112 protein-coding genes, 6 tRNA genes, 3 rRNA genes and 1 pseudogene (2 of these 122 running past the window's edge) are annotated in these 112,238 nt (G+C 57.8%); 84 read left to right on the top strand and 38 right to left on the bottom strand.

The features are described from left to right. Positions 1–444, bottom strand: partial view of an NAD(P)H-dependent flavin oxidoreductase gene (locus LVW35_RS25860; protein ID WP_233892574.1) — the 5' portion only. 519 nt of this gene lie to the left of the window's left edge; 444 of the gene's 963 nt are visible here — the first part of the coding sequence; its start codon is at positions 442–444; its stop codon lies beyond the left edge, outside the window. 24 nt (positions 445–468) lie between these two features. Further along, complete coding sequence (gene hemJ / locus LVW35_RS25855; protein ID WP_233892573.1) at positions 469–897, bottom strand: protoporphyrinogen oxidase HemJ; 429 nt, start codon at positions 895–897, stop codon at positions 469–471. A gap of 136 nt (positions 898–1,033) precedes the next feature. Here hemJ and argC point away from each other — a divergent pair, with 136 nt between their 5' ends. Next, positions 1,034–2,068, top strand: a complete 1,035-nt coding sequence (argC, locus tag LVW35_RS25850) for an N-acetyl-gamma-glutamyl-phosphate reductase (RefSeq protein WP_233892572.1) — start codon at positions 1,034–1,036, stop codon at positions 2,066–2,068. 154 nt (positions 2,069–2,222) lie between these two features. Further along, positions 2,223–2,573, top strand: coding sequence for an iron-sulfur cluster insertion protein ErpA (erpA, locus tag LVW35_RS25845; RefSeq protein WP_003176443.1), 351 nt, complete (start codon positions 2,223–2,225; stop codon positions 2,571–2,573). 84 nt (positions 2,574–2,657) lie between these two features. Here the strand turns inward: erpA and LVW35_RS25840 are convergent, their stop codons facing one another. Further along, positions 2,658–3,749, bottom strand: a complete 1,092-nt coding sequence (locus LVW35_RS25840) for an anhydro-N-acetylmuramic acid kinase (RefSeq protein ID WP_233892571.1) — start codon at positions 3,747–3,749, stop codon at positions 2,658–2,660. A gap of 3 nt (positions 3,750–3,752) precedes the next feature. Next, positions 3,753–5,171: a peptidoglycan DD-metalloendopeptidase family protein gene (locus LVW35_RS25835; protein ID WP_233892570.1), complete on the bottom strand. Its 1,419-nt coding sequence runs from the start codon at positions 5,169–5,171 to the stop codon at positions 3,753–3,755. Positions 5,172–5,380: 209 nt separating this feature from the next. Between LVW35_RS25835 and tyrS the strand changes: the two genes are divergently transcribed. From tyrS to bfr, 55 genes are all read left to right on the top strand, one after another. Next, complete coding sequence (tyrS, locus tag LVW35_RS25830; RefSeq protein ID WP_233892568.1) at positions 5,381–6,580, top strand: tyrosine--tRNA ligase; 1,200 nt, start codon at positions 5,381–5,383, stop codon at positions 6,578–6,580. Between the two features lie 505 nt (positions 6,581–7,085). Continuing rightward, positions 7,086–8,622: ribosomal RNA gene (locus LVW35_RS25825) — 16S ribosomal RNA — on the top strand. A gap of 123 nt (positions 8,623–8,745) precedes the next feature. Beyond that, positions 8,746–8,822 (top strand) — tRNA-Ile (locus tag LVW35_RS25820). A 10-nt stretch (positions 8,823–8,832) separates the two neighbouring features. Continuing rightward, positions 8,833–8,908, top strand: a tRNA-Ala gene (locus LVW35_RS25815). A gap of 243 nt (positions 8,909–9,151) precedes the next feature. After that, positions 9,152–12,043, top strand: a 23S ribosomal RNA gene (locus tag LVW35_RS25810). A gap of 157 nt (positions 12,044–12,200) precedes the next feature. Beyond that, positions 12,201–12,316 (top strand): 5S ribosomal RNA (gene rrf / locus LVW35_RS25805). The 16S, 23S and 5S rRNA genes sit together here with 2 tRNA genes alongside, the layout of an rRNA operon. 165 nt (positions 12,317–12,481) lie before the next feature. Further along, a complete protein-coding gene (birA, locus tag LVW35_RS25800; protein ID WP_233892567.1) occupies positions 12,482–13,441 on the top strand; it encodes a bifunctional biotin--[acetyl-CoA-carboxylase] ligase/biotin operon repressor BirA in 960 nt (319 codons plus the stop codon). Continuing rightward, a complete protein-coding gene (locus LVW35_RS25795) occupies positions 13,431–14,180 on the top strand; it encodes a pantothenate kinase (RefSeq protein WP_233892566.1) in 750 nt (249 codons plus the stop codon). Before birA ends, LVW35_RS25795 begins: the two co-directional genes overlap by 11 nt. A 7-nt stretch (positions 14,181–14,187) precedes the next feature. Next, positions 14,188–14,634 carry a hypothetical protein gene (locus LVW35_RS25790; RefSeq protein WP_233892565.1) on the top strand — a complete coding sequence of 149 codons (447 nt, stop codon included), beginning with the start codon at positions 14,188–14,190 and terminating at the stop codon, positions 14,632–14,634. Positions 14,635–14,776: 142 nt separating this feature from the next. After that, a tRNA-Tyr gene (locus tag LVW35_RS25785) sits at positions 14,777–14,861 on the top strand. A 24-nt stretch (positions 14,862–14,885) separates the two neighbouring features. Beyond that, positions 14,886–14,959 (top strand) — tRNA-Gly (locus tag LVW35_RS25780). A 26-nt stretch (positions 14,960–14,985) separates the two neighbouring features. Next, positions 14,986–15,061 (top strand) — tRNA-Thr (locus LVW35_RS25775). 161 nt (positions 15,062–15,222) lie between these two features. Continuing rightward, a tRNA-Trp gene (locus tag LVW35_RS25770) sits at positions 15,223–15,298 on the top strand. A gap of 45 nt (positions 15,299–15,343) precedes the next feature. Then, entirely contained in the window at positions 15,344–15,712 is a 369-nt protein-coding gene (gene secE, locus LVW35_RS25765; RefSeq protein ID WP_003194658.1) for a preprotein translocase subunit SecE, read from the top strand. Between the two features lie 9 nt (positions 15,713–15,721). Beyond that, on the top strand, positions 15,722–16,255 hold the full coding sequence (gene nusG, locus LVW35_RS25760) for a transcription termination/antitermination protein NusG (RefSeq protein ID WP_003176436.1): 534 nt from the start codon (positions 15,722–15,724) through the stop codon (positions 16,253–16,255). 117 nt (positions 16,256–16,372) lie between these two features. Next, a complete protein-coding gene (rplK, locus tag LVW35_RS25755; RefSeq protein WP_003176435.1) occupies positions 16,373–16,804 on the top strand; it encodes a 50S ribosomal protein L11 in 432 nt (143 codons plus the stop codon). Beyond that, on the top strand, positions 16,804–17,499 hold the full coding sequence (gene rplA, locus LVW35_RS25750) for a 50S ribosomal protein L1 (protein WP_003232403.1): 696 nt from the start codon (positions 16,804–16,806) through the stop codon (positions 17,497–17,499). The genes rplK and rplA overlap by 1 nt, the downstream gene beginning before the upstream one ends. A 198-nt stretch (positions 17,500–17,697) precedes the next feature. Beyond that, positions 17,698–18,198 (top strand): 50S ribosomal protein L10, encoded by a 501-nt coding sequence (gene rplJ / locus LVW35_RS25745; protein ID WP_010206364.1) that lies wholly within the window; start codon positions 17,698–17,700, stop codon positions 18,196–18,198. 78 nt (positions 18,199–18,276) lie between these two features. Continuing rightward, entirely contained in the window at positions 18,277–18,642 is a 366-nt protein-coding gene (gene rplL, locus LVW35_RS25740) for a 50S ribosomal protein L7/L12 (protein ID WP_233892564.1), read from the top strand. Between the two features lie 219 nt (positions 18,643–18,861). Continuing rightward, positions 18,862–22,935, top strand: coding sequence for a DNA-directed RNA polymerase subunit beta (gene rpoB / locus LVW35_RS25735; protein ID WP_019819139.1), 4,074 nt, complete (start codon positions 18,862–18,864; stop codon positions 22,933–22,935). Positions 22,936–22,999: 64 nt separating this feature from the next. Then, entirely contained in the window at positions 23,000–27,199 is a 4,200-nt protein-coding gene (rpoC, locus tag LVW35_RS25730; RefSeq protein ID WP_233892563.1) for a DNA-directed RNA polymerase subunit beta', read from the top strand. 215 nt (positions 27,200–27,414) lie between these two features. Continuing rightward, complete coding sequence (rpsL, locus tag LVW35_RS25725) at positions 27,415–27,786, top strand: 30S ribosomal protein S12 (protein WP_002555494.1); 372 nt, start codon at positions 27,415–27,417, stop codon at positions 27,784–27,786. Positions 27,787–27,904: 118 nt separating this feature from the next. Then, complete coding sequence (gene rpsG / locus LVW35_RS25720; protein WP_002555493.1) at positions 27,905–28,375, top strand: 30S ribosomal protein S7; 471 nt, start codon at positions 27,905–27,907, stop codon at positions 28,373–28,375. A 30-nt stretch (positions 28,376–28,405) separates the two neighbouring features. After that, the gene (fusA, locus tag LVW35_RS25715; protein WP_010206921.1) at positions 28,406–30,511 is read left to right on the top strand and encodes an elongation factor G; all 2,106 of its coding nucleotides are present in this window, start codon (positions 28,406–28,408) and stop codon (positions 30,509–30,511) included. Between the two features lie 30 nt (positions 30,512–30,541). Continuing rightward, entirely contained in the window at positions 30,542–31,735 is a 1,194-nt protein-coding gene (gene tuf, locus LVW35_RS25710) for an elongation factor Tu (RefSeq protein ID WP_010206920.1), read from the top strand. A 158-nt stretch (positions 31,736–31,893) separates the two neighbouring features. Next, positions 31,894–32,205: a 30S ribosomal protein S10 gene (gene rpsJ, locus LVW35_RS25705; RefSeq protein ID WP_003186070.1), complete on the top strand. Its 312-nt coding sequence runs from the start codon at positions 31,894–31,896 to the stop codon at positions 32,203–32,205. Positions 32,206–32,286: 81 nt separating this feature from the next. Continuing rightward, positions 32,287–32,922 (top strand): 50S ribosomal protein L3, encoded by a 636-nt coding sequence (rplC, locus tag LVW35_RS25700; protein WP_003194649.1) that lies wholly within the window; start codon positions 32,287–32,289, stop codon positions 32,920–32,922. Between the two features lie 12 nt (positions 32,923–32,934). Then, positions 32,935–33,537 carry a 50S ribosomal protein L4 gene (gene rplD / locus LVW35_RS25695; RefSeq protein WP_003176424.1) on the top strand — a complete coding sequence of 201 codons (603 nt, stop codon included), beginning with the start codon at positions 32,935–32,937 and terminating at the stop codon, positions 33,535–33,537. Next, on the top strand, positions 33,534–33,833 hold the full coding sequence (gene rplW / locus LVW35_RS25690; protein WP_002555488.1) for a 50S ribosomal protein L23: 300 nt from the start codon (positions 33,534–33,536) through the stop codon (positions 33,831–33,833). The genes rplD and rplW overlap by 4 nt, the downstream gene beginning before the upstream one ends. Positions 33,834–33,847: 14 nt before the next feature. After that, complete coding sequence (rplB, locus tag LVW35_RS25685; RefSeq protein ID WP_003186055.1) at positions 33,848–34,672, top strand: 50S ribosomal protein L2; 825 nt, start codon at positions 33,848–33,850, stop codon at positions 34,670–34,672. A 16-nt stretch (positions 34,673–34,688) separates the two neighbouring features. After that, the gene (rpsS, locus tag LVW35_RS25680) at positions 34,689–34,964 is read left to right on the top strand and encodes a 30S ribosomal protein S19 (protein WP_003232420.1); all 276 of its coding nucleotides are present in this window, start codon (positions 34,689–34,691) and stop codon (positions 34,962–34,964) included. Positions 34,965–34,975: 11 nt separating this feature from the next. Beyond that, on the top strand, positions 34,976–35,308 hold the full coding sequence (rplV, locus tag LVW35_RS25675) for a 50S ribosomal protein L22 (protein ID WP_003103908.1): 333 nt from the start codon (positions 34,976–34,978) through the stop codon (positions 35,306–35,308). A gap of 13 nt (positions 35,309–35,321) precedes the next feature. Then, a complete protein-coding gene (gene rpsC, locus LVW35_RS25670) occupies positions 35,322–36,008 on the top strand; it encodes a 30S ribosomal protein S3 (RefSeq protein ID WP_003176422.1) in 687 nt (228 codons plus the stop codon). Positions 36,009–36,020: 12 nt separating this feature from the next. Then, a complete protein-coding gene (gene rplP, locus LVW35_RS25665; RefSeq protein ID WP_003176421.1) occupies positions 36,021–36,434 on the top strand; it encodes a 50S ribosomal protein L16 in 414 nt (137 codons plus the stop codon). Continuing rightward, a complete protein-coding gene (rpmC, locus tag LVW35_RS25660) occupies positions 36,434–36,625 on the top strand; it encodes a 50S ribosomal protein L29 (protein WP_002555481.1) in 192 nt (63 codons plus the stop codon). Before rplP ends, rpmC begins: the two co-directional genes overlap by 1 nt. Positions 36,626–36,627: 2 nt before the next feature. Beyond that, positions 36,628–36,894: a 30S ribosomal protein S17 gene (rpsQ, locus tag LVW35_RS25655; protein WP_003176419.1), complete on the top strand. Its 267-nt coding sequence runs from the start codon at positions 36,628–36,630 to the stop codon at positions 36,892–36,894. Between the two features lie 23 nt (positions 36,895–36,917). Continuing rightward, positions 36,918–37,286: a 50S ribosomal protein L14 gene (gene rplN / locus LVW35_RS25650; RefSeq protein WP_002555479.1), complete on the top strand. Its 369-nt coding sequence runs from the start codon at positions 36,918–36,920 to the stop codon at positions 37,284–37,286. An 11-nt stretch (positions 37,287–37,297) separates the two neighbouring features. Next, positions 37,298–37,612, top strand: coding sequence for a 50S ribosomal protein L24 (gene rplX, locus LVW35_RS25645; protein WP_003176416.1), 315 nt, complete (start codon positions 37,298–37,300; stop codon positions 37,610–37,612). Between the two features lie 22 nt (positions 37,613–37,634). Beyond that, positions 37,635–38,174: a 50S ribosomal protein L5 gene (gene rplE, locus LVW35_RS25640; RefSeq protein WP_003194642.1), complete on the top strand. Its 540-nt coding sequence runs from the start codon at positions 37,635–37,637 to the stop codon at positions 38,172–38,174. 13 nt (positions 38,175–38,187) lie between these two features. After that, complete coding sequence (rpsN, locus tag LVW35_RS25635; RefSeq protein WP_003176414.1) at positions 38,188–38,493, top strand: 30S ribosomal protein S14; 306 nt, start codon at positions 38,188–38,190, stop codon at positions 38,491–38,493. A gap of 207 nt (positions 38,494–38,700) precedes the next feature. Beyond that, positions 38,701–39,093: a 30S ribosomal protein S8 gene (gene rpsH / locus LVW35_RS25630; RefSeq protein WP_010206883.1), complete on the top strand. Its 393-nt coding sequence runs from the start codon at positions 38,701–38,703 to the stop codon at positions 39,091–39,093. A 12-nt stretch (positions 39,094–39,105) separates the two neighbouring features. Then, a complete protein-coding gene (gene rplF / locus LVW35_RS25625) occupies positions 39,106–39,639 on the top strand; it encodes a 50S ribosomal protein L6 (protein ID WP_003194640.1) in 534 nt (177 codons plus the stop codon). A gap of 10 nt (positions 39,640–39,649) precedes the next feature. Next, positions 39,650–40,000 carry a 50S ribosomal protein L18 gene (gene rplR, locus LVW35_RS25620; protein ID WP_003186037.1) on the top strand — a complete coding sequence of 117 codons (351 nt, stop codon included), beginning with the start codon at positions 39,650–39,652 and terminating at the stop codon, positions 39,998–40,000. A gap of 3 nt (positions 40,001–40,003) precedes the next feature. After that, positions 40,004–40,504 (top strand): 30S ribosomal protein S5, encoded by a 501-nt coding sequence (rpsE, locus tag LVW35_RS25615; RefSeq protein WP_003176409.1) that lies wholly within the window; start codon positions 40,004–40,006, stop codon positions 40,502–40,504. 2 nt (positions 40,505–40,506) lie between these two features. After that, positions 40,507–40,683: a 50S ribosomal protein L30 gene (gene rpmD / locus LVW35_RS25610; RefSeq protein ID WP_003176408.1), complete on the top strand. Its 177-nt coding sequence runs from the start codon at positions 40,507–40,509 to the stop codon at positions 40,681–40,683. 3 nt (positions 40,684–40,686) lie between these two features. Beyond that, positions 40,687–41,124, top strand: coding sequence for a 50S ribosomal protein L15 (gene rplO, locus LVW35_RS25605; protein ID WP_016969471.1), 438 nt, complete (start codon positions 40,687–40,689; stop codon positions 41,122–41,124). Next, the gene (gene secY / locus LVW35_RS25600; protein ID WP_003194637.1) at positions 41,125–42,453 is read left to right on the top strand and encodes a preprotein translocase subunit SecY; all 1,329 of its coding nucleotides are present in this window, start codon (positions 41,125–41,127) and stop codon (positions 42,451–42,453) included. A gap of 28 nt (positions 42,454–42,481) precedes the next feature. Next, positions 42,482–42,598 (top strand): 50S ribosomal protein L36, encoded by a 117-nt coding sequence (rpmJ, locus tag LVW35_RS25595; RefSeq protein WP_002555468.1) that lies wholly within the window; start codon positions 42,482–42,484, stop codon positions 42,596–42,598. A 129-nt stretch (positions 42,599–42,727) separates the two neighbouring features. Continuing rightward, entirely contained in the window at positions 42,728–43,084 is a 357-nt protein-coding gene (gene rpsM / locus LVW35_RS25590) for a 30S ribosomal protein S13 (RefSeq protein WP_003194635.1), read from the top strand. A gap of 30 nt (positions 43,085–43,114) precedes the next feature. Continuing rightward, positions 43,115–43,504 (top strand): 30S ribosomal protein S11, encoded by a 390-nt coding sequence (gene rpsK / locus LVW35_RS25585; RefSeq protein ID WP_002555466.1) that lies wholly within the window; start codon positions 43,115–43,117, stop codon positions 43,502–43,504. An 18-nt stretch (positions 43,505–43,522) separates the two neighbouring features. After that, positions 43,523–44,143 carry a 30S ribosomal protein S4 gene (gene rpsD, locus LVW35_RS25580; RefSeq protein WP_003176404.1) on the top strand — a complete coding sequence of 207 codons (621 nt, stop codon included), beginning with the start codon at positions 43,523–43,525 and terminating at the stop codon, positions 44,141–44,143. 22 nt (positions 44,144–44,165) lie between these two features. Next, positions 44,166–45,167, top strand: coding sequence for a DNA-directed RNA polymerase subunit alpha (locus LVW35_RS25575; protein WP_003176403.1), 1,002 nt, complete (start codon positions 44,166–44,168; stop codon positions 45,165–45,167). Positions 45,168–45,208: 41 nt separating this feature from the next. Beyond that, positions 45,209–45,595: a 50S ribosomal protein L17 gene (gene rplQ / locus LVW35_RS25570; protein ID WP_003176402.1), complete on the top strand. Its 387-nt coding sequence runs from the start codon at positions 45,209–45,211 to the stop codon at positions 45,593–45,595. A gap of 238 nt (positions 45,596–45,833) precedes the next feature. Beyond that, positions 45,834–47,282, top strand: coding sequence for a catalase (locus LVW35_RS25565; protein WP_233892562.1), 1,449 nt, complete (start codon positions 45,834–45,836; stop codon positions 47,280–47,282). 155 nt (positions 47,283–47,437) lie between these two features. Continuing rightward, positions 47,438–47,902 (top strand): bacterioferritin, encoded by a 465-nt coding sequence (gene bfr / locus LVW35_RS25560; protein WP_233892561.1) that lies wholly within the window; start codon positions 47,438–47,440, stop codon positions 47,900–47,902. Between the two features lie 66 nt (positions 47,903–47,968). Here the strand turns inward: bfr and uvrA are convergent, their stop codons facing one another. After that, positions 47,969–50,803: an excinuclease ABC subunit UvrA gene (uvrA, locus tag LVW35_RS25555; RefSeq protein WP_233892559.1), complete on the bottom strand. Its 2,835-nt coding sequence runs from the start codon at positions 50,801–50,803 to the stop codon at positions 47,969–47,971. 178 nt (positions 50,804–50,981) lie between these two features. Between uvrA and LVW35_RS25550 the strand changes: the two genes are divergently transcribed. After that, on the top strand, positions 50,982–52,376 hold the full coding sequence (locus tag LVW35_RS25550; RefSeq protein WP_233892558.1) for an MFS transporter: 1,395 nt from the start codon (positions 50,982–50,984) through the stop codon (positions 52,374–52,376). Between the two features lie 9 nt (positions 52,377–52,385). Beyond that, positions 52,386–52,901 carry a single-stranded DNA-binding protein gene (locus LVW35_RS25545; RefSeq protein WP_017849542.1) on the top strand — a complete coding sequence of 172 codons (516 nt, stop codon included), beginning with the start codon at positions 52,386–52,388 and terminating at the stop codon, positions 52,899–52,901. A 57-nt stretch (positions 52,902–52,958) separates the two neighbouring features. On the opposite strand, the gene LVW35_RS25540 is transcribed toward LVW35_RS25545, so the two are convergent. Next, on the bottom strand, positions 52,959–53,876 hold the full coding sequence (locus LVW35_RS25540) for a LysR family transcriptional regulator (protein WP_233892556.1): 918 nt from the start codon (positions 53,874–53,876) through the stop codon (positions 52,959–52,961). 101 nt (positions 53,877–53,977) lie between these two features. On the opposite strand from LVW35_RS25540, the gene tam reads away from it, so the two are divergent. After that, a complete protein-coding gene (gene tam, locus LVW35_RS25535; protein ID WP_233892555.1) occupies positions 53,978–54,739 on the top strand; it encodes a trans-aconitate 2-methyltransferase in 762 nt (253 codons plus the stop codon). A gap of 21 nt (positions 54,740–54,760) precedes the next feature. On the opposite strand, the gene LVW35_RS25530 is transcribed toward tam, so the two are convergent. After that, positions 54,761–55,321, bottom strand: coding sequence for a cysteine hydrolase family protein (locus LVW35_RS25530; protein WP_233892553.1), 561 nt, complete (start codon positions 55,319–55,321; stop codon positions 54,761–54,763). Positions 55,322–55,417: 96 nt separating this feature from the next. Between LVW35_RS25530 and LVW35_RS25525 the strand changes: the two genes are divergently transcribed. From LVW35_RS25525 to LVW35_RS25515, 3 genes are all read left to right on the top strand, one after another. Continuing rightward, positions 55,418–56,377, top strand: coding sequence for a GlxA family transcriptional regulator (locus LVW35_RS25525; RefSeq protein ID WP_233892552.1), 960 nt, complete (start codon positions 55,418–55,420; stop codon positions 56,375–56,377). A 170-nt stretch (positions 56,378–56,547) separates the two neighbouring features. Further along, on the top strand, positions 56,548–57,657 hold the full coding sequence (locus tag LVW35_RS25520) for a DUF3182 family protein (protein WP_233892551.1): 1,110 nt from the start codon (positions 56,548–56,550) through the stop codon (positions 57,655–57,657). Beyond that, positions 57,647–58,402, top strand: a complete 756-nt coding sequence (locus LVW35_RS25515; protein ID WP_233892549.1) for an alpha/beta hydrolase family protein — start codon at positions 57,647–57,649, stop codon at positions 58,400–58,402. The genes LVW35_RS25520 and LVW35_RS25515 overlap by 11 nt, the downstream gene beginning before the upstream one ends. Positions 58,403–58,407: 5 nt before the next feature. Here LVW35_RS25515 and LVW35_RS25510 read toward each other — a convergent pair whose 3' ends face one another. From LVW35_RS25510 to LVW35_RS25495, 4 genes are read right to left on the bottom strand one after another with little or no spacing between them, the layout of a single operon-like run. Further along, positions 58,408–59,364: a lysylphosphatidylglycerol synthase domain-containing protein gene (locus LVW35_RS25510; RefSeq protein ID WP_233892548.1), complete on the bottom strand. Its 957-nt coding sequence runs from the start codon at positions 59,362–59,364 to the stop codon at positions 58,408–58,410. Then, positions 59,354–60,616 carry a cardiolipin synthase ClsB gene (gene clsB, locus LVW35_RS25505; protein ID WP_233892547.1) on the bottom strand — a complete coding sequence of 421 codons (1,263 nt, stop codon included), beginning with the start codon at positions 60,614–60,616 and terminating at the stop codon, positions 59,354–59,356. The genes LVW35_RS25510 and clsB overlap by 11 nt, the downstream gene beginning before the upstream one ends. After that, a complete protein-coding gene (locus LVW35_RS25500; RefSeq protein WP_233892546.1) occupies positions 60,613–61,389 on the bottom strand; it encodes an endonuclease/exonuclease/phosphatase family protein in 777 nt (258 codons plus the stop codon). Before LVW35_RS25500 ends, clsB begins: the two co-directional genes overlap by 4 nt. Next, a complete protein-coding gene (locus LVW35_RS25495) occupies positions 61,386–62,312 on the bottom strand; it encodes a DUF72 domain-containing protein (RefSeq protein ID WP_233892545.1) in 927 nt (308 codons plus the stop codon). Before LVW35_RS25495 ends, LVW35_RS25500 begins: the two co-directional genes overlap by 4 nt. A gap of 159 nt (positions 62,313–62,471) precedes the next feature. Between LVW35_RS25495 and LVW35_RS25490 the strand changes: the two genes are divergently transcribed. Next, the gene (locus LVW35_RS25490; RefSeq protein WP_233892544.1) at positions 62,472–64,577 is read left to right on the top strand and encodes a mechanosensitive ion channel domain-containing protein; all 2,106 of its coding nucleotides are present in this window, start codon (positions 62,472–62,474) and stop codon (positions 64,575–64,577) included. A 130-nt stretch (positions 64,578–64,707) separates the two neighbouring features. Here the strand turns inward: LVW35_RS25490 and LVW35_RS25485 are convergent, their stop codons facing one another. Then, positions 64,708–68,967, bottom strand: coding sequence for a DEAD/DEAH box helicase (locus tag LVW35_RS25485; protein ID WP_233892543.1), 4,260 nt, complete (start codon positions 68,965–68,967; stop codon positions 64,708–64,710). Positions 68,968–69,109: 142 nt separating this feature from the next. Between LVW35_RS25485 and LVW35_RS25480 the strand changes: the two genes are divergently transcribed. Further along, positions 69,110–69,994, top strand: a complete 885-nt coding sequence (locus LVW35_RS25480; RefSeq protein ID WP_233892542.1) for a sugar nucleotide-binding protein — start codon at positions 69,110–69,112, stop codon at positions 69,992–69,994. Positions 69,995–70,117: 123 nt separating this feature from the next. Here LVW35_RS25480 and LVW35_RS25475 read toward each other — a convergent pair whose 3' ends face one another. The 5 genes from LVW35_RS25475 to LVW35_RS25455 all read right to left on the bottom strand — a co-directional run bounded on the left by LVW35_RS25475 (position 70,118) and on the right by LVW35_RS25455 (position 74,111). After that, a complete protein-coding gene (locus LVW35_RS25475) occupies positions 70,118–70,816 on the bottom strand; it encodes an OmpW/AlkL family protein (RefSeq protein ID WP_016978527.1) in 699 nt (232 codons plus the stop codon). A gap of 94 nt (positions 70,817–70,910) precedes the next feature. Continuing rightward, a complete protein-coding gene (locus LVW35_RS25470) occupies positions 70,911–71,432 on the bottom strand; it encodes a DUF3299 domain-containing protein (RefSeq protein ID WP_233892541.1) in 522 nt (173 codons plus the stop codon). 92 nt (positions 71,433–71,524) lie between these two features. Then, positions 71,525–72,790 (bottom strand): ABC transporter permease, encoded by a 1,266-nt coding sequence (locus tag LVW35_RS25465; RefSeq protein WP_233892540.1) that lies wholly within the window; start codon positions 72,788–72,790, stop codon positions 71,525–71,527. Position 72,791: 1 nt separating this feature from the next. After that, positions 72,792–73,502 (bottom strand): ABC transporter ATP-binding protein, encoded by a 711-nt coding sequence (locus LVW35_RS25460; RefSeq protein WP_233892539.1) that lies wholly within the window; start codon positions 73,500–73,502, stop codon positions 72,792–72,794. A gap of 6 nt (positions 73,503–73,508) precedes the next feature. Then, entirely contained in the window at positions 73,509–74,111 is a 603-nt protein-coding gene (locus LVW35_RS25455; RefSeq protein WP_233892538.1) for a DUF2796 domain-containing protein, read from the bottom strand. A gap of 130 nt (positions 74,112–74,241) precedes the next feature. On the opposite strand from LVW35_RS25455, the gene LVW35_RS25450 reads away from it, so the two are divergent. After that, on the top strand, positions 74,242–74,583 hold the full coding sequence (locus tag LVW35_RS25450; RefSeq protein ID WP_233892537.1) for a hypothetical protein: 342 nt from the start codon (positions 74,242–74,244) through the stop codon (positions 74,581–74,583). On the opposite strand, the gene trxA is transcribed toward LVW35_RS25450, so the two are convergent. Genes trxA through LVW35_RS25435 form a run of 3 tightly spaced genes read right to left on the bottom strand, consistent with a single transcriptional unit; the run spans position 74,580 to position 76,617 of the window. Further along, entirely contained in the window at positions 74,580–75,452 is an 873-nt protein-coding gene (gene trxA, locus LVW35_RS25445; protein ID WP_233892536.1) for a thioredoxin, read from the bottom strand. The two genes, LVW35_RS25450 and trxA, sit on opposite strands and share 4 nt — an antisense overlap. A gap of 56 nt (positions 75,453–75,508) precedes the next feature. Further along, positions 75,509–76,165: a class I SAM-dependent methyltransferase gene (locus tag LVW35_RS25440; RefSeq protein WP_233892535.1), complete on the bottom strand. Its 657-nt coding sequence runs from the start codon at positions 76,163–76,165 to the stop codon at positions 75,509–75,511. Continuing rightward, on the bottom strand, positions 76,162–76,617 hold the full coding sequence (locus LVW35_RS25435; protein WP_233892534.1) for a YbaY family lipoprotein: 456 nt from the start codon (positions 76,615–76,617) through the stop codon (positions 76,162–76,164). The genes LVW35_RS25440 and LVW35_RS25435 overlap by 4 nt, the downstream gene beginning before the upstream one ends. A 140-nt stretch (positions 76,618–76,757) precedes the next feature. On the opposite strand from LVW35_RS25435, the gene nrdR reads away from it, so the two are divergent. The 11 genes from nrdR (at position 76,758) to LVW35_RS25380 (ending at position 84,953) form a co-directional block, all read left to right on the top strand. After that, positions 76,758–77,228 (top strand): transcriptional regulator NrdR, encoded by a 471-nt coding sequence (nrdR, locus tag LVW35_RS25430; RefSeq protein WP_015886108.1) that lies wholly within the window; start codon positions 76,758–76,760, stop codon positions 77,226–77,228. Further along, on the top strand, positions 77,225–78,361 hold the full coding sequence (gene ribD, locus LVW35_RS25425) for a bifunctional diaminohydroxyphosphoribosylaminopyrimidine deaminase/5-amino-6-(5-phosphoribosylamino)uracil reductase RibD (RefSeq protein ID WP_233892533.1): 1,137 nt from the start codon (positions 77,225–77,227) through the stop codon (positions 78,359–78,361). The genes nrdR and ribD overlap by 4 nt, the downstream gene beginning before the upstream one ends. Positions 78,362–78,409: 48 nt before the next feature. Next, entirely contained in the window at positions 78,410–79,072 is a 663-nt protein-coding gene (locus tag LVW35_RS25420) for a riboflavin synthase (RefSeq protein WP_233892532.1), read from the top strand. A 15-nt stretch (positions 79,073–79,087) separates the two neighbouring features. Beyond that, a complete protein-coding gene (gene ribBA, locus LVW35_RS25415) occupies positions 79,088–80,179 on the top strand; it encodes a bifunctional 3,4-dihydroxy-2-butanone-4-phosphate synthase/GTP cyclohydrolase II (RefSeq protein WP_058424588.1) in 1,092 nt (363 codons plus the stop codon). 91 nt (positions 80,180–80,270) lie between these two features. Beyond that, a complete protein-coding gene (gene ribH, locus LVW35_RS25410) occupies positions 80,271–80,747 on the top strand; it encodes a 6,7-dimethyl-8-ribityllumazine synthase (protein WP_065942242.1) in 477 nt (158 codons plus the stop codon). Further along, on the top strand, positions 80,744–81,244 hold the full coding sequence (gene nusB / locus LVW35_RS25405; RefSeq protein ID WP_233892531.1) for a transcription antitermination factor NusB: 501 nt from the start codon (positions 80,744–80,746) through the stop codon (positions 81,242–81,244). Before ribH ends, nusB begins: the two co-directional genes overlap by 4 nt. Positions 81,245–81,261: 17 nt before the next feature. Beyond that, positions 81,262–82,227: a thiamine-phosphate kinase gene (gene thiL, locus LVW35_RS25400; RefSeq protein ID WP_233892530.1), complete on the top strand. Its 966-nt coding sequence runs from the start codon at positions 81,262–81,264 to the stop codon at positions 82,225–82,227. A gap of 55 nt (positions 82,228–82,282) precedes the next feature. Further along, positions 82,283–83,008 carry a substrate-binding periplasmic protein gene (locus LVW35_RS25395; RefSeq protein ID WP_233892529.1) on the top strand — a complete coding sequence of 242 codons (726 nt, stop codon included), beginning with the start codon at positions 82,283–82,285 and terminating at the stop codon, positions 83,006–83,008. Positions 83,009–83,137: 129 nt separating this feature from the next. Further along, on the top strand, positions 83,138–83,755 hold the full coding sequence (gene ribA, locus LVW35_RS25390) for a GTP cyclohydrolase II (protein ID WP_233892528.1): 618 nt from the start codon (positions 83,138–83,140) through the stop codon (positions 83,753–83,755). After that, positions 83,752–84,171, top strand: coding sequence for an MFS transporter (locus tag LVW35_RS25385; protein ID WP_233892527.1), 420 nt, complete (start codon positions 83,752–83,754; stop codon positions 84,169–84,171). The genes ribA and LVW35_RS25385 overlap by 4 nt, the downstream gene beginning before the upstream one ends. After that, on the top strand, positions 84,168–84,953 hold the full coding sequence (locus LVW35_RS25380; protein ID WP_233892526.1) for a cobalamin-binding protein: 786 nt from the start codon (positions 84,168–84,170) through the stop codon (positions 84,951–84,953). Before LVW35_RS25385 ends, LVW35_RS25380 begins: the two co-directional genes overlap by 4 nt. Before the next feature lie 35 nt (positions 84,954–84,988). On the opposite strand, the gene LVW35_RS25375 is transcribed toward LVW35_RS25380, so the two are convergent. The 5 genes from LVW35_RS25375 to LVW35_RS25355 form a co-directional block, all read right to left on the bottom strand. Further along, positions 84,989–86,890 (bottom strand): TonB-dependent receptor domain-containing protein, encoded by a 1,902-nt coding sequence (locus LVW35_RS25375; protein WP_233892525.1) that lies wholly within the window; start codon positions 86,888–86,890, stop codon positions 84,989–84,991. A 45-nt stretch (positions 86,891–86,935) separates the two neighbouring features. Next, positions 86,936–88,834, bottom strand: a complete 1,899-nt coding sequence (dxs, locus tag LVW35_RS25370) for a 1-deoxy-D-xylulose-5-phosphate synthase (RefSeq protein ID WP_233892524.1) — start codon at positions 88,832–88,834, stop codon at positions 86,936–86,938. A 110-nt stretch (positions 88,835–88,944) separates the two neighbouring features. Then, positions 88,945–89,832, bottom strand: a complete 888-nt coding sequence (gene ispA / locus LVW35_RS25365) for a (2E,6E)-farnesyl diphosphate synthase (protein ID WP_233892523.1) — start codon at positions 89,830–89,832, stop codon at positions 88,945–88,947. Beyond that, on the bottom strand, positions 89,829–90,071 hold the full coding sequence (locus LVW35_RS25360; protein ID WP_003176346.1) for an exodeoxyribonuclease VII small subunit: 243 nt from the start codon (positions 90,069–90,071) through the stop codon (positions 89,829–89,831). Before LVW35_RS25360 ends, ispA begins: the two co-directional genes overlap by 4 nt. Before the next feature lie 75 nt (positions 90,072–90,146). Continuing rightward, positions 90,147–91,286 (bottom strand): Fic family protein, encoded by a 1,140-nt coding sequence (locus LVW35_RS25355; RefSeq protein WP_233892522.1) that lies wholly within the window; start codon positions 91,284–91,286, stop codon positions 90,147–90,149. Positions 91,287–91,427: 141 nt separating this feature from the next. On the opposite strand from LVW35_RS25355, the pseudogene LVW35_RS25350 reads away from it, so the two are divergent. Next, positions 91,428–92,058, top strand: a pseudogene (locus LVW35_RS25350) (PDDEXK nuclease domain-containing protein); the annotation flags it as partial. Between the two features lie 15 nt (positions 92,059–92,073). Here LVW35_RS25350 and LVW35_RS25345 read toward each other — a convergent pair. The 3 genes from LVW35_RS25345 to ycaC (LVW35_RS25335) all read right to left on the bottom strand — a co-directional run bounded on the left by LVW35_RS25345 (position 92,074) and on the right by ycaC (LVW35_RS25335) (position 93,886). Beyond that, positions 92,074–92,508, bottom strand: coding sequence for a hypothetical protein (locus LVW35_RS25345; RefSeq protein ID WP_016978554.1), 435 nt, complete (start codon positions 92,506–92,508; stop codon positions 92,074–92,076). 29 nt (positions 92,509–92,537) lie between these two features. Next, positions 92,538–93,104 (bottom strand): hypothetical protein, encoded by a 567-nt coding sequence (locus LVW35_RS25340; RefSeq protein ID WP_233892521.1) that lies wholly within the window; start codon positions 93,102–93,104, stop codon positions 92,538–92,540. A gap of 149 nt (positions 93,105–93,253) precedes the next feature. Continuing rightward, entirely contained in the window at positions 93,254–93,886 is a 633-nt protein-coding gene (gene ycaC / locus LVW35_RS25335; RefSeq protein WP_233892518.1) for an isochorismate family cysteine hydrolase YcaC, read from the bottom strand. A 208-nt stretch (positions 93,887–94,094) separates the two neighbouring features. Between ycaC (LVW35_RS25335) and LVW35_RS25330 the strand changes: the two genes are divergently transcribed. After that, positions 94,095–94,859, top strand: coding sequence for a type IV toxin-antitoxin system AbiEi family antitoxin (locus tag LVW35_RS25330; protein ID WP_233892520.1), 765 nt, complete (start codon positions 94,095–94,097; stop codon positions 94,857–94,859). Then, complete coding sequence (locus tag LVW35_RS25325; RefSeq protein ID WP_233892519.1) at positions 94,849–95,781, top strand: nucleotidyl transferase AbiEii/AbiGii toxin family protein; 933 nt, start codon at positions 94,849–94,851, stop codon at positions 95,779–95,781. Before LVW35_RS25330 ends, LVW35_RS25325 begins: the two co-directional genes overlap by 11 nt. 49 nt (positions 95,782–95,830) lie before the next feature. On the opposite strand, the gene ycaC (LVW35_RS25320) is transcribed toward LVW35_RS25325, so the two are convergent. Further along, a complete protein-coding gene (gene ycaC / locus LVW35_RS25320) occupies positions 95,831–96,463 on the bottom strand; it encodes an isochorismate family cysteine hydrolase YcaC (protein ID WP_233892518.1) in 633 nt (210 codons plus the stop codon). Between the two features lie 299 nt (positions 96,464–96,762). Between ycaC (LVW35_RS25320) and LVW35_RS25315 the strand changes: the two genes are divergently transcribed. Continuing rightward, positions 96,763–96,999, top strand: a complete 237-nt coding sequence (locus tag LVW35_RS25315) for a DUF6124 family protein (RefSeq protein WP_233892517.1) — start codon at positions 96,763–96,765, stop codon at positions 96,997–96,999. A 273-nt stretch (positions 97,000–97,272) separates the two neighbouring features. Here the strand turns inward: LVW35_RS25315 and LVW35_RS25310 are convergent, their stop codons facing one another. The 9 genes from LVW35_RS25310 to exaC form a co-directional block, all read right to left on the bottom strand. Beyond that, on the bottom strand, positions 97,273–98,049 hold the full coding sequence (locus tag LVW35_RS25310) for a LexA family transcriptional regulator (RefSeq protein WP_233892516.1): 777 nt from the start codon (positions 98,047–98,049) through the stop codon (positions 97,273–97,275). A 214-nt stretch (positions 98,050–98,263) separates the two neighbouring features. After that, positions 98,264–98,791, bottom strand: a complete 528-nt coding sequence (gene ppa / locus LVW35_RS25305; protein WP_003219382.1) for an inorganic diphosphatase — start codon at positions 98,789–98,791, stop codon at positions 98,264–98,266. Between the two features lie 109 nt (positions 98,792–98,900). Beyond that, entirely contained in the window at positions 98,901–99,716 is an 816-nt protein-coding gene (locus LVW35_RS25300) for a zinc-dependent peptidase (protein WP_233892515.1), read from the bottom strand. 6 nt (positions 99,717–99,722) lie between these two features. Next, on the bottom strand, positions 99,723–100,379 hold the full coding sequence (locus LVW35_RS25295) for a DedA family protein (protein WP_233892514.1): 657 nt from the start codon (positions 100,377–100,379) through the stop codon (positions 99,723–99,725). Positions 100,380–100,595: 216 nt separating this feature from the next. Further along, entirely contained in the window at positions 100,596–101,054 is a 459-nt protein-coding gene (locus LVW35_RS25290) for a GNAT family N-acetyltransferase (RefSeq protein WP_233892513.1), read from the bottom strand. 92 nt (positions 101,055–101,146) lie between these two features. Continuing rightward, the gene (gene eutC, locus LVW35_RS25285; RefSeq protein ID WP_233892512.1) at positions 101,147–101,980 is read right to left on the bottom strand and encodes an ethanolamine ammonia-lyase subunit EutC; all 834 of its coding nucleotides are present in this window, start codon (positions 101,978–101,980) and stop codon (positions 101,147–101,149) included. After that, positions 101,977–103,371 (bottom strand): ethanolamine ammonia-lyase subunit EutB, encoded by a 1,395-nt coding sequence (locus LVW35_RS25280; protein ID WP_233892511.1) that lies wholly within the window; start codon positions 103,369–103,371, stop codon positions 101,977–101,979. Before LVW35_RS25280 ends, eutC begins: the two co-directional genes overlap by 4 nt. Before the next feature lie 64 nt (positions 103,372–103,435). Further along, on the bottom strand, positions 103,436–104,869 hold the full coding sequence (gene eat, locus LVW35_RS25275; RefSeq protein WP_233892510.1) for an ethanolamine permease: 1,434 nt from the start codon (positions 104,867–104,869) through the stop codon (positions 103,436–103,438). Between the two features lie 148 nt (positions 104,870–105,017). Continuing rightward, positions 105,018–106,538 (bottom strand): acetaldehyde dehydrogenase ExaC, encoded by a 1,521-nt coding sequence (gene exaC, locus LVW35_RS25270; protein WP_233892509.1) that lies wholly within the window; start codon positions 106,536–106,538, stop codon positions 105,018–105,020. Positions 106,539–106,810: 272 nt separating this feature from the next. Between exaC and LVW35_RS25265 the strand changes: the two genes are divergently transcribed. The 3 genes from LVW35_RS25265 to LVW35_RS25255 form a co-directional block, all read left to right on the top strand. Further along, positions 106,811–108,727 (top strand): sigma-54-dependent Fis family transcriptional regulator, encoded by a 1,917-nt coding sequence (locus tag LVW35_RS25265; RefSeq protein ID WP_233892508.1) that lies wholly within the window; start codon positions 106,811–106,813, stop codon positions 108,725–108,727. Positions 108,728–108,815: 88 nt separating this feature from the next. Then, entirely contained in the window at positions 108,816–112,001 is a 3,186-nt protein-coding gene (locus tag LVW35_RS25260) for a hypothetical protein (RefSeq protein ID WP_233892506.1), read from the top strand. A 97-nt stretch (positions 112,002–112,098) separates the two neighbouring features. Beyond that, on the top strand, positions 112,099–112,238 hold the start of the coding sequence (locus tag LVW35_RS25255) for a hypothetical protein (protein WP_233892505.1). Its footprint extends 892 nt past the window's final position; the window shows 140 of its 1,032 coding nt (coding positions 1–140); it begins with the start codon at positions 112,099–112,101; its stop codon lies off the right edge, out of view.

Here is a 112,238-nt window from a genome sequence, read left to right as displayed (position 1 = left end):
GCCTGCGGCCACGGCGATCAAGCCATCCACGCCGGCTTCGGCAGCCTTCTCGGCATGGCGTCGGGTGGTGACATCGTGGAACACCAGACCGCCGTAGCTGTGTACGGCGTCTACCAATTCCTTCACGGCGCCCAGGCTGGTGATGACGATTGGCACTTTGTGCTCTACGCAGATCGCCAGGTCCGCCTCCAGCCGAGGGTTGCTGTTGTGCACGATCAGGTTGACGGCATAGGGTGCGGGGTTATCCAACTGTGCCAGGCCCGCTTCGATCTCTTCCAGCCAAGCCTTGAACCCACTGCTTTCGCGTTGGTTGAGCGCCGGGAAGCTCCCGACGACTCCATTGCGGCAGCACGCCAGGACCAGTTGCGGGTTGGAGATCAGGAACATCGGCGCCGCCACGACGGGCAGGCGCAGACGTTGTTCAAGCAGAGCGGGCAGTGACATTGGAGGTACCCCGAATAATTGAAGTTAGAACGGTTTGACCACGACCAAAATTACGATTGCCAGCAATATAAGAACGGGCACTTCATTGAACCAGCGATAAAAGACATGGCTGCGGGTGTTTTCGCCACGGGCAAAACGCTTTACCTGGGCGCCGCACATATGGTGGTAGCCGATGAGCAGTACGACGAGGGTCAGCTTGGCGTGGATCCAGCCGCCCGAGTGAAAGATGCTCGGGTTCAGATAGATCAGCCAGCCGCCGAAAATCAGCGTGGCAAGCATCGCCGGCCCCATGATGCCACGGTACAGCTTGCGCTCCATGATGCTGAAACGCTCTTTGCTGATGCTGTCCTCGCTTTGGGCGTGGTAGACGAATAGGCGCGGCAGGTAGAACAGCCCGGCAAACCAGCAGACAATGCTGACGATGTGGAAGGCTTTGATCCATAGATAGAGCATTTCTAATTATTCCCAGGTTCACGGTAACTGAAGATAGTAGTGGCTCATGAGCCCGTACGTCACGTTGACGGTTGTCGCAGGACGATACGGCCCCTATTATCGACGGCTTTCCAGTGGGTTCGTTGAGGGCAGGTTTATGGTCAAGGTCGGTATCGTCGGCGGCACGGGTTATACCGGTGTCGAATTGCTGCGTCTGTTGGCTCAGCATCCGCAAGCTGAGGTGGTGGTTATCACCTCCCGATCCGAGGCCGGGCTGGCCGTGGCTGATATGTACCCGAACCTGCGCGGCCACTACGACGGCCTGGCATTCAGTGTTCCGGACATCAAGACCCTGGGCGCGTGCGACGTGGTGTTCTTTGCCACCCCTCATGGTGTTGCCCATGCGTTGGCCGGTGAATTGCTGGCCGCTGGCACCAAGGTAATCGACCTGTCTGCGGACTTCCGTCTGCAGGACGCTGATGAGTGGGCCAAGTGGTACGGCCAGCCTCACGGCGCGCCAGAACTGTTGGAAGAGGCGGTGTACGGCCTGCCCGAAGTCAATCGTGAACAGATTAAGCGCGCGCGCTTGATCGCGGTGCCGGGTTGTTATCCGACTGCAACTCAGTTGGGCTTCCTGCCGTTGCTGGAAGCTGGTCTGGCAGACGCCTCGCGTTTGATCGCGGACTGCAAGTCGGGTGTCAGCGGCGCGGGTCGTGGTGCGGCGGTTGGCTCACTGTACTCCGAGACGTCGGAAAGCATGAAGGCCTATGCGGTGAAAGGTCACCGTCACTTGCCGGAAATCCGTCAGGGCCTGCGTCGCGCGGCCGGTAAGGATGTTGGCTTGACCTTTGTGCCGCACTTGACCCCGATGATTCGCGGTATTCACTCCACGCTGTACGCGACCGTGGTCGATCGCTCGGTAGACCTGCAGGCGCTGTTCGAGAAGCGTTATGCCAACGAACCGTTCGTCGATGTGATGCCAGCTGGCAGCCACCCTGAAACCCGTAGCGTGCGCGGAGCCAATGTGTGCCGGATTGCCGTACACCGTCCGCAGGAGGGTGACTTGGTGGTGGTGTTGTCGGTGATCGATAACCTGGTCAAGGGCGCGTCGGGCCAGGCGGTGCAGAACATGAACATCCTGCTTGGTCTGGATGAGAAGCTCGGTCTGTCCCACGCGGGCATGTTGCCTTAGAGGAGCAGCCACAAGTTTCAAGTTGTCAGCGGCGAGCTTGAAGCTTACAGCTTGAAGCCTGTCGCTGCTCCCTTAATAGTTGACCGCTTTTCTAGGAGAAGCGGATAATGCCACCATTACGCATATGGCGGCGGTACGCCGGGAGATTATCAGCATGAGCGTTGAGTCCTTCACCCCCACGGCTTTGCAATTCACCCACGGTGCTGCGCACAAGGTGAAGAGCCTGGTCGATGAAGAGGGTAATGATCGCTTGAAGCTGCGCGTGTTCGTCACGGGTGGCGGTTGTTCAGGGTTTCAGTACGGTTTTACCTTCGATGAAGATGTGGCCGATGATGACACTATCGTTGAGCGCGAGGGCGTAAGTCTGGTCGTCGATCCGATGAGCTTCCAATACCTGGCGGGTGCCGAGGTGGATTACCAGGAAGGTCTGGAAGGGTCGCGTTTCGTGATTAAAAACCCGAATGCCACCACTACTTGTGGTTGCGGGTCTTCGTTTTCGATCTGATCTGTAGCACATACAAAAACGCCGCTTGGCCTTAATGGGCCAAGCGGCGTTTTGCTGTCTGCTGACTATGCCTATGCGTGAGGGTCAAGCAGGGTAGATCGCGCCCAGTACCCGAAGCCCTTGTGCGCCGGTGACGCTCGGGCGATTGGCGGCGATGCCTTCCAGGCAGCAATGGGCCAGCCAGGCAAAAGCCATAGCCTCGACCCAGTCAGGATCTACGCCGTAAGTTGCGGTACTGCTGACTTGGGTTAACGGTAAAAGAGCCGCCAGACGATTCATCAGTGTTGCATTGTGAGCGCCGCCACCACACACCAGCAGTGTTTCTGTCTGGGCTTGGGCGGACTTCAGAGACTCGACGATGGTCAGCGCGGTCAGCTCCAGCAGCGTGGCCTGCACATCCTCAGGTTCGAACGCAGGCAGGCGGTCAAGGTGTTGGCGCAGCCATGCCAGGTTGAACACTTCGCGCCCAGTGCTCTTGGGGCCTTTGGTCACGAAGAAGGGGTCGCTGAGCAGGGCGTTCAGCAGCTGGGGTTTGGCTTTGCCGCTGGCGGCCCATTGGCCATCGCGGTCAAAGTGTTCGCCGCGTTGTTGGTGAATCCACGCATCCAGTAGAACATTGCCCGGGCCGCAGTCGAAGCCGGCCACAGGCTTGCCGGTTTCGATCAGGCTGAGGTTACTGAAACCTCCCACATTCAATACGGCACGGTTACCGGTGTGCTCACCAAACAGTGCTTCATGGAATGCAGGGACCAACGGAGCGCCCTGGCCGCCGGCGGCCACATCGCGGCTGCGGAAATCGCTGACCACGGTGATGTCCGTCAGCTCGGTGAGCAAGGCTGGATTACCGATTTGTACGGTAAAGCCTCGGGCGGGCTCGTGGCGGATTGTCTGGCCATGGCTGCCAATCGCACGAATGTCCTGGGGCTTGAGGTTTTGTTGATCGAGTAAAGCGCGAATGCCTTGTGCAGCCAGGTTCACCCAGTTCTGTTGGGCAATGGCTGAGCGGGCGATCTCATCCGGGCCACTGGCGCACAGAGCGAGCAGCTCGGCGCGCAGGGAATCCGGCATAGGAATGTAGTGCGTGGCGATCAGCTTGACCGCCGAGTCTTGTTCGATCAAGGCAATGTCCAGTCCATCGAGACTGGTCCCGGACATCACGCCTATATAGAGCGGCATACATCAGCGCTTCGCGGAAGCCAGGAGAGTGGAGCGCTCCTGGTCCATGCGTGCCATCAGCGGCTGGCTCTGTTGCATGAAGCGCGCACGCTCGGCCTTGGCGATCGGATCGGCCATCGGCAGCTTCTGACCCAGTGGGTCGACGTGTACGCCATTGACCTGGAACTCATAGTGCAAGTGCGGACCGGTGGACAGGCCGGTAGTGCCGATATAACCAATCACTTGGCCTTGCTTCACGGTACCGCCAGTTTGCACACCTTTGGCGAAGCCCTGCATGTGGCCATACAGCGTACGGTAAGTGTTGCCGTGCTGAATGATCACGGTATTGCCGTAACCGCCACGACGACCGGCCAATAGCACTTTACCGTCCCCGGCTGCCTTGATCGGCGTGCCACGTGGAGCGGCGTAGTCGACGCCTTTGTGGGCACGGATTTTGTTCAGAATTGGATGCTTGCGACCCATCGAGAAGCGCGAGCTAATACGAGCGAAGTCCACCGGCGTGCGTATGAAGGCCTTGCGCATGCTATTGCCGTCGGCGGTGTAGTAACTGCTGTTGCCTTGCTTGTTGGTGTAACGCACGGCGGTGTAGGTCTTGCCGCGGTTGGTAAAACGAGCGGAGAGAATGTTGCCGGTGCCGACGACCTTGCCGTTGGCGACTTTTTGCTCGTAGATCACGTCGAATTCGTCGCCTTGACGGATGTCCTGGGCGAAGTCGATGTCGTAGCCGAACACGCTGGCCATGTCCATGGTCATGCTGTGGGACAGGCCGGCGCGGGCAGCTGACTGTGACAGAGAACTGTTGATGACGCCGTGTACATAAGCGGAGCGCATCACCGGTTTGGTTGTGATGCGGTTGAAAGCAAAGCCCTTGGCACCTTTGGTCAAGGTGATGCTTTCGAGATCGCTGACATTACTGTGCAGGTTGTGCAACTGGCCATCGGGCGTCAGTTCGAACTCAAGTTTCTGGCCGTGTTTGAGCTGGGTGAACTGCTTGGCCTGCTTGTCGCTGCCGAGTACCTCATTGACGGTGGCAGCCGGGAGGCCGACTTTTTCGAACAGGGTCGACAAGGTGTCGCCCTTGGCCACGATCACTTCGCGGTGTTGTGGGTTCTTGGCGGCCTCGGCAACAGGCGCAGGCTGGTCCTGGACTGCTTGCTGGGTATCTTCGGGGCTGCTTTCTATTTGGGCGAACGGCGATTCGGCAGGTGCGTTTGTGGCTTGTTGCGCGTCGGAAGCGTCTTGATCTTGTGTCAGTTGTTCAACTGGACTTTCCAGGTCAAGGCTCAGAGATGTTCGTTTGGCTTCTACGTCACTGGAAGGGAATACCAGGAGCGCCAGGCTGAGAAGGGCGGCGATACCACTTGCGGCGAGCAGGTGGGTCTTCGGGTAAAGCGGCGGCGCTTTAGACGGTTCAGTGGTCATAGGTAATTTTGACTTTGAAGATGAAATGGAAAAGATGAATGACATGATGAAGATGAAATAACTGTATAAAATATAACCAAATCATCTGTGGCGCAAGCTCGCGAACGCGGGGCTTGCTGAACGGTGTCCGTTCGCAGGGCAAAACTTGTAATTAGTCCCTGATCTTGTATGGTTGGTTCCCTTTTGAATCTGAGCCTTGCGGGTCTGTTATGAAGTCGGTTGAAGAGCAGCTAGCGCTGATAAAACGTGGTGCGGAAGAACTGTTGGTCGAAGCTGAGCTGATCGAAAAGCTCAAGCGTGGCCAACCCCTGCGTATTAAGGCTGGCTTTGATCCGACCGCGCCGGATCTGCACCTGGGACATACCGTGCTTATCAATAAGTTGCGTCAGTTCCAGGAGCTGGGACATCAGGTCATCTTCCTTATAGGTGACTTCACCGGGATGATCGGTGATCCGAGCGGCAAGAGCACCACTCGCCCGCCGCTGACGCGTGAGCAGGTTCTTGATAACGCCGAGACCTACAAGACGCAGGTATTCAAGATCCTTGATCCCGCCAAGACCGAGGTGGCGTTCAACTCCACTTGGATGGATCAGATGGGGCCGGCGGACTTCATTCGCCTGACCTCCCAGTACACCGTAGCGCGCATGCTTGAGCGTGATGACTTCGACAAGCGTTACTCCACCAATCAGCCGATTGCCATTCACGAGTTCCTCTACCCGTTGGTTCAGGGCTATGACTCGGTCGCATTGCGTGCGGATGTTGAGTTGGGTGGCACCGACCAGAAGTTCAACCTGCTGATGGGGCGTGAGCTGCAGCGTGCGTATGGGCAGGAAGCCCAGTGCATTCTGACCATGCCGTTGCTGGAAGGCCTGGATGGTGTCAAGAAGATGTCCAAGTCCCTGGGTAACTATGTCGGTATCCAGGAAGCACCGGGCGTGATGTACGGCAAACTCGTCTCGATTCCTGATGCGCTGATGTGGCGTTACTTTGAGCTGCTGAGCTTCCGCTCGATGGATGAGATCAATGCGCTGCGTGCTGACGTAGAGGCGGGTGCAAACCCGCGTGACGTGAAGATCAAGCTGGCAGAAGAGATTGTTGCGCGTTTCCATGGTGAGGAGGCTGCGGCCAATGCTCACCGTGCTGCGGGTAATCGCATGAAGGATGGCGAGCTGCCGGATGATCTGCCGGAGATCGAGTTGTCTGCTAGTGAGGCGATGCCGATAGCTGCTGTCCTTAATAAAGCAGGCCTGGTCAAGAATTCGGCAGTTGCCCGTGATCTGCTGGGTTCCGGTGGCGTGCGTATAGATGGTGAGGTCGTAGATCGCACCTTTATATACGAGCTGGGCGCTACCCACGTTTGTCAGGCTGGGAAGAAGGCATTTGCGCGTATTACGCTCAAATCCGAATAAAACTGTAGTTGGGTATTGACGGCGATTTATATCTGTCTATAATTCGCCCCACTTCCGGCGCAGTCGAAACGGAAAACTCCTTGGTAAACAACGGGTTATGTAGGTTTTGGCGGTAAGTTGCTTCAGGTTATCGAAGTCAAAAGGAAGTTGAAAAAGAGGTGTTGACAGCAGCGTGTAACGCTGTAGAATTCGCCTCCCGCTAACGAGAGATCGCAAGCGCAAGTGGTTGAAGTTGTTGAAGAAATCTTCGAAATCTTCGAAAACTTCTGAAAATAATCACTTGACAGCAAATGAGGCTGCTGTAGAATGCGCGCCTCGGTTGAGACGAAAGATCTTAACCAACCGCTCTTTAACAACTGAATCAAGCAATTCGTGTGGGTGCTTGTGGGGTCAGACTGATAGTCAACAAGATTATCAGCATCACAAGTTACTCCGCGAGAAATCAAAGATGTAACCAACGATTGCTGAGCCAAGTTTAGGGTTTCTTAAAAACCCAAAGATGTTTGAACTGAAGAGTTTGATCATGGCTCAGATTGAACGCTGGCGGCAGGCCTAACACATGCAAGTCGAGCGGTAGAGAGAAGCTTGCTTCTCTTGAGAGCGGCGGACGGGTGAGTAATGCCTAGGAATCTGCCTGGTAGTGGGGGATAACGTTCGGAAACGGACGCTAATACCGCATACGTCCTACGGGAGAAAGCAGGGGACCTTCGGGCCTTGCGCTATCAGATGAGCCTAGGTCGGATTAGCTAGTTGGTGAGGTAATGGCTCACCAAGGCGACGATCCGTAACTGGTCTGAGAGGATGATCAGTCACACTGGAACTGAGACACGGTCCAGACTCCTACGGGAGGCAGCAGTGGGGAATATTGGACAATGGGCGAAAGCCTGATCCAGCCATGCCGCGTGTGTGAAGAAGGTCTTCGGATTGTAAAGCACTTTAAGTTGGGAGGAAGGGTTGTAGATTAATACTCTGCAATTTTGACGTTACCGACAGAATAAGCACCGGCTAACTCTGTGCCAGCAGCCGCGGTAATACAGAGGGTGCAAGCGTTAATCGGAATTACTGGGCGTAAAGCGCGCGTAGGTGGTTTGTTAAGTTGGATGTGAAATCCCCGGGCTCAACCTGGGAACTGCATTCAAAACTGACTGACTAGAGTATGGTAGAGGGTGGTGGAATTTCCTGTGTAGCGGTGAAATGCGTAGATATAGGAAGGAACACCAGTGGCGAAGGCGACCACCTGGACTGATACTGACACTGAGGTGCGAAAGCGTGGGGAGCAAACAGGATTAGATACCCTGGTAGTCCACGCCGTAAACGATGTCAACTAGCCGTTGGAAGCCTTGAGCTTTTAGTGGCGCAGCTAACGCATTAAGTTGACCGCCTGGGGAGTACGGCCGCAAGGTTAAAACTCAAATGAATTGACGGGGGCCCGCACAAGCGGTGGAGCATGTGGTTTAATTCGAAGCAACGCGAAGAACCTTACCAGGCCTTGACATCCAATGAACTTTCTAGAGATAGATTGGTGCCTTCGGGAACATTGAGACAGGTGCTGCATGGCTGTCGTCAGCTCGTGTCGTGAGATGTTGGGTTAAGTCCCGTAACGAGCGCAACCCTTGTCCTTAGTTACCAGCACGTGATGGTGGGCACTCTAAGGAGACTGCCGGTGACAAACCGGAGGAAGGTGGGGATGACGTCAAGTCATCATGGCCCTTACGGCCTGGGCTACACACGTGCTACAATGGTCGGTACAGAGGGTTGCCAAGCCGCGAGGTGGAGCTAATCCCATAAAACCGATCGTAGTCCGGATCGCAGTCTGCAACTCGACTGCGTGAAGTCGGAATCGCTAGTAATCGCGAATCAGAATGTCGCGGTGAATACGTTCCCGGGCCTTGTACACACCGCCCGTCACACCATGGGAGTGGGTTGCACCAGAAGTAGCTAGTCTAACCTTCGGGAGGACGGTTACCACGGTGTGATTCATGACTGGGGTGAAGTCGTAACAAGGTAGCCGTAGGGGAACCTGCGGCTGGATCACCTCCTTAATCGACGACATCAGCTGCTCCATAAGCTCCCACACGAATTGCTTGATTCATTGAAGAAGACGATAGAAGCAGCTTTAAGCTCCAAGCTGATAGCTCCAAGCTAACAGTTGCGCGCTCGAAATTGGGTCTGTAGCTCAGTTGGTTAGAGCGCACCCCTGATAAGGGTGAGGTCGGCAGTTCGAATCTGCCCAGACCCACCAATTTTGTTATGGGGCCATAGCTCAGCTGGGAGAGCGCCTGCCTTGCACGCAGGAGGTCAGCGGTTCGATCCCGCTTGGCTCCACCATATAACTGCTTCTGAAGGTTTGAAAGCTTAGAAATGAGTATTCCGTTGAGAATATTGATTTCTAGTCTTTGACTAGATCGTTCTTTAAAAATTTGGGTATGTGATAGAAAGATAGACTGAACGTTACTTTCACTGGTAACGGATCAGGCTAAGGTAAAATTTGTGAGTTACTCAGTTTTGAGTATTATCGAATTTTCGGCGAATGTCGTCTTCACAGTATAACCAGATTGCTTGGGGTTATATGGTCAAGTGAAGAAGCGCATACGGTGGATGCCTTGGCAGTCAGAGGCGATGAAAGACGTGGTAGCCTGCGAAAAGCTTCGGGGAGTCGGCAAACAGACTTTGATCCGGAGATGTCTGAATGGGGGAACCCAGCCATCATAAGATGGTTATCTTGTACTGAATACATAGGTGCAAGAGGCGAACCAGGGGAACTGAAACATCTAAGTACCCTGAGGAAAAGAAATCAACCGAGATTCCCTTAGTAGTGGCGAGCGAACGGGGACTAGCCCTTAAGTGGCTTTGAGATTAGCGGAACGCTCTGGAAAGTGCGGCCATAGTGGGTGATAGCCCTGTACGCGAAAATCTCTTAGTCATGAAATCGAGTAGGACGGAGCACGAGAAACTTTGTCTGAATATGGGGGGACCATCCTCCAAGGCTAAATACTACTGACTGACCGATAGTGAACTAGTACCGTGAGGGAAAGGCGAAAAGAACCCCGGAGAGGGGAGTGAAATAGATCCTGAAACCGTATGCGTACAAGCAGTGGGAGCCCACTTTGTTGGGTGACTGCGTACCTTTTGTATAATGGGTCAGCGACTTATTTTCAGTGGCGAGCTTAACCGAATAGGGGAGGCGTAGCGAAAGCGAGTCTTAATAGGGCGTCTAGTCGCTGGGAATAGACCCGAAACCGGGCGATCTATCCATGGGCAGGTTGAAGGTTGGGTAACACTAACTGGAGGACCGAACCGACTACCGTTGAAAAGTTAGCGGATGACCTGTGGATCGGAGTGAAAGGCTAATCAAGCTCGGAGATAGCTGGTTCTCCTCGAAAGCTATTTAGGTAGCGCCTCATGTATCACTGTAGGGGGTAGAGCACTGTTTCGGCTAGGGGGTCATCCCGACTTACCAAACCGATGCAAACTCCGAATACCTACAAGTGCCGAGCATGGGAGACACACGGCGGGTGCTAACGTCCGTCGTGAAAAGGGAAACAACCCAGACCGTCAGCTAAGGTCCCAAAGTTATGGTTAAGTGGGAAACGATGTGGGAAGGCTTAGACAGCTAGGAGGTTGGCTTAGAAGCAGCCACCCTTTAAAGAAAGCGTAATAGCTCACTAGTCGAGTCGGCCTGCGCGGAAGATGTAACGGGGCTCAAACCATACACCGAAGCTACGGGTATCACGTAAGTGATGCGGTAGAGGAGCGTTCTGTAAGCCTGTGAAGGTGAGTTGAGAAGCTTGCTGGAGGTATCAGAAGTGCGAATGCTGACATGAGTAACGACAATGGGTGTGAAAAACACCCACGCCGAAAGACCAAGGTTTCCTGCGCAACGTTAATCGACGCAGGGTTAGTCGGTCCCTAAGGCGAGGCTGAAAAGCGTAGTCGATGGAAAACAGGTTAATATTCCTGTACTTCTGGTTATTGCGATGGAGGGACGGAGAAGGCTAGGCCAGCTTGGCGTTGGTTGTCCAAGTTTAAGGTGGTAGGCTGAGATCTTAGGTAAATCCGGGATCTTAAGGCCGAGAGCTGATGACGAGTTAACTTTTAGTTAACGAAGTGGTTGATGCCATGCTTCCAAGAAAAGCTTCTAAGCTTCAGGTAACCAGGAACCGTACCCCAAACCGACACAGGTGGTTGGGTAGAGAATACCAAGGCGCTTGAGAGAACTCGGGTGAAGGAACTAGGCAAAATGGCACCGTAACTTCGGGAGAAGGTGCGCCGGTGAGGGTGAAGGACTTGCTCCGTAAGCTCATGCCGGTCGAAGATACCAGGCCGCTGCGACTGTTTATTAAAAACACAGCACTCTGCAAACACGAAAGTGGACGTATAGGGTGTGACGCCTGCCCGGTGCCGGAAGGTTAATTGATGGGGTTAGCTAACGCGAAGCTCTTGATCGAAGCCCCGGTAAACGGCGGCCGTAACTATAACGGTCCTAAGGTAGCGAAATTCCTTGTCGGGTAAGTTCCGACCTGCACGAATGGCGTAACGATGGCGGCGCTGTCTCCACCCGAGACTCAGTGAAATTGAAATCGCTGTGAAGATGCAGTGTATCCGCGGCTAGACGGAAAGACCCCGTGAACCTTTACTATAGCTTTGCACTGGACTTTGAATTTGCTTGTGTAGGATAGGTGGGAGGCTTTGAAGCGTGGACGCCAGTCTGCGTGGAGCCATCCTTGAAATACCACCCTGGCAACTTTGAGGTTCTAACTCAGGTCCGTTATCCGGATCGAGGACAGTGTATGGTGGGTAGTTTGACTGGGGCGGTCTCCTCCTAAAGAGTAACGGAGGAGTACGAAGGTGCGCTCAGACCGGTCGGAAATCGGTCGTAGAGTATAAAGGCAAAAGCGCGCTTGACTGCGAGACAGACACGTCGAGCAGGTACGAAAGTAGGTCTTAGTGATCCGGTGGTTCTGTATGGAAGGGCCATCGCTCAACGGATAAAAGGTACTCCGGGGATAACAGGCTGATACCGCCCAAGAGTTCATATCGACGGCGGTGTTTGGCACCTCGATGTCGGCTCATCACATCCTGGGGCTGAAGCCGGTCCCAAGGGTATGGCTGTTCGCCATTTAAAGTGGTACGCGAGCTGGGTTTAGAACGTCGTGAGACAGTTCGGTCCCTATCTGCCGTGGACGTTTGAGATTTGAGAGGGGCTGCTCCTAGTACGAGAGGACCGGAGTGGACGAACCTCTGGTGTTCCGGTTGTCACGCCAGTGGCATTGCCGGGTAGCTATGTTCGGAATAGATAACCGCTGAAAGCATCTAAGCGGGAAACTAGCCTCAAGATGAGATCTCACTGGAACCTTGAGTTCCCTGAAGGGCCGTCGAAGACTACGACGTTGATAGGTTGGGTGTGTAAGCGCTGTGAGGCGTTGAGCTAACCAATACTAATTGCCCGTGAGGCTTGACCATATAACACCCAAGCAATTTGATTACTCTAACGAGCATCAGATTGCGGTGTGTGAAGACGAAATGAACCGAAAGTTCGAATCTCACAAAACACCGAATGCTGTCACATACCCAATTTGCTGAAGCGAGGCCAACAGGTCACGACTCAGTACCCGAATTTCTTGACGACCATAGAGCATTGGAACCACCTGATCCCATCCCGAACTCAGCAGTGAAACGATGCATCGCCGATGGTAGTGTGGGGTTTCCCCATGTGAGAGTAGGTCATCGTCAAGATTAAATTCCGAAACCCCATTTGCGAAAGCAGATGGGGTTTTGTTTTGGGCGGGCGAAAAACACAAGAGCGTACTTTCGACGACCCTCAGTGCTAAAGTCCTGCGTTTCTATGCAATGACCCTGCGCATAGCTATCATGCGTGCCTCATTGTGAGGCGATATTTGCATGCTGACGCTGTTAAAACTTCTGAAAGACGGTCGATTCCACTCGGGAGAAGCACTTGGGGCTGCCCTAGGCGTCAGTCGCAGTGCTGTCTGGAAGCAACTCAAGCACCTAGAGGCGGAATTGAATCTGCCCATACATAAGGTTCGAGGTAAGGGGTATCAGCTAGCATCACCGCTGGTGTTCTTAAGTGCTGAAAATATTGCGCTGAATGCGCCATCGTTGGCTTGGCCCGTTCATATCTCTGACTCCATTGACTCTACGAATGCCGAGGCTTTGCGGCTGGTGGATGCCGGATGCGCGGCACCGTTTCTGGTACTTGCTGAGCAACAGACGGCGGGAAGAGGCAGGAGAGGGCGAAAGTGGATCAGTCCATTTGCACAAAACGTTTATTACAGTCTTGTGTTGCGTATTGAGTCGGGTCTGCGGCAGTTGGAGGGGTTAAGTCTTGTTGTGGGCTTAGCAGTCATGCAGGCCTTGCGAGAGTCAGGTGTGCAGGGGGCGGCGTTGAAATGGCCAAACGACGTACTGGTTGAGCAGAAGAAAATTGCCGGGATTTTGCTGGAGTTGGTAGGAGACCCCGCTGATATCTGCCACGTTGTCCTCGGCATAGGCATTAACGTGAATATGCAAAAGGCTGACGAAGTGGACCAGCAATGGACTTCGGTGCAGCTACAGACGGGTTCTCCGGTGAATCGCAACACCCTGGTGGCGCAATTGGGGTTGCAGCTGCAAAGCTACCTCGAGCGGCACCGGGCGGGTGGTTTTGTCGCACTCAAAGATGAGTGGGAGCAGAATCACGCTTGGCAGGGGCGGCCGGTGTCCCTTATCGCGGGTGTCAGCCAAATCGATGGAGTTGTACTGGGTGTAGACCGCCAGGGGGCACTGCGCTTGAGCGTTGAAGGTGTTGAGAAAATATACAGTGGTGGTGAGTTAAGCCTGAGGTTGCGTGATGATTCTTGAGCTCGACTGTGGGAATAGCTTCATCAAATGGCGTGTGCTTGATGACAATAGCGCGAACGCCTCGTCAGAAGGGGTTGTTGGTTCGGACCTGGCGTTGATTGAGAGTCTCGTAGCGCTTCCTGGATTGTTGCTGACGCGCTGCCGACTGGTGAGCGTTCGTGCCCTGGAAGAAACAAGCAAGCTGGTCGCGGCCCTGCATGAAGCTTTCGGCGTTGCCGTTTCCTGCGCTACTCCCGCGCGTGAGATGGCCGGCGTGCGCAATGGCTACGAAGATTTTGAGCGTCTGGGTCTTGATCGCTGGTTGGCTATGCTGGGTGGATTCAAGCTGGCGCGCGGCGCGTGCCTGGTACTTGATTTCGGTACGGCAGCGACAGCCGATTTTATCGCGGCCGATGGTGAGCACCTTGGTGGTTTCATTTGCCCAGGTATGCCCCTCATGCGCAATCAGCTGCGAACTCATACACGCAAGATACGTTACGACGATGCGGCGGCTGAAAGGGCGCTGGAGCGCCTCTCTCCAGGTCGTACGACCGTAGAGGCGGTGGAGCGAGGTTGTATGCTTATGCTCAGAGGGTTTGTACTGACTCAGTTGGAGTTGGCACGAAGCTACTGGGGGAATGATTTCACTGTATTCCTCACCGGAGGAGACGCCGATTTGGTGGCAGATGCAGCGCCGCAGGCCCGACTCGTTCCAGATCTGGTTTTTGTTGGTTTGGCGATGGCTTGTCCTTTGTCCTGAGGTGATTATGCGTTGGTTATTTTTGCTTTTACTTGTTCTCAACGCCTTCTATTACATTTGGCACCAGCAAGAAGCACCATTGCGTGCCAAAGATGTTACGCCTCTGAGTCTATATAAGGGCTCGCAACAGGACATCCGCTTGCTCAGTGAGTCCTCTGGTGCCGTGGCACGGAGAGAGCGGGCGAGAGCGCCCGAGGCGCAAAATACTTGCCTGTATGTCGGTGGCTTTGCGGATCAACGCCAGGCTCAGCTCGTTGAGCAGCGTCTCACAAGCCTGGATATAAAGGTCAAGGTTCAATTGCTCAATACTGCTGAAGCTTCCGGCTATTGGCTGCGCGTAGCCCCTGAAAGCCGACGCCTGGCTGAAGATCTGCCCTTTGAAAACCTTGCTAAGGAATTCAATGAGTTAAAACATAAAATAATGTTGTGCGAAGGCGTTGCAACTCTCGAATAGTTTGCATAGAATGGCGCCCGCTTCGCAGTGAAGACCTTTAAGGTCTACAGTACGGAGCAAAGGTCAACGCAGCTAACCTCATATTTTTAATGAGAAAATGCTTGACAGAAGGTCGGCGTGATGTAGAATGCCGGCTCGCTTAGGAGGGGTTCCCGAGCGGCCAAAGGGATCAGACTGTAAATCTGACGTCTACGACTTCGAAGGTTCGAATCCTTCCCCCTCCACCATTTTTAGCGTGAGCTGCAAGCTCCGCGGGTATAGTTTAGTGGTAGAACCTCAGCCTTCCAAGCTGATGATGCGGGTTCGATTCCCGCTACCCGCTCCAAGTTTGCAGGTTGTGCAGGGTGTTTCGCTCTTGTAGCTCAGTTGGTAGAGCACACCCTTGGTAAGGGTGAGGTCAGCGGTTCAAATCCGCTCAAGAGCTCCATATAACAAGGCAGATATGAAAATATCTGCCTTTGTTTTAACAGCTGCCTCGGCTTGTTGGTGTTGTATCTGGCTTTGTAGTCAGGTGATTTCAGGTCTGGTGAGGTTGGTTGTTGTAAAGTCTTTTTCGGGCCTGCATAATGGTCGGCCTGATTTTGTTTTAGGTCAGTAGCTCAATTGGCAGAGCGACGGTCTCCAAAACCGTAGGTTGGGGGTTCGATTCCCTCCTGACCTGCCAGATTCACGTGGTGTATCTGGCTTTCTTTTCACAGGATCTTCATAGATGACTCCTAAGGCTGAAGCTCAAAGCTCTCGTTTCGATCTGGTCAAGTGGCTCGCTGTGGTTGCCTTGGTGGTCGTAGGCGTTGTTGGCAATCAGTACTATTCTGCTTCGCCGATCCTGTACCGCGTGCTCGCTTTGCTTGCTCTTGCTGCTGTAGCTGCCTTTGTAGGCCTGCAGACTGCTAAAGGCAAGTCGTTCGCAGTCCTGGTAAAGGAAGCTCGCACCGAAATACGTAAAGTCGTTTGGCCGACTCGCCAAGAAACCACGCAGACCACGTTGATAGTTGTGGCTGTTGTTCTGGTTATGGCGTTGCTGTTGTGGGGGCTTGATTCCCTGCTCGGCTGGCTTGTTTCCTTGATTGTTGGCTAAGGGTGTCCCGTGGCTAAGCGTTGGTACGTTGTGCATGCTTACTCGGGTTACGAGAAGCATGTTATGCGCTCTTTGCTGGAGCGCGTAAAGCTGGCAGGCATGGAAGATGGCTTCGGCGAAATTCTGGTTCCCACTGAAGAAGTGGTTGAAATGCGGAATGGCCAGAAGCGCAAAAGCGAACGCAAGTTCTTCCCTGGCTATGTGCTGGTTCAGATGGATATGAATGAGGGTACTTGGCACTTGGTCAAGGATACTCCTCGTGTCATGGGTTTCATTGGCGGTACTGCTGATAAGCCTGCTCCTATCACTGACAAAGAAGCAGAAGCGATTCTGCGCCGCGTTGCTGATGGCAGCGACAAGCCTAAGCCGAAGACGTTGTTCGAGCCGGGTGAGGTTGTTCGCGTCACAGATGGTCCGTTTGCTGATTTTAACGGCACTGTCGAAGAAGTTAACTACGAAAAGAGCCGAATCCAAGTGGCAGTGCTCATTTTCGGTCGCTCTACTCCGGTAGAGTTGGAGTTCAGCCAGGTCGAGAAGGTCTAGCTGATCAAGCATCCCAACCCCGCAGCCTTAGGCTGTGGGGTTTTGTCGTCACTGGGATAAACGCGCAAGTAACCGGGGAGCCTTTCGAGGCGTTTGAACCCGTAATTGGAGTGCCTCATGGCCAAGAAGATTACCGCTTACATCAAGCTGCAAGTGAAGGCCGCTCAGGCCAACCCTAGCCCACCCGTCGGTCCAGCTCTGGGTCAGCACGGCGTGAACATCATGGAATTCTGCAAGGCCTTCAACGCCCGTACTCAGGGTCTTGAGCCGGGTCTGCCGACTCCAGTGATCATCACTGTATACAGCGACCGTAGCTTCACTTTCGAAACCAAGTCGACCCCGGCTTCGGTTCTGTTGAAGAAAGCTGCTGGTCTGACTAGCGGTTCCGCTCGTCCGAACACCGTTAAGGTTGGCACCGTAACTCGTGCTCAGCTGGAAGAAATCGCGAAAACCAAAAACGCGGATCTGACTGCAGCTGATATGGATGCAGCCGTGCGTACCATCGCCGGTTCTGCTCGTAGCATGGGCCTTAACGTGGAGGGTGTGTAATGGCTAAGCTGACCAAGCGCCAAAAGGCTATCGCCGGCAAAATCGAAGCAGGCAAGGCCTACAACTTTGTAGACGCCGCTGCCCTGCTGACCGAGCTGTCGACTGTCAAGTTCAGCGAGTCCGTTGACGTTGCTGTAAACCTGGGTGTTGACCCACGTAAATCCGACCAGGTCGTTCGTAGCGCAACTGTGCTGCCACACGGTACTGGCAAGACTGTACGTGTAGCTGTCTTCACCCAAGGCCCGGCAGCTGAAGCTGCTCTGGCCGCCGGTGCCGACCGCGTTGGCATGGACGACCTGGCTGCCGAAATGAAAGGCGGCGACCTGAACTATGACGTAGTTATTGCTTCCCCGGATGCAATGCGCGTTGTAGGTCAGTTGGGTCAGATCCTGGGTCCACGTGGTCTGATGCCTAACCCGAAAGTCGGCACCGTAACCCCAGACGTAGCCACCGCGGTTAAAAACGCCAAGGCTGGTCAGGTTCGTTATCGCACTGACAAAAACGGCATCATTCACACCTCCGTTGGCAAAGTCGGCTTCGATGCCGTCAAGCTGAAGGAAAACGTTGAAGCCCTGATCGCTGATCTGAAGCGTATCAAGCCAGCTTCCTCGAAAGGTATCTACGTCAAGCGCGTTACCCTGAGCACCACTATGGGCCCAGGTCTGGTCATCGACCAAGGTTCACTGGACGTATAAGACACAGATTGGCGTGAGTGATCACGCCAATAAAAAAATTGGGGTCCCTGCCTGGCGGGGGCTATCCAAGACCGTAGGCGACGCAAGTCTTAAACCACAAGCCTACGCAGATGGTGCTCCCGGTTCCTTACCGAATCAGACACCAAAACGACATCCGGCTCCGGCCAGATGAAACGGTAACAAGCAGGAGTTAAACCCGTGGCAATTAATCTCGAAGACAAGAAGGCCATCGTCGCTGAAGTCAACGAGGCTGCCAAAGCTGCTCTGTCCGCTGTCGTGGCTGATGCCCGTGGTGTGACAGTAGGCGCTATGACCGGACTCCGTAAAGAGGCTCGTGAAGCTGGCGTATACGTACGTGTTGTACGTAACACTCTGCTCAAGCGCGCTGTTGCTGACACTGAATACAGTGTCCTCAACGACGTGTTCACCGGCCCGACTCTGATCGCGTTCTCCAAAGAACATCCAGGCGCTGCTGCCCGTTTGTTCAAGGAATTCGCCAAGAGTCAGGAAAAGTTCGAGATCAAGGCAGCTGCGTTCGAGGGCAAGTTCCTCGCAGCTAACCAAATCGACGTACTGGCAACACTGCCGACCCGCGACGAAGCCATTTCGCAGCTGATGAGCGTGATTCAAGGCGCTACCAGCAAGCTGGCTCGTACTCTGGCCGCAGTTCGCGAGCAAAAAGAAGCCGCCGCAGCCTAAGGCTGAGCGACTTCTCTCGCGTATTTTTGTTTATTTCGATGGCCGAATAGGCCGTCCCCCAATTCAGGAAATACAGCAATGTCTATCTCCCAAGACGATATCCTCAACGCCGTAGCTGAAATGTCGGTTCTGCAGGTTGTTGAGCTGATCAAAGCTTTCGAAGAAAAATTCGGCGTTTCCGCTGCTGCTGCTTCCGCTGGCCCAGCTGTTGCTGCTGTCGCTGCTGAAGAGCAAACCGAATTCAACGTCATGCTGCTGGAAGCTGGCGATAAGAAAGTAAACGTGATCAAGGCAGTACGTGAACTGACCGGTCTGGGCCTGAAAGAAGCCAAGGCTGTAGTTGACGGCGCTCCTGCCCAGGTTCTGGAAGCTGTGGCCAAAGACGCAGCTGACAAAGCCAAAGCAGTACTGGAAGAAGCAGGCGCTAAAGTCGAGCTGAAGTAAGCATCGACCTTGCGTCTCCAGCCCAAGCATTAAGCTGAAGGCTGATGGCTGGTGGCTCTTGCCACCGGCCTTTTTCCGTTCTTGGCTGTCGACTCGGTCGCCGCCATTAACGCGCTGTAGCCACCCGATGCGGTGGTGCAAACCATGGGGTTTGCGAGATTTTCTGGCTGCTCCCGTCGGGGGGGCCAAACAAGCAGGTGACCAAGCTGGGGAACGCTGATGGCTTACTCATATACTGAGAAAAAACGTATCCGCAAGGACTTTAGCAAGTTGCCGGACGTCATGGATGTCCCGTACCTTCTGGCTATCCAGCTGGATTCGTATCGTGAATTCTTGCAGGCGGGAGCGACCAAAGATCAGTTCCGCGACGTGGGCCTGCATGCGGCCTTCAAATCCGTTTTCCCGATCATCAGCTACTCCGGCAATGCTGCGCTGGAGTACGTCGGTTATCGCCTGGGCGAACCGGCATTTGATGTCAAAGAATGCGTGTTGCGCGGTGTTACTTACGCCGTACCTTTGCGGGTAAAAGTGCGCCTGATCATTTTCGACAAAGAATCGTCGAACAAAGCGATCAAGGACATCAAAGAGCAAGAAGTCTACATGGGCGAAATCCCATTGATGACTGAGAACGGTACCTTCGTTATCAACGGTACCGAACGTGTGATCGTTTCCCAGCTGCACCGTTCCCCGGGCGTGTTCTTCGACCACGACCGCGGCAAGACGCACAGCTCCGGCAAGCTCCTGTACTCCGCGCGGATCATTCCGTACCGCGGTTCGTGGTTGGACTTCGAGTTCGACCCGAAAGACTGCGTGTTCGTGCGTATCGACCGTCGTCGCAAGCTGCCGGCATCGGTACTGCTGCGCGCACTCGGCTATACCACTGAGCAAGTGCTGGACGCCTTCTATACCACCAACGTATTCAGCCTGAAGGATGAAACCCTCAAGCTGGAACTGATCGCTTCGCGTCTGCGTGGTGAAATTGCCGTCCTGGATATCCAGGATGAAAAGGGCAAGGTCATTGTTGAAGCTGGCCGTCGTATCACTGCGCGCCACATCAACCAGATCGAAAAAGCCGGTATCAAAGAGCTGGAAGTGCCTCTGGACTACGTCCTGGGCCGCACTACCGCCAAGGTCATCGTTCACCCGGCTACAGGCGAAATCCTGGCTGAGTGCAACACCGAGCTGAACACCGAGATCCTGGCCAAGATCGCCAAGGCTCAGGTCGTTCGCATCGAGACCCTGTACACCAACGACATCGACTGCGGTCCGTTCATCTCCGACACTCTTAAGATCGACTCCACCAGCAACCAATTGGAAGCGCTGGTCGAGATCTATCGCATGATGCGTCCTGGTGAGCCACCAACCAAAGACGCCGCCGAAACCCTGTTCAACAACCTGTTCTTCAGCCCTGAGCGCTATGACCTGTCTGCGGTCGGCCGGATGAAGTTCAACCGTCGTATCGGTCGTACCGAGATCGAAGGTTCGGGCGTGCTGTGCAAGGAAGACATCGTCGCGGTACTGAAGACCCTGGTCGACATCCGTAACGGTAAAGGCATCGTCGATGACATCGACCACCTGGGTAACCGTCGTGTTCGCTGCGTAGGCGAAATGGCCGAGAACCAGTTCCGCGTAGGCCTGGTGCGGGTTGAGCGTGCGGTCAAAGAGCGTCTGTCGATGGCTGAAAGCGAAGGCCTGATGCCGCAAGACCTGATCAACGCCAAGCCAGTGGCTGCGGCGGTGAAAGAGTTCTTCGGTTCCAGCCAGCTTTCCCAGTTCATGGACCAGAACAACCCGCTCTCCGAGATCACTCACAAGCGCCGTGTTTCCGCACTGGGCCCGGGCGGTCTGACCCGTGAGCGTGCTGGCTTTGAAGTCCGTGACGTACACCCGACGCACTACGGTCGTGTTTGCCCGATCGAAACGCCGGAAGGTCCGAACATCGGTCTGATCAACTCCCTGGCCGCCTATGCGCGCACCAACCAGTACGGTTTCCTTGAGAGCCCGTACCGTGTGGTGAAAGACGCCCTGGTCACCGACGAGATCGTGTTCCTGTCCGCCATCGAAGAAGCTGATCACGTGATCGCCCAGGCTTCGGCCACGATGAACGACAAGAAAGTCCTGATCGACGAACTGGTAGCTGTTCGTCACTTGAACGAGTTCACCGTCAAGGCGCCGGAAGACGTCACCCTGATGGACGTATCGCCGAAGCAGGTAGTTTCGGTTGCGGCGTCGCTGATCCCGTTCCTGGAGCACGATGACGCCAACCGTGCGTTGATGGGTTCCAACATGCAGCGTCAGGCTGTACCGACCCTGCGCGCCGATAAGCCGCTGGTAGGTACCGGCATGGAGCGTAACGTAGCCCGTGACTCCGGCGTTTGCGTCGTGGCTCGTCGTGGCGGCGTGATCGACTCCGTTGATGCCAGCCGTATCGTGGTTCGTGTTGCCGATGACGAAGTGGAAACTGGCGAAGCCGGTGTCGACATCTACAACCTGACCAAATACACCCGCTCGAACCAGAACACCTGCATCAACCAGCGTCCGCTGGTGAGCAAAGGTGATCGCGTTCAGCGTAGCGACATCATGGCCGACGGCCCGTCCACCGACATGGGTGAACTGGCACTGGGTCAGAACATGCGCATCGCGTTCATGGCATGGAACGGCTTCAACTTCGAAGACTCCATCTGCCTGTCCGAGCGTGTTGTTCAGGAAGACCGTTTCACCACGATCCACATTCAGGAACTGACCTGTGTGGCACGTGACACCAAGCTTGGGCCTGAGGAAATCACTGCAGACATCCCGAACGTGGGTGAAGCTGCACTGAACAAACTGGACGAAGCCGGTATCGTTTACGTAGGTGCTGAAGTAGGCGCAGGCGACATCCTGGTCGGTAAGGTCACTCCGAAAGGCGAGACCCAACTGACGCCGGAAGAGAAGCTGTTGCGTGCCATCTTCGGTGAAAAAGCCAGCGACGTTAAAGACACTTCCCTGCGTGTGCCTACCGGTACCAAAGGTACTGTCATCGACGTACAGGTCTTCACTCGTGACGGCGTTGAGCGTGATGCTCGTGCATTGTCCATCGAGAAGACCCAGCTCGACGAGATCCGCAAGGATCTGAACGAGGAGTTCCGTATCGTTGAAGGTGCGACCTTCGAACGTCTGCGCTCCGCCCTGGTAGGCCACAAGGCTGAAGGCGGCGCAGGTCTGAAGAAAGGTCAGGACATCACCGACGAAATCCTCGATGGTCTTGAGCACGGCCAGTGGTTCAAACTGCGCATGGCTGAAGACGCTCTGAACGAGCAGCTCGAGAAGGCTCAGGCCTACATCGTTGATCGTCGCCGTCTGCTGGACGACAAGTTCGAAGACAAGAAGCGCAAACTGCAGCAGGGCGATGACCTGGCTCCAGGCGTGCTGAAAATCGTCAAGGTTTACCTGGCAATCCGTCGTCGCATCCAGCCGGGCGACAAGATGGCCGGTCGTCACGGTAACAAAGGTGTGGTCTCCGTGATCATGCCGGTTGAAGACATGCCGCACGATGCCAATGGCACCCCGGTCGACGTCGTCCTCAACCCGTTGGGCGTACCTTCGCGTATGAACGTTGGTCAGATCCTTGAAACCCACCTGGGCCTCGCGGCCAAAGGTCTGGGCGAGAAGATCAACCGTATGATCGAAGAGCAGCGCAAGGTCGCAGACCTGCGCAAGTTCCTGCACGAGATCTACAACGAGATCGGCGGTCGCAACGAAGAGCTGGATACCTTCTCCGACCAGGAAATCCTGGACCTGGCGAAGAACCTGCGTGGCGGCGTTCCAATGGCTACTCCGGTGTTCGACGGTGCCAAGGAAAGCGAAATCAAGGCCATGCTGAAACTGGCAGACCTGCCAGAAAGCGGCCAGATGCAGCTGTTCGACGGCCGTACCGGCAACAAGTTCGAGCGCCCGGTTACTGTTGGCTACATGTACATGCTGAAGCTGAACCACTTGGTAGACGACAAGATGCACGCTCGTTCTACCGGTTCGTACAGCCTCGTTACCCAGCAGCCGCTGGGTGGTAAGGCTCAGTTCGGTGGTCAGCGTTTCGGGGAGATGGAGGTCTGGGCACTGGAAGCATACGGTGCTGCTTACACTCTGCAAGAAATGCTCACAGTGAAGTCGGACGATGTGAACGGTCGTACCAAGATGTACAAAAACATCGTGGACGGCGATCACCGTATGGAGCCGGGCATGCCCGAGTCCTTCAACGTGTTGATCAAAGAAATTCGTTCCCTCGGCATCGATATCGATCTGGAAACCGAATAACACGTGACGCGAATCGAGAGCGGGGCTGTTTAGCCCGCTCTCTGCTCCGCCAGGAGGAAAGGCCTTGAAAGACCTACTGAATTTGCTGAAAAACCAGGGTCAAGTCGAAGAGTTCGACGCCATCCGTATTGGGTTGGCATCGCCTGAGATGATCCGTTCGTGGTCGTTCGGTGAAGTTAAAAAGCCGGAAACCATCAACTACCGTACGTTCAAACCAGAGCGTGACGGCCTGTTCTGCGCCAAGATCTTTGGCCCGGTAAAGGATTACGAGTGCCTGTGCGGTAAGTACAAGCGCTTGAAGCACCGTGGTGTGATCTGCGAGAAGTGCGGCGTTGAAGTTGCGCTGGCCAAGGTTCGTCGTGAGCGCATGGCGCACATCGAACTGGCTTCGCCGGTTGCCCACATCTGGTTCCTGAAATCGCTGCCGTCCCGTATCGGCTTGCTGATGGACATGACGCTGCGTGATATCGAACGCGTTCTCTACTTCGAGAGCTATGTCGTTATCGATCCAGGCATGACCACCCTTGAAAAAGGTCAGTTGCTGAACGACGAGCAGTACTTTGAAGCGCTGGAAGAGTTCGGTGACGATTTTGACGCCCGCATGGGTGCCGAAGCTGTCCGCGAACTGCTGCACGCTATTGACCTGGAACACGAGATTGGCCGCCTGCGTGAAGAAATTCCGCAAACCAACTCCGAAACCAAGATCAAGAAGCTGTCCAAGCGTCTGAAGTTGATGGAAGCCTTCCAGGGTTCCGGCAACTTGCCAGAGTGGATGGTGCTGACCGTTCTGCCGGTTCTACCGCCAGACCTGCGTCCGCTGGTTCCGTTGGATGGCGGTCGTTTCGCGACGTCCGACCTCAACGACCTGTACCGCCGCGTGATCAACCGTAACAACCGCTTGAAGCGCCTTCTCGATCTGTCCGCTCCGGACATCATCGTGCGCAACGAAAAGCGTATGTTGCAAGAAGCGGTCGATGCACTGCTCGACAACGGTCGTCGTGGCCGCGCTATCACCGGTTCGAACAAGCGTCCTCTGAAATCCCTGGCTGACATGATCAAGGGTAAGCAAGGTCGTTTCCGTCAGAACTTGCTCGGTAAGCGTGTTGACTACTCCGGTCGTTCGGTAATTACCGTCGGCCCGACCCTGCGTCTGCACCAGTGCGGTCTGCCTAAAAAGATGGCGCTCGAGCTGTTCAAGCCATTCATCTTCGGCAAGCTGGAAATGCGCGGTCTCGCGACCACCATCAAAGCGGCCAAGAAAATGGTCGAGCGCGAACTGCCAGAGGTTTGGGACGTTCTCGCTGAAGTGATCCGCGAACACCCGGTTCTCCTCAACCGTGCACCGACCCTTCACCGTCTGGGTATCCAGGCGTTTGAACCAGTACTGATCGAAGGTAAGGCTATCCAGCTGCACCCTCTGGTCTGTGCTGCGTATAACGCCGACTTCGACGGCGACCAAATGGCCGTGCACGTACCGCTGACACTGGAAGCCCAGTTGGAAGCGCGTGCGTTGATGATGTCGACCAACAACATTCTTTCGCCAGCCAACGGTGAGCCAATCATCGTTCCGTCGCAGGACGTTGTATTGGGTCTGTACTACATGACCCGTGAAGCGATCAACGCCAAGGGCGAAGGTCGTGTGTTCGCTGACCTGCAAGAAGTTGACCGTGTGTTCCGTGCCGGCGAAGCCGCACTGCACGCCAAGGTCAAAGTGCGGATCAACGAAACCGTCAACGACCGTGATGGCGGCAGCGTGACCAACACCCGTATCGTCGACACTACCGTCGGCCGTGCGCTGTTGTATCAAGTTGTGCCAAAAGGTCTGTCGTACGACGTCGTCAACCTGCCAATGAAGAAAAAGGCGATCTCCAAGCTGATCAACCAGTGCTACCGCGTGGTTGGTTTGAAAGAGACCGTGATCTTCGCTGACCAGTTGATGTACACCGGTTTTGCCTATTCGACTATTTCCGGCGTTTCCATCGGTGTTAACGACTTTGTTATCCCGGATGAAAAAGCCCGCATCATCGGTGCTGCCACCGACGAAGTGAAAGAGATCGAAAGCCAGTACGCGTCCGGCCTGGTAACCCAGGGCGAGAAGTACAACAAGGTAATCGACCTTTGGTCGAAGGCGAACGACGAAGTTTCCAAGGCGATGATGGCCAACCTCTCGAAAGAGAAAGTCATCGACCGTCACGGCGACGAAGTTGACCAGGAGTCCTTCAACTCGATGTACATGATGGCCGACTCGGGCGCACGGGGTTCTGCTGCACAGATCCGTCAGCTCGCCGGTATGCGTGGCCTGATGGCCAAGCCGGACGGTTCCATCATCGAAACGCCGATTACTGCGAACTTCCGTGAAGGTTTGAGCGTACTTCAGTACTTCATCTCCACTCACGGTGCTCGTAAGGGTCTTGCGGATACCGCGTTGAAAACCGCTAACTCCGGTTACCTGACGCGTCGTCTGGTAGACGTTGCACAAGATCTGGTTGTAACCGAGATCGATTGCGGTACCGAGCACGGTCTGTTGATGACTCCGCACATTGAAGGCGGTGACGTTGTAGAGCCGCTGGGTGAGCGCGTATTGGGTCGTGTTATTGCCCGTGACGTATTCAAGCCGGGTACCGAGGAAGTTATCGTTCCTGCCGGCACTCTGGTTGATGAGAAGTGGGTCGAGTTCATTGAACTCAACAGCATCGACGAAGTGATCGTTCGCTCGCCGATCAGCTGCGAAACCCGCTACGGTATCTGCGCCAAGTGCTACGGCCGTGACTTGGCTCGTGGTCACCAGGTGAACATCGGTGAAGCGGTCGGCGTTATCGCTGCCCAGTCCATCGGTGAGCCGGGTACCCAGCTGACCATGCGTACGTTCCACATCGGTGGTGCGGCAAGCCGGACCTCCGCAGCTGACAGCGTTCAGGTGAAGAATGGCGGTACAGTCCGTCTGCACAACCTGAAACACGTCGAGCGAGTGGATGGACACCTGGTTGCTGTGTCCCGTTCCGGTGAGCTGGCAATCGCTGATGACTACGGTCGTGAGCGCGAGCGTTACAAGCTGCCGTACGGTGCTGTGATTTCGGTTAAAGAAGGTGACAAGGTCGACGCTGGCGCAATCGTGGCCAAGTGGGATCCGCACACTCACCCAATCGTTACCGAAATGAAAGGTACCGTGACCTACGTGGGCATGGAAGAAGGCATCACGATCAAGCGTCAGACTGACGAATTGACCGGTATGACCAACATTGAAGTACTCGACGCTAAAGATCGTCCAGCTGCCGGTAAAGACATCCGTCCTGCCGTGAAGATGGTCGATGACAACGGCAAGGACTTGCTGCTGCCAGGCACTGACGTTATCGCTCAGTACTTCCTGCCAGCCAACGCCCTGGTCGGTGTAGCGGATGGTGCGAAGATCGCGATCGGTGATGTTATCGCGCGTATCCCGCAAGAAACTTCGAAGACCCGTGACATCACCGGTGGTCTGCCGCGTGTTGCCGACTTGTTCGAAGCTCGTCGTCCGAAAGAAGCGTCGATTCTGGCTGAAGTCAGCGGTACCATCGCGTTCGGTAAAGAGACCAAGGGCAAGCGCCGTCTGGTCATTACCCCGAACGACGGTAGCGATCCGTACGAAGAGCTGATTCCGAAGTGGCGTCACCTGAACGTCTTCGAAGGCGAACAGGTAAACCGCGGCGAAGTTATCTCCGACGGCCCGAGCGATCCACACGACATCCTGCGTCTGCTGGGTGTGAGTGCGCTGGCCAAGTACATCGTTAACGAGATCCAGGACGTTTACCGTCTGCAAGGCGTGAAGATCAACGACAAGCACATCGAGACCATCCTGCGTCAGATGCTGCGTAAAGTTGAAATCGCTGAATCCGGCGATTCGAGTTTCATCAAGGGCGACCAGATGGAACTGACTCACGTACTGGTGGAAAACGAGCGCTTGGCGACCGAGGACAAGTTCGTGTCCAAGTTCACTCGCGTGCTGCTGGGTATCACCAAGGCGTCGTTGTCCACTGAGTCGTTCATCTCGGCGGCCTCCTTCCAGGAGACCACTCGCGTACTGACCGAAGCAGCGGTAACCGGCAAGCGCGATTACCTGCGCGGCCTGAAAGAAAACGTGGTTGTGGGTCGTCTGATCCCGGCCGGTACCGGTTTGGCTTACCACAGCGAGCGCAAGCGTCGCCGTGATGCTGACAAGCCGTTGCGCGTAAGCGCCAGTGAAGTGGAAGCGGCACTGACCGAAGCACTGAACTCTAGCGGTAACTGAGTTCTGCACTAGAAAGTCTGGGCCCCGGCGGCCCCGCTCGTCGGATCAAGGCATTTTTGTCCCGGTTCGATGAGTGGGGATGTCGGGGCCTTGCCTTGACTGGGGACAAGATCCTCTTTAGACTCTTGTACCCCTAAATTTGGCGGGAATTCGTTCCTGCCATTTTGCTTTTCTTGCAAGACAATAGCGTCGCAAGACAACAGTGGAGCTAGTAGATGGCAACTATCAACCAGCTGGTACGTCAGCCGCGTAAGCGTATCGTCGAGAAATCCGACGTACCTGCGCTGCAGAACTGCCCGCAACGTCGTGGCGTATGCACTCGCGTGTATACCACTACGCCGAAAAAACCTAACTCGGCACTGCGTAAAGTATGCCGTGTGCGCCTGACCAACGGTTTCGAGGTTTCCTCGTACATCGGTGGTGAAGGTCACAACCTGCAAGAGCACAGCGTGGTACTGATCCGCGGCGGTCGTGTAAAAGACTTGCCAGGTGTTCGTTATCACACCGTACGCGGCTCCTTGGATACTTCCGGCGTTAAAGGTCGTAACCAGGGTCGTTCGAAGTACGGTACCAAGAAGCCTAAGTAGTAGCGGCTTTTTGTAAACCTGAATCATCTTATTTTCTGAGTCGATAAGAGTAAGGTCGGAGGCGTCCCGCAAGGGCACCGATTCCGAGCGAACCTGAAGACCGTTTGAGGGCTTATCCATGCCAAGAAGACGCGTAGCAGCCAAGCGCGAAGTGCTTGACGATCCAAAATACGGAAGCCAAATCCTGGCCAAGTTCATGAACCACGTGATGGAAAGCGGCAAAAAAGCCGTTGCCGAGCGTATCGTTTATGGCGCGCTGGAAAAGGTTAAAGAACGCAAGAACAGCGATCCCCTGGAAATCTTCGAGAAAGCTCTCGACGCCATCGCTCCGCTGGTCGAAGTGAAGTCGCGCCGTGTAGGCGGTGCTACTTACCAGGTTCCGGTCGAAGTTCGCCCGTCCCGTCGTAACGCTCTGGCAATGCGCTGGTTGGTAGACTTCGCCCGTAAGCGCGGCGAGAAGTCTATGGCTCTGCGTTTGGCCGGCGAGCTGTTGGACGCTGCTGAAGGTAAAGGTGCTGCTGTTAAGAAGCGTGAAGACGTGCACCGTATGGCTGAAGCTAACAAAGCTTTCTCGCACTACCGCTTCTAATCTTAGCTTCACTAATTTTGCGAGGGCTTTATGGCTCGTACTACTCCGATTAGCCGCTACCGTAACATCGGTATCGTTGCTCACGTGGATGCTGGTAAAACCACCACCACCGAGCGCGTACTGTTTTACACCGGCAAAAGTCACAAAATGGGCGAGGTGCATGATGGCGCCGCGACCACAGACTGGATGGTTCAGGAGCAGGAGCGTGGTATTACCATTACTTCTGCTGCTATTACCGCCTTCTGGAAAGGTTCCGAGAAGCAGTACAAAGACGAGCACCGTTTCAACGTAATCGATACCCCGGGCCACGTGGACTTCACCATTGAAGTTGAGCGTTCCCTGCGTGTACTCGACGGCGCTGTCGTTGTGTTCTGTGGTACCTCGGGTGTTGAACCTCAGTCGGAAACCGTATGGCGTCAAGCCAACAAGTACGGCGTTCCACGTCTTGTTTACGTAAACAAGATGGACCGTGCTGGTGCCAACTTCCTGCGCGTGATCGGTCAGATCAAGCAGCGTCTGGGTCACACTCCGGTGCCAATCCAATTGGCTATCGGTTCCGAAGACAACTTCCAGGGTCAGATCGATCTGATCAACATGGAAGCTGTTTACTGGAATGATTCCGACAAAGGCATGGTGCCTGTTCGTAAGCCTATTCCTGCAGAACTGCAGGAGCTGGCTGACGAGTGGCGCAACAACATGGTTGAGGCTGCCGCCGAAGCCAGCGAAGAGCTGATGAACAAGTACCTCGAAGGTGAAGAGCTCACCAACGTGGAAATCAAGGCTGCTCTGCGTCAGCGTACTATCGCTGGCGAGATCGTCTTGGCTGTTTGCGGTTCTTCTTTCAAGAACAAGGGTGTTCCCCTGGTTCTCGACGCCGTTATCGACTACCTGCCGGCTCCAACCGATATTCCTGCTATCAAGGGCACCAACCCTGATAACGAGGAAGAAGAGATGGAGCGTCACGCCGATGACAGCGAGCCGTTCTCGGCTCTGGCGTTCAAGATCGCAACCGACCCATTCGTGGGTACTTTGACCTTCGTCCGCGTTTACTCGGGCGTGTTGGCCTCCGGCGACGGCGTGATCAACTCGGTTAAAGGCAAGAAAGAGCGCGTGGGTCGTATGGTGCAAATGCACGCAAACGCCCGTGAAGAGATCAAGGAAGTGCGCGCTGGTGACATCGCGGCCCTGATCGGCATGAAGGACGTCACCACGGGTGAGACTTTGTGCGACGCTGCCAAGCCAATCATCCTGGTTCGCATGGACTTCCCGGAGCCGGTTATTTCGGTTGCCGTAGAGCCTAAGACCAAGGATGACCAGGAAAAAATGGGTATCGCTCTGGGCAAACTTGCTCAGGAAGATCCATCTTTCCGCGTCAAGACTGATGAAGAGACTGGTCAAACGATCATCTCCGGCATGGGCGAGCTGCACCTGGACATCCTGGTTGACCGGATGCGCCGTGAGTTCAACGTCGAAGCCAACATCGGTAAGCCTCAGGTTTCCTATCGTGAGCGCATCACGAAGAACTGTGAAATCGAAGGCAAGTTCGTTCGTCAATCCGGCGGTCGTGGTCAGTTCGGTCACTGCTGGATCCGTTTTGCTCCTGCTGACGAAGGTCAGGAAGGTCTGCAATTCGTGAACGAAGTAGTTGGTGGTGTTGTTCCTAAGGAATACATCCCGGCTATCCAGAAGGGTATCGAAGAGCAGATGAAGAACGGTGTTGTTGCCGGCTATCCGCTGATCGGCCTGAAAGCAACCGTTTTTGACGGTTCTTACCACGACGTCGACTCCAACGAGATGGCGTTTAAGGTGGCTGCTTCCATGGCAACCAAGCAACTGGCCCAGAAGGGCGGTGGTGAGTTGCTTGAGCCAATCATGGCGGTAGAAGTTGTTACACCTGAAGACTATATGGGTGATGTCATGGGCGACCTTAACCGTCGTCGCGGCATGATCTTGGGTATGGAAGACACGGTTTCCGGCAAAGTGATTCGCGCCGAGGTTCCGTTGGGTGAGATGTTCGGTTATGCGACCGACGTTCGCTCCATGTCCCAGGGTCGCGCAAGCTACTCTATGGAATTCAAAAAATACAACACAGCTCCGGCGCACATCGCTGAAACTGTATCCAAAAAACAAGGCTGATTCAGTCCTTTAGGCAAGGAGTTAATTGTCGTGGCTAAAGAAAAATTTGATCGTTCCCTACCGCACGTAAACGTTGGCACCATCGGCCACGTTGACCACGGTAAAACCACTCTGACCGCTGCTCTGACTCGCGTCTGCTCCGAAGTTTTCGGTTCGGCTCGTGTTGACTTCGACAAGATCGACAGCGCACCAGAAGAAAAAGCTCGTGGTATCACCATCAACACCGCTCACGTTGAGTACAACTCGACTATTCGTCACTACGCTCACGTTGACTGCCCAGGTCACGCTGACTACGTGAAGAACATGATCACTGGTGCTGCCCAGATGGACGGCGCGATCCTGGTTTGCTCGGCCGCTGATGGTCCGATGCCACAAACCCGTGAGCACATCCTGCTGTCCCGTCAGGTAGGCGTTCCGTACATCGTGGTTTTCCTGAACAAGGCTGACCTGGTAGACGACGCTGAGCTGCTGGAACTGGTTGAGATGGAAGTGCGCGATCTGCTGAGCACTTACGACTTCCCAGGTGACGACACTCCGATCATCATCGGTTCTGCTCGTATGGCTCTGGAAGGCAAAGACGACAACGAAATGGGCACTACTGCCGTTCGTAAACTGGTTGAAACTCTGGACAGCTACATCCCAGAGCCAGTTCGTCTGACCGACAAGCCGTTCCTGATGCCAATCGAAGACGTATTCTCGATCTCCGGTCGCGGTACTGTTGTGACTGGTCGTATCGAGCGCGGTATCGTTCGCGTTCAAGATCCACTGGAAATCGTTGGTCTGCGTGATACTACCGTCACCACCTGCACCGGTGTTGAAATGTTCCGTAAGCTGCTTGACGAAGGTCGTGCTGGCGAGAACTGCGGCGTTCTGCTGCGTGGTACCAAGCGTGACGACGTTGAGCGTGGCCAGGTTCTGGTTAAGCCAGGTTCGGTCAAGCCGCACACCAAGTTCACCGCAGAAGTTTACGTTCTGAGCAAGGAAGAAGGCGGTCGTCACACTCCGTTCTTCAAAGGCTACCGTCCACAGTTCTACTTCCGTACTACTGACGTGACCGGTAACTGCGAACTGCCAGAAGGCGTTGAAATGGTAATGCCAGGCGATAACATTCAAATGACTGTTACCCTGATCAAAACCATCGCAATGGAAGACGGTCTGCGTTTCGCTATTCGCGAAGGCGGCCGTACCGTTGGTGCTGGCGTTGTAGCTAAAATCATCGAGTAATTATCTCTTCTGAGATAACTCGGTTTTTTGAGAAGGCCCCCGCTTAGCGGGGGCCTTTTTTATTGGGTTGACACCTATCGGGGGCGTCTATAGAATTGCGCCTCCTTTTAACGGGCGCATTGCGCCCGGTGGGAATAGCAGCCGGAGTCTGAAATCCAATGCAAAATCAGCAAATCCGTATCAGGTTGAAGGCTTTTGACCATCGCCTGATCGACCAATCCACCCAGGAAATCGTGGAAACCGCGAAACGTACTGGTGCTCAAGTGCGTGGTCCAATTCCACTGCCTACCCGTAAAGAGCGGTTCACCGTTCTGGTCTCCCCGCACGTCAACAAAGACGCGCGTGACCAGTACGAGATCCGTACTCATAAGCGCGTACTGGACATCGTCCAGCCAACGGATAAAACCGTTGATGCTCTTATGAAGCTCGATCTGGCGGCCGGTGTGGAAGTACAGATCAGCCTCGGCTAAGACTCGGGTCTTAGTCGTGTAACGCTCTGAAATGGGCGGCCATAGCGGGTGAAAGCCCCGTACACTCATGAGGTTTACAACATGACTATTGGTGTAGTCGGTCGTAAATGCGGTATGACCCGTATTTTCACCGAAGAAGGTGTCTCCATTCCGGTCACGGTCATTGAGATCGAGCCGAATCGCGTCACCCAGTTCAAAACTGAAGAAACCGATGGCTATCGTGCAGTGCAAGTCACTGTCGGCGAGCGTCGTGCTTCGCGTGTGACTGCTGCTCAAGCAGGCCACTTCGCAAAAGCAAACGTTGCAGCTGGTCGTACTGTCATGGAGTTCCGTCTCGAAGACGGCGACTACCAGGCTGGCGATCTGATCAACGCTGAAATCTTCGCTGCTGGTCAACTGGTTGATGTAACCGGTCAGTCCAAAGGTAAAGGCTTCCAGGGTACGATCAAGCGTTGGAATTTCCGTGGCCAAGACAACACTCACGGTAACTCCGTCTCCCACCGCGTCCCGGGCTCTATCGGCCAGTGCCAGACTCCTGGTCGTGTATTCAAGGGCAAGAAAATGTCCGGTCATATGGGCGCTGAGCGCGTGACCGTGCAGTCCCTCGAAGTAGTGCGCGTCGACGCTGAACGCAATCTGTTGTTGGTCAAGGGTGCTGTTCCTGGCGCTACTGGCGGCAACCTGGTTGTACGTCCAGCGGCCAAGGCTCGCGGTTAAGGGGAAGCTGACATGCAATTAAATGTAAATGACGCTCAAGCGATCGAAGTTTCCGAACTGACATTTGGCGGCGAATTCAACGAGACGCTGGTTCACCAAGCAGTCGTGGCCTACATGGCCGGCGGCCGTCAAGGTAGCAAGCAGCAAAAGACCCGTTCCGACGTACGCGGTGGCGGTAAGCGCCCTTGGCGTCAGAAAGGTACTGGCCGTGCTCGTGCCGGTACTATCCGTAGCCCAATCTGGCGTGGCGGTGGTACCACTTTCGCAGCTCGTCCACAGGATCACTCGCAGAAGCTCAACAAGAAGATGTACCGCGCAGCTCTGCGCTCCATCCTTGCTGAACTCGTGCGTACTGACCGTCTGGTCGTGGTTCAGGACTTCGCTGTTGAAAGCCCGAAAACCAAAGATCTGCTGGGCAAACTGAACAACATGAGCCTGACCGATGTTTTGATCGTGTCTGAAGCTGTTGATCAGAACCTGTACCTGGCTGCTCGCAACCTGCCACACGTTGATGTACGTGACGTGCAAGGTTCCGATCCAGTTAGTCTGATCGCATACGACAAGGTGTTGATCACCGTGTCGGCCGTGAAGAAATTCGAGGAGCTGCTGGGATGAACCAGGAACGCGTATTTAAAGTTCTGCTTGGCCCGCACGTTTCCGAAAAGGCTACGGTTCTGGCTGACAAGAAAGGCCAGTTCGTTTTCAAGGTTGCAACTGACGCAACCAAGCTGGAAATCAAGAAGGCCGTCGAAAGCCTGTTCAGCGTGAAAGTAGAGCGTGTTACTACCCTGAATGTTCTGGGTAAGAGCAAGCGCACTGCTCGCGGTCTGGGCAAGCGTAATGACTGGAAGAAGGCAGTTATCTCCCTTCAGCCAGGCCAAGATCTCGATTTCAGCAGCAGTGCTGAGTAAGGAAGGGGTGCATCATGGCAATCGTTAAATGCAAACCGACTTCCCCTGGCCGCCGTTTTGTGGTCAAGGTGGTCAACCAGGAGCTGCATAAAGGCGCTCCTCACGCACCGCTGCTCGAGAAAAAATCGAAGTCTGGTGGTCGTAACAACAATGGTCGTATTACCACTCGTCACATCGGTGGTGGCCATAAGCAGCATTATCGTCTGGTCGATTTCCGTCGCAACGACAAAGATGGCATCGCTGCCACTGTCGAGCGTATCGAATACGATCCAAACCGTACTGCTCACATCGCTCTGCTGCTGTACGCAGATGGCGAGCGTCGCTACATCATCGCCCCTAAAGGCGTGAGCGCTGGCGACCAGCTGATCGCAGGTGCTTTGGCACCGATCAAGCCGGGCAACGCTCTGCAACTGCGCAACATTCCAGTTGGTAGCACCGTACACGGCATCGAATTGAAGCCAGGTAAAGGCGCGCAAATCGCTCGTTCCGCTGGTGCTTCGGCTCAGCTGATCGCTCGTGAAGGTGTCTACGTGACCCTGCGTCTGCGTTCTGGTGAGATGCGTAAAGTGCTGGCTGAATGCCGCGCGACCCTGGGCGAAGTCTCGAACTCCGAGCACAGCCTGCGTTCGCTGGGTAAAGCTGGTGCCAAACGCTGGCGTGGCGTTCGCCCAACCGTTCGTGGTGTTGCCATGAACCCGGTTGACCACCCACACGGTGGTGGTGAAGGTCGTACCTCTGGTGGTCGTCATCCGGTATCGCCATGGGGCTTCCCGACTAAGGGCGCGAAGACTCGTGGTAATAAGCGTACCGACAAAATGATCGTCCGTCGTCGCAAGTAAATAGAGGGATACGACAGTGCCACGTTCTCTGAAAAAAGGTCCTTTTATTGATCTTCACCTACTGAAGAAGATCGAAGTGGCGGCGGAAAAGAATGATCGCAAACCAGTTAAGACCTGGTCGCGTCGTTCGATGATCCTGCCACAAATGGTCGGTCTGACCATCGCTGTACACAACGGTCGCTTGCACGTCCCAGTTCTCGTGAACGAAGACATGGTCGGCCACAAACTAGGCGAGTTTGCCGGTACCCGCACTTATCGTGGGCACGTGGCAGACAAGAAAGCCAAGCGTTAAGGGGTAAGGAAATGGAAGTAGCCGCTAAGTTGTCGGGCGCTCGAATCTCCGCCCAGAAAGCCCGCTTGGTCGCCGACCAGATCCGCGGGAAGAAGGTGGGCGAAGCGCTCAACCTGTTGGCTTTCAGCAGTAAGAAAGCCGCCGAGATCATGAAGAAAGTGCTGGAGTCGGCCGTAGCCAACGCCGAGCATAACGAAGGCGCAGACGTTGATGACCTGAAGGTCAGCACCGTTTTCGTCAACGAAGGGCGTTCGCTGAAGCGCATCATGCCACGTGCCAAAGGCCGTGCTGATCGCATCGTCAAGCGGTCTTGCCATATCACTGTCAAGGTTGCTGACAAGTAACGGAGTCGAAGAGATGGGTCAGAAAGTACATCCCATTGGCATTCGCCTGGGAATCGTCAAGGAGCACACCTCCGTCTGGTACGCAGACGGTCGGACTTATGCGGACTATTTGTTCGCTGATCTGAAGGTGCGTGAGTATCTCCAAGACAAACTAAAAAGCGCGTCCGTAAGCCGTATCGATATCCATCGTCCGGCCCAAACTGCACGTATCACCATCCACACCGCTCGTCCAGGTATCGTTATCGGGAAGAAAGGTGAAGATGTTGAGAAACTGCGTCAGGACCTGACCAAGCAAATGGGTGTGCCTGTGCACATCAATATCGAAGAGATCCGCAAGCCGGAACTCGACGGTATGCTGGTTGCGCAGAGCGTAGCTCAGCAGCTGGAGCGTCGCGTAATGTTCCGTCGCGCTATGAAGCGCGCTGTACAGAACGCCATGCGCATTGGTGCCAAAGGCATCAAAATCCAAGTGAGCGGTCGTCTCGGCGGTGCTGAAATCGCACGTACTGAATGGTATCGCGAAGGTCGTGTGCCACTGCACACCCTGCGTGCCGACATCGACTATGCCAACTACGAAGCTCACACCACTTACGGTGTGATCGGTGTAAAGGTTTGGATCTTCAAAGGCGAAGTAATTGGTGGTCGCCAAGAAGAACTGAAACCACAAGCACCAGCGCCTCGTAAAAAAGCTGCTAAGTAAGGGGTACGCCAAATGTTGCAACCTAAGCGTACGAAGTTCCGCAAGCAGATGACAGGCCACAACCGTGGTCTGGCTCAGCGCGGTAGCAAAGTCAGCTTCGGCGAGTTCGCGCTGAAGTCTGTAGCTCGTGGTCGTCTCACCGCTCGTCAGATCGAGTCAGCGCGTCGTGCTCTGACCCGTCACGTAAAACGTGGCGGCAAGATCTGGATCCGTGTATTCCCGGACAAGCCGATCTCCAAAAAACCTCTCGAGGTTCGGATGGGTAAAGGTAAGGGTAACGTGGAATACTGGGTAGCCCAGATTCAGCCAGGCAAAGTCCTGTATGAAATCGAGGGTGTTTCTGAAGAGCTGGCGCGTGAGGCTTTCGCCCTGGCTGCTGCAAAGCTGCCGCTCGCCACCTCCTTTGTTAAACGGACGGTGATGTGATGAAAGCGAATGAACTTCGTGAAAAATCCGCACAGCAGCTGAACGAGCAACTGCTCGGCCTGCTGCGCGACCAGTTCAATCTGCGTATGCAGAAAGCAACTGGCCAGTTGGGGCAGTCTCATCTGCTCTCGCAAGTTAAGCGTGACATCGCTCGCGTGAAGACTGTGCTCAACCAGCAGGCAGGTAAGTGATCATGGCTGAAGCCGAAAAGACTGTCCGTACGCTGACTGGCCGTGTTGTCAGCGACAAGATGGACAAAACCATCACCGTTCTGATCGAGCGTCGCGTTAAGCACCCGATCTACGGTAAATATGTTAAGCGTTCGACTAAGCTGCACGCGCACGACGAAACCAATCAGTGCCACATCGGCGACAAAGTCACTATTCGTGAAACTCGTCCGCTGGCCAAGACCAAGTCTTGGGCACTGGTTGATGTTCTCGAACGCGCTGTGGAAGTCTAAGGACTAGGGGTCGGAGAAATTATATGATTCAGACTCAATCCATGCTCGATGTGGCCGATAACAGCGGCGCTCGCCGTGTTATGTGCATCAAGGTGCTGGGTGGCTCCCATCGTCGTTACGCTGGTATCGGTGACATCATCAAAGTTACCGTCAAGGAAGCAATTCCTCGCGGTAAAGTGAAAAAAGGCCAAGTGATGACTGCAGTTGTAGTCCGCACTCGTCACGGCGTACGTCGTGCTGATGGCTCCATTATCCGCTTTGATGGCAACGCTGCTGTTCTTCTGAACAACAAGCAAGAGCCGATCGGCACCCGTATCTTTGGGCCAGTGACCCGTGAACTTCGTACTGAGAAGTTCATGAAGATCGTCTCGCTCGCCCCAGAAGTGCTGTAAGGAGATCCGACATGCAAAAGATTCGTCGTGACGACGAGATCATCGTGATCGCCGGCAAAGACAAAGGTAAGCGCGGTAAGGTGCTTAAGGTTCTCGCCAATAACCGTCTGGTTATCGGCGGTCTGAACCTGGTCAAGCGTCATACCAAGCCTAACCCGATGTCGGGCGTGCAGGGCGGTATCGTCGAGAAAGAAGCTCCGCTGGATGCTTCTAACGTCGCCATCTTCAACGGCGAAACCAACAAGGCTGACCGCGTTGGTTTCAAAGTAGAAGACGGTAAGAAAATTCGTGTCTTCAAGTCGACCCAAAAAGCGGTTGATGCTTGAACACTGCTAGGTAGATTAGACCATGGCACGACTACAAGAGATTTACCGGAAGGAAATCGCCCCTAAGCTTAAGGAAGAACTTAAGCTTGGGAACGTGATGGAAGTTCCGCGCGTTACCAAAATCACCCTGAATATGGGTCTGGGCGAAGCGATCGGCGACAAAAAAGTCATCGAGCATGCTGTTGCTGACCTGGAAAAGATCACCGGCCAGAAAGTCGTTGTGACCTACGCTCGGAAATCCATCGCTGGCTTTAAAGTCCGTGAAGGTTGGCCGATCGGCGTCAAAGTGACCCTGCGCCGTGAGCGTATGTACGAATTCCTGGATCGTCTGCTGTCGATCTCCCTGCCTCGGGTCCGCGACTTCCGCGGTCTGAATGCCAAGTCCTTCGATGGTCGTGGTAACTACAGCATGGGCGTGAAAGAGCAGATCATCTTCCCGGAAATCGACTACGACAAGATCGATGCTCTCCGCGGTCTGGACATCACCCTGACCACCACTGCCAAGAACGATGATGAAGGTCGCGCCCTGTTGCGTGCTTTCAAATTCCCGTTCCGCAACTGATTGGAGTAGGACCATGGCCAAGATGAGCATGAAAAACCGCGAGCTGAAGCGTCAGCTCACGGTTGCCAAGTACGCCAAGAAGCGTGCAGCACTGAAAGCAATCATCGTTGATCTGAACGCAAGTCCAGAAGCACGTTGGGAAGCTACAGTTGCCCTGCAGAAGCAGCCACGTGATGCAAGCGCTTCGCGCATGCGTAACCGCTGCCGCCTGACCGGTCGTCCACACGGCGTTTACCGCAAGTTCGGCCTCGGCCGTAACAAGCTGCGTGAAGCGGCAATGCGTGGTGACGTACCAGGTCTGGTTAAAGCCAGCTGGTAAGTACTTTCAGCGTCCAGGTGGTCAATGTCGCAAGATACTGACCGCCGGTGACCCTGAATCTGGAACAAGCCCCTTTTGGGGCTTGTTTCATTTCTGGAGTGTGTCTAAAATACGCGGCTCGCCTGAGCCCGTGTTTTTTTGCCCGGAGATTCTCGGCGACATATGTAGCCGCAAGGCTAATTTTTTTGTATTAGGAGCGTCTAGCCCATGAGTATGCAGGACCCGTTAGCGGACATGCTAACTCGTATCCGTAATGCCCAGATGGCTGAAAAGTCCGTCGTAAGCATGCCATCTTCCAAGTTGAAGGTTGCTGTTGCCAAAGTCCTGAAAGACGAAGGCTACATTGCGGGTTATCAGATCAGCAGCGATGTAAAAGCACTGCTGTCCATCGAGCTGAAGTACTTCGAAGGCCGTTCGGTCATCGAGGAAGTGAAGCGCGTTAGCCGTCCAGGCCTGCGTCAGTACAAGTCCGCTGAAGATCTGCCGAAAGTTCGTGGCGGTCTGGGCGTGTCTATCGTCTCCACCAACAAAGGTGTGATGACGGATCGTGCTGCGCGCGCTGCCGGTGTCGGCGGCGAAGTTCTTTGCACTGTGTTCTAAGGGGGGATAAGCATGTCTCGCGTCGCTAAGAACCCCGTTAAGCTGCCAGCCGGTGTCGAAGTCAAATTCGCAGGCCAACAGCTTTCGGTGAAGGGTGCCAAGGGTACTCTTGAACTGAACATCCATTCGTCCGTTGAGATCGTTGAAGAAGCTGGTGAGCTGCGTTTCGCTGCTCGCAATGGCGATCAACAAACTCGCGCAATGGCCGGTACCACGCGTGCGTTGGTAAACAACATGGTCCAAGGCGTAAGCCAAGGCTTCGAGCGTAAGCTCCAGCTGGTCGGTGTTGGTTACAAAGCGCAAGCAAAAGGCACGGTTTTGAACCTGGCCCTTGGCTTCTCGCACCCTGTGGATTACGAACTGCCAGCGGGCATCACTGCTGAGACCCCTAGCCAGACCGATATCCTGATCAAGGGCATCGACAAGCAGCTGGTAGGTCAAGTGGCCGCTGAGATCCGCGACTTCCGTCCACCAGAGCCGTACAAAGGCAAAGGTGTGCGCTACGCGGACGAAGTCGTCCGTCGTAAAGAAGCCAAGAAGAAGTAGGGCATAGCAAATGACCGACAAAAAAGTTACTCGACTGCGTCGCGCTCGCAAAGCACGCCTGAAAATGCACGAACTCGAAGTCGTGCGTCTCTGCGTGTTCCGCTCGTCGCAGCACATCTACGCCCAGGTCATCTCGGCCGACGGCAACAAAGTCCTGGCAAGCGCCTCGACTTTGGATAAAGAACTGCGTGATGGTGCCACCGGCAACATCGACGCGGCCACAAAGGTTGGCCAGCTGGTCGCTACGCGTGCTAAGGCCGCTGGCGTCTCGCAAGTGGCTTTCGACCGCTCTGGCTTCAAGTACCACGGTCGCGTGAAAGCGCTGGCTGATGCTGCTCGTGAAGCTGGGCTGGAGTTCTAAGTTATGTCAAATAACGACCAAAAGCGCGACGAAGGCTACATTGAGAAGCTGGTTCAAGTTAACCGCGTAGCCAAAACCGTTAAAGGCGGCCGTATCTTCACGTTCACCGCGTTGACCGTGGTAGGTGATGGTAAAGGGCGCGTTGGCTTCGGCCGTGGCAAGTCACGTGAAGTGCCTGCTGCGATCCAGAAGGCAATGGAAGCTGCTCGTCGCAACATGATCCAAGTTGATCTGAACGGCACCACTCTGCAGTACGCAATGAAGTCCGCCCATGGCGCTTCGAAGGTGTACATGCAGCCTGCTTCTGAGGGTACCGGTATCATCGCTGGCGGCGCTATGCGTGCTGTCCTCGAAGTTGCTGGCGTTCAGAACGTTCTGGCCAAGTGCTATGGCTCGACTAACCCGGTAAACGTGGTTCACGCCACTTTCAAAGGTTTGAAAGCTATGCAATCTCCTGAGTCCATCGCTGCCAAGCGTGGCCTGACTGTCAAGGAGATCTTCTGATCATGGCTACCGTTAAAGTAACGCTGATCAAAAGCATGACCGGCCGCATCCCTAACCACAAACTGTGTGTTAAAGGTCTGGGTCTGCGTCGCATCGGTCACACTGTAGAAGTCCAGGATACTCCCGAGAATCGCGGGATGATCAACAAGGCTTACTACATGCTGCGTGTAGAGGGTTAATCGATGAAACTCAATGATCTGAGTCCAGCGCCGGGTTCCCGTCGCGAAAAGCATCGTCCGGGCCGTGGTATCGGTAGCGGTTTGGGTAAGACTGGTGGCCGTGGCCACAAAGGTCAAACCTCCCGCTCCGGTGGCACCATCGCTCCAGGCTTTGAAGGCGGTCAGCAGCCGCTGCATCGTCGCCTGCCTAAGTTCGGTTTCGTCTCCCTGAAAGCCATGGATCGCGCAGAAGTGCGTCTGTCCGAGCTGGCTAAAGTGGAAGGCGACATCGTTACTCTGCAGACCCTGAAAGATGCCAACGTGATCAACGTCAACGTGCAGCGTGTGAAAATCATGCTGTCCGGTGAAGTGACTCGCGCTGTCACTATCGGCAAGGGAATCGGCGCCACCAAAGGTGCGCGTTCGGCTATCGAAGCAGCTGGCGGCAAGTTCGAGGAATAAATGGCTAAGCAAGGTGCTCTCTCAGCGCTCGGCAAAGGCGGTATGTCTGAACTTTGGGCTCGTCTGCGTTTTCTGTTCCTGGCGATTATCGTCTACCGAATAGGCGCACACATCCCGGTTCCAGGTATCAACCCGGACCGACTCGCAGACCTGTTTCGACAGAATGAGGGGACCATTCTTAGCTTGTTCAACATGTTTTCCGGCGGTGCGCTGGAGCGGATGAGCATTTTTGCACTGGGGATCATGCCGTACATCTCGGCATCGATCATCATGCAACTGATGACCGCCGTCAGCCCGCAGCTGGAGCAGTTGAAGAAGGAAGGTGAAGCTGGTCGTCGCAAGATTAGCCAGTACACCCGCTACGGCACTGTCGTCCTCGCCCTGGTTCAAGCTATCGGCATGTCCGTTGGCCTGGCCGGGCAGGGCGTTGCGTTCACTGGTGACTTTGGCTTCCATTTCGTCGCGGTATCCACATTTGTGGCTGGTGCGATGTTCATGATGTGGCTGGGTGAGCAGATTACTGAGCGTGGTGTTGGTAACGGTATCTCGATGTTGATTTTCGCAGGTATCGTCGCCGGTCTACCGAGAGCAATCGGGCAGTCTTTCGAGTCTGCACGTCAGGGTGATATCAACATTTTCGCCCTGGTTGCCATCGGTTTGCTGGCAGTAGCGATTATCGGTTTTGTGGTGTTCATTGAGCGTGGCCAGCGTCGTATTGCTGTTCATTACGCCAAGCGTCAGCAGGGCCGTAAGGTTTTTGCTGCGCAGACCAGCCACTTGCCGCTGAAAGTGAATATGGCCGGCGTTATTCCGGCAATTTTCGCGAGCAGCATTTTGCTGTTTCCGGCTTCGTTGGGTACCTGGTTTGGTCAGTCTGAAAATATGGGCTGGCTGCAGGACCTCTCTCAGTCGATCGCTCCTGGTCAGCCGTTGAATATTCTGCTGTTTAGTGCAGGGATTATTTTCTTCTGCTTCTTCTATACGGCGTTGATGTTCAATCCGAAAGACGTAGCGGAAAACCTGAAGAAGTCCGGTGCCTTTATTCCGGGCATCCGTCCAGGTGAGCAGTCCGCACGCTACATTGATGGCGTTCTGACCCGTTTGACCCTGTTCGGTGCTCTATATATGACGGCCGTGTGCCTGTTGCCCCAGTTCCTGGTGGTTGCAGCAAACGTTCCGTTCTACCTTGGCGGGACCTCGTTGCTGATCGTGGTCGTGGTTGTGATGGACTTCATGTCCCAAGTACAATCGCACCTCGTTTCGCACCAGTACGAATCCCTGATGAAGAAAGCCAACCTGAAGGGCTACGGCAGCGGCATGTTGCGCTGAGTACCCCATAAGGTTCGAGGAGTTGGTGATGAAAGTTCGTGCATCGGTGAAAAAGCTGTGCCGTAACTGCAAGATTATTCGCCGCGAAGGTGTTGTTCGAGTAATTTGCAGCGCGGAACCGCGTCACAAACAGCGCCAAGGCTGAGTGTGATCCGCTTGAAGCCCGGCAGCTAGTGCGCTGCCGGGTTGATTATTTGTTATTACAGCGATATTATCTCGCGCCCTATTTCTTGGCTTCCGGGGCGTAGGTAGCTGTCAATTGGAGTCCCACTGAATGGCCCGTATTGCAGGCGTTAACATTCCAGATAACAAGCACACTGTTATCTCGCTGACCTACATCTATGGTGTTGGTCGCACTACTGCGCAGAAAATTTGCGCAGTTGCTGGGGTAAACCCAGCCGCTAAGATCAAGGATCTGAGCGACGAGCAGATTGAACAGCTGCGTGGCGAAGTGGCGAAGTTCACCACTGAAGGTGACCTGCGTCGCGAAATCAACATGAAAATCAAGCGTTTGATGGACCTCGGTTGCTATCGCGGTCTGCGTCATCGTCGTGGTCTTCCAGTACGCGGTCAGCGTACCAAGACTAACGCGCGTACCCGTAAAGGTCCGCGTAAGCCGATCCGCAAGTAATCGCCCCAGCGAATCGACAGGAAAATTATCATGGCAAAACCTGCTGCTCGTCCTCGTAAAAAAGTTAAAAAGACAGTGGTTGATGGCATCGCCCACATCCATGCTTCTTTTAACAACACAATCGTGACCATCACCGACCGTCAAGGTAACGCGCTTTCTTGGGCTACCTCCGGTGGTTCGGGTTTCCGCGGTTCCCGCAAGTCCACCCCGTTTGCTGCTCAAGTAGCTGCTGAACGTGCTGGTCAAGCTGCGCTGGAATATGGCCTGAAAAACCTCGACGTTAACGTCAAGGGTCCAGGTCCAGGTCGTGAGTCTGCTGTCCGTGCTTTGAACGGCTGTGGCTATAAGATCGCCAGCATCACCGACGTGACGCCAATCCCGCACAACGGGTGCCGTCCGCCGAAGAAGCGCCGCGTGTAATCCAGGAGATTGTAAAGAATGGCTCGTTACATTGGTCCAAAATGCAAACTCGCTCGTCGCGAGGGCACCGATCTCTTCCTGAAGAGCGGCGTGCGCGCGATCGAATCGAAGTGCAACATTGAAGCAGCACCTGGTATCCACGGCCAACGCCGCGGCCGCCAGTCCGATTACGGCACCCAACTGCGTGAAAAGCAGAAGGTCCGTCGTATCTACGGCGTTCTCGAGCGTCAGTTCAGCGGCTACTACAAAGAAGCTGCTGGCAAGAAAGGTGCAACCGGTGAAAACCTGCTGCAACTGCTCGAATGCCGTCTGGACAACGTTGTATACCGTATGGGCTTTGGTTCGACTCGTGCCGAATCCCGTCAGCTGGTATCGCACAAGTCGATCAGCGTTAACGGTCAGACCGTAAACGTTCCGTCTTACCAGGTTCGTGCTGGTGACGTGGTCGCAGTTCGCGAGAAAGCTAAAAACCAACTTCGCATTGTCCAAGCTCTCGATCTGTGTGCCCAACGTGGCCGCGTAGAATGGGTAGAAGTAGACACTGAGAAGAAGTCGGGCGTTTTCAAGAACGTTCCTGCTCGCAGTGATCTGTCCGCCGACATCAACGAAAGCCTGATTGTCGAGCTCTACTCCAAGTAAGGGCTAGAAAATAGGTGCATCCATGCAGATTTCGGTAAATGAGTTCCTGACACCCCGCCACATTGATGTGCAGGTTGTCAGTCCAACCCGCGCCAAGATTACTCTCGAGCCTCTCGAGCGTGGTTTTGGCCACACCCTGGGCAACGCGCTGCGCCGCATCCTGTTGTCCTCAATGCCCGGCTGTGCAGTAGTCGAGGCCGAGATTGACGGTGTGCTCCACGAGTACAGCGCCATCGAAGGTGTACAGGAAGACGTAATTGAAATCCTGTTGAACCTTAAAGGTCTGGCTATCAAGCTGCACGGCCGTGACGAAGTTACGCTGACCTTGTCGAAGAAGGGTTCGGGGGTGGTTACCGCTGCCGATATTCAGCTGGATCATGATGTCGAGATCGTTAACCCCGATCACGTAATCGCTAACCTGGCGTCTAACGGCGCCCTGAACATGAAGCTCACCGTAGCTCGTGGTCGTGGTTATGAACCGGCCGACTCGCGTCAGAGCGATGAAGACGAAAGCCGCAGCATTGGTCGCTTGCAGCTTGACTCTTCGTTCAGCCCGGTTCGCCGTATCGCATACGTGGTGGAAAACGCCCGTGTCGAACAGCGTACTAACCTGGACAAGCTGGTTATTGATCTGGAAACCAACGGTACCCTGGATCCTGAAGAGGCTATCCGCCGCGCTGCAACCATTCTGCAACAGCAGTTGGCTGCGTTCGTCGACCTCAAAGGTGACAGCGAACCAGTGGTAATCGAGCAGGAAGACGAGATCGATCCGATCCTGCTTCGCCCGGTTGACGATCTGGAACTGACTGTACGTTCGGCTAACTGCCTTAAGGCGGAAAACATTTACTACATCGGCGACCTGATTCAGCGTACCGAAGTAGAACTGTTGAAGACTCCGAACCTGGGCAAGAAATCCTTGACTGAAATCAAGGACGTTCTGGCCTCCCGCGGTCTGTCCCTCGGCATGCGCCTCGACAACTGGCCGCCTGCAAGTCTTAAGAAGGACGACAAGGCGACTGCCTGATCGTCGTAATCACCGAACGTGAGTTTGGTAAGGAATGAACCATGCGTCATCGTAAAAGTGGTCGTCACCTGAGCCGTACCAGCTCGCACCGCAAGGCCATGTTCCAAAACATGGCGGTGTCGCTGTTCGAGCACGAGCTGATCAAAACTACCCTGCCGAAAGCTAAAGAACTGCGTCGCGTTGCTGAGCCGCTGATTACTTTGGCCAAGACAGACAGCCTGGCTAACCGCCGTCTGGCTTTCGACCGTACTCGTTCGAAAGCTATCGTTGGTAAGCTCTTCAACGACCTGGGCAAGCGTTACGCTACCCGTGAGGGTGGCTACCTGCGCATCCTCAAGTGCGGTTTCCGCGCTGGCGACAACGCGCCTATGGCGTATGTCGAGTTGGTTGATCGTGCTACTGCTGGCGAAGCTGTAAGCGCCGAGTAAGACGACAAGCTGTATCGAAGAACCGGGCCTAGTGCCCGGTTTTTTGTGCGCGTGATAAAAGCGCGATGCGTACAAGCCTCCACGGGTTGTGCTTGGCACTATGAGGTTTGGGGAGTTTGTTAGTTATTCTCTATCGATGCCTACAATTTAATGAATTTGTAGACGTCATATTGATGATCAATACTCCCTCCAAGCCGATTAGCCGGCAGTTCCAAGTCCGACCTAAGGGAAATTGAGCATGAGCCAGAACAAAATCCTTACTACCGCCAGCGGCGCGCCCGTTGCGGATAACCAGAATTCCCGTTCCGCCGGTCCGCGCGGTCCGTTGTTGCTCGACGATTTTCACCTGATCGAGAAGCTTGCTCACTTCAACCGTGAAAACATTCCTGAGCGTCGTGTGCATGCAAAGGGTTCGGGCGCCTACGGTACTTTCACGGTCACCCAAGACATCACGCAGTACACCAGCGCCAAGCTGTTCGAATCCGTTGGCAAGCAAACCCCTACTTTCCTGCGGTTTTCCACCGTAGGTGGTGAGCGCGGTTCGGCTGACACCGAGCGTGACCCACGTGGTTTCGCCTTGAAGTTCTACACCGAAGAAGGCAACTGGGACATCGTGGGTAACAACACTCCTGTATTCTTCATTCGCGATCCTTTGAAGTTCCCGGATTTCATCCACACCCAGAAACGCCTGCCGCAAAGCAACCTCAAAAGCGCGCAAATGATGTGGGATTTTTGGTCGCACTCCCCGGAAGCGCTGCACCAGGTCACCATCCTGTTCTCGGACCGTGGCATCCCTGATGGCTACCGCCACATGCACGGCTTCGGCAGCCACACCTATAGTCTGATTAACGCCAAGGGTGAGCGTCACTGGGTCAAGTGGCACTACAAGACCAAGCAGGGCATCAAGAACCTGGCGCCAGCCGAAGCTGCACGCCTGGCCGGTACCGACCCTGATTACGCCCAGCGCGATCTGTTCGGCGCGATTGAGCGCGGTGACTTCCCGAAATGGCGCGTCTGCATCCAAATCATGACGGAGGCCCAGGCCAACGCTCATTACGAGAACCCCTTTGATGTGACCAAGACCTGGTCGCAGAAAGAATTCCCGTTGATCGAAGTCGGCGAGTTGGAATTGAACCGTAACCCGCAGAACTACTTTGCTGAAGTGGAGCAAGCTGCTTTCGGCCCAAGCAACATGGTTCCAGGCGTCGGCCTGTCGCCAGACCGCATGCTGCAAGGTCGAGTGTTCGCTTACGCTGATGCTCACCGCTATCGTGTTGGCACCAATCATCAGCAACTACCAGTGAATGCCCCACGTAACCAGGTGAATAGCTACCAGCGTGATGGTTCGATGGCCTTCGGCAACAACGGTGGTGCGGCGCCTAACTATGAGCCAAACAGCTACGCCGATGCACCGAAGCAAGCGCCCCAGTATGCAGAGCCTGCATTGGCCCTTAATGGCGCGGCAGACCGCTACGATCACCGTGAAGACACTGATTACTACAGCCACGCTGGTGCGCTGTTCCGCCTGATGAGCGACGAGCAGCGAGTGTTGCTTACCAGCAACATTGCCGGCGCGATGGATGGCGTTTCCAGTGATGTAGTTCAGCGTCAACTGCAACACTTCTACAAGGCCGATCCGGCTTATGGAGAAGCAATCGCAAAAGCGTTGGGTGTATCGCTTAACTGACTCTAAACGATAAGCAGAACCGCCCTCATTTGGGCGGTTTTTGCGTTATTTCAGCTACTTTTCTCCGAAAAACTTCGCTTTTCTGCCGTTGATCTCGTGACCTTCAAGTCATCATGGTTCAAACTACAGGCTTTCAAGCAGGGAGATGTAGGGCGATGCAAGGTCACCCCGACGTAATCGATTACCTCAACACGTTGCTGACGGGCGAACTGGCTGCTCGTGACCAATATTTCATCCACTCGCGCATGTACGAAGACTGGGGTTTTACCGAGCTTTACGAACGTATCAACCACGAAATGGAGGAAGAGGCACAGCACGCCGATGCACTGATGCGCCGTATCCTCATGCTCGAAGGCACGCCGCGTATGCGTCCGGATGATCTGGATGTGGGCACCACGGTCCCTGAGATGCTCGCTGCCGACCTGCGCCTCGAGTACAAGGTCCGTGCCGCGCTTTGCAAGGGCATCGAACTCTGTGAGCGGCACAACGACTATGTCACCCGGGAAATCCTGCGGGTGCAGTTGAACGATACCGAAGAAGATCACACCTATTGGCTGGAAAAGCAGTTGGGCCTGATCAAGTTGATTGGCCTGGAAAACTACCTGCAATCGCAGTTCTGATTTCCGGCTCCAAAAAAGCCCCTGTCACCGTGAAGTGACAGGGGCTTTTTATTGGGGGCGGAAAAGTCAGGCCCGGTCGCGTTCCAACAACGGCTTCAAGTAGTAACCGGTGTGCGACTGCGGCATTTCGCAGACCTGCTCTGGTGTGCCTACGGCAATGATCTGGCCACCTTTGGAACCACCCTCAGGTCCCAGGTCCACCAGCCAATCGGCTGTCTTGATCACATCAAGGTTATGCTCAATCACCACCACCGTGTTGCCGTGGTCGCGCAGGCGGTGCAACACGTCCAACAGTTGCTGGATGTCCGCGAAGTGCAGGCCGGTGGTTGGCTCATCGAGGATATACAGAGTCTTGCCGGTATCGCGTTTGGACAACTCGCGAGACAACTTCACCCGCTGCGCCTCACCACCCGACAGCGTGGTCGCCGACTGGCCGAGCTTGATATACGACAAACCCACATCCATCAGCGTCTGCAGCTTGCGCGCCAGCGCCGGAACCGCGTCGAAGAACTCCCGTGCTTCCTCGATGGTCATCTCCAGGGTTTCGTGGATGCTCTTGCCCTTGTACTTGATCTCCAGGGTCTCGCGGTTGTAGCGCTTGCTCTTGCACACATCACACGGCACGTAGATGTCTGGCAGAAAGTGCATTTCTACCTTGATCAAACCATCGCCCTGGCACGCTTCACAGCGGCCACCCTTCACGTTGAACGAGAACCGGCCCGGACCGTAGCCCCGTGAGCGAGACTCCGGAACCCCGGCAAACAGCTCACGAATAGGCGTGAACAACCCTGTGTAGGTCGCCGGGTTGGAGCGCGGTGTACGGCCGATCGGGCTTTGGTCGATATCGACCACCTTGTCCAGGTGTTCCAGGCCTTTGATGCTGTCGTGGGCTGCCGCTTCCAAAGTGGTCGCGCCGTTCAAGGCGGTGGCACTCAAGGGGAACAACGTGTTGTTGATCAGCGTCGATTTACCCGAGCCGGAAACACCGGTGACACAGGTCAGCAAACCAATTGGGATTTCCAGGTCGACGTTGCGCAAGTTGTTACCGCGCGCGCCCTTGAGGTGCAGCGCCAGCTTCTTGTTACGCGGCGTACGTTTGGCCGGCACTTCGATTTTCACGCGACCGGACAAGTATTTACCGGTCAGCGAGTCCGGGTGCGCCATGACTTCGGCGGGCGTACCTTCAGCGACAATATGTCCGCCATGCACACCCGCGCCGGGACCGATATCGACCACGTAATCCGCCAGGCGGATCGCATCTTCATCGTGCTCGACCACAATCACCGTGTTACCGATATCCCGCAGGTGTTTCAACGTGCCCAGCAGGCGATCGTTGTCACGTTGGTGCAAGCCAATCGACGGTTCATCAAGGATGTACAACACACCCACAAGGCCAGCGCCAATCTGGCTGGCCAGGCGAATCCGCTGGGCTTCACCGCCGGACAAAGTATCGGCGCTGCGATCCAGCGACAGGTAATCCAGACCCACGTTGACCAGGAACTGCAACCGCTCGCGAATTTCCTTGAGGATCTTGTCGGCGATTTCCTCACGGCGTCCGCTCAGCTTGAGCACACCAAAGTACTCACAGGCATCACCAATCGGCAGGTTGGTCACCGCCGGCAAGGTCTTCTCGCCGACCCACACATGCCGCGCCTCACGACGCAGTCGAGTGCCACGGCAATCCGGGCAAGGCTGGGTGCTGAGGAATTTCGCCAATTCTTCGCGAACGCTGGCAGACTCGGTCTCGCGGTAGCGACGCTCCAGGTTTGGCACGATGCCTTCGAACGGGTGGGAGCGCTTGACGATATCACCACGATCGTTCAGGTACTTGAAGTCGACGTTCTGCGAACCACTGCCGTGCAGGATCACTTTCTGCTGATCCGCTGGCAGTTGGTTGAACGGCACTTCCAGGCTGAACTTATAGTGCGACGCCAACGACCCGAGCATCTGGAAGTAGTAGACATTGCGCCGGTCCCAGCCGCGTATCGCCCCCTCCGCCAGCGTCAGGTCACCGTTGACCAGGCGCTTGATGTCGAAGAACTGCTTCACGCCCAGGCCATCACAGGTCGGGCAGGCGCCGGCCGGGTTGTTGAAGGAAAACAGCTTGGGTTCCAGCTCGCTGATGGCGTGGCCGCAGATCGGGCAGGCAAAACGCGCGGAGAAGATGATCTCTTCGCCTGGCTCGTCGTCCATCGGTGCAATCAGGGCAATTCCGTCCGCCAGCTTCAAGGCCGTCTCAAACGATTCCGCCAGGCGCTGTTGCAGGTCGGCCCGTACCTTGAAGCGGTCGACGACCACATCAATCGAGTGCTTCTTCTGCTTGTCGAGCTTCGGCGCTTCGTCCAGCTCATAGAGCTTGCCGTTGATGCGCGCGCGTACAAAGCCCTGGGCCCGCAGCTCTTCGAAGACCGAAAGGTGTTCACCCTTGCGCTCACGGATCACCGGCGCCAGCAGCATCAGCTTGGCGCCTTCCGGCTGGGCCAGCACCAGGTCGACCATCTGGCTGACGGTCTGGGCCTCCAAGGGAATGTCGTGGTCCGGGCAACGCGGAATACCCACGCGTGCATACAGCAGGCGCAGGTAATCGTAGATTTCGGTAATGGTGCCCACGGTCGAGCGCGGGTTATGGGAAGTCGACTTCTGTTCGATGGAGATCGCCGGCGACAGGCCTTCAATGGTGTCGACATCGGGTTTTTCCATCATCGACAGGAACTGGCGGGCATAGGCCGACAGCGATTCCACATAGCGACGCTGGCCTTCGGCATACAGCGTGTCGAACGCCAGGGACGATTTGCCGGAGCCGGACAAGCCGGTGATGACGATCAGTTTGTCCCGGGGCAGGGTCAGGTCGATGTTTTTCAGGTTGTGGGTTCTAGCCCCACGAATCAGGATCTTGTCCAAGATGGCCTCGCACGGCGGGCGTAAATAATGCCGGAGTATACGGCTAAAGACTGGATGAATATACACTGTCAAAAGGCCGCTTGCAGCCTTAGATGAAAGCTGCGCGGCAAAGCGCCGCATATACCCTCTCAATCGATGGGACTGGTAGAATCGCCGCCGGTTCACACGAGGTTTTTCCATGCACGATCCCCACAGCGAACGCATGAGTAGCGGCGAGACCCGAGCGGCAAGCGGTCTGGCCCTGGTGTTCGCCTTCCGTATGCTGGGCATGTTTATGGTGTTGCCGGTGCTGGCGACCTATGGGATGGATCTCGCAGGCGCAACCCCCGCGTTGATTGGCCTGGCCATTGGCGCGTATGGCCTGACCCAGGCTATTTTCCAGATTCCGTTCGGGATCATTTCCGACCGCATTGGCCGCCGCCCGGTGATCTACCTGGGGCTGATCGTGTTTGCACTCGGCAGTGTGCTCGCGGCCCAGTCCGACTCGATATGGGGGGTGATTGCCGGACGTATCCTGCAAGGAGCGGGCGCGATTTCCGCTGCGGTCATGGCGTTGCTGTCCGACCTGACCCGCGAGCAACACCGCACCAAGGCCATGGCCATGATCGGCATGACCATCGGCCTGTCGTTCGCCGTGGCCATGGTGGTCGGCCCCTTGCTGACCCGTGCATTCGGCTTGCACGGGCTGTTCCTCGCCACTGGCGGCATGGCGCTGTTCGGTATCGTGATCGTGGCCTTTATGGTGCCGCGTTCCACCGGCACGTTGCAGCACCGCGAGTCCGGCGTCGCCCGCCAGGCATTGCTGCCGACGCTCAAGCACCCGGACCTGCTGCGCCTGGATTTGGGTATCTTCGTGTTGCACGCAATGCTGATGTGCAGCTTCGTCGCCTTGCCCCTGGCCCTGGTGGAAAAAGCCGGCCTGCCCAAGGAGCAGCACTGGTGGGTGTACCTCACAGCGTTGCTGATTTCGTTCTTCGCCATGATCCCGTTCATCATCTATGGCGAGAAAAAACGCAAAATGAAACGAATCCTGCTCGGCGCCGTCACGACGCTGATGCTCACTGAGCTATTCTTCTGGGAGTTCGGCGACAGCTTGCGGGCTCTGGTAATCGGCACGGTGGTGTTCTTCACCGCGTTCAACCTGCTGGAGGCTTCGTTGCCTTCGCTGATCAGTAAAGTTTCACCCGCCGGTGGCAAGGGCACCGCGATGGGGGTGTATTCCACCAGCCAGTTTCTCGGTTCTGCGCTGGGCGGCATCATGGGGGGCTGGATGTTCCAGCATGGCGGTTTGTCGGTTGTCTTCCTCGGATGCGCCGGGCTGGCTGCACTTTGGCTGGCCTTTGCTGTTACCATGCGCGAACCTCCCTACGTCACAAGTCTGCGTTTGCCGCTATCGCCTGAGGCGATCCGCGAAAGCGGCCTGGTAGAGCGCCTCAAGGCAGTCGTGGGGGTAACAGATGCAGTCGTGGTCGCGGAAGAGGCGGCCATTTACATCAAATTGGACACCGAATTATTGGATCGCGCGACGCTCGAGCAACTGGTCAACCCAGTACCGACAGCGCGCCCAGCCTAGGAGAACGTTATGGCCCGTGGGGTTAACAAAGTCATATTGGTCGGTACGTGCGGCCAGGATCCCGAAGTTCGCTACTTGCCTAACGGTAACGCCGTGACCAACCTGAGTCTGGCGACCAGCGAACAGTGGACCGACAAGCAGACCGGCCAGAAGGTCGAGAAAACCGAATGGCACCGTGTGTCGATGTTCGGCAAGGTCGCAGAGATCGCCGGTGAGTACCTGCGCAAAGGTTCGCAGGTCTACATCGAAGGCAAGCTGCAGACCCGCGAGTGGGAAAAAGACGGTATCAAGCGTTACACCACTGAGATCGTGGTCGACATGCAAGGCACCATGCAACTGCTGGGCGGCCGTCCACAAGGCGACCAACAGGGCCAGGGCGGCATGTCCAACTCGGCACCGCGTCCACAGCAGTCTCGTCCGCAGCCAAGCCAGCAGCCACAACGTGAGTCGCGCCCGGCGCCACAACAGGCCGCGCCGCAGCCGGCTGCGGATTTCGACAGCTTTGATGACGATATCCCGTTCTGAGGTTTATCACCCGGAACACACAAAACCCCCGTTGGCTCAGGCCTCGGGGGTTTTTTGTTATCCGTGATCCGCCTCAGTCCAGGCCGCAGTGACGACCATGTCCTTGAACCGCTGCAACACCGCCGAGCCATCCCCAATCCGCGTCGCCAAGTGCAGCGGTGCCACCAGGTTGCGGCACTCCGTCAGTTCCCGATACACGATGCCATCCCCGCGCAAACGCTGCATCGACGCCGGCACGATGGACACCCCAAGTCCCGCCGCTACCAGGCTCAATGTTGCCGTCATGCGCGGGGCCTCCTGCACCACCTGCGGGCTGAATCCGGCTTCGCGGCAGGCCACCAGGATCGCGTCATACAACCCCAAGCCCACGCGACGGCGATACAGCACGAAGGACTCGGTGGCCAATGCCGCCAAGGGCAGGGGAGATGCTGAGTCAATTGCCAGCGGGTGGTCCGTCGGCAGCGCCAGCAGCATGGGCTCCACCAGGATCGGTTCGTCCTGCAGCGATTGCGTCCCGCTGAGCGGCGAACGGATAAACGCCGCGTCGAGTTTCTCGTGCACCAGCGCGTCCAGCAGTTCGCCGGTACCGGCTTCCTCCAGCACCACGGTGACACCGACAAAGGTTTCGCGAAATAGCCGCAGCACGCTCGGTACAAATGGATGCAAGGCAGCCGAACTCGTAAACCCGATCGCCAGGCGCCCCCGTTCACCGCGTGCCGCACGGCGCACCACCTCTGCAATACCTTCAGCCTGCGCAAGTATTTCCCGGGCTTCGTCCAATAAGGCGAGACCGGCTGTAGTGGGGCGCACGCCACGGGGCAAGCGCTCCATTAACACCACCCCCAATTCAGCCTCAAGGCTTTGTAACATCCGAGTCAACGGTGGCTGCTGCATACCCAGGCGCTCGGCGGCGCGGGTGATGAGGCCTTCTTCGGCAATGGCGACGAAGGCCTTGAGTTGGCGAAGCTCCAGCATAGGGATACTTTTCAGGTATGGGAGGGCTCCAATCCTGGCATTTGTTCTCATGGCTCACAAGATTTAGGCTGTGGCCAACCTCAAAAAGAAGGAAAGCCGTGATGACCTGGTCAGCCAAGCAATACACGATGTTCGAACAGCAGCGCACCCGTCCCGTCCGTGACCTGGTCGCGGCCATTGCGAATACCGAGGTGCGCAATGCCGTCGACCTGGGTTGCGGCCCCGGCAACTCCACCGAAGTACTGGCCGAGCGCTACCCACAAGCACACGTCACTGGCATGGACAGCTCCGACGACATGCTGGTCGACGCCCGCAAACGGCTACCGGCGCTGAACTTCGAATTGGCGGATATCGGCGCCTGGAACCCGGCGCAAGCCTTCGATGTGATCCTGGCCAACGCCTCCCTGCAATGGCTGCCGGACCACGCCACGCTTTACCCGCACCTGGTCCACCAATTGACGCCGGGTGGCACGCTGGCGGTGCAAACGCCGGACAACCTCGACGAGCCTGCTCACCGGCTTGCTCGCGAAGTGGCGGCCGAGGGGCCATGGTCGACCAAGATCGCTGCGGTCAAACACAACGAGCGCCACACCGCGAGCTACTACTACGAACTGCTGAGCAAACATTGCAGTACCGTCGATGTATGGCGCACCACCTATCAGCACCCATTGGCGGATCACGCGGCGGTGGTGGAGTGGTTCAAGGCGTCGGCCCTGAGACCCTTCCTTGCCCCTTTGACTGACAGCGAAAAAGCTGCCTTCCTGCAGGAATATCAGGCGCGAATTACTCAGGCCTATCCAGCCCTGGCTGACGGCACTGTGCTGCTGCCGTTTCCGCGCCTGTTCATCATCGCGACCCGCTAACGCTAAAAAGACAAGTGGCGGTCAAGCCGCCGCTTGCGCCTTCAGGTACTCATCCGTCGACACCACGCCCGCATAACCAAATGCCAGCGACGCCATATACGCCCCATGCACCTGCGCCGCCGGAATCACCTGCCCGTTGAACTCCAGGTTCCGTGTCGCGCACGCGTCATGAATTACCGTCACGGTGTAACCCAGGTCTGCCGCCGCCCGGACCACGGCGTCAATACACATGTGGCTCATGCTGCCGACCACCACCAGGTCGGTGATGCTGCGTTGTTCCAGGAGCGCACGCAGGTTGGTCTCGCGAAATGCGTTCACAAAATGTTTAAGCACCACCGGCTCATTGCCCTCGTTCAGCACTTTGCTATGCAGATGAGCACCCTCGGAGCCCGGCGTGAAGAAGGGCGCGTCCTCAGAAGCAAATTCGTGACGCACATGAATCACCGCATCGCCCGCTTGGCGAAACGCCTGCAAGACTTGCGCGGCCTTGTCTGCCGCGGCGTCCACGTCGTCGAGTGGCCACTTGCCCTGGGGGAAGTAGTCGTTCTGGATATCGATTAGGATGAGTGCTTGCTTGGCCATATGTGTTGCCTCGTGATGGGTTGATGGGCTCAGTATCTTAGCTGGCGCCAGCACCGGGGATTGGCTGCACCGACAATAACAGGGGGAAAACTGACAATGGTCGTTGTTGAGCTGGGCGTGTTGATTTACCAGGGTGCGCAACTGGCGGCCGTTCACGGCCTGACTGACCTGTTCGGCGTGGCCAACCGCATCGCCGCCGAGCATCAATCCGCGCAGTTGCCGCTGCTGTGTGTCAGCCATTGGCAGGTGGACAAGACCGGCACACCGGCACGTGTGTTCAGCAGCCACCCAGGTCCGGATCAACCGATGATGGCCGTACTGGTGCCCCCGTCGATTGGTGAGTTCACTGAAGAGCAGGCGCCCCCCGCGTTATTGGAATGGATTCGTCGGCAACACGCGGCGGGCACTGTGTTGGGTGGCGTGTGCATTGGCTCGATCATGTTGGCGCGCAGTGGGTTGCTCGACGGGCGCAGCGCCACCACCCATTGGTCATCCGCCAAATCATTCGCGGCCCGTTACCCGGCCGTGCGCCTGGAGGCAGACAAGCCCATCGTCGATGACGGCGACCTGATCACGACCGCCGGCCTGATGGCTTGGTCCGAACTTGGCCTGCGCCTCGTCGACCGCCTGATGGGCCCGAGCATCGCGGCCGATACGGCGCGTTTTCTGGTGGTTGAGCACAGTGACAGCGCCAGCCAATGCGGCAGCAACTTCGCGCCGATACTCGGCCACGGTGACGCGGCCATCCTCAAGGTTCAGCACTGGCTTCAAGCCAGTGGCGCGGTGGATGTTTCCCTTACGGTAATGGCCCAGGAAGCCGGTTTGGAAGAGCGCACCTTCCTGCGGCGCTTTCGCAACGCGACGGGCTTGAAACCCACCGAGTACTGTCAGCACTTGCGGGTGGGCAAGGCGCGGCAGATGCTCGAATTCACCAATGGCACCATCGACCATATCGCCTGGACCGTGGGTTACCAGGATCCCAGCGCCTTTCGTGCCACGTTCAAGAAGATCACCGGCCTGGCGCCCAGCGATTACCGCAGCCGCTTTGGTGTCTGAATCGTGCAGAACGCCGCCGTCTTAACGCGGTGTCGTGCAGAATAAAGCAGGCCAACTGCCATCATCTTTTCGGCAACTGTTTGATTTAACAACTCTCCCACGCGAAAACGCCTTGGCCTGATCCCTGCAACCCTTTGCCTACACACATGGCGGATGGCTAAGGGGGACGTATGACCCCGACTCAACGCAAAAAACTGGTAGTCGCTCATTCCATACGCGAAGACGCGCCGCTGCATGAGGTCGAAACCAACCGCGCCCTGGCGCGATGGTTGGCGCAGATCCTGGGGCTCAAATTCGGAGGCAGCTACGACCCCGATTTGCATGCGGGACGAGCACTGTACCTGTTGCCCACGCAAACCCTGGTCGGCCGGGCTCAGGCGCGGGCGCTCAATATCGAGGGGCCGCACGATTTGTGGGGCGGGTACGTCGACCACGACTTCATCTGCACCAAAGCCATCAGCCATGGTTTGCTTGGCCCTGAAGCCAAAGCGCCGGAAGGTTGGTCAGCGCTGTTCTGCGAACGAGTAAGAAAAGTCGTGCTCGACGGTTTGAGCGTTTTCGCGCTGGAAGACGCCAGACCGGCCGCCACCCGATTGCTCTACAGCGGGCCCATCCGCCTGAAACCCGTGCACGCCTGCGCGGGCCGAGGTCAGGAAGTTATCCACAGCCTGGATGAGTTCGAAGCTGTGCTGGCGCGACCTGACGCCGCGAAACTTTTCAGCGAAGGTGTGGTGCTTGAGCAAGATCTGCACGATGTGGTCACCCACAGTGTCGGCCAGAGCTTTATCGGTGACCACATGTTCAGCTACTGCGGCGAGCAATACCTGACGAAAGACGGGCAGGGAGAAGACGTTTACGGCGGCTCCAGCCTTCTGGTCGTGCCGGGTAATTATGCAGCTCTGTTGCAGCTCGGAATGCCCGATGACGTGCGCGAAGCCATCGAACAAGCCCAGGTCTTCGACGCGGCAGCTGATGAAGCCTACCCCGGTTTCTTCGCCTCGCGGCGCAACTACGACATTGCCCAAGGCCTGGACAGCAACGGCCAGCGTCGCAGCGGCGTGCTCGAACAATCCTGGCGCATGGGCGGGGCTAGCAGCGCGGAAGTCGCGGCGCTACAAAGTTTTATCAACAACCCTGGCCTGCGTGCGATCCATGTGTCCTCGGTCGAAACCTACGTGGACCAACCCTTGCCCGCTGATGCCATCGAGGTGTATCGCGGCCCGGCGCAAAACAGTGAGTTTCTTCTCAAGTACGTGACGGTTAAATCTTATGACGGCTAGAAGCGAAAGCATTGCGATCGATATTGACGACGAACAGATGAGCGGCACCTTCCTGAGCCCCAAATCCAAAGTGCCCGGTGTGTTGTTTGTGCACGGCTGGGGTGGGAGCCAGGAGCGCGACCTTGAGCGGGCCAAAGGCATCGCCGGCTTGGGCTGCGTGTGTTTGACTTTCGACCTGCGCGGTCACGCCGGCACCGGTATCCCGTTGTCCCGTGTCACCCGCGAAGACAACCTGCGCGACCTGCTGGCAGCCTACGACCGTCTGCTGTCCCACCCGGCCATCGACACCTCGGCGGTGGCGGTAGTAGGCACCAGTTACGGTGGCTACCTCGCGGCGATTCTCACGTCATTGCGCCCGGTGCGCTGGTTGGCGCTGCGCGTGCCAGCACTGTATCGGGATGACGAATGGCTCAAGCCCAAGCGTGACTTGGACAAGATGGACCTGATGGATTACCGCAGCACCTTGGTCCACGCCGAAACCAACCGTGCCTTGCATGCGTGTTCGGCGTTCACCGGTGATGTGCTGATCGTGGAATCGGAAACCGATGACCACGTGCCCCACGCCACGATCATGAGCTACCGCGCGGCGTGCCAGCAAACGCACTCCCTGACCCATCGCATTATTGATGGCGCCGATCACTCTCTCAGCGACCCCGTGTCCCAGCAGGCGTACACCTCGATCCTGGTGGACTGGATTACCGAGATGGTGGTGGGTGAGCGATTAAGCATCATCCAATCTCAATAAAACCTTCAAGCGGGTGATTTTTTCACCCGCAACGCTTTGGCCTTGGCCTCCACGCCGAGGTACATCACCAGTGCAATCAGCAGCGGTAAAATGAAGTAGATCGCCCGGTACGCAATCAACCCTGCCAGCAAACTGCCCCGCGACGCCTCATGCTGCAACAACGCAATAAACACCGCTTCCAGCACACCCAGCCCGGCCGGAATATGCGTGAGCACTCCCGCAATTGCACTGATCAGCAACACGCCCAGCACCAGCGGATAGTCCAGCTTGGCCGGCAGCAGGGTGAAAATCACCGCTGCCATCAGCGACCAATTCAACGCGCCCAACATCAATTGCAAACACGCCATGCGTACCGAGGGCAGGTTTATCTCCATGCCGCGTATCGTCCACGCACGCTTTTTTGAAAATTGGCAGGCCACCAGATAACCCAGGCTGGCCATCACCAACAGCGCCCCAATGCCCTGCAATGCAGTGGTGCTGACTTTCCAGCCCGGCGGCATGGTCACCAGCCCGCTGCTGAAAACCACCCCGGCTATCGCCATGTACCCAAACCAATTGGTCGCCAGACTCAGTCCGAGGATTTTGGCGATATTGCTGGTGCTCACACCCAGTCGTGAATACAGCCGATAACGCATGGCGATGCCGCCGACCCACGCACTCAGGTTGAGATTGAATGCATAGCTGATGATGCCCACCGGCAGAATCTGCTTCCATGTCAGGTTCTGGCGAATGTAGGTACGGCCGATCAAGTCGAAGCTGGCGTAAACCAGAAAGCTGCATAACGTTAACGCGCCGGCGATCACCAAGGTGCGCACCTTGAAGTCGCCCAGGGTCTGCACCACTTCGCTCCAGTCGATGCGGCGGGCGAGCATCGTGAACAGTACGATCAGCACCAGGAAGAAGGCGATGGTCAGCGGCTTCTTCCAGCGTTGGAAGCGCGAGCCTTTGTTTTCAGACGTCATGGTGCCGAGCCTCAAAAGGTTTCAGCCGTGGCTTGTGTGCTGGCAGCCAGCCCGTCAGCGCAGGGAAGTGGCGCATTACATGAAACACCAGGAAACCCACGGTCAGGCGCCAGAGCCACAAACGTGGCTTGCGGTTTTCGGGCATGGTCTGGCAGTGGTTTTTCGCCAGTGTTTCCAGGCGTTCGTAAAGGCGTTGATTGAACGCCCGGTCGCGAATCAATACGTTGGCTTCAAGGTTCAATGCCAGGCTCAATGGGTCCAGGTTGCTTGAGCCCACGGTGCTCCAGTCGTCATCCACCAGCGCGACTTTGCCGTGCAGCGGCCGCTGGCAATATTCGTGGATCACCACGCCATCCTTGAGCAGATAGTCGTAGAGCATGCGCGCCGCCAGTTTGGCCAACAGCACGTCGGGCTGGCCCTGCATGATCAGTTGCACGTGCACGCCACGGCGCGCGGCATTGCGGATTTCCCGTAACAAGCGATAGCCGGGGAAGAAATAGGCATTGGCGATCACCACGCGTTTTTGCGCCTTGCTCAGCGCGTGGATGTACGCTTCTTCGATGTCATCGCGGTGTTGCACGTTATCGCGGTAAATCAGGCGCACCTGGCCGTCGCTGTTGTCGGCGGACCACAGCGAAGGTCTTTGCTGGCGCCGCCGCCAGCCACGACGTGTGCGTACCTGACGGCCACTTTGTGCCAGGGCGAAATGGTGTAAGTCCGCCACCGCTGGGCCAGTCACCCGCACCGCGTAATCCTGCTTGGCTTCGGGGCCGTAGTCCCCCAAGTGATCGGCGGAAAAATTGATCCCGCCGATGAACGCGACCTCGGCGTCCACCACCACAATCTTGCGGTGCAAGCGGCGAAACCAATTAGTGCGAATGCCCAGCGTCTTCGACGCCGGGTCGAACATCTGCACGGCCACCCCAGCCTCGGCCAGTTCGCCGAGAAACGCCGGGCTCAGCTCGCCGCAACCAAAGCCATCCAGGCTTACCACCACCTTCACGCCGCGCTGAGCGGCCTCGATCAGAATGCCCTGCAGCTCATGACCCACCTTGTCCTCGAAGAGGATGAAGGTCTCCAGCAGAATCTCCCGCCTGGCCTGGCGCATGGCATCGAATACTTCGGGAAAATACGCCTCGCCGTTCTCCAGCAACTCGACCTGATTACCGCTATGCCAACCGTAATCCAGGTCGCGGGCCTTGGCTTCATCGGGCGGTTGATCGGTAGAAATATGTTCAATGGCCACGTTCATAGCTCGATCTCCACCGACAGTGGCACATGGTCTGACAAATGGGACCAGGGCCGCGTCGTCAGCACTCGGGGGTTATGCACCTTCAAATTGCGCACGTAGATGCGGTCCAGCGCCAGCATCGGCAGGCGCGCGGGGAAGGTCCGCGCGGGCTTGCCCTGGGTGTCGACAAAGACCTCTCTGAGGCCGCTCCGGCTCAGGTCGGCCTTCTGGCGCCAATCGTTGAAGTCTCCAGCAACAATCAATGGCGCGTCAGCCGGAATCTCGCTGATGCGCTGCTCGATCAGACGTAATTGCTGTTGGCGATGCACCTCGCGCAAGCCCAGGTGAATGCAGATCGCATGTACCTCTTGGCCGGTACCCGGCAGGCGCAGCACGCAGTGCAACAGGCCACGGTTTTCATGGCCGCTTTGGGATATATCAAGGTTGTCGTAGCGCACGATCTGGAATTTCGACAGCAGCGCGTTGCCGTGGTCTCCATGGGGGTAGACCGCGTTGCGGCCGTAGGCGAACTGCGGCCAGATGCTGTCGGCGAGGAACTCGTACTGCGGCATGTTCGGCCAATCACTGAAACGCTGGGGGTGGCGCTCGTGGGTACCATGGATTTCCTGCAAAAACACCATATCGGCGCCCACGCTGCGCACCGCTTCCCGTAGCTCGGGGAGGATGAAGCGTCGATTCAGGGCGGTGAAGCCCTTGTGAATATTGACCGTCAGCACCGTGAAGTGGGTGATCGCGGTGGTGGGGGTGGCGGGGATCAGTTCCGGATGCGTCATGGCAGCACCCCCGCTTCCGGCAACTTGCCAGGCTGTGTGAGCAAGTCTTTGTCCAGTCCGAACCGCTGCAGCAACTGGCGTGCATCGAACGGCGCGCGCACCTTTATGTCATTGTCGAAAAAGCAGAACACATCGCGCTGCTTGCGGGCGCGGGGTTTATGGTGCGGGGCGACAAGATGCGCATCCGCCGGCTGCTTGCCGTGGGCCCAGCGCTCGATGCGATCCCCCCAACGCTTGAGGGCCTCGGCAGTATAGCCGCTGGCGTAAAGCTGCTTGTCGCCATGCAAGCGCAGGTAGAGGAAATTAGCGGTGACGTCTTCGAGATACGGCCACTTGCCGGCGGTGTCCGCGACCACCAGCGCCACGCCGTATTTATCCAACATTTGCACAAACTCCGGTACCGCGAAGCTTTTATGGCGAATCTCCACCGCGTGGCGCAACGCTCGTTTGCCGTGCGCCTGCAGGCTCGCCTTGCCGTTCAGGCGCGGCTCGTGCTGGCGGGCGAGGACGGCGGCCTGTTGGGTGTCGGTGGGTAATTCGGCGAGAAAAGCTTCGAACAGCGGAGGGTCGAATTTGAAGCTGGGCGGGAACTGCCAGAGGATCGGCCCGAGTTTTTCCTTCAGTTCCAGTACGCCTGAAGCAAAGAAATTGGCCATGGGCGCATGCACATCCCGCAGCCGCAGGATATGTGTGATATAGCGCGGTGCCTTGACGCTGAACATAAAGGTTTCAGGCGTTTGAGCGTACCACTCGGCATAGCGCTTGGGCGTCTGTAGCGCGTAGAACGAGCCGTTGATTTCGATGCTGTTGACGGCACGTGACGCAAACTGCAATTCGCGCTTCTGGGTCAGCCCTTCGGGGTAGAAGTCCCCGCGCCAGGGCGTGTAGCGCCAGCCGGAAATGCCGATATGAATCGCCGCCATGGTTGCTCCCGTGAGTGGTGGGTCGGTTGACCAGTGTTCTTGGATGACTGCAATGCTCTGCGGAAAGTTTCGCGATTCCTACGGACGGCACATTCTGGGGAACGATCGAACTTCAAACCCGTCAGTTCCTTACAGACCCTTCTGAAGGAACCCGGTGTTTTGCTGAATTTAAAGACTGCATTTCTGCTTGGCGCGCTGCTGTTTTGCGGCAGCGGCGCGCTGCAAGCGGCGGCCACCGCGCCCGAACCCGACGTGCCGGCCAAGCCGGAGTTGCTGGTGGAAGGGGGCCTTCTCGGGGCGATCAGCTCCAGCATTGATGATGTGCAGCAGAAGCTGGACCTCAACCAGAATTTCATTGACGAATGGCGCCTGCGGGCCGACCGGGCTGCCAACGAAGTCGGTCGCCTGGTCAACCAGACAGCTGAGCGTTCGCCGTGGAGCGTGGCCGGGGACTTCCTGTTGCTGTCCGGTGTGTGGATAGGCGCCTTTACGCTGCTGACGTTACTGGGGCGCGTGATAGTGAGACGACTGGGGCAACGCACGTTTTTTGAACGACGCGGGCGCCTTCAGGCCGTGCTGGGCTATGTAGTGCCCTACACAATCCCGGCGCTTGTATGCCTGCCCCTCACTTTGTATGTCAGCCATTTTCTACCTACTTCCGTAGGCCGCGCGCTGGCGCTGTGTTTTGCCTACGCCACCAGCAGTGGCATCTTTTCTACGTCAATGCTGTTGTGCGTCATTGTCATGTTCAATGTCGGCCACAAGCGCCCGGCGGTGCAGATCATTCGCGACTACTGCCCCAAGCCGCTGTTCTTGATCGGCTTCCTCGCCGCCCTCAGCGACGCCTTGACCAGCCCGCAGATTGCACGCCAATTAGGTGGCAATATCACCAGTAGCATCGCGGTATTTACCGGCCTGTTCGCGACGGTGATTTTTGGCGTGCTAGTGGTTCGCCTGCGCCGCCCGGTCGCCCACCTGATCCGCAATCGGCCACTGGCCCAGCGCCTTAAACACCCGGCCTTGCAGCAATCACTGCGAGTCTTCTCGGGGCTCTGGTACTGGCCGATTCTACTGATGGTGCTGGTCTCGGCGATCAACCTGATCGGGGCTGGCGACGACAACCAAAAGGTGCTGCGCTGTGCGCTGTTCACCACGATCCTGCTGATCGGCACGGTGTTCCTCAGCACGGTACTGCAACACTTGTTCAAGTCTCGCAGCCAGGTGGCGATTCAGCGCAGCAGCGCTTACAAGGAACGCTTTCTCAGCCTGTTGCACGCGATCCTGCGTATTGTCATGGCCATCGCGTTTATTGAAATCCTCGGGCGGATCTGGGGCGTGTCGCTGTTCGAGTTCGCCCAACGCAATTCGGTGGGCCGGGCGATCAGCGATTCCCTTAGCAGCATCGGCCTGATTTTACTGATGACGTGGCTGTTCTGGGTGGTGCTCGACACCGCGATCCAGGAAGCGCTGAAACCTGCGGTCAACAAACGCTCCAGTCGCCAGCCCAGCACGCGGGTGAAAACCATCCTGCCGCTGCTGCGCAATGCGGTAAAGATTATCCTGGTGGTTATCTGCGCGATCACCACCATGGCCAACCTCGGGATCAACGTCGCGCCACTGTTGGCGGGTGCCGGGGTGGTCGGCCTGGCCATTGGTTTCGGCTCGCAACAACTGGTGCAGGATGTGATCACCGGCCTGTTCATCATCATCGAAGACACCCTGTCCATCGGCGACTGGGTGGTACTCGACTCCGGCCACGCCGGCACCGTCGAAGGCCTGACTATCCGCACCCTGCGCCTGCGCGACGGCAAGGGCTTTGTGCACTCGGTGCCATTCGGGCAGATCAAGGCGGTCACCAACCAGTCGCGGCAATTTGCCTATGCGTTCTTCTCGGTGCAGTTCACGTATGACACGGACGTGGACAAGGCCGTGGAGCTGATTCGCGAGGCGGGGCAGTCGATCCGTGACGACGTGTTCCTCAAGTACAACCTGCAAGGGCCGCTGGAGGTGTTTGGCGTCGACAAGATGGACCTCAACGGCGTGGTGCTCACGGCGCAGTTTCGTACGGTGTCGGGTGGGCAATACGCAGTGAGCCGTGCGTTCAACCAGCGCCTGAAAAAGCTTGTGGATAACTGTGACGAGGTGCACTTCGCGCAGACTTATCCCCAGCAGGTTTTGCTGCCCAAGCGTACGCCGCAGGTGGATGAACCGGACGAGGAGGTGCCTGCTTCCGTGGTGCTTACCGAGCAACCGCGCACCCAATAATCCAGTGTGAGTGGGCCGACGCTTTCGCGAGCAAGCCCGCTCCCACAGTTTGACCATATTTCAAGGTTGTACTTGGTCCGAATGTGGGAGCGGGCTTGCTCGTGAAGAGGCCCTCAATGTCACCCTGGACTCAATGCCTGATCAGCTTCGCCTGCACTTTCGGCTGATCCACCTCCAGCAAAACCTGCTGCTTGCCGCTGACCATCACCGCCGCCGGCAACCCATCCCGGTACACGATCCGATTGCCGCTCAAAGCTGGCACCTTGTTGCCTGGCAATAACGTGCCGAGCAGGTTCAACGGGTCAGCCCCACACACCGCGATCAAACTACCGTCATAAGGCCGCCGCCGCACTTCACGCAGCAACGGGATTGCCTCCGGCAGCGCAAACTGCTCTCCCGCCAAGCCACTCACAAATCGCCCGCCCCGAATCTCCCCGCGCGCTTCCAGCCGATGAAAGGTGCGCAGCAACTCGCGCCAACTGGGTAGCCAATCTGCCTCCCGTTCCAGCAAGCGCCAGAACACCACGCCATAACGGCGCAGCAGGGTCATCGCTACATGTTCCAGCGTCTCGGCCGAATGCGGGCCGGCAGCCGTGGGTGACCGTCGCACCAAGGCCCAGCGCCCGGCATCGTCCATGCCGCCGATAAACGCGCCACGCCCGCGTCGACTGCTGCGTGCCTGGCGCTTGCTGGCGGGTGTGGTCAGCGCGCGCAGGCCGGCGAAGCTGTCGGCATTCACCAACCCGGCGCCCACCAGCTCTTGCAAGGCAGTTTCCAGTTCACTGCGCAGTAAGTGCGCTTCGTGCATCAGCTCATCAAAAAACAGCGCGCCGAGATCGCGCAGGGCTTGATGCACCTTCTGCGCCTTGGGCGACAAGGTGGTGGCATCGGTAAGCTCGGTCAATCCGCTCCACAGCCCCACTTGGCTACGGGGCAGCAACACCACCGGTGTACTGCGCAATGCCATGGCGCTGGTCTTGTTGCTCAGGCGCGTCCACACCAGCTTGCCGCTGCGGCAGAGTTCGTCGAGCCAAGTGGATGAGTAATCTTTCAGGCGTGCACTGAGCAGGTCACTGTCCCAGGCGGACGTAGCGGCGGCATAGCCTTCGAACTGCCCGACGATCTGCGCCAGCATCGCACTGCCCTGGCCACGGGTGCCCTCGGACAGGTGCTGCCAATCGAACAGAAAGCGCATGAAATCCTGCAATGCCACCGGCTCGATTTCCCGGCGCAGGCGCTTGACCGTGTAGCGATGAATGCGCGCCAGCAGGTGGCGTTCGCACCATTGTTCTTCAGTCGCGCCGGGGCTGAAATGGCCGCGCAGTACGTAGCCTTCCTGTTCCAGGCGGGCCAGCGCTTGGGTGACATCCGCCACCGACAAAGCCAGGGGCGCGGCAACCTCAACCAAAGTCAGTGGGCCAAACCCTCCGAGACGCGCGCGCAGTACTTCCACCAAGGCATCTTCGAAGGTCCAGGGCTCATCGAAGCCGGCCAGCAACGGCAAATGGTTGGGGTATATCGCCTGTAAACAACTCAGGCGTTCCACGGCTACCCATAGGCTGGTTTGTAAGTGAGTGTGCAGTTGATAGGCGCGGCCACCCTCGGCCAGAGTGTGCAGCCATTGCGTCCATTGCGGCGTGACTTCGTTGCCGGCGATACACGCCAGGCTCATCAACGCCTCATGCATTTCATCCAGCCCGTTGGGTGCCGGCCAGGCTTCTTCGCGCACGCCGGCGATGGCATCGGCGTCCAGCGCGCCGAGGTCGTCGGTGCTCTGCGGGTCGCTCCAGCGCCGGTTGAGCACGGCCTGGGTGCGGCGTTCTTCCAGCGGAGCATCGTCGAGAAAGGTGTAGGGGCGGGCGCTGAGAATTTCTGCGGCCATGGGTGAAGGGGCCGGCAGGTCGCGGCTGATCAAGCGCACTTCGCCGCGTTCCATGCGCCGCAGCAGGGCCAGCCAGGCGTTGCTGTCCATGGCTTCGTGCAGGCAGTCGTCGAGGGTTTGCTCCACCAGCGGATGCTCGGGTACTTCGCGCTCGCCAGCGAGGTTTTCCAGGCAGGCGATCTGGTCCGGGAAGACGCTGGCGATCAGGTCCTCGCTTTTCATCCGCTGGATCTGCGGCGCGACCTTGCGCCCGCCGGTATAACGCGGCAACGCCAACGCCACACCGGCATTCCAGCGCCAGCGCACGCCGAACAGTGGCGCATCCAGCACGGCCTGGATCAGGATGTGTTCGGCGCTGTGGCTGTTGAGGTAACGCCACACCTCATCCAGCTCGAAACTGTGGCTGGTGGACAGCGACAATACGATCGCATTTTCGCTGGCCGCCGCCTGCAATTCGAAATTGAAGGTACGGCAAAAGCGCTTGCGCAGGGCCAGGCCCCAGGCGCGGTTGACGCGACTGCCGAACGGCGTGTGGATGATCAGTTGGGTGCCGCCGGACGCGTCGAAAAACCGCTCCATGATCAGCGTGTTCTGGGACGGCAGGGCGCTCAGGGCCTGGCGTGTGCGGGCCAGGTAATCGAGGATCTGTTCGGCGCTTGCGCGGTTGAGTCCGAGGGTTTTGGTGAGCCAGTCCTGCGCGGATTGCAGGTTGCCGGGCGTGGCGCTGAGCAGCGCGTCTATCTGCCCTTGAAGGCGGGCCACGGCTGCCGACAATTCATTGCTGCGCCCCGGCGCTTCGCCGAGCCAGAACGGAATGGTCGGCGGCTGGCCATGAGCGTCTTCAACGCGCACTTTGCCCGCTTCGACCCGCAGGATTCGATACGAGGTATTGCCAAGCTGGAAGATATCCCCGGCGATGCTTTCCACCGCGAAGTCTTCGTTGACGCTGCCGATGTTCAGGCTCTGGGGTTCGAGCAACACGCTGTAGTCGGCGTTGTCGGGAATGGTGCCGCCGCTGGTCACGGCGGTCAGCTTGGCGCCGCGCCGGCCGCGCAAGGTGCGGGTCATGGCGTCGCGGTGCAGATAGGCGCTGCGGATGCCCTGGCGACCGTTGTAACCGTCGCTGAGCATCTGCAGGAGTGCCTGGTAATGACGCTCATCCAGTTCGGCGTAGGGCGCGGCGCGATGGATCACCTCCAGCAAGCCTTGCTCCGACCATTCGCGGGCACTGACTTCGGCGATGATTTGTTGGGCCAGGACGTCCAACGGCGCCACGGGAATGTGCAGCGTGTCGAGTTCGCCCCGGCGCACGCAGTCGAGCAGCGCGGCGCATTCGATCAAGTCATCGCGGGTGGTGGCGAACAGCCGCCCCTTGGGCGTACCGCCAACTTGGTGGCCGGAGCGGCCCACTCGTTGCAGAAAGCCGTTGATCGAGCCGGGCGAGCCGATCTGACAGACCAGATCCACATCGCCGATATCAATGCCCAATTCCAGGGATGCGGTGGCGATCAGCACTTGCAGCTCGCCGCCTTTGAGCCGTTGCTCGGCGTCCAGCCGCATCTCCTTCGCCAGGCTGCCGTGGTGAGCGGCCACGGCAGTTTTGCCCAGGCGCTCGCTCAAATGCCGGGCCAGGCGTTCGGCCAGGCGGCGGGTGTTGACGAACACCAGCGTGGTGCGGTGCTCGCGGGCCAATTCGGCGAGGCGGTCGTAGACCAACTCCCACACATCGTTGGCCATCACCGCCGAAAGCGGCGCGGGCGGCACCTCGATATCCAGATCGCGGGGGCGGGCGTGGCCGATATCCACAATCGCGCAGTCCCGGCCGCTGCCCACCAGGAACCGCGATACCACATTGATCGGCTTTTGTGTGGCCGACAAACCAATGCGCATCAGTGGCTCGGCGCACAGGCCTTGCAGACGCTCCAGGCTCAGGGCCAGGTGGCTGCCCCGTTTGCCGGCGGCGATGGCGTGGATTTCATCAACGATCACTGTGCGTGTGCTGGCGAGCATCTGTCGGCCGGAATCCGAACCCAGCAGCACGTAGAGCGATTCCGGGGTGGTCACCAGGATATGCGGCGGGCGCTTGCGCATCAGCGCGCGGTCTTTTTGCGGGGTGTCGCCGGTCCGCACGGCGGTGCGGATCACCAGCGGCGGCAGGCCTTGATTCTGCAAATGCTCGGTAATACCGGCCAATGGGTTTTGCAGATTGATCTGGATGTCGTTGGACAGCGCCTTGAGCGGCGACACGTAAACCACCAGCGTCTCATCCGGCAACTCACCGCCATGGGCCAGGCCTTGGTGGACCAGGTCGTCGAGCACCGCCAGGAACGCCGTGAGCGTCTTGCCGGAACCGGTGGGCGCGGCGATCAGCGTCGATTGGCGCTGGCGAATCAGCGGCCATGCCTGGGCCTGGGCGGCGGTCACCGAGGGGAACGTGCTGCGAAACCAGGCGCTGACGGCGGGGTGGAAGCCGTCCAATGCGCGGTCCGTGGATTCAGGAAGGTTCATGTAGTGATTGATACCGCCCGATTCAACAAGTTGCAATCGCACACTTTATCCGTGACGGTTGCGCTACAAACCCGCAAAATGCAACGATTCTGACAAATACCTGAATAACCATCGTTCCATACTGACCGGGCCTGCTCAATCTATGCGAATGCGCCTTATGTTACTGGGCGGCGGGAATGCCCTCGGGCAGGCGCTGATTCGCCTCGGTGCAGAGGAAGACATCGGTTTCCTCGCACCCAAACCGCCCCAAGACGGCTGGGATGCCGCGAGCCTCACCCAATTGCTCGACGACACACGTCCCGATGCGTTGATCAATCTCGCCTACTATTTCGACTGGTTCCAGGCTGAAGCTGTCAGCGAGACCCGTCTGGCCGCCCAGGAGTTCGCCATCGAACGCTTGGCTGAGCTGTGCCAGCACCACAACATCACCCTGTTGCAACCGTCCAGCTACCGCGTGTTCGATGGCTCCCGCGCCACCGCCTACAGCGAAAAGGACGAGCCGGTGCCCCTGGGTCTGCGCGGCCAGGCGTTGTGGCGCATCGAGCAAAGCGTGCGCGCCACCTGCCCGCAACATGTGTTGCTACGGTTTGGCTGGCTGTTGGATGACAGTCTCGACGGCACCCTCGGACGCTTCCTGGCTCGGGCCGAGAAACCGGATGAGTTACTGATGGCGGATGACCGTCGCGGCAACCCGACGCCGGTGGACGATGCGGCGCGGGTGATCATCTCAGTGCTTAAGCAACTCGATTGCGCGGCGCCGCTGTGGGGCACTTATCACTACGCCGGCCAAGAGGCGACCACGCCGTTGGCGCTGGGCCAGGCGATCCTCACCGAAGCGCGCAGCTACCACTCGCTGGCGATCGAGTCCCCCACCGCCCAGGCCCACGCCGCCCGGCCGGATGCGAGTGAAGAACCGCAACATGCGGTGCTCGCCTGCAAGAAAATCCTCCACACCTTCGGCATCAAGCCACGGGCGTGGCGTGCGGGGTTGCCGGCGTTGCTGGATCGGTTCTACCGCCACGGCTGAAGAAACTTGGGTCCAATGTGGGAGCGGGCTGGCTCGCGAATACGGAATGTCAGTCAAAAGATTTATCGACTGATCCACCGCCTTCGCGAGCAAGCCCGCTCCCACAGGGTTCTGCAGTGTTGCTTAGAACTTGTAGCCAATACCCACCATGTAAACCATCGGGTCCACGTCCACATTGACCTTGGCGCGAGTGCCCGGTGCCACGCCGTTGTTTTCCACGGTGGCCTTGGTGCTGATGTCGATGTAGCGCGCCTGGGCGTTGATCATCCACTTGTCGTTGATCATGTAGTCCGCGCCAATCTGCGCGGCCCAGCCCCAGGAGTTTTCAGCCTTGAAGTTGCTGAAGCCTGCGCCTTGGGCACGGCTGCCGACGTGTTCGTCGTAGATCCAGGTGTAGTTGATACCGGCGCCCACGTACGGTTGGAACGCCGACTTGTTGTCGAGCGGGTAGTACACGACGCTCAGGGTTGGCGGCAGGTGCTTCAGGGTACCGAGCTTGCCGTTGGCCGGGCTCAGGGCGGTGCCCTTGATTTTCACATCATGCTCGAACGGCGTGGCCGCCAGCAGTTCGATACCGACGTGGTTGGTCAGCATGTAGGCGAAGTTCAGGCCCAGCTGGGTGTCGCTGCTCATGGTCGCCTTGCCGCCCAGGTTGGTGCCTGCCAACGGGCCCTGGTCAACTTTGACGTGGCCGCTGTCTGCCTTCGGGTTCACGGTGATTGCACCGGCGCGAACCAGAATGTCGCCCGCTTCGTGAGCGTGTGCGACGGGGGCAACGAGGGCGAGCGCGAAGAGGGACGCGCCGAGCAGAGACTTGTTCATGGGAGCTCCAAAGGACGTTTAAAAGTTGTACGTCCAATGGTAAAGATCGTTCCGCTCGGTCTTTTGACTCAGCTCAATGAAAGGGCGATCAGCCTTATTCAGGCAGCTCGTACATGTAAATTTTCTCGGCATCCATCTGGTAACCGGCATCGGCCAGTTCGCTGGTGGACGGTTTGACTTGCATCGCGCCTTCGATCCAGTACGGCTGATACAGCTCATCGAGCTTCACGCCGACTTCGCTTCTGACGTGCACGATCTGGTTTGACGGCGGCGGCGGCACATGGATGCACGCGCCGAAATACGGCACCAGCAAGAACTCCGTGGTGCGGCCTTCTTCACTGACTTCCAGCGGCACGATATAACCCGGCAGACGGATGTGCTGGCCGTCCAGGCTTTGCACCACCGGTGCGTTGGGTAAGTCCTGCTTGGCCGCTGGCGCCGCCTCGACCGACAAGGCATCAGCCATGTTCGACAAGTCGTGCAGCGGTTTCATGTTGGGGATTTCCGGCGGCGCGTCCGGCGGGATCATCTCCTGCCAGGACAAATCCTTGGGCTGATCTTCCGCCCAGGCCGGAACGGCCACCAGCAGCAACAACGCAAACAGCGCACGACGCATGACTCGTTCCTCAGTAGGTAGCTGCAAGCGATAAGCCTCAAGTAAAAGCCAATCTGCTTGCAGCTTAAAGCTTGAAGCTTAAGGTTGCTGTTCTACAGCCTGACCGACAGGCCATCAGCCAGGGATTGCCGATAGGCGCGCCACGCGGGCACGCTACCCATCAACAGCGCGGCGGCCAGGATACCGGTGAGCAGCGTCCATTCATATTCGCTCGGCCAGGCCATCGGCAGATCCAGACCGTAATTGGCCTGCAGATACCCACGCGAGGCGGCGATGCACACATACAGTAAAGCCACGCCGGCGACCACGCCGGACAGTGCCAGGGCGAAGGCTTCGAAGATCAGCAACGTTGCGATATGCCACGGCCGCGCACCCACCGAACGTAAAATTGCCATTTCGCGGCGTCGTTCGTTGAGGCTGGTGAGAATTGCCGTGAGCATGCCGATCAGTCCGGTAAGCACCACGAACAGCGAGATCACGAACAGCGCTTTTTCGGCGGTGCCCATCATGCTCCACAACTCTTGCAGCGCCACGCCAGGCAGGATCGCCAGCATCGGCTCGCCACGGAATTCGTTGATCTCCCGTTGCAGGGCGAAGGTGGAAATCTTGTTGTTCAGGCCAAGCATGAACGCGGTGATGGCCTGTGGCGTGAGGTCCATATTGCGCGCCTGATCTGCGCTGATGCGGCCTTTGCCCTGAGCCGGTACGCCGTTGTGCCAGTCGATATGAATCGCTTCCATGCCGCCGAGGCTGATGTGCAGCGTGCGGTCCACCGGGGTGCCGGTGCGTTTGAGAATGCCAACCACGGTGAAGGGTTTGTCATCGTGTTTCACCAGGCTGACCACCGCCACGCCATGGGCCAGCACCAGTTTGTCGCCGAGTTTGTAGTGCAGCGCGTCGGCGACTTCGGCGCCGAGCACCACTTCGAATGGATCGGTGGCAAAGGCGCGGCCGCTGGCCAGTTCGAGGTTTTGCTTGCGGCCGTATTGGTAGTGTTCGAAGTAGGATTCGTTGGTGCCCATCACGCGGTAGCCGCGATGGGAGTCGCCGAGGGAAATCGGGATGGCCCATTTCACCTGGGGGCTGGCGGCGAAATGCTCGAAGCTGTCCCAGCGGATGTTGTTGGTGGCGTTGCCGATGCGGAATACCGAGTACAACAGCAGGTTCACCGAGCCGGAGCGGGCGCCGACGATCAGGTCGGTGCCGCTGATGGTGCTGGCAAAGCTGTTGCGCGCTTCAACACGCACGCGCTCCACCGCGAGCAACAAGCAGACTGAAAGCGCGATGGCGAAGGCGGTGAGGATTGCGGTAAAGCGGCGGTTAGCCAGGCTGGCCATGGCTAGACGGAACAGATACATCTCAAACCTCTGCGGGCGTGGCGGCGCGATTGAGTTCGGCCAGCGACAGGTTGCGATCGAACAGCGAAGCCAGGCTCTGGTCGTGGCTGACAAACAACAGGCTGGCGCCTGCTTCACGGCATTCGGCGAACAACAGCTGTAGGAAGGCTTCGCGGGCGTCGTAATCCAGGGCCGAAGTGGGTTCGTCAGCGATCACCAGCTCTGGCTGGCCGATCAATGCACGGGCGGCGGCAACACGTTGTTGCTGGCCTATGGACAGCGAGTCGGCGCGGCGTTCCAGCACGTCTTTGTCTTTCAAGCCCAGGTGCGCGAGCAACGCTGCGGCGGCCTGGTCGACACTGCCGTGGCGCTGCTTTGCCCGTTGCGCACGCAGTTTGGAAAAGTGGCAGGGCAACTCGACGTTCTCGCGCACCGACAGGAATGGCAGCAAGTTGAACTGCTGGAAGATGTAGCCGGTGTGGTCAACGCGGAAACGGTCGCGGGCGCCGGCGCAAAGCTCGGTCAACTCCTGGCCAAGCAGGCGGATACTGCCCCGGCTGGGTTTCTGCACGCCGCCAAGCAGGCCCAGCAGCGTGGTTTTGCCACTGCCGCTCGGGCCCTTGAGAAACAAGGTTTCTCCCGCTTCCAGGCGGAATGTGGGGATGTCCAGCAACTGCGGGTGACCGGGCCAGTTGAAGCCCAGGTCAGACAGTTCGATCAATGCGTGGGTCATGTGGGCTCAGAACTTCAGAGTGGCTGCTGTGGCCGTCGCGTCAACACCTTGCTGGCCGCTCGGGCCGATCAGTTGTACCTGAATTTTCTGGGTGGCGGGGAAGGTCTTGAACACCTGGGTCAGGTCGAGGTTGCTCAGGGCCGTCGGCGTGGCGCAGGTGAACTGGTAGTGGGCGTGGATTTCGCTGTGGTCATGATGGTGTTCGTGGGCGGCCGCGCCTTTACCGTCTGTGGCGTGGTCGTCATCGTCATCATGGTCGGCTTCGGGCTTGTCGCCGAACAACGGGCTGTTGAGTTCCTGGCTGCTGACCACGCAACCGGCACCCTTAGGCAGGTTGAACAGGGCGACAGGGTTTTCCAGCTGTTTGCGCACGGCGGCGACTTTGGCTTTGTCTGCCGGGGTGGTCGCCAAATGTTCGAAACCCACCAGGTTCATTGCCGGGCTGTCCAGTTCCAGCTCCAGGGCCTGGCCGTCGAGCACCGCGTTGAGGCGGCCCACGCCATGTTCGTGGGCGCCAAGGCTGCCGTGTTCATGGTCGTGATCATCATGAGCATGGGCAACCGCCAATGGCAGCAGGGCAAACGGCAAAGCGAGCAACAGACGGCGCATGAGAAGGCTCCAGAACATGAAAGTTTTGTTATGTGATCTTATAACAGTTACCGCAGAGTTTGACCGCCCGCTTGGCGTTGCGCAAGTCGCATGGGAGCATGCCTGTCAGAAAACTGCAGGAGTAAGGACGATGTTGCGAATTCGTGGAACCGTCGGCGACCTGCCGGTGGACTTGACCCTGGAGCTGGACGACGGCGATTGGGCGCGGCTGGGCGCGCAGTTGCAGGCCACACCTGTATCCGCCGCAGCGACAGTGGCACCGGTCAAGCAGAATGACGACCTGTGGCAGAAGGCCCAGGACCTGTTGCGCAAGGCTGGGCAGCTCAGCGGCCTGGAACTGCTGGATCAGTTGGAAGGCTTGGCCGGCGATGCTGCATCAGGCAAGCGCCTGCTGGTGCGCTTGCGCCACAGTTCGAACGTGAAAGTGGCCAGCGGCGCCGATACGCCGCTGTACAGTTGGGTTGGCGATTAGTACAGGGCGGCAAACAATTTGCGGCGGTACGCGGTCACCAGTGGGTGATCATTGCCCAGCAGTTCGAACACCTGCAGCAAGGTCTTGTGTGGCAGGCCTTCGCTGTAGCTGCGGTTGCGGATGAACAGCTTGAGCAAACCTTCCAGCGCGGCGTCGTACTGCTGACGCGCCAGTTGCTGGATCGCCAATTGGTAGGCCGCCTCGTCGTCTTGCGGGTTTTGCGCCAGGCGGCTTTTCAGGTCGGCGGCGTCCGGCAGGTCGGCAGCCTGACGCAGGAAGGTGATCTGCGCCTTGGCGCCGGCGAGGGCGGCTTTGTGGTCGTCGCTTTTAACCGCATCCAGCACGGTCTGGGCTTCGCCCAGTTCACCGCGCTCGGCAAGGCAGCGTGCGTAGAGGATCAGTGCAGCGGCGTTGGTGTTGTCTTCACCCAGCAACGCCACCAGCACGGCTTCGGCATCGCTGACGCGACCTTCGGCAAATAACGCCTGGGCCTGTTCCAACGGATCTGCCGCCGCCGGTGGTGGCATCTGCACATGGGGCTCCAGCATTGCCCGCACGGCCGACTCCGGCTGCGCCCCGGCAAACCCGTCCACTGGCTGGCCATCCTTGAACAACACCACCGTCGGCAGGCTTTGAATGCCAAAGCGCGCGACAATATCCTGCTGGGCTTCGCAATCGACCTTGGCCAGCAGCAGCTCGCCCTGATAACTCTCGGCAATTTTCGCGAGCATCGGCATCAGCGCCTTGCACGGCGCGCACCACTCGGCCCAGAAGTCCACCAGCACGGGTTTTTCGAAGGAGTTCTGGATCACTGCCTGGTCAAAGGTGGCGGTGGTGACATCGAAGATATAAGGCGTGGGCTGACTCATGGGGCGTCTCGAATAAGCGGGAATGGGGCAACTATAAGGGCTTGCTCGCGAAGGTCTCAAGAGCGCCGTGAATGGTACAGACTCACCTTGCGAAACTCCCAAGGCTCCGCCAGATCCGGCAACGTCAGCGCATCAAGAATCGCCAGCCGCTGGTAATCCGGGTGCTGGAAGTCGCGCACGCGCGAATCCGCCACCAACGCTTCGCGGCCACGTGTGAGGAACTGATCCAGCAACGGCAGGTTCGCCCGGTCGTAGAGCACGTCGGCCACCAGGATCAAGTCGAAGCGATCGGCTTCGGCGAAGAAGTCCGCCGAATAACCCAGCTCCACTCCATTGAGTTCGGCATTCGCCCGACAGGACGCCAACGCCAGTGGGTCGAGGTCACAAGCCACCACTTCCAGCGCGCCGGCCTTGACCGCCGCAATCCCGGCCACGCCGGAACCCGCGCCAAAATCCAGTACGCGCTTGCCCACGACCCACTCAGGGGTCGCCGCCAGGTACCGCGCCAATGCGAGGCCGCTGGCCCAGCAGAAACTCCAGTAGGGCGGTTCATGCAGGATGCGCCGGGTTTCCTCGGGGCTGAAGGCACGGTCCATGTTGTCCGCGTCCAGCAGCCATAACGACAACGCTGTGCCCGGCAGCGGGCAGGGCACCAGTTGTGCGTCGCCGATCAGTCCGCTCAGCGCGGCTTGCAGGTCCAGCGGTGGCGTCATGGTGCCTTGACGAGTTGCAGGGGGCCGGTGGTCTGGGTGATCGCCTGGGTGATACGCACGGCGGGCAGGTGCAGGATCAGTTGGCCGGATTGGCTGGCGCGGCCGCGCAGTTCTACCCGTGCACCGGTTGGGAACGCCTCGGGGTTGAAGCGCAGACGGAAGGCCAGGGGCTTGCCGTTGCCGGTCAATACGCTGCTGGCCAGCAATTGTTGCGGGCGCGAACGGTCGTCGATCACCAGCAGCGCCATCTCGACTTCGGCACCCGCCGGAATGTTAGTCAGGCTGCCGCTGATCTCCCGCAGGTAGGCGGGCAGGGGGCCGAGGTCTTCAATGCCGGGGATTTTTTTCTCTTGTGCTGGTGTGGGTTGAGGGGCGGCTGGCTTGGGGGCTTCGCTGCTGCAGGCGACCAGAAAACCGAACAGGGTGAGCAAAACAAGTGGTCGTAGCTGCATGTACGGCTCCAGAAAGGACAAAATCCGTGGCTAAAAAAATATGAAACATAATAGCCAGCCTATATACCGTAAAGGCTATGGCTTGTCTTGCCACAGGGATGCGCTACCATGGCCCTCCCTTTATTTGTTGCCTGCCTACCATGCACTGTCCCTTCTGCGGTGCCAACGACACCAAAGTCATTGACTCGCGTCTGGTCGCCGAGGGCGATCAAGTACGTCGCCGGCGTGAATGCCTGGCCTCTGGCTGCGGTGAACGTTTCACCACCTTCGAAACCGCCGAACTGGTATTGCCACGTCTGATCAAGTCCGACGGCAGCCGCCAGCCTTTCGACGAAGAAAAACTGCGCGCCGGTATGCAACGCGCCCTGGAAAAACGCCCGGTGAGTGTCGAGCGGCTGGAGGCGGCGCTGGTGCATATCAAGCACAAGCTGCGCGCCACCGGCGAACGCGAGGTCAAGAGCCTGGTGGTTGGAGAGCTGGTGATGGGCGAGCTGCAAAAGCTCGACGAAGTTGCCTATATCCGTTTCGCCTCGGTGTATCGACGCTTCCAGGACCTCAATGAGTTCCGCGAAGAAATCGACCGCCTGGCCCGTGAGCCTGCCAAAGAATGACCCCGACATCTACCGAACAAGTCGTGCTCGACGCCCATTACATGGCCCGTGCCCTCGAACTGGCGCGCAAGGGCCTGTACACCACCCATCCCAACCCGCGTGTGGGGTGCGTGATTGTGCGTGACGGGCAGATTGTCGGCGAAGGTTGGCATGAGCGCACCGGCGAACCCCATGCCGAGCCCAACGCCTTGCGCGCTGCCGGTGACAAGGCCCGTGGCGCCACGGTGTACGTGACCCTCGAACCTTGCAGCCATCATGGGCGTACGCCGCCCTGTGCCGATGCGTTGGTCACGGCCGGTGTCGCCCGTGTCGTGGCCGGGATGCAGGACCCGAACCCCGAAGTGGCGGGGCGCGGGATGCAGCGTTTGGCTCAGGCCGGTATCGAGGTGCGGAGCGGCGTGCTGGAAGCCGAAGCGCGCGCGCTCAATCCAGGTTTCCTCAAACGCATGGAGCACGGCCTGCCCTTCGTGCGGGTCAAGCTGGCGATGAGTCTGGACGGCCGCACCGCGATGGCCAGCGGCGAAAGCCAATGGATCACTGGCCCCGCCGCTCGCGCTGCCGTGCAACGTCTGCGCGCCGAGGCCAGTGTGGTGCTGACCGGCGCCGACACGGTGCTGGCCGACGGCGCACGCCTGACCGTGCGCGCCGCCGAACTCGGCCTGGATGAAGCTACCACGGCGCTTGCCATGTCGCGTCCGCCATTGCGCGTGCTGATCGACGGCCGCCTGCGCGTGCCGCTCAATGCACCGTTCTTCAAGGCCGGCCCGGCCCTGGTCATCACCTGCGTGACCTCGGAAAACCAGTTTCCCCGTGGTCCCGAGTGCCTGGTGGTGCCAGGCGTCGACGGCCAGGTCGACCTGCGCTCGGCGCTGGTCGCGCTGGCGGCCCGTGGCGTCAACGAAGTGCTGGTGGAAGCCGGCCCAAGCCTGGCCGGTGCGTTTGCCCAGCAAGGCCTGGTGGATGAATACGTGATTTTCATCGCCGGCAAGTTCCTCGGCTCCGCCGCCCGGCCTTTGTTGGACTGGCCGCTTGAGAAACTGGCCGACGCCCCCCAACTCAAGATCACTGAAATGCGCGCTGTAGGCGACGACTGGCGAGTCACTGCCATCCCTCTACCCGCAGCGAGCGTATAATTCTGACCGGACGCTCAAGTGTCCCGTACCGTTTTCCAGGAGAAGGCCATGTTCACCGGTATTATCGAATCCATCGGCAGCATTCGCGCCATGACGCCAAAAGGCGGCGACGTACGCCTGCTGGTTGAAACCGGCAAGCTCGACCTGGGCGACGTCAAACTGGGCGACAGCATCGCTGTGAGCGGCGTATGCCTCACCGTCATCGAGCTGCCGGGCAATGGCTTCGCCGCCGATGTCAGCCGGGAAACCCTGGACTGCACCGCGATGAACGATCTCAAGGCCGGCAGCCCGGTCAACCTGGAAAAAGCCCTGACCCCGACCACCCGCCTCGGCGGTCACCTGGTCAGCGGCCACGTCGACGGCGTCGGCGAAGTGGTATCGCGCAGCGAAAACGCGCGTGCCGTGGAATTCCGCATCCGCGCACCCAAAGAGCTGGCCAAGTACATCGCCCACAAAGGCTCGATCACCGTCGACGGCACCAGCCTGACCGTGAACGCTGTGAACGGCGCCGAATTCGAACTGACCATCATTCCCCACACCCTCAGCGAAACCATCATGGCGTCGTACCAGCCAGGTCGTCGGGTGAATCTGGAAGTGGACTTGCTTGCCCGTTACCTGGAGCGCCTGTTGCTGGGCGATAAGGCCGCAGAGCCAACGTCCGGGAACATCACCGAAAGTTTTCTGGCCGCTAACGGCTACCTGAAATCCTGACCAAGGGGGTGCCGCGTGGCGCTCAATAGCATCGAAGAACTGGTTGAAGACATCCGCCAAGGCAAGATGGTCATCCTGATGGATGACGAAGACCGCGAGAACGAAGGCGACATCATCATGGCCGCCGAGGCCTGCCAGGCTGAGCACATTAACTTCATGGCCAAGCACGCCCGCGGGCTGATCTGCATGCCCATGAGCCGTGAGCGCTGCGAGTTGCTCAAGCTGCCGTTGATGGCGCCGCGCAATGGCTCGGGTTTTGGCACCAAGTTCACCGTATCGATTGAAGCCACCACCGGTGTCACCACCGGCATCTCCGCTGCCGACCGCGCACGCACCGTGCAGGCCGCCGCCGCGAAAGATGCCAAGGCCGAAGATATCGTCAGCCCCGGTCACATCTTTCCGCTGATGGCCCAGCCGGGTGGCACCCTGGCTCGTGCCGGCCACACCGAAGCTGCCTGCGACCTCGCGCGCATGGCCGGTTTCGAGCCAAGCGGCGTGATCTGCGAAGTGATGAACGACGACGGCACCATGGCCCGTCGAGCCGAACTCGAAGCCTTTGCCGCCGAACACAACATCAAGGTGGGCACCATTGCCGACCTGATCCACTACCGCATGATCCATGAACGTACCGTTCAGCGGATTGCCGAGCAGCCACTGGACAGCGAACTGGGCCAATTCAATTTGGTGACCTACCGTGATTCAGTGGAAGGCGACGTGCACATGGCCCTGACCCTGGGCACCATTTGCGCCGAAGAACCGACCCTTGTGCGCGTGCACAACATGGACCCGTTGCGCGACCTGCTGATGGTCAAGCAACCGGGGCGCTGGAGCCTGCGCGCCGCCATGGCTGCGGTCTCCGAGGCTGGCAGTGGTGTGGTGCTGTTGCTCGGTCACCCGCTGGATGGCGATGTGTTGTTGGCGCATATCCGTGAAACGGCGGACCACGCTCCGGTGAAAAAACCGACCACCTACAGCATCGTCGGCGCCGGTTCGCAGATCCTGCGTGACTTGGGCGTGCGTAAAATGCGCTTGATGAGTGCGCCAATGAAATTTAATGCGATATCCGGTTTCGACTTGGAAGTAGTAGAATACGTGCCCTCCGAATAAAGGCTGGCGATTTTCGCCTCTTTTTTCGCGGTTCAAATATCACTAAGGGACGCGTCATACACGCGTCCCGGCTCTTTAAGAGATTTGTCGAATGACCCTGAAGACCATCGAAGGTACCTTCATCGCACCCAAAGGCCGCTACGCCCTGGTAGTTGGCCGCTTCAACAGCTTCGTGGTTGAAAGCCTGGTAGGCGGTGCCGTGGACGCCTTGGTTCGCCACGGTGTGAGCGAGAGCGACATCACTATCATCCGCGCGCCTGGCGCCTTCGAAATTCCACTGGTTGCGCAAAAAGTTGCCCAGCAGGGTGAGTACGCGGCGATCATCGCCCTGGGCGCGGTCATTCGTGGCGGTACTCCGCACTTCGAATACGTGGCCGGTGAATGCACCAAGGGCCTGGCCCAGGTGTCCATGGAGTTCGGCGTGCCGGTTGCGTTCGGCGTGCTGACCGTGGATTCCATCGAACAAGCCATCGAGCGTTCCGGCACCAAGGCCGGTAACAAAGGCGCTGAAGCTGCCTTGTCCGCCCTGGAAATGGTCAGCCTGCTGTCGCAGTTGGAGGCCAAGTGATTTCCGACGAGAGCGACAACTTCAACCCGCGCGAGCCACGTCCTGCCGATGCCGGCAAGCCGTCCAAGAACGAGAAGCGTCGCGCTGCTCGTCAACTGGCAACCCAGGCGCTGTATCAGCGTCACCTGGCGGGCGCTTCCTTGACCGAGATCGAAGCCCAGTTTCGCGTCGACAACGATTTCACCTTCGCCGACCTGCCGTACTTCCACGACATCCTGCACGGTGTGCATGCGCACCTGAGCGAGATCGACACGGCCCTGGCACCCTGCCTGGACCTGACCATCGAAGAGCTGGACCCGGTTGAACTGTGCGTGATGCGCCTGTCTGCCTGGGAGCTGCTGTATCGCGTCGACGTGCCGTACCGCGTGGTGATCAACGAAGGCATCGAACTGGCGAAAGTCTACGGTTCGACCGACGGCCACAAGTTCGTCAACGGCGTGCTCGACAAGCTGGCTCCACGCCTGCGTGAAGCCGAAGTGAAGGCGTACAAGCGCTAATTCGCGCTTGAGTCCTGATGGGTGAGTTTGAGCTGATCCGCAACTACTTCGCCGCCGCGCCCTGTGCGCAAGGCGGCGAAGGCATTGCCCTGGGGATCGGTGACGACTGTGCCCTGCTGGCGCTCCCTGCCGGGGAGCAGCTGGCGATCTCCACCGATACGCTGGTGGCCGGGGTGCATTTTGCCGACCCCTGTGACCCGTTCCTGCTCGGTCAGCGCTCGTTGGCCGTGGCGGTAAGCGACTTGGCCGCCATGGGCGCCAACCCCCTCGCCTTTACCCTTGCCCTGACCACACCGACGGTCGATGCCGATTGGCTGCAGCGCTATGCCCAGGGTTTGAACCTTATGGCGCAGAACTGTGGCGTGGGCCTGGTGGGCGGGGATACCACCCGTGGACCGTTGACCCTGACCCTGACCGTGTTTGGTCGTGTGCCCGCCGGGCAAGCCTTGACCCGCAGCGGTGCGCAGCCGGGTGACCTGCTGTGTGTTGGCGGCGAGCTGGGCAATGCTGCCGGCGCGCTGCCGTTGGTATTGGGCCAACGCAGCGCCGACGCGGCTATCGCTGACCCGCTGCTGGCCCATTATTGGTCACCGCAACCGCAGCTGGCGTTAGGCCTGGCACTGCGTGGCAAAGCTACATCGGCCATGGATATATCTGACGGGCTGTTGGCCGATTGCGGGCATATCGCCAGGGCATCGGCTGTCAGCCTGTTGGTCGAGTGCCAGAAACTGCCAATGTCTGCAGCCTTACTGGCGTTTGTCGGTGATGATGAGGCCCGGGTGGCCGCGCTCAGCGGAGGCGATGACTACGTGCTGGCATTCACGCTGCCAGCGGCCGAGTTGGCACCTTTGCTGGCGTGTGGATGGCCGATCCATGTGATCGGCCGGGTCGAGGCCGGGCGGGGTGTGACCCTGCTTGACGCCAGCGGGCATGACATCACTCCGGCCATTCATGGCTATCAACATTTCAGCGCGACGCCCTGACCCGGCGAGCTGCGCTACCCTTTAGACGATTATCACCGCATGGGAGGCCGTCACCATGGATGTGCGCCGCTGGCTGCTGATCGTGCTGTGTAGCGTCGCGGCGCTGGTACAGGCCGAGAGTCCTCCCGTTCTTGGCAAGATCGTGCTGGCCAGTGAAGAGTGGAACGACTACACCAACAAAGACGGCAGCGGCCTGGCCTGGGACGTGCTGCGCCAGGTGTTCGAACCCGCCGGGATCACGCTGCAGACGCGCTCGGTGCCCTATACCCGCTCGGTCGGCCTGGCCCAGCGCGGTGAAGTGGATGGCTGGGTGGGTTCCTATCGCGATGAAGCCCAGGGCGTGCTGTACCCCCACTGGAATTTTGACTCCGACCACATCTATGCCCTCGGTCTGGCCAATACGCCGGCGCCGACGGTGGCCACGCTGGGCAATTACCGCCTGGCCTGGGTGCGCGGCTACAAGTACGAGGAGTACTTGCCCAACGTGCACCGCTTCAATCAGATCGAGCGCCGCGACGGTATTTTACCGATGCTGGAACATGCGCGGGCCGACTTTTACATCGATGCGTTGACCGAGGCCAAGTACGTGCTAAATCAGGCGGATGACCCGTCGAAGTTCACACTGACCCACATCGCCGAACTTGCGCTGTACGTTGGGTTTGCCGATAACGAACGGGGCAGGGCCTTGATGGCTGTATTCGACCAGCGTATGGCGGCCCTGGTGAAAAGCGGCGAGTTAAAGGCAGTTTTCGACCGCTGGAAGCAGCCCTATCCCTTCTGACCTGCATAGAACCAGGGCGAAGGCCAATCGAACCTATTGATCTTTATCAGCGATAATTCAGCTTAAGCGTCTGTAGGAACCTGCTGTTACAATGGCCGCCATCGTAAAAACTGAAATCAGGAGCACACGGTGCCCGTCGTTTTCGTCGCCGCTTCCAAGCTGCCTACCCCTTTTGCCACGTTCACCATGAACGGCTTTCTCGAAGAAGCCACCGGGCGCGAGCACGTTGTACTGAGCCTGGGCGACATCGCTGATGGCGTGCCGGTGCTGGGTCGCGTGCATTCCGAATGCCTGACCGGCGACGCGTTGTTCAGCCAGCGTTGCGACTGCGGTTCGCAACTGGAAGCCGCGATGCGGGCCATCGCCCGTGAAGGCCGTGGCGTGTTGCTGTACCTGCGTCAGGAAGGCCGTGGCATTGGCCTGATGAACAAGATCCGCGCCTACGAGCTGCAAGATGGCGGCGCCGATACCGTCGAGGCCAACGAGCGCCTGGGCTTTGCCGCCGACCAGCGTGACTATGCGATCTGCCTGCCCATGCTGGAGCACCTGGGCGTCAAATCCCTGCGCCTGATGACCAACAATCCGCGCAAGGTCAAAGCCTTGACCGACATGGGCATCACCGTGGCCGAGCGCGTGCCGCTGCACACCGGGCACAACCCGCACAACAAGCTTTACCTGGCGACCAAGGCCAGCAAGCTCGACCACATGATGGGCAACGAGCATCAGGGCGAGGTCGACCGCGCGTGACCCGTGGCCAGGTGAAACGGCGACTGTCCTTCAACTGGTGGCAGTACCTGGCCCTGGCGCTGCTCCCTCTGTTCGTGATCAACCTGGTGTTCGGCCAAGCCGAATCGCTGCTGCCAGTGCTGGCCATGCCATTCTTCATTGCCGGCGTGGCCTCGATGTTTCTCAGCCTGCGTTACTTCAACGGCTATAAACACGCGTTGATTGCCACTTCCAAAGCCCTCGATACCGCCGAAGAGCCGGCTGCCTGGATCACCCTGGCGGCGCGTCGTCGCACGGCGTTGCTGGTGGCCGCCGTACCGGCATGGATCGGGGCGTTGTCGGTATTCGTCGGTTTGGAGGCGGTGCCGCTGTTCCTGTTGGCGCTGTCGACCGTGGTGCTGTTCTACCTCTACCGCATTCCCCGTCAACTGGGATGATTCGTCACTGGCTGGCCGTGTTGCTGGTATTCAGTGCCCAAGCGCTGGCGGCCGAGCGTGTTGTGAGCCTAGCGCCGTCCCTCTCTGAAATCATGGTCGAACTGGGCGCAGCCGATGTGCTGGTGGGCGTACTCGACGGCGGTGATCGCCCGGCCGCCTTGGAACACGTGCCGTCAGTGGGGCATTACGGCCAATTGGACATGGAACGGCTGCTCAGCCTCAAACCCGATTTGATCCTGCTGTGGCCCGGCAGCGTGGGCCCGGCCCAGCGTGAGCAGTTGCAGCGGCTGAACATTCCGGTCTACGTCGCTGAACCCCATAATCTTGAACAGCTTACCACCCAGGTTCAGGCCATCGCCGAGCAATTGGGTCGTCCTGAGGCCGGTCGTCAATTGGCCGCGCAATTACGCCAACGCCTGGCCGGGCTACGCCAGCGCTATCAGCGCGCCGAACCATTGGGCGTGTTTTACCAAGTGTGGAACCAGCCGCTGTATACCGTGGGTGGCGGGCAGATCATCAGCGATGCGCTGAGTGTGTGCGGTGCGCGTAATGTGTTTGATGACCTCAAGCTGCCGGCGCCGCAGGTGAGCATTGAGTCGGTGTTGCAGCGTGACCCCGAGATGATCTTGGTGGGCGACCAGGCTCAGAAGGATGCGTGGAAGGTCTGGCCGGCGATGGCCGGACGGGTGCGGCTGGTGCCAGATAAAGGCCTGGAGCGGCCCAGCGGGCAGATGCTGGAAGCGGTGGCGCGGTTGTGTCAGGTGATTGCACCCAACAAGTGATACCGCTTTCGCGAGCAAGCCCGTACAGGCAACGATCAAATTTCCGGTGCCCAAGTCACTCCAATCATCCACACTCGCCCTTCTTCACGGTAATCCTGATTGTTCAGGAAGTTCGGGTCGTTATAGCTGTAACGCGCCCGCGCATAGGACTTGTCCAACACGTTATCGACCTTCAACGACAATGCCACTTCCCGACTCAACGCCCAACTGCTGCGTAACCCAAGCAAGGCATAGCCGCCCAGGCGGTGGGTGTTGTCTTCATCGTCATAACTGCTGCTGATGGCCTGCCAACTGGCCCCTACGCCCAGCTTGTCGAACTGCCGATCCAGATCCAGGCTCAACGTACGCCGCGCCCGTCGGGCCAACGTGTGGCCGCTGTCACGGTCGCGCGGGTCGATGACTGACAGCCCCAGATTGCCTTGCCAGCCAAACAGTTCCTGCTTGAGTGCGGCTTCAAAGCCGTTGATGCGTGCCGACGCCACGTTCTGCGGCTTGCCGGAGCGGTCGAGAATAATCGCATCGCTCAAGTCGGTACGGTACAGCGAAGCTTCCAGGCGCGTGCTGTCGCTCAGTTGGCTGCGCCATTGCAGTTCGTAGTTCTTCGAGGTTTCGGGTTGCAGGTTGGGGTTGCTGTACTTCGTATCCGGGTAATACAGGTCGTTGAAGGTCGGGGCGCGGAAACCCTCGCTGTAACTCAACAACACGTCGTTGTCCGGGTTGACCGGCAAGGTCAGGGTGCCGCTCCAGCTGTTCTGTCCGCCAAACTGCTGGTTCTGGTCACGCCGCAGGCCCAGCTCGGTAGAAAACCACTGGCCTTGAAAGCGATGCTGCACAAAGGCGGCGCGGTTCCAGCGGCTGTTTTCTGTGAACGTAGTGCTGCCGTGGAAGCGGTCTTCGTACCAGTCGCCGCCGAGTATCAGGCTGTTCTGGTCATTCAGTGTCAGATCGTTCTGCCAGTTGACCGAGTCGCGGTAGGTATTGAACACGCTGAAGTCATCGCTGAGGGTGTCGCGCTTGGTATCGCGGTTCTCACTGTGGCCCAGTTCCAGGCGCGATTGCCAGCGCTCGTTGAGCTTGGCATCGACATAGCCGCTGGCGCTGCTCACGGTGTAGTCGGTGTAGGGCTTTTGCCCCACCGTTTGCCCGGTGGCGACGTCGTAGCGGCCGAAGCTGTTGTCGTACTCCGACTTGCCACGGTTATCCAACAGATTGAAACCCGCTTCCAGCTCATCGCTGAAGGAGTGGCTGAGGTTCAGGCTGACGGACTGGTTGCGGTAGGCATCATGGTCGCCATCGCTGGAGAATGACGTGTGCGTCGAGTTAATGCCGGCGGTCTCATCCAGGCTTGCGCCGAGGTTGAAACGCGTGTGTTCATCCCCGCCGGACAGACCGAAGCTGCGCTCCCAGGTCTGGTGGCTACCAATGCCGAGCTTCAGGCGCGGTTGCAGGCCATGTTCGGCGTTGCGCCGGGTAAACAGCTGGATCACCCCGCCTACCGCATCGCTGCCATAAATCACCGAGCGAGAGCCGCGCAGCACTTCAACCCGTTCAATCTGATCGACGTTCAGGTATTGCAGGCCGCTGTCGCCGGAGGTGGTGTTGGCGATGCGCTGGCCGTCCACCAACACCAGGCTTTGCGCGGATTTGGTACCACGGATATAAATCCCCGGCAGGCTGCCACGGCCGCCAGTCGGCGCAATTTGTACGCCTGGGACGCGGCTGAGCAGGTCGGTCACGCTGGTGGGTTGCAGGCGGTCGATGTCGTCGCGGGTGAATACGGTGTTGGCGGCGCTGCTGTCGTTGCGGGCCTGGACCTGGCGGTTGGCGCTGATGACGACGTTGGGGAGTTTCAGGGCGTCGTCGCGCTCGAAGGTGTCGGCGAGCAAGTCAGTGGCAGGTAGAAGCAGCAGGGGCAAGGCGAAGCGCAGGCTTTTCATGGCTATCCATAGCAAAGGTGGGAGCAGGCCCCCACCTTTTGTGGGTTACAGACCAAGCAACGCCATGCGCTCGCGAACCGAGGCCTCGATCCCGGCTTCATCCAGCCCGCATTCGGCCAGCATCTGTGCCGGCTTGGCGTGTTCGACGTACACATCCGGCAAGCCCAGATGCAGCACCGACTTGAGGAGGTTCTCCCGCGCCAGGAACTCGCTGACGGCTGCACCGGCGCCGCCCATGATGGCGTTTTCTTCGACGGTCACCAGCAGCTCATGGCTGTTGGCAGTCTCGCGCACCAAGTCTTCGTCCAGCGGTTTGACGAAGCGCATGTCGACCACGGTGGCGTCGATCTTCTCGGCGACTTTCAGCGCTTCAGCCAGTTGCACGCCAAACACCAGGAATACCACCTTGCTGCCTTGGCGACGCACGATGCCCTTGCCGATCCCGATAGGCTCAAGATCTTTCTCGATCACTGCATTCGGGCCATTACCGCGCGGGTAACGCACGGCCGCCGGGCCGTTGTACAGATGGCCGGTGCTGAGCATCTTGCGCAGTTCGTTCTCGTCGCTCGGCGTCATCACCAGCATGCCGGGGATGCAGCGCAAGTAGGACAAGTCGAAGCTGCCGGCGTGAGTCGGGCCGTCTTCGCCCACCAAACCGGCGCGGTCGATGGCGAACAACACGTCGAGGTTCTGCACCGCGACGTCATGCACCAACTGGTCGTAACCGCGCTGCAGGAATGTCGAGTAGATCGCCACCACTGGCTTGGCGCCTTCACAGGCCATACCGGCCGCGAAGGTCACTGCGTGTTGCTCGGCAATTGCTACGTCGAAGTAGCGCAGCGGGAAACGCTCGCTGAACGCCACCAGGTCGGAGCCTTCCTTCATCGCCGGGGTAATGCCTACCAGGCGCGGGTCAGCGGCGGCCATGTCGCACAGCCATTCGCCGAATACACCGGAATACTTCGGCCCGCTGGGCTTTTTCGGCGCAGCGGCAGGCGCGTCCAGCGGTTCCAGCTTGGTGATGGCGTGGTAGCCGATCGGGTCGACTTCCGCCGGGGCGAAGCCTTTGCCTTTCTTGGTGACGATGTGCAGGAACTGCGGGCCCTTGAGGTCGCGCATGTTGCGCAGCGTGGCAATCAAGGTCGGCAGGTCGTGGCCGTCGATGGGGCCGATGTAGTTCCAGCCCAGTTCTTCGAACAGGGTGCCGGGCACCAGCATGCCCTTGGCATATTCTTCGGTACGGCGGGCAATTTCCCACGCGCCAGGCAGACGCGAGAGTACCTTCTTGCTGCCTTCGCGCATGCTGGCATACGTGCGGCTGGAGAGGATCTTGGCCAGGTAATTGGACAGGCCGCCGACATTGCGCGAAATCGACATGTCGTTGTCGTTGAGGATCACCAGCATGTTGGCGTCCACTTCCGGCGCATGGTTCAGCGCTTCGAAGGCCATGCCGGCGGTCAGCGCGCCATCACCTATCACGGCAATCGCCTTGCGATCACTGCCTTGCAGGCGGGCGGCAATCGCCATGCCCAGCGCGGCACTGATGGAGGTGCTGGAGTGACCGACGCCAAAGGTGTCGTACTCGCTCTCGGCGCGACGCGGGAAGGCGGCAATGCCGTCCTTCTGGCGCAGGGTGCCCATCTGCTCACGGCGGCCCGTGAGGATTTTGTGCGGATACGCCTGATGGCCCACGTCCCACACCAGCCGGTCGTCCGGGGTGTCGAACACGTAATGCAGGGCGATAGTCAGCTCGATGACGCCCAGGCCGGCACCAAAATGCCCACCGGTCTGGCCGACCGTGTAGAGCAATTCCAGGCGCAACTCATCGGCCAGGGTTTCCAGCTCGGCTTCACCCAGTCGACGCAGGCCGGCCGGCGTGACAGCACGGTCTAGCAGGGGCGTGGACGGGCGCTTGCGGGGAATCTCTTGAAACGTCGTGGGCATCAGGCGAATCGTTATAGGTATAGAAGAGGCGGCAGTTTACCTCAAGCATCGCAAACTGCCCACGCAGAGCGCCGAACTTGGCCGATATGCGGCCGTAAAGGCCGCGCTTATCAGTGCCGGCGTTCGACGATATACCGCGCCAGGTCACGCAGTGGCTCGGCCGCCGCGTCGAAAGGTCGCAGGGCGGCCAGGGCTTGGTCACGCAGCTCCAGGGCATAGGCCTTGGCGGCTTCCAGCCCGAGCAGCGCGGGATATGTCGGTTTGTCCCGTGCAATATCGGCGCCTTGGCGTTTGCCCAGGGTGGCCGTGTCACTTTCTACGTCGAGAATGTCGTCCTGCACCTGGAATGCCAGGCCGATGGCCAGTGCGTAGGTCTTCAGCGCCGCCAATTGTGCGGCCTCGGCACGCCCACTGGCCAGCGCGCCCAGGTGCACGGCAGCTTCGATCAAGGCGCCGGTCTTGTGGCGGTGCATGTATTCCAGGGCGTGCTGGTCGAGCTTCTGGCCGACCGAACCCAAGTCGATGGCCTGGCCGCCGACCATGCCGGCCGGGCCCGCCGCCACGGCCAGCGCCGTGACCATGCGCAAACGGATCTCGGCATTCACGCTGCTCAGCTTTGGGTCCAGCAGTGCGCTGAACGCCAGGCTTTGCAGGCCGTCACCGGCGAGGATCGCACAGGCTTCATCAAAGGCTTTGTGGGTGGTGGGCTGGCCGCGACGCAAATCGTCATCGTCCATCGCCGGCAAGTCGTCATGCACCAGGGAATAAGCGTGAATCAGCTCCACCGCACAGGCCGCACCATTCGCTTGCTCGGCCGGCGCGCCCAAGGCTTCACACGCCGCATACGCCAGCAACGGACGCACGCGCTTGCCGCCGTTCATCACGCTGTAGCGCATGGCTTCGTAAAGACGCTTGAGTTCGGGGCTTGGCGCAACAAACAAGGGTTCCAACGCCGCATTGACCCGAGCTTGGCTACTGGCCTGATACGCGTCGATCATTCGGGCTGTTCCGCATCGAAAGGTTCTTCGGCCAACTCCCCGTCACGTTCCAGCAGCACTTGTACCTTCTGCTCCGCCTGCGCCAAGGCGCTCTGGCAGTCGCGGGTCAGGCCGATGCCTTGCTCAAACGCCGTCAACGAGTCTTCCAGCGACAACTCGCCGTTCTCCAGACGCTCGACCAGGGTTTGCAGGTCGGCGAGGGATTGTTCGAAATCGAGTGCAACTTTTTTGCGGGCCATGGCGGCTATTCCGGTAGACGGTAAACCGGCGCGACACTAGCAGACATGGGGATTCTGGGCAAATGAGTGGGGGTGTCACTTGTCCGCTGAATTGACCTGATAGCGTGTGCTGCGGCCGCCTCCGGGGAGTCGGACCAGGCAGTTCTTTTCCAGCAAATCAGCCAGATGACGCGTCGCCGTGGCCTTGGACACCTTTGCCACTGCTTGGTACTGAGCCGCGCTGATACCGTGCTCAAAACCCTTTTCACCGCCATCGAGCAGGCGGTTGAGCACCTTGATCTGTTCAGCAGACAACGCGAGGTCGCGGTGCTGCTGCCAGAACCGGCTTTTGTCCAGCACGCGGTCAATCCGCGCCATGGCTTGCTGCAGGCTGCTCAACAGCGTCTTGAGGAACCATTCCAGCCAGTCGGTGATATCCAGCGTGGCTTTTTGGCTCGACTCCAGCGCGTGGTAATAGCCTGCGCGGTCCTCAAGTATGCTGGCCGACATGGCATAAAAGCGGATGGCTCGGTGTTCGCCCTGGGCCAACGCCAAGTCGGTGATGGCGCGTGTCAGTCGACCATTACCGTCATCGAAGGGGTGCAGCGTGACAAACCAGAAATGCGCCACGCCGGCGCGGAGCAGCGGGTCCAGTTCCGGTTGCCCACGGCTGGTTTCGAACCATTCGAGGAAGTCTTCCAGTGCTTGCTCCAGGCCTTTGCGCGGCGGAGCCTCGAAGTGCACGGTCGGCCGATCCAGTCGCCCGGACACGACCTGCATCGGCTCATCGCCACGCAATGCCCCAACATTCAGTGCGCGCGCGGCATAACCTGCTTCTGGTGTAGGGAACAACAAATGATGCCAATTCAGGAGGCGGGCGAGGGGAAAGGGCTGTGCGTATTGCTCGGTGGCATCCATCATCAGATCGGCTAGGCCCTCACTGCGTCGGCTCACGCTGGCGTCCTTCAACGGCTCCAGGCCCAGGCGTCGCGCCAGTGATGAACGTACCGAGCCCACATTCAATTGTTCCCCCTCGATGGCCGAAGAGGTCAGGATGTTTTGCAGCAACGCATCCAGCTCGTTCTGCGCGTTGACCGCCTGGCTGACGGTGCCGAGCATGCCCAGCAGCTTGCCTTGCGCCTGGCCGCACTCGCGCAACAAGGCCGCCAAGTGCTTCGGTTGCCAGTGGAAGTGCGGCCAGTCGGTGTGTTGCCAGATCCAGAACGGGTGGTCCATGGAGAGGTACCTGGTTGCGTGAGCCGAATAAAAACGTTATTCGGCTCATGTAGTGAGCCGATTGTGCCTCCTATTCGGCTCATCGTCCACTCAGGCTGGAACGACCTTCGCCACTTGTGACCGTCAATGCGCCTGACTACCCAGGCGATAGAGAACAACTGGTCGCGTAACTCGCTGGTGATGCACATCGAAAACCGCTTGTTGGAGCGCAGTGGCAAGGCGGTCAGCAACTTCGAGACCCATCTGCCAAACCGCAATCCGACGCTGGCGCGTGAGTCGCTGAAAGACCCTTACCGTTTTGACTTCCTCAGCCTGGCCCTGGACGCGCAGGAGCGCGACATAGAAAACGCCTTGATCAAGCACGTCACCGACTTTCTGTTGGAGCTGGGCGCCGGTTTCGCCTTTGTCGGCCAGCAAGTACTGCTGGATGTCGGAGGCGATGAGTTCTTTGTCGATCTGCTGTTCTATCACGTGAAGCTACGCTGCTACGTGGTCATCGAACTGAAAGCCGGCAAGTTCAAACCCGAGCATTTGGGGAAGCTGAGCTTTTATCTGGCTGCCGTCGATGCCCAGCTTAAACATCCACAAGATGGGCCCACCATCGGCCTGCTGTTGTGCAAGAGCAAGAACGAAGTCGTCGCCGAATATGCGTTGCGCCGATAACAATCGACCGATTGGTGTAGCGGAATATCAACTGGTTGAGTCGTTGCCCGCAGAGCTGCGAACCAGCCTGCCAAGCATCGAGCAGATCGAGCGGGAGCTGGGGGGTTAAAACCGGCTTCTTGTCTTAAAACCCCGGCGGAATATACCCGGGCACAAATGGCACATTCAGGCACTTGCCATGCAGGATCCGGCCATCTTCAATCCTGAACAGCACGATCTTCTTCGTCTTATCCACCGTGGCTTCCAGCTTGCAATCCGAACTGTGTCCGACTTGCTGGTAATACTCCGTATAAACCATGCCATTCCCGGTGTGGTTCATTGAAGTTCCGGCGGCTTCAGTGGTCGTCCATGAAGAGGATTTGTGCCAAGTCATCACCACCTGGGTATCGCCATTGGGTGCATTCTGCTTCTTCATCGAGTCGGGCTTGCCGAATAAATCCAGCGCCTCTTGCACGTCACGGCCTTCCCAGCGCGATTGTGCAATCAGGTGGCACCCGTTGATAAACAGCACGGCGGGCAACAAAAGCCCAGCCAGCAACAGCCTTGTCCATGTAGGCATCGTGAATCCTTCTTGTAGGTGAGAGTTGCTCAGCGCTTGTTGCCCAGCATGTCGTCGAGGTCATCAATCATCTGGCTCTTCTCCTGAGTCGGCCCCAACTGCTCGAACATGGCCTTGGTGGTCTGGATCATCTGCAGGTGGGTCATCTTGCCCATTGCGATGGTGTCCTTGCTCTTGCCCGGCTCGCAGACATACACGAGCGTGCGGTCGAGCCAGAACTCCTTCGGCGTCTGCCACGTGTTGGAGACCTTCAAGTGCGTGAGGGTGTAGGAAAATGGCGCGACCGACTGGCCGTTAAGAAAGCGCACCTTGCGCGTGGAGCACTGCACTTCGATGTTGTACACATCGATCATCGGCTTGCCCGGTTCTTCATACACCACCGTGACGGCCACCAACTTCGCGCCCTTGTTGTGGTTCGACGGCAGCACCGAAGTACGGTCGGCCACATACATCACATTTTTATGGGCCCGGCCGCTGCCGTAGATAATCGACCAGTCGCCGACCGGTGTTTCTTCATCGGCCAATACCGACGGTGTGCTGGTCAGCAAGACGGGCAGCAGTGCCAGGCAGCGACCGACTTTGGTTAATGTGTTCAATAGCGTCCTTCCTTGAGGCTCGAAATAAGCGAAGGACTTTAGTAGTGAGGCGGCGCGGTCACAATTAGGGCGAGTGTGCTAATGGCGCATTGCTAGTTAACCAAAAAAGCCTGCGTTTTAAGGCAGGCTTAGTGTGTGCAGCGATTGAGTTAGTCCTTACGCGCCGTCAACGCCGAGTAACCATTCATCAAGTTGCGATAGTTAGGGATACGCTGGGACAACAGATTCCCCAGGCCTTCAATATCGTTGCGCCAGTCGCGGTGCAACTCACACGCCACCGAGAACCAGTTCATCAGCTGCGCACCCGCTTGCGTCATCCGGCTCCACGCCGCCTGCTGCACCGTGGTATTGAACGTGCCCGACGCGTCGGTCACCACAAACACCTCAAACCCTTCCGCCAGCGCCGACAAGGTCGGGAACGCTACGCACACATCCGTGACCACACCGGCAATGATGATCTGCTTACGGCCAGTGGCCTTGATCGCCTTGACGAAATCTTCGTTGTCCCACGCATTGATCTGACCAGGGCGGGCGATATACGGCGCGTCCGGAAACATCTCTTTCAGCTCCGGCACCAGCGGGCCATTCGGGCCTTGCTCGAAGCTGGTGGTGAGGATGGTCGGCAGGTTGAAAAACTTGGCCAGGTCGGCCAGGGCCAGCACGTTGTTCTTGAACTCGTTGGGCGAGAAGTCCTGCACCAGGGAGATCAGACCGGTCTGGTGGTCGACCAGCAGAACAATGGCGTCGTCTTTGTTGAGGCGGTTGTAGGTTGGAGTGCTCATGGTTGAATCCTTTTTTGTTTAGGTGGGTTGGGCGTTGCGTTCAACATGGGCACAGATTAATGCTTGATCCTCGAGTGATAAATCGGTTGCGATATGTCTTACCGTCAACCTGAACGAGACAGTTGCGAACCTGTTACTCATTGCGAGCGTTACAGTTCAGATGGTTTAATATTTATAGGAAATATCAACTTATAGGTTCTTATTTTTTATGAAAATAAACCGCTTGTTAGCCGACTGGGTACCGGGTTGCATTGCCACGCAAGCCTGGCTACATGAGCACGAGATAGGCCCCAGCCTGATCCAAAAATACCAGCGCAGTGGCTGGGTGGAGCGTGTGGGCCATGGCGCATGGAAGCGCTGCGGCGACGATATAGATTGGCAGGGCGGCATATTTGCGTTGCAGCAAGCGGCGCCGGTTCAGATTTGGCCGGGCGGTGCGACCGCGCTGAGTTTGGCCGGCTACAGCCATTACCTCACCTTCGGAAAGCAGGTTATCGATCTTTTTGGAATCCCGGGAGCCGCGCTTGCGGGCTGGTTCCGCAAGTACCCTTGGGAAGTCGATGTGAACTTCTTTCCTGGTGGACTATTTGCTGCAATGGAAGATATGGCGTTACAAGTTTTCCAGGTTCCTTACAGCCGGTTTGAGTTAAAAATCTCCACCCCGGAACGCGCTGTACTCGAGTTGATTCATCAAAGCGCCAACGAGCAGCTCTTCAGCAGCGTGGTCGATGTGCTCAGCGGCTTGGGCTCGTTGAGTCCCAGGCGACTGCAGCGGTTGCTTGAGGCGTGCAACTCCATTCGCGTCAAACGTGTTTTCCTCCTGCTGGCGCGAAACGCAGGGCACGCATGGTATGAACGCATAGATCCGTCCATGATCGATCTAGGTAAAGGCAAGCGCCAAATCATCCGGGGTGGTCGACTCGATAAAGAGTTCCTCATCACCGTGCCGGAGAGTTTTGCCAGTGGTTCTTGATGCCCGTTATGCCGCGCAGGTTCGTTTGTTGGTACAGGTCATCCCTTACGTAGCGGCAGAGCGATGTTTTGCGCTCAAAGGAGGGACGGCCATCAACCTGTTTGTGCGCAACCTGCCTCGGCTGTCGGTGGATATAGACTTGGTGTACCTGCCCGACTCTGATCGCAAGCAGGCATTGAGCGGTGTTCGTCGGGCGCTCCAGCGGATTGCGAATGCAATAGAGCGAGGTTCGCCACGGCTGGTAGCGACTGTTCAGGTGAATCGTGATGATGAGCTGCGGGTGCTGGTCAGAAACCCGCTGGCTCAGATCAAGATCGAGGTCTCTCCTGTTATTCGTGGCACCGTTCATGCGCCGCAAGAGCGTGATGTAGTGGCATTGGTTGAAGATGAATTCGGGTTTGCCTCTATTGCGGTCGTTTCGATGCCCGATCTGTATGGTGGAAAAATCTGCGCTGCATTAGATCGGCAACATCCACGGGATCTTTTTGACGTGATGCTGTTGCTTCGCGAGGAAGGTTTGACGCGTGAAATCTTTGAGGGCTTTCTGGTGTATCTGATAAGCCATCGAAGACCCATGGGTGAGCTGCTCGCTCCACGCTGGAAACCGCTCGCAGACATATTCAAGGCCGAGTTCGCAGGCATGACCCGTGAGGTGGTTACACTTGAGCAACTGGAGGCCACAAGGCAATCGTTACTTGTAGCGATACAGCAGCAGTTCAGCGAGAGAGACGCAGCTTTTTTGCTCTCGCTTAAGCGTGGAAAGCCTGATTGGGCACTGCATGCCCTGACAGGAGTTGATCAACTGCCTGCGGTGCAATGGAAGCTGCAAAATATTGCTGGTATGTCTGGCGCAAGGCGCGACGAGGCACTCGTAAAACTGGATAGTGTGATGGACCAAATGCTGACGGGCAGGTCGTTCTAAATCAAAAAAGCCTGCTTTCAAAGCAGGCTTGTTGAATGTATCAGTGTAGTTAGTCCTTACGCGCCGTCAGCGCCGAGTAACCATTCATCAAGTTGCGATAGTTAGGGATACGCTGGGACAACAGATTCCCCAGGCCTTCAATATCGTTGCGCCAGTCGCGGTGCAACTCACACGCCACCGAGAACCAGTTCATCAGCTGCGCACCCGCTTGCGTCATCCGGCTCCACGCCGCCTGCTGCACCGTGGTATTGAACGTGCCCGACGCGTCGGTCACCACAAACACCTCAAACCCTTCCGCCAGCGCCGACAAGGTCGGGAACGCTACGCACACATCCGTGACCACACCGGCAATGATGATCTGCTTACGGCCAGTGGCCTTGATCGCCTTGACGAAATCTTCGTTGTCCCACGCATTGATCTGACCAGGGCGGGCGATATACGGCGCGTCCGGAAACATCTCTTTCAGCTCCGGCACCAGCGGGCCATTCGGGCCTTGCTCGAAGCTGGTGGTGAGGATGGTCGGCAGGTTGAAAAACTTGGCCAGGTCGGCCAGGGCCAACACGTTGTTCTTGAACTCGTTGGGCGAGAAGTCCTGCACCAGGGAGATCAGACCGGTCTGGTGGTCGACCAGCAGAACAATGGCGTCGTCTTTGTTGAGGCGGTTGTAGGTTGGAGTGCTCATGGTTGAATCCTTTTTTGTTTAGGTGGGTTGGGCGTTGCGTTCAACATGGGCACAGATTAATGGGTGGGAGTTGGGGGATAAATCGGGTGAAACCGGTAATACCGTCAACTCAGAGGTGACAATAGTTGGGGGGGGCCAGCAGCATCAGTCCCTTTCATTTGAAGGACGTTTCCGAGAGAATCCAACCGCATTGCGCCAGCGGGAGTGCGTGACTAGGCTGCGGATCGTCACTGCTTATTCAGTGATCGGGTTTAGTCGCCCGGATTCGATTGGTACACACTTTTAATTGGAGTTGTGCCATGGAAAATACTGTTTCGAATTCTCTTTCTCCGCTTGCCCTGAACCCATTTACGGTCAACGAAGAACTCAGCTTTGAGGATGCTTGGGTGCATGTGGCGGAGTTGCTGCAATGTGCGGTGGCGACATCGCAAGTGCTCGGGGAACCGCTGGGTGCGCCGCAGAGGACGGTGATGCATTTAGTGGAGATGGCGAAGATGGTGGCGGATCGGGCGGTGGAGTGTATGCAGCCTAGCTAAGCCGCCCGCTTTGGGTCATTCAATTGTCCAACAGCCTGTTGGAAATTGACTTGGGTTTCTTGCAGAAATTAAAAAGCCGGCTTGTGGCCGGCTTCTCGGGGACTGCTTCAGCTTGTTTTTGACAAACCTCACCAGCCTTCAAATCGCTCAGCCCACATTGCGTCGGGCTGAATAGTAGGGGCACCCGCGGGAACTCCTCCGCTTCGCCAGGCAAGGTGGATAGCGCAAAGCCACCCCCTGCCAAATGTGCGGCGCATGATACCCACATTCACCTCAAATGCCCACCTCAGGATCTGATTTAGAGCCTTCCCAGCCCAATAAATGCTCATCCAGCGGCACGGGTGGCCTGCGGTTATTCAGCGTGGACCACCAGAACACCCACCCCACTATCTGGAAGTTCTGCTCGAACCGTTGCTCGTACGTCAGGTACTCGTCCGGATGTTCACTGGCATTGTGGCTACGCATCCGCAAACCACCGCCAGGTCGGTTGTAGAGGTATTTGATGCGCAGCATGCCGTCGTGTTCTACGGCGTAGATCTCGCCGTCGATGATTTGTGTACGGCCTTGGTCAATGGCGAGGGTGGCGCCTTGTTGGATGATGTCGATCATGCTGTTATCGACCATGTAGGCGCCCAGGGCGCGGTCGGGGTTTACGGTGAGGGCTTGGAGCGTGTGCAGGGTGATACGGATGCGTTCAGTGGAGGTGAATGAGGGGTGGAGGTCGATTTCCACGTCGATTTTTTCTGGCGGACAGGCGGGGCCTGTGAGGTATTTGCCGCTTCCTTCGCGGGTGGTAGGCAGTCCTTTTCGGGTGGTCGGGCCTTCCAGCAGAAAGTTGGCCGGTGGGTGTTTGGGGCCTTCGCCGGTGCGCAGCCAACGGCTGGAGATGCACAGCAGTTCTGCTATCTCGTTGAGTCGGCCCATGGGTACGCCGCGCTTGAACCAGTTGTTCACGTGTTGAGGCGTGACGCCGCGGTTCTTGGCGAAGTCGGAGGCGGAAAGATGCACTTCCCGCAGTAGCGCTTTTAAACGATCACCTGATGTATTCATAAACACAGAGCTTACTGATCGGGAAAATACATCAAATAAACCATGCGTTGAGTGGCGCTTGTAGGTCTTTGCTTAGTTGTAGCCTGATACTTCTGCTTCAGGTGGAAATTAAACGCTTTATATAAAACATTGAAGTTGTTGTTTAATTTTTCCCACAAAAAAAGCCCCGAATAATCGGGGCTTTTTCAATTGCCGTGGCAATGAGGAGCGGGTATCAGCCTTTGTAGGCAGCGACCGACTTCAGGATTTCGGCGCGGGCGGCGTCTGCGTTGCCCCAACCGTCGATCTTCACCCATTTGCCTTTTTCGAGATCTTTGTAGTTCTCGAAGAAGTGTTTGATCTGCTCTAGCAACAAGGGTGGCAGGTCGGTGTATTCCTTCACGTCCACGTACAACTGGGACAGCTTGTCGTGTGGCACTGCGATGACTTTGGCATCGCCGCCGCCGTCGTCGGTCATGTTCAGGATGCCGACTGGACGCGCGCGAATGACTGAGCCTGGGGTAACTGGGTAAGGGGTTACGACCAGCACGTCGAGGGGGTCACCGTCGTCGGCCAGGGTGTTAGGGATGAAACCGTAGTTGGCCGGGTAGAACATCGGGGTGGCCATGAAACGGTCAACGAACAGGCAGTCGCTGTCTTTGTCGATTTCGTATTTGATCGGCGCGTGGTTGGCCGGAATCTCGATGGCGACGTAGATGTCGTTCGGCAGGTCTTTGCCAGCCGGAATCTTGCTGTAGCTCATTGGGCGTTGCCCCCGTTAATTGGCCATGAAACATGGCCGGATTGGCCTAAAAGTGGCGGCGATTATAGGCACATTCTGACGCCGATGCCATGCGCCAGACGTCGTACGGTCATTCGACTTGCGGCTGGTAACGCGGGTCGCTGGCTTGCAGCCGGGTGAGGCGGGCCAGGGGATCCTGGCGATAAAAGTGGCTGAGTTGCGCGTACACCTGAGGATAATGGCTGACCAGCAAATCCGGGGCGCTGAAAAAATATTCACTGGTGACGGCAAAGAATTCCGCCGGGTTTTCGGCGGCGTAGGGGTCGATCTCGGTGTCGGCCTCCGGGTTGGCGTCCAGCTGGCGATTGAGGTCGTCGTAGGCGCTCTGCATCACGCTGGCCCATTCCTGCACGCGCATGTCGTTGTGCAACGGCGGCAGGCCGTTGGCGTCGCCATTGAGCATGTCGAGCTTATGCGCCAGTTCGTGGATGACCAGGTTGTAGCCTTCCCAGTTGCCACTGGCCAGCACGCCGGGCCAGGCGAGGATCACCGGGCCCTGTTGCCAGGCTTCGCCGCTGTGTTCGCCGTCCCATTCGTGTTCGATGCCACTGCTGTCGCGATGGCGCTGCGGGCTGACGAAGTCGTCGGGGTACAGCACGATTTCATGGAAACCCTGGTACCAGTCGAGGTCGCCGAGGTTCATCAGCGGCAATTGCGCCTGGGCGGCGAGCAGCAGGCGTTGTTCCTGGTGCAGTTCGACGCCGGGGAGTGCGGTCAGGTGTTTTTCGGCCAGAAATAGCACGCAGGTTTCGCGCAGCCACTGGTCTTGCTCGTCGCTGATGCCCTCGAGGAAGGTCAGGTGGTGGCGCACCCGCTGCCAGGTGTCATCGGCAATCGGGTGCTTGGCCAGTAAGCGCCGGCGACGCCAGGCGCTGAGAGACCACATCGCGGGTTACTGCGACTTGGCTTCGGAGGACGCGCGGCCAAACCGGCTGCGGAACACCCCAATGATCATCGGCACCAGGGACAGCAGGATGATGAACACCACCAGTAGCGACAGGTTTTTCTTGATAAATGGCACGTTGCCGAAGAAATAGCCCAGGGTCACCAGGCCGCCGACCCACAGGATGGTGCCGAACACACTGAAGCCGAAAAAACGCGGGTAAGGCATTTTCGCGATGCCGGCCACGAACGGCGCGAAGGTGCGCAGAATCGGCAGGAAGCGCGCCAGGGTCACGGTCTTGCCGCCGTGCTTGTCGTAGAAGTCGTGGGTCTTCTGCAGGTAGTCGCGGCGGAAGATTTTCGAGTTCGGATTGCTGAACAGTCGTTCTCCGGCGGTTCGCCCGATCACATAATTGGTGCTGTCGCCCAGGATCGCCGCCAGCATCAACAGACCGGCCAGTAACACCGGGTCCATGCCGCCGCCAGCCGCCACTGCGCCTGCGATGAACAGCAACGAATCACCCGGTAGGAATGGCATGACCACCAGTCCGGTTTCGCAAAAAATGACCAGAAACAGAATGGCGTAGATCCACGGACCGTAATTGGTTACCAGCAGGTCGAGGTAAACGTCGAGATGCAGGATAAGGTCGAGCGGGTTGAAATCCATGGATGGCACCTGTGTGAATGGCCCGGCTCAGCAGGCCTGTGCGGAAGCTCGGGTAATAAGGCTACAAGTGTATGCCGCATTTCTTACAACCCTGAAAGGTCCGCATTATACGGATTGAGCGGTGAAAAGCGTGTTGGTTTTGTAGCGGGGGATGTCGTGGTTTCTCTGGCGCACATGATCTAAATGTAGGAGGGGGATTTGTGGTGTTGTCGGGGCTCAGTCTTCGCTGATCGGCAACACGTAGTTCTTGAACTCCGTATCTTCGCGAAACCCAATCGACTCATAAGTCTTCTGCGCTACCTCATTGTCACTGCTGGTCGACACCCGCAGCCGCACCGCATGGGTTTCCTTGGCCATTTTCTTCGCCGTGCGCATCAGGTTATCCGCCACCAGTTGTCGGCGCGCGTCTTCAGCGACATAGATGTCGTTGAGAATCCACACCCGCTTGAGTGACAACGACGAAAAGCTCGGGTACAGCTGGCAAAACCCCAGCACTTTCTTGTCATCATCATCCGCCAGGGCCAGGTAAATCACCGATTCCTTGCGGCGCAGGCGCTTCTCCAGAAAGGCCCGTGACGAATCCGGGAAGGGCAAGGCCCCATAAAACTCGCGGTATTTGACGAACAACGGGGTCAACTGGTCCAGGTGTTCCAGGGTCGCTTGAGTAATCCGCATGCCAGGCCTCAACTTCCAAATGGGGTATGACCACATAAGCGGCCGTGACTCGATGCTGCCTAATGGCGCGAAAAAGCGCAATCGTGCAGCGATCAGTCATCCGGTGAGCTGAGCAGGAAATTGCCTTTCATCAGGTCCGGATCATCGGATTCGAGGAACTGAATCTGCGCCTCGTCCTTGAGGTTGACCCCTGACAGCTGCCGACGGCACGCCTCTCGCATCAAGTACAGCAAACGATGGGCTGCCATGCCATAGCTCAGGCCTTCCAGGCGGATATTGGAGATACAGTTGCGATAGGCGTCGGTGAGGCCGACCTTGGGGTTGTAGGTGAAATACAGCCCCAGGCTGTCCGGTGAACTGAGCCCCGGCCGTTCGCCGATCAGAATGACGGTCATCTTGGCTCCGAGTAACTGGCCCACTTCATCAGCCACCGCCACGCGGCCCTGTTCTACCAGGATGACCGGCGACAAGGACCAGCCGTCTGCGCGGCTCTGTTCTTCCAGGCGGGTCAAAAACGGCAAGGTATGTTTATGCACCGCCAGTGCCGACAGGCCATCAGCTACCACGACTGCCAGATCCACGCCGCCGGGGTTGGCCGAAGCATAATCGCGCAATAACCGGGCCGAGTCGTCGCTCAAGCGCCGCCCCAGGTCCGGGCGTTGCAGGTACATGTGACGGTCAGTTGCAGCACTGTGAAGCAACAGGCTGTCACGCCCGCGCTCCGCCAATTGACTGCTGAGCCCCGTATGGTCAAACGGCAAATGCACCGCGTCCCGCGCCTGGGCGTGGGCAAACTGAAAGTCCAGTTGCGCGTTGGTGGGGAGGCTGGTGCCAGTTCGGCCCAGGGCAATGCGCGCCGGGGTCAGGCGACGCAGTTCCAGCCACGGGTTGTCAGGCAGGTCGAGTTGCACGGGCGGCTCCTTCATCCCAGTTGCGCCAAGGCTTGGCGAAACGCCGGTGGCAGGCTGTTGCCGAAGCGTACCTTGCCGTCGGCTTGCGTGAAGATGCCCATTTTCGCCAGCCACTGTTCAAACTCTGGCGCCGGCTTTAAACCCAATGTTTGGCGGGCGTACAGGGCGTCGTGGAATGAGGTGGTCTGGTAGTTGAGCATGATGTCGTCGGAGCCGGGGATGCCCATGATGAAGTTGATCCCGGCCACGCCCAGCAGGGTCAGCAGGGTGTCCATGTCGTCCTGGTCGGCTTCGGCGTGGTTGGTGTAGCAGATGTCACAACCCATCGGCACGCCGAGCAGCTTGCCGCAGAAGTGGTCTTCCAGGCCGGCGCGGATGATCTGCTTGCCGTTGTAGAGGTACTCAGGGCCGATAAATCCTACGACTGTATTCACCAGAAACGGTTTGAAATGTCGAGCTACGGCGTAGGCGCGCGTCTCGCAGGTTTGCTGGTCGACGCCAAAGTGCGCGTTGGCCGACAAGGCGCTGCCTTGACCTGTCTCGAAATACATCAAGTTCTGGCCCAGCGTGCCGCGATTGAGGCTTAACCCTGCTTCGTAACCTTCCTGCAGCACGCTCAGGCTGATACCAAAACTGGCGTTGGCCGCCTCGGTGCCGGCGATCGACTGGAAAACCAGGTCCAGCGGCACGCCACGGTTGATCGCCTCAATGGAGGTAGTGACGTGGGTCAGCACGCAGGCCTGGGTCGGGATTTCGTAGCGCTGGATGATCGCGTCGAGCATTTCCAGCATGGCGCAGATCGAGGCGATGCTGTCGGTGGCCGGGTTGATGCCGATCATGGCGTCGCCGTTGCCGTACAACAGCCCATCCAGAATGCTCGCGGCGATACCGGCAGGTTCGTCTGTAGGATGGTTGGGTTGCAGACGTGTGGATAAACGTCCGCGCAGGCCCATGGTGCCGCGAAACTGCGTGACCACGCGGATCTTCTGCGCCACCAGCACCAGGTCCTGCACGCGCATGATCTTGGACACGGCGGCAGCCATCTCTGGCGTCAGACCTGGCGCTAGTGCGCGTAGGGACGTTTCGTCGGCCGCATCGCCGAGTAGCCAGTCGCGCAGGCCGCCCACAGTCAGGTGGCTGACCGGCGCAAACGCTCGTTTGTCGTGGGTGTCTATGATCAGCCGGGTGACTTCGTCGCTCTCATAGGGGATCAGCACTTCTTGCAAAAAGTGTTTCAGCGGGATATTCGCCAGCGCCATCTGCGCCGCCACTCGCTCACCGTCGTTTTGTGCGGCGACGCCGGCCAGAAAATCACCGGAACGCGCTGGGCTGGCCTTGGCCATCACGTCCTTGAGGCTGTCGAAGCGGTAGGTCTGTGCACCCACCGCGTGGGAAAAGCTTGCCATACAGTGTCTCCTTGACGACGCGGGCCCAATGTCAGACTGGCACCCGCATCGAGGTTTACGGCTATTAGTGCAAGGCGGCCTCTGCGGCCTGAATCGCCGCGAATTCTTCTTCGGGCGTGCCTGCTACCAAGTGATGCCGGCTGTAGAAAGCAAAGTAAGCAATTAATACTCCATAGATGATCGCGGCGCCAATCACCACCCGCGGATCCACCAGAAAGCCCGCCACCACGGCCACGCAGGCCAGTACCAGCGCAACGCCAGAGGTGAAAATGCCGCCCGGTGTGCGGTACGGACGATCCATTTTGGGGCGACGGATGCGCAGCGTGATGTGCGCGGCCATCATCAGCACGTAGGAAATGGTCGCGCCGAACACCGCTACCAAGATCAGCAGATCACCTTGGCCTGTCAGCGACAAGCCAAAACCGATGATGCCGGGGATCACCAATGCCAGCACCGGAGCCTTGCTTTTGTTGGTCTGGGACAGTTTGCGCGGCAGGTAGCCGGCGCGGGACAGTGCGAAGATCTGCCGCGAATAGGCGTAGATGATTGAGAAAAAGCTCGCGATCAGACCGGCCAGGCCCACGAGGTTGACAAAGCTGCCCATCCAGGTCGAGCCACCGTAAGACAATGCCAGTGCTTCAACCAGCGGGTTGCCGGATTTGATCAGCGCATAAGTACCTGCGCCGCCCGGAGCAATAACGAGGATCAGCAGGGCAAAACTGGTCAGCACCACAATGGCGCCAATCAGGCCGCGCGGCAGGTCGCGTTTCGGGTTCTTGGTTTCTTCGGCGGCCAGGGGCACGCCCTCAACCGCCAGGAAAAACCAGATGGCATAGGGAATCGCCGCCCACACACCCACGTAGCCGAACGGCAGGAAGGTGCTGGCGCCCTTGGCCTCTGTCACCGGGATGTCCAGCAGGTTGGCGATATTGAAGTGCGGCACCATCGCCACCAGGAACACGCCCAAGGCAATCGCGGCCACGGCGGTAATCACAAACATCAACTTCAGAGCCTCACCGACGCCGAAGATGTGGATGCCGATAAAAATGATGTAGAACGCCAGGTAAATCATCCAGCCGCCGATACCAAACAGCGACTCGCAATACGCGCCGATAAATACCGCAATGGCGGCGGGGGCGATGGCGTACTCGATCAGAATCGCGGTGCCCGTGAGGAACCCGCCCCACGGGCCGAATGCGCTGCGGGCAAAACCGTAGCCGCCGCCAGCGGTTGGAATCATGGAAGACAGTTCGGCCAGGGAAAAACACATGCACAGATACATGGTGGCCATCAACAAAGTGGCGAGGAACATCCCGCCCCAGCCACCCTGGGCCAGGCCGAAGTTCCAGCCGGCATAATCGCCGGAGATCACGTAGGCAACGCCAAGGCCAACCAAGAGCACCCAACCGGCGGCGCCTTTTTTCAGTTCGCGTTGTTGGAAGTATTGGGAGTCGACTTTTTCAAAGTCGACGGAGGATCCAGTAGGTTCGCTAGGCATGGGAAAGTACCTTTCGTTGTTATTGTTTTAACTCGGCCTCTTTGTGCCGAATGCAATTCGCAAGTACTTATGAAGATCTAAATGTGGGAGCGAGCAAGCCCGCTCCCACATTTTTAAGTGCATTTCAAATGGGGGAGCGGGTTGTCAGTTAGAAGAAGCCCAACGGATTAATGTCGTAACTCACCAGCAAGTTCTTGGTCTGCTGGTAGTGATCCAACATCATCTTGTGGGTTTCACGCCCTACGCCGGACTTCTTGTAACCACCGAACGCGGCATGCGCCGGGTACAGGTGGTAGCAGTTGGTCCATACGCGACCCGCCTTGATCGCGCGGCCCATGCGATAGGCGCGGTTGACGTCGCGAGTCCACACCCCGGCGCCCAGGCCGAACTCGGTGTCGTTGGCGATCGCCAGGGCTTCAGCTTCGTCCTTGAAGGTGGTGATGCTCACCACCGGGCCAAAGATTTCTTCCTGGAACACACGCATTTCGTTGGTGCCTTTGAGCAGGGTCGGCTGGATGTAATAGCCGCCGGCCATATCGCCGGTGAGCTTCTCGACTTTGCCGCCGGTCAGCAATTGCGCGCCTTCGCCCTTGGCGATTTCCAGGTAGGACAGGATCTTGTCGAATTGCTGCTCGGACGCCTGGGCGCCGACCATGGTGTCGGTGTCCAGCGGGTCGCCGCGTTTGATCGACTCGATCTTCTTCATCACCACTTTCATGAAGTCGTCGTAGATCGACTCTTCCACCAGCGCACGGGAAGGGCAGGTGCACACTTCGCCCTGGTTGAAGAACGCCAGCACCAGGCCTTCGGCAGCCTTTTCGATGAACGAAGGTTCGGCTTTCATGATGTCGGCGAAGAAGATGTTCGGCGACTTGCCACCCAGTTCTACAGTAGACGGAATGATGTTCTCAGCCGCCGCATGCATGATGTGCGAGCCCACGGGCGTCGAGCCGGTGAAGGCGATCTTGGCGATGCGCTTGCTGGTGGCTAGAGCTTCGCCAGCTTCTTTACCGAAACCGTGCACCACGTTCAGCACGCCTGGCGGCAGCAGATCGCCGATCACTTCCAGCAACACGTTGATGCCCAGCGGGGTTTGCTCGGCGGGCTTGAGCACTACGCAGTTACCGGCGGCCAGGGCCGGCGCGAGTTTCCACGCGGCCATCAGCAGCGGGAAGTTCCACGGGATGATCTGGCCGACCACGCCCAGCGGTTCATGGAAGTGATAGGACGCGGTGTGTTCGTTGATCTCGGCGCTGGTGCCTTCCTGGGCGCGGATGCATCCGGCGAAATAGCGGAAATGGTCGGCGGCCAGCGGGATGTCGGCGTTGAGGGTTTCACGCACGGCTTTGCCGTTGTCCCAGGTTTCGGTGATGGCCAGCAGTTCGAGGTTCTGTTCGATGCGGTCGGCGATTTTCAGCAGGACCAGCGAACGGTCCTGGGCCGAGGTCTTGCCCCAGGCGTCGGCGGCGGCATGGGCGGCGTCCAGGGCCTTGTCGATGTCTTTGGCCGTGGAGCGCGGGAATTCGGCGATTGCCTTGCCGTTGACCGGCGAGGTGTTGGTGAAATAGTTGCCATCGACCGGCGCAACGAACTCGCCACCAATGTAGTTGCCGTACTTGGCCTTGAACGAAACGATGGCGCCTTCAGTACCGGGGTGTGCGTAACGCATGGTAGGTATCTCCTGGCTTTTATGGTTATGGGGAGCGCAGCGCAGCGAGCGCTTGATAAGCGTAGAGCAAAGGTTGGGCCACTGCTGTGTGAGCCAGGTAAATCAAGGGGTTGGGCATTGTTGCAAGGCGTTGCTGTGGCAGGGTTGATACAGCCGGAGTGACAGTTTGTGCCATAAACGGTACAGCCCGTGACCGGCGGGTCGGCTCGGGATTGCATTGCCTGGATGGCTGGGGGATGCTGGGGGTTCTCACGCAGGGAGAATAACAAGAAATGCACAACGACCATTTCAGTCGCCATGCCCAGCAAGTTCTCACCGTGGCGCATGGCCGCGACCCGTCCAGCGATCCATCCATCGCCCGCTCCTGGCTGCGTTGTCTGGAGGACTACCACCTCGACCCTGCGCAAACCATCGCCCCCACCGTGCTTGAACATGGCCGTTTGCTGGAAAGTCGCGAGCGTCTGCAGCAGGTGCTGCACATTGCCGGCAGCGAGATGAACAGCCTGCATCAACAACTCTCGGGCGCCGGGCATGCTGTACTTCTCACTGATACGCGCGGGGTGATCCTCAACTGTGTCACCGCGCCGTCCGAGCGCAAGATCTTCGAGCGCGCCGGGTTGTGGCTGGGCGCAGACTGGAGCGAGGCCTGCGAAGGCACCAACGGCATCGGCACCTGCCTGGTGGAACGCCAGCCTCTGACCATTCACCGTGATGAACATTTTCGTGGCCGGCATACTGGGCTGACCTGTTCGGCGAGTCCCGTGTTCGACCCTCATGGCGACCTGCTCGCGGTGCTCGACGTATCATCGGCCCGCGAGGCGGTGTCGCGTCAGAGCCAGTTCCACACCATGGCGCTGGTGAATCTCTCGGCGAAGATGATCGAGAGTTGTTACTTTCTGCGCCACTTTGAAAACCACTGGTTGCTACGCTTCCACCTGCAGGCGGAATCGGTGGGGTTGTTCAGTGAAGGATTGCTGGCGTTCGACGGCGAAGGGCGCATTTGCGCAGTCAACCAGAGTGCGTTGAACCTGTTGGGGCAGAGGCGCAGCGGACTGCTGGGGCAGCCGGTAGCGGGTTTTTTCGAATGCTCGCTGGATCAATTGCTCGGCCGCGCCAGTGCCAGTGCCAGCGCCAGTTGGCCGCTGTGCACGCGCGATGGCCGGCGGTTGTTCGCCGCCTTGCGTGGCCAGGCGCGCAGCGTCCCTACACTCGTAGCCAAACCCGTGGCGGCCGAACAGTCACCCCTGCCTGGCATCTGCCTGGGCGATATGGCGCTGCAACAGGACTTTGGCAAGGCGCTGCGGGTGTTCGAGCGCGATGTACCGTTGCTGATCAATGGCGAAACCGGCTCTGGTAAAGAAGCCTTCGCCAAGGCCGTGCACCAGTCCAGTCGGCGTGCAGATGAAGCGTTCGTCGCGCTCAACTGTGCCGCCATCCCCGAAGGCCTTATTGAAAGCGAACTGTTTGGCTACCGCGGCGGCAGTTTTACGGGGGCGCGAAAAGAAGGCATGCACGGCAAGTTGCAACAGGCCGACGGTGGCACCTTGTTCCTCGATGAGATCGGGGATATGCCCCTGGCCTTGCAAACTCGTCTGTTGAGAGTGCTGGAAGACCGTAAGGTTGTACCCGTAGGCGGTGAGTCCCAGGCGGTTGATATTCGAATCATCAGTGCTACCCACCGCGATTTGCTGGAACGCGTTCAGCAGGGCAGTTTTCGTGAAGATTTGTATTACCGCTTGAATGGCCTGGAGATCAGCCTGCCGGCGTTGCGTGAGCGCAGTGATAAGGCGCAATTGCTCGATTTTGTTCTGTCGCAAGAAGCCGGCGAGCAACGGGTCAGCCTCGACCCGGCGGCGCGCCAGGCATTATTGGGGTTTGCCTGGCCGGGGAATGTCCGCCAATTGCGCACGGTGTTGCGAACAATGGTGGCCCTGTGCGAAGACAGCCATGTGAGTATTGAGGATCTGCCCGCGGTCATCCGCCAATCCCCTGTTCTCATGACTCAGGCATGCAAGCCTTCATCGCTGCCTCTGGAAGATGCCGAACGGCTGGCCTTGCTGACTGTTTTAGAGGAGCAACGCTGGCATATGAGCCACGCGGCCCAGCAATTGGGCATTAGCAGAAATACCCTTTACAGGAAGTTACGCAAGTATGGAATTGCACGTAGTGCAATAGTTCTTGACATATAAGTCTCGCACTTTTATGCGCAGACTCCGACTCAGGGAGCATGGGGCGGCGGCTTGATGGCCGTGGTGATTGCTTATCCGAGGGCGGTCTATGACAATTGCTAATCAGTCTTTAGTTATTCCTTGGCAGGGTATTTATGAACCGCAGCCTGATAGACGCGCGGTAGGCATTAGTTCGGGGCGCGTCAAACGTGAAGTCCAGTTGTCTGGTCCTGACGACGCTCGCATCGCTGCGGACAATGCCATCGCTAGCGCCTACAAAAAGTTGCTGGCAGAGGACGGTTACAATTTTTCAACGCGGGCACCCACTATTCCGGTGCCTGCGCACTCGACGCTGGGGCGTTGGCACTCTGAGTTGGACAATGCATTCAAGGCTCCGCTGTTTTTGGAATGGGCTCGAAAAAATAATGTAGATACCCACAACTTGATCTTGGTGCCCTCCCGTGGAGAGATTGTGGGAATTGTCCAGGGTCGGCCGAAAACTTTTACGCTATTGGATGACTCGGGCTGGTCTGATATTTCCCGCACGCTATTGTCGATTGGCAAACGGTTCGCGCCTGAGCCTGGCCAGGAAGTGCAGACGGCATATGCGCAAGGCGAGCTACCGATGAACCTGGTGGCGCAGTTTTACGGTGAAGTGGTATCTCCCACTTCCGAGCAAGTAAACGCCCGTCTTAAACAGTTCGAAGAAGCTCCGGGCCTCAAGCTGCCTGATCGTTATATAACCACGCACTCGGATGCTGCGTTGTCAGAGCAACAGCAAGCGCTGGGGGATGAGGTTAACCGTCACGCATTGATCTCAGCACTGGGGGCCCAGGTTGATGATGCCTGCGGGAGCATTGATCTGGAGACGGTCCTCATACCGATTGACCCTCGCTCCTCCCTGTTTGCCCGTGATAAGCGCAGGTTCATAAAAGTGGCCGAAGTCATAAGGCTGGAAGGAAACAAGGTCCCTGTGAACGCCAAGCAGGCCCTCGACTACGCACAGGTGTTGTCCTTTGACTTGGCTCACCGAGCTCCCAGTGTGGAGAGCGGTGGTGCGAGACCGGTGGGTCAATGGCTCGGAGCCAGTTCTCTGCGAAAAATGAGCAAACTGGTAGAGGCGTGGAAGGCACAAGGCGGCCCACAGCCACCTTCGTCTGCGCCCGGGCCACAAGTGAACAGCCTATTGAACCGCTTGATCAGCCTTCTTCCTGAAACGACAAAGAGCCAGATCGCCGCTAACCCTTCCTTGGCAATGGACCAGCTTATCCGTTCGCCAAAGGCCTTGGAGTTGGGCCAGCAAATACAGGAAAAGGTTAAGTTAATTGAGACGCCAACCAGTGCTATTGAAAGTGTCAGTGCCGCGCTGGTGCACGAGCTTGATCCGAATCCGGCCAAATCGGCGTTCAATGTGGCGGGATATAACCTCTACAGCGCTGACAATGCGGGTTTTTCACCTGCCGATATTGTCAGGCGCTTCATCGCTCACCTTGAACCCAAGGTAGGCGCTAACGCAGCACCATTGGCTGCACGGCTACTCCTGTCGGTCACGGCCCCCGAACTGCTGGTTAAAGACATACCTCCCAACCTTGTCTTTGGCTCCCATACCTGGACGAATTTTGCCATTGAGGTTGCTCGTATAGAGCACCAGGTTCCGGGCGCCTCAATGAACATGACGTTCAGCCAAGTCATGGCTTTCGGTGACGCTCCCCCGATCTCGCTTGAGGGTGAAGATCAACTGCGCGAGGCTGCACGTGATCCGATTATTGCCTGGGGAATCGCCAATGGTGTGATCAGCAGCAAGCCGAATAATGACTATACGAGCGAGGAAATCCTCGCTTCACAAGAGTCTTTGAACAAGCAGCAAAGCGAACTCAAGTGGGCAAAATCTGCGCTCAATACGCCTCCTGTTACTCGCAGAGAGCTGGCGCTGGCCGAGTTGAAGCGGGTGTTACCCGATGTGGACCCGACACTGGAGGTTTTGCAAGCGCCGTGGGTAAAGCACAAGCCAGTCTCATTGCTTGATATTTACATGACCGGCCCGATCAAGCCGGATAACTGGGAGTCGATGGACAAGAAAAAATTCCCCTATGAGGCAATAAAATCACGTTTATCCGCGCTTGATCCTGATATCAAAAAAACATTTTCCGAGAAGTTTGAAGAGTATAAAAAGGTTCAGAAAAGCGCGTGGACTATTCAGTTCAAATATCAGCTTTCTCTGCTGCCGTTGGCTGACAGGGAGCGTTTCAGGAACTCGGATGTCACTTTTTATGAAGTGTCCCGTCCATATACCAAGACAGGGCCGTGTACCTCGGGGTTTTTCACGCGCAAGGTGTGTCTGCCTGGCGAGCCCACCCCGGCAGAGCTGAAGGAATTAAGGGGGGGCCGCGGAATATTCATGACGGCGGTGGGGCCTTTGGGTGAGGTGTATGCTTATAGCTATTTCCCGGGCGAGGGTAAGTTTGTAAAAGAGGATGGTTACCCTGGCCGTAACATTAAGCTCGACGACCGTTCCTATTTTGGCGAAGATTCCGACGGTTATATTCCAGGTCAGTCACACTTGTACACTCAGTATGAGTTGACTAATACTGATCGAGATCCACCAGGGTCATTGGATAAACCTGAGAGTGCGTATTTCTCTAAAAGAAATGGCGGGCTCGGCGGTACTGTAAGTGAGTTTTTTACAAAAGAATATGACGATATAAAGTCTGTGGCTGCTTGTGTCACGGAGCTAGAAAGAGGAAAAGCCTGCGATGCAAAACTAAAAAGTTTTTTACTCAGTCTCGTTCCATTTTATGACGCGATCCAAGATACCAGAGACGGCAACGTCGGAGGTGCTATATTTAATTTTGGCTTCGATATATTGGGCTTTATTATTCCGGGGGCGAGTGCGGCGCGTAAAGCCCTAAAAGGAAGAAAGGGCTTTTTCAACCTCATCAAAAGTACCGTTGTAGCGAGCGTAGGCGGGGGGACAGGTTTTAAAGACACGGTCGATATTACTAAAAATCTGAATAAAGGCGCGGGCGCCGCTTTCAAGGATACCAAGTATTTGGCAGACCAAGGAAAGACACTGTTGTCTCGACTGTCAGGTAATTACGGGTATTACGATATCAATAAGGTTTACCGGGATGGCGATATCGTCAAAGGCTTCTTTCTCTCTGCGGAGGATAACTTTTGGCGCCCTGCTGTTGCCATCTTAAAGAAGGGGGGGTGGTATGCTTATAATATTTTAACGAAGACTCCATATGGTCTTCAAGCGGCGCAGTTTGGTGTTGTGAGTGAGCTGGGAAATTAATTTGATTTTATGTTGGAACGGTTTCGGGTGTGGGATCACTTATTGTGTGAGCGTCATGGATGACTAACGAATATCCTTTCATCATTAGGTGATTTTCATGAGGCATTCGAATTCTATTTCCCTGTTATTACTTGCCAAGAAGAAACCGTTAGTTGCTGGTAGTCCTGGCAAGTCCACAAAGTCGTATCATCGGGTTAAAATGTCGAAAATCGGGGACCTGTTTTCCGGACGAATAAG

It is taken from the genome of Pseudomonas sp. HN11, from assembly GCF_021390155.1.
In the GTDB taxonomy this organism is placed as follows: domain Bacteria; phylum Pseudomonadota; class Gammaproteobacteria; order Pseudomonadales; family Pseudomonadaceae; genus Aquipseudomonas.
This window is presented reverse-complemented; position numbering and strand designations above follow the sequence as displayed.

Coding starts and splice junctions, on each gene's coding strand:
- rplV (WP_003103908.1), top strand. CDS start 34,976: ATGGAAGTAGCCGCTAAGTTGTCGGGCGCTCGAATCTCCGCCCAGAAA.
- LVW35_RS25310 (WP_233892516.1), bottom strand. CDS start 98,049: ATGAATACATCAGGTGATCGTTTAAAAGCGCTACTGCGGGAAGTGCAT.
- LVW35_RS25265 (WP_233892508.1), top strand. CDS start 106,811: ATGCACAACGACCATTTCAGTCGCCATGCCCAGCAAGTTCTCACCGTG.
- rpsN (WP_003176414.1), top strand. CDS start 38,188: ATGGCCAAGATGAGCATGAAAAACCGCGAGCTGAAGCGTCAGCTCACG.
- LVW35_RS25295 (WP_233892514.1), bottom strand. CDS start 100,379: ATGGATTTCAACCCGCTCGACCTTATCCTGCATCTCGACGTTTACCTC.
- rpsH (WP_010206883.1), top strand. CDS start 38,701: ATGAGTATGCAGGACCCGTTAGCGGACATGCTAACTCGTATCCGTAAT.
- bfr (WP_233892561.1), top strand. CDS start 47,438: ATGCAAGGTCACCCCGACGTAATCGATTACCTCAACACGTTGCTGACG.
- LVW35_RS25460 (WP_233892539.1), bottom strand. CDS start 73,502: ATGACCCACGCATTGATCGAACTGTCTGACCTGGGCTTCAACTGGCCC.
- LVW35_RS25375 (WP_233892525.1), bottom strand. CDS start 86,890: ATGAAAAGCCTGCGCTTCGCCTTGCCCCTGCTGCTTCTACCTGCCACT.
- birA (WP_233892567.1), top strand. CDS start 12,482: ATGCTGACGCTGTTAAAACTTCTGAAAGACGGTCGATTCCACTCGGGA.
- LVW35_RS25345 (WP_016978554.1), bottom strand. CDS start 92,508: ATGCCTACATGGACAAGGCTGTTGCTGGCTGGGCTTTTGTTGCCCGCC.
- rplE (WP_003194642.1), top strand. CDS start 37,635: ATGGCACGACTACAAGAGATTTACCGGAAGGAAATCGCCCCTAAGCTT.
- rplB (WP_003186055.1), top strand. CDS start 33,848: ATGGCAATCGTTAAATGCAAACCGACTTCCCCTGGCCGCCGTTTTGTG.
- eat (WP_233892510.1), bottom strand. CDS start 104,869: ATGCCTAGCGAACCTACTGGATCCTCCGTCGACTTTGAAAAAGTCGAC.
- LVW35_RS25545 (WP_017849542.1), top strand. CDS start 52,386: ATGGCCCGTGGGGTTAACAAAGTCATATTGGTCGGTACGTGCGGCCAG.
- LVW35_RS25355 (WP_233892522.1), bottom strand. CDS start 91,286: ATGGACCACCCGTTCTGGATCTGGCAACACACCGACTGGCCGCACTTC.
- LVW35_RS25520 (WP_233892551.1), top strand. CDS start 56,548: ATGACCCCGACTCAACGCAAAAAACTGGTAGTCGCTCATTCCATACGC.
- rplP (WP_003176421.1), top strand. CDS start 36,021: ATGTTGCAACCTAAGCGTACGAAGTTCCGCAAGCAGATGACAGGCCAC.
- LVW35_RS25470 (WP_233892541.1), bottom strand. CDS start 71,432: ATGCGTCGTGCGCTGTTTGCGTTGTTGCTGCTGGTGGCCGTTCCGGCC.
- clsB (WP_233892547.1), bottom strand. CDS start 60,616: ATGAACGTGGCCATTGAACATATTTCTACCGATCAACCGCCCGATGAA.
- LVW35_RS25540 (WP_233892556.1), bottom strand. CDS start 53,876: ATGCTGGAGCTTCGCCAACTCAAGGCCTTCGTCGCCATTGCCGAAGAA.
- ycaC (WP_233892518.1), bottom strand. CDS start 96,463: ATGAGCACTCCAACCTACAACCGCCTCAACAAAGACGACGCCATTGTT.
- LVW35_RS25450 (WP_233892537.1), top strand. CDS start 74,242: ATGTTGCGAATTCGTGGAACCGTCGGCGACCTGCCGGTGGACTTGACC.
- tam (WP_233892555.1), top strand. CDS start 53,978: ATGACCTGGTCAGCCAAGCAATACACGATGTTCGAACAGCAGCGCACC.
- LVW35_RS25380 (WP_233892526.1), top strand. CDS start 84,168: ATGATTCGTCACTGGCTGGCCGTGTTGCTGGTATTCAGTGCCCAAGCG.
- LVW35_RS25480 (WP_233892542.1), top strand. CDS start 69,110: ATGCGAATGCGCCTTATGTTACTGGGCGGCGGGAATGCCCTCGGGCAG.
- exaC (WP_233892509.1), bottom strand. CDS start 106,538: ATGCGTTACGCACACCCCGGTACTGAAGGCGCCATCGTTTCGTTCAAG.
- rpsM (WP_003194635.1), top strand. CDS start 42,728: ATGGCCCGTATTGCAGGCGTTAACATTCCAGATAACAAGCACACTGTT.
- argC (WP_233892572.1), top strand. CDS start 1,034: ATGGTCAAGGTCGGTATCGTCGGCGGCACGGGTTATACCGGTGTCGAA.
- LVW35_RS25530 (WP_233892553.1), bottom strand. CDS start 55,321: ATGGCCAAGCAAGCACTCATCCTAATCGATATCCAGAACGACTACTTC.
- rplF (WP_003194640.1), top strand. CDS start 39,106: ATGTCTCGCGTCGCTAAGAACCCCGTTAAGCTGCCAGCCGGTGTCGAA.
- hemJ (WP_233892573.1), bottom strand. CDS start 897: ATGCTCTATCTATGGATCAAAGCCTTCCACATCGTCAGCATTGTCTGC.
- rplA (WP_003232403.1), top strand. CDS start 16,804: ATGGCTAAGCTGACCAAGCGCCAAAAGGCTATCGCCGGCAAAATCGAA.
- eutC (WP_233892512.1), bottom strand. CDS start 101,980: ATGAAGGAGCCGCCCGTGCAACTCGACCTGCCTGACAACCCGTGGCTG.
- rplN (WP_002555479.1), top strand. CDS start 36,918: ATGATTCAGACTCAATCCATGCTCGATGTGGCCGATAACAGCGGCGCT.
- LVW35_RS25795 (WP_233892566.1), top strand. CDS start 13,431: ATGATTCTTGAGCTCGACTGTGGGAATAGCTTCATCAAATGGCGTGTG.
- LVW35_RS25525 (WP_233892552.1), top strand. CDS start 55,418: ATGGTCGTTGTTGAGCTGGGCGTGTTGATTTACCAGGGTGCGCAACTG.
- LVW35_RS25790 (WP_233892565.1), top strand. CDS start 14,188: ATGCGTTGGTTATTTTTGCTTTTACTTGTTCTCAACGCCTTCTATTAC.
- rplQ (WP_003176402.1), top strand. CDS start 45,209: ATGCGTCATCGTAAAAGTGGTCGTCACCTGAGCCGTACCAGCTCGCAC.
- rplW (WP_002555488.1), top strand. CDS start 33,534: ATGAACCAGGAACGCGTATTTAAAGTTCTGCTTGGCCCGCACGTTTCC.
- rpsD (WP_003176404.1), top strand. CDS start 43,523: ATGGCTCGTTACATTGGTCCAAAATGCAAACTCGCTCGTCGCGAGGGC.
- trxA (WP_233892536.1), bottom strand. CDS start 75,452: ATGAGTCAGCCCACGCCTTATATCTTCGATGTCACCACCGCCACCTTT.
- LVW35_RS25280 (WP_233892511.1), bottom strand. CDS start 103,371: ATGGCAAGCTTTTCCCACGCGGTGGGTGCACAGACCTACCGCTTCGAC.
- rplC (WP_003194649.1), top strand. CDS start 32,287: ATGACTATTGGTGTAGTCGGTCGTAAATGCGGTATGACCCGTATTTTC.
- rpmJ (WP_002555468.1), top strand. CDS start 42,482: ATGAAAGTTCGTGCATCGGTGAAAAAGCTGTGCCGTAACTGCAAGATT.
- LVW35_RS25440 (WP_233892535.1), bottom strand. CDS start 76,165: ATGACGCCACCGCTGGACCTGCAAGCCGCGCTGAGCGGACTGATCGGC.
- LVW35_RS25550 (WP_233892558.1), top strand. CDS start 50,982: ATGCACGATCCCCACAGCGAACGCATGAGTAGCGGCGAGACCCGAGCG.
- LVW35_RS25455 (WP_233892538.1), bottom strand. CDS start 74,111: ATGCGCCGTCTGTTGCTCGCTTTGCCGTTTGCCCTGCTGCCATTGGCG.
- rpsG (WP_002555493.1), top strand. CDS start 27,905: ATGCCAAGAAGACGCGTAGCAGCCAAGCGCGAAGTGCTTGACGATCCA.
- LVW35_RS25435 (WP_233892534.1), bottom strand. CDS start 76,617: ATGCAGCTACGACCACTTGTTTTGCTCACCCTGTTCGGTTTTCTGGTC.
- LVW35_RS25290 (WP_233892513.1), bottom strand. CDS start 101,054: ATGCGGATTACTCAAGCGACCCTGGAACACCTGGACCAGTTGACCCCG.
- ispA (WP_233892523.1), bottom strand. CDS start 89,832: ATGATCGACGCGTATCAGGCCAGTAGCCAAGCTCGGGTCAATGCGGCG.
- ycaC (WP_233892518.1), bottom strand. CDS start 93,886: ATGAGCACTCCAACCTACAACCGCCTCAACAAAGACGACGCCATTGTT.
- LVW35_RS25315 (WP_233892517.1), top strand. CDS start 96,763: ATGGAAAATACTGTTTCGAATTCTCTTTCTCCGCTTGCCCTGAACCCA.
- LVW35_RS25500 (WP_233892546.1), bottom strand. CDS start 61,389: ATGACGCATCCGGAACTGATCCCCGCCACCCCCACCACCGCGATCACC.
- rpsL (WP_002555494.1), top strand. CDS start 27,415: ATGGCAACTATCAACCAGCTGGTACGTCAGCCGCGTAAGCGTATCGTC.
- thiL (WP_233892530.1), top strand. CDS start 81,262: ATGGGTGAGTTTGAGCTGATCCGCAACTACTTCGCCGCCGCGCCCTGT.
- rpmD (WP_003176408.1), top strand. CDS start 40,507: ATGGCTACCGTTAAAGTAACGCTGATCAAAAGCATGACCGGCCGCATC.
- LVW35_RS25260 (WP_233892506.1), top strand. CDS start 108,816: ATGACAATTGCTAATCAGTCTTTAGTTATTCCTTGGCAGGGTATTTAT.
- LVW35_RS25395 (WP_233892529.1), top strand. CDS start 82,283: ATGGATGTGCGCCGCTGGCTGCTGATCGTGCTGTGTAGCGTCGCGGCG.
- LVW35_RS25495 (WP_233892545.1), bottom strand. CDS start 62,312: ATGGCGGCGATTCATATCGGCATTTCCGGCTGGCGCTACACGCCCTGG.
- nrdR (WP_015886108.1), top strand. CDS start 76,758: ATGCACTGTCCCTTCTGCGGTGCCAACGACACCAAAGTCATTGACTCG.
- LVW35_RS25835 (WP_233892570.1), bottom strand. CDS start 5,171: ATGACCACTGAACCGTCTAAAGCGCCGCCGCTTTACCCGAAGACCCAC.
- LVW35_RS25565 (WP_233892562.1), top strand. CDS start 45,834: ATGAGCCAGAACAAAATCCTTACTACCGCCAGCGGCGCGCCCGTTGCG.
- ribH (WP_065942242.1), top strand. CDS start 80,271: ATGACCCTGAAGACCATCGAAGGTACCTTCATCGCACCCAAAGGCCGC.
- rplK (WP_003176435.1), top strand. CDS start 16,373: ATGGCCAAGAAGATTACCGCTTACATCAAGCTGCAAGTGAAGGCCGCT.
- LVW35_RS25300 (WP_233892515.1), bottom strand. CDS start 99,716: ATGTGGTCTCTCAGCGCCTGGCGTCGCCGGCGCTTACTGGCCAAGCAC.
- LVW35_RS25475 (WP_016978527.1), bottom strand. CDS start 70,816: ATGAACAAGTCTCTGCTCGGCGCGTCCCTCTTCGCGCTCGCCCTCGTT.
- secY (WP_003194637.1), top strand. CDS start 41,125: ATGGCTAAGCAAGGTGCTCTCTCAGCGCTCGGCAAAGGCGGTATGTCT.
- fusA (WP_010206921.1), top strand. CDS start 28,406: ATGGCTCGTACTACTCCGATTAGCCGCTACCGTAACATCGGTATCGTT.
- rpsQ (WP_003176419.1), top strand. CDS start 36,628: ATGGCTGAAGCCGAAAAGACTGTCCGTACGCTGACTGGCCGTGTTGTC.
- rplL (WP_233892564.1), top strand. CDS start 18,277: ATGTCTATCTCCCAAGACGATATCCTCAACGCCGTAGCTGAAATGTCG.
- LVW35_RS25485 (WP_233892543.1), bottom strand. CDS start 68,967: ATGAACCTTCCTGAATCCACGGACCGCGCATTGGACGGCTTCCACCCC.
- rplR (WP_003186037.1), top strand. CDS start 39,650: ATGACCGACAAAAAAGTTACTCGACTGCGTCGCGCTCGCAAAGCACGC.
- rpmC (WP_002555481.1), top strand. CDS start 36,434: ATGAAAGCGAATGAACTTCGTGAAAAATCCGCACAGCAGCTGAACGAG.
- LVW35_RS25515 (WP_233892549.1), top strand. CDS start 57,647: ATGACGGCTAGAAGCGAAAGCATTGCGATCGATATTGACGACGAACAG.
- rpsC (WP_003176422.1), top strand. CDS start 35,322: ATGGGTCAGAAAGTACATCCCATTGGCATTCGCCTGGGAATCGTCAAG.
- LVW35_RS25420 (WP_233892532.1), top strand. CDS start 78,410: ATGTTCACCGGTATTATCGAATCCATCGGCAGCATTCGCGCCATGACG.
- LVW35_RS25575 (WP_003176403.1), top strand. CDS start 44,166: ATGCAGATTTCGGTAAATGAGTTCCTGACACCCCGCCACATTGATGTG.
- dxs (WP_233892524.1), bottom strand. CDS start 88,834: ATGCCCACGACGTTTCAAGAGATTCCCCGCAAGCGCCCGTCCACGCCC.
- ribD (WP_233892533.1), top strand. CDS start 77,225: ATGACCCCGACATCTACCGAACAAGTCGTGCTCGACGCCCATTACATG.
- rplD (WP_003176424.1), top strand. CDS start 32,935: ATGCAATTAAATGTAAATGACGCTCAAGCGATCGAAGTTTCCGAACTG.
- ppa (WP_003219382.1), bottom strand. CDS start 98,791: ATGAGCTACAGCAAGATTCCGGCTGGCAAAGACCTGCCGAACGACATC.
- LVW35_RS25330 (WP_233892520.1), top strand. CDS start 94,095: ATGAAAATAAACCGCTTGTTAGCCGACTGGGTACCGGGTTGCATTGCC.
- rplO (WP_016969471.1), top strand. CDS start 40,687: ATGAAACTCAATGATCTGAGTCCAGCGCCGGGTTCCCGTCGCGAAAAG.
- tyrS (WP_233892568.1), top strand. CDS start 5,381: ATGAAGTCGGTTGAAGAGCAGCTAGCGCTGATAAAACGTGGTGCGGAA.
- rpsK (WP_002555466.1), top strand. CDS start 43,115: ATGGCAAAACCTGCTGCTCGTCCTCGTAAAAAAGTTAAAAAGACAGTG.
- rplX (WP_003176416.1), top strand. CDS start 37,298: ATGCAAAAGATTCGTCGTGACGACGAGATCATCGTGATCGCCGGCAAA.
- LVW35_RS25360 (WP_003176346.1), bottom strand. CDS start 90,071: ATGGCCCGCAAAAAAGTTGCACTCGATTTCGAACAATCCCTCGCCGAC.
- LVW35_RS25840 (WP_233892571.1), bottom strand. CDS start 3,749: ATGCCGCTCTATATAGGCGTGATGTCCGGGACCAGTCTCGATGGACTG.
- rpoB (WP_019819139.1), top strand. CDS start 18,862: ATGGCTTACTCATATACTGAGAAAAAACGTATCCGCAAGGACTTTAGC.
- rpsJ (WP_003186070.1), top strand. CDS start 31,894: ATGCAAAATCAGCAAATCCGTATCAGGTTGAAGGCTTTTGACCATCGC.
- LVW35_RS25465 (WP_233892540.1), bottom strand. CDS start 72,790: ATGTATCTGTTCCGTCTAGCCATGGCCAGCCTGGCTAACCGCCGCTTT.
- LVW35_RS25510 (WP_233892548.1), bottom strand. CDS start 59,364: ATGACGTCTGAAAACAAAGGCTCGCGCTTCCAACGCTGGAAGAAGCCG.
- secE (WP_003194658.1), top strand. CDS start 15,344: ATGACTCCTAAGGCTGAAGCTCAAAGCTCTCGTTTCGATCTGGTCAAG.
- erpA (WP_003176443.1), top strand. CDS start 2,223: ATGAGCGTTGAGTCCTTCACCCCCACGGCTTTGCAATTCACCCACGGT.
- rpsE (WP_003176409.1), top strand. CDS start 40,004: ATGTCAAATAACGACCAAAAGCGCGACGAAGGCTACATTGAGAAGCTG.